Here is a 115,343-nt window from a genome sequence, read left to right on the forward strand (position 1 = left end):
AGAATGCGCCACACAAAACCCTGACAACTGTGGGATTAACCCAACCTGCACCATGACGTTACTGGCTCTCGGCATCAATCACAAAACGGCACCTGTGTCTCTGCGCGAACGCGTGACGTTCTCGCCGGATCAGCTGGAACAGGCGCTCACTAGCCTGTTGGCGCAGCCGCTGGTTCAGGGCGGCGTTGTGCTGTCTACCTGTAACCGTACCGAGTTGTATCTGAGCGTCGAACAGCAGGAAAACCTGCAGGAACAGCTGGTGACCTGGCTCTGTGATTACCACAAGCTCAGCGTCGATGAAGTGCGTAAAAGCCTCTACTGGCATCATGATAACGATGCCGTCAGCCACCTGATGCGCGTCGCCAGCGGGCTGGATTCCCTGGTGCTGGGCGAACCTCAAATTCTTGGTCAGGTCAAAAAGGCGTTTGCTGATTCCCAGCGCGGCCACTCGCTTTCCAGCGAACTGGAGCGTATGTTCCAGAAATCGTTCTCCGTGGCCAAACGCGTGCGTACCGAAACCGAAATCGGTGCCAGTGCCGTCTCCGTGGCATTTGCTGCCTGCACGCTGGCACGCCAGATCTTCGAGTCCCTCTCCACGGTTAACGTGCTGCTGGTGGGCGCGGGTGAAACCATTGAACTGGCTGCCCGCCATCTGCATCAGCATAAGGTGAAGAAGTTGATGATCGCCAACCGTACCCGCGAACGTGCACAAGCGCTGGCGGATGAGGTCGGGGCTGAAGTCATCAGCCTGCCGGAAATCGATTCCCGTCTGGCGGAAGCCGACATCATTATCAGTTCTACAGCCAGCCCGCTGCCGATTATCGGTAAGGGGATGGTGGAGCGTGCGCTTAAACAGCGCCGTAATCAGCCTATGCTGCTGGTGGATATTGCCGTACCGCGTGACGTGGAGCCGGAAGTGGGTAAATTGCCCAATGCCTATCTCTATAGCGTTGATGACCTGCAGGCGATTATTGAAAGCAATATGGCCCAGCGCCAGGCGGCGGCCGTGCAGGCTGAAACTATCGTGGTGCAGGAAAGCAGCGAGTTTATGTCCTGGCTACGGGCCCAGAGCGCCGTTGAGACTATCCGCGATTACCGCTCACAGGCGGAACAGGTGCGTGCTGAACTGGAAGCGCGTGCCATAGCGGCCCTGCAACAGGGAGGCAACGCTGAAGAGGTGTTGCGCGACCTGGCCCATAAGCTGACCAACCGTTTGATCCACGCTCCTACCAAATCTCTTCAGCAGGCCGCACGCGACGGCGATGGCGAACGCCTGCAAATTTTACGCGACAGCCTCGGGCTGGATTAGCGTTTCAAGCCTCTTTTCTTACAAGGTAAAAGACTACGAATGAAGCCTTCTATTGTTGCTAAACTGGAAGCCTTGCAGGAGCGCCACGAAGAAGTGGAGGCGATGCTGGGCGATGCCGGAGTGATTGCCGATCAGGAACGTTTTCGTGCACTCTCCCGCGAATATGCCCAGCTTACCGACGTCAGCCAGTGTTTCCGTCAGTGGCAGCAGACCCAGGAAGATATCGAAACCGCTGAAATGATGCTCAGTGACCTGGAAATGCGTGAGATGGCTCAGGAAGAGCTGAAAGAAGCCCGTGCCGCCAGTGACGTGCTGGAGCAACAGTTACAGGTGTTGCTGTTGCCGAAAGATCCGGATGACGAACGTAACTGCTATCTGGAAGTGCGTGCCGGAACCGGTGGTGATGAAGCCGCTATTTTCGCCGGCGATCTGTTCCGTATGTACAGCCGTTATGCGGAGTCAAAACGCTGGAAAGTGGAAGTGATGAGCGCTAACGAAGGCGAACATGGCGGTTATAAAGAGATCATCGCCAAAGTGATCGGCGATGGCGCCTATGGCCGCCTGAAGTTCGAATCTGGCGGCCACCGCGTGCAACGTGTGCCGGAGACGGAGTCACAGGGGCGCATCCACACCTCAGCCTGTACGGTTGCGGTGATGCCCGAACTGCCGGAAGCCGAACTGCCGGATATCAATCCGTCTGATTTAAAAATCGATACGTTCCGCTCCTCCGGGGCTGGTGGTCAGCACGTTAACACCACCGATTCCGCTATCCGTATTACCCACTTGCCCACCGGTATCGTGGTCGAGTGCCAGGACGAACGTTCACAGCATAAAAACAAAGCGAAAGCGTTGGGCGTGCTGGGTTCGCGTATCCGTGCTGCCGAAATGGCACATCGTCAACAGGAAGAGTCCTCCACCCGCCGTAACTTGCTTGGCACTGGCGACCGCTCTGACCGTAACCGTACCTATAACTTCCCGCAGGGCCGCATTACTGACCACCGTATCAACCTGACCATTTACCGTCTGGATGACGCAATGGAAGGGAAGCTGGATGCGCTGATTGAACCTGTGGTTCAGGAGTACCAGGCGGATCAGCTGGCCGCACTCGCCGGGCAGGATTAATGCAGATCCGTGTCTGGCTGCGTAACGCGGTCGCTCAGTTGCCGGACAGTGACAGCCCGAAACGCGATGCTGAAATTCTGCTGGGGAAAGTGCTCGGTAAATCCCGCGCCTGGTTGATCGCCTTTGACGATGCCACGCTGGATGACGCGCAGCTTGCGCAGCTGGATGCGCTGCTGGAACGCCGTGCCGCTGGGGAGCCAGTGGCATACCTGACAGGGGAACGTGAGTTCTGGTCTCTGTCGCTGACGGTATCGCCCGACACGTTGATCCCCCGCCCGGATAGCGAGGTGCTGGTAGAGCAGGCGCTCGCGCGTCTGCCTGCTGAGCCTTGCAAGGTGTTGGATCTCGGCACCGGCACCGGGGCGATTGCCCTGGCGCTGGCCAGCGAACGCCCCCATTGCCAGGTCACAGGCGTGGATCGTATTGCTGCCGCAGTGGCACTGGCACAGCACAATGCCAGCAAGCTGGCGCTGGCTAATACCGGTTTTTTGCAAAGCCACTGGTTTTCCGCCCTCGAAGGACAACAGTTTGCGCTGATTGTCAGTAATCCCCCCTACATTGATGCCGATGACCACCATCTTTCACAGGGCGACGTGCGTTTTGAACCCGCCAGTGCGCTGGTGGCAGGCGATCATGGCCTGGCCGATATCCGAATCATTGCCGCAGAAGCAGGGCGCTATTTACAGGATAATGGCTGGTTATTACTGGAACACGGCTGGCAGCAGGGCGAAGACGTCAGGAAAATTTTGCGCGAAAACAGCTTCCACGCAGTGGAAACCTGTCAGGATTATGGCGGCAATGACCGCGTAACCGTCGGGCAAAGACAAGGATAATAAGGAATTTATATGGCTGCCTGGTACTTCCCGCTAAAACATTTTCATCTGTTAACCGTGGCGATCACTGCACTGATGTTTGTGCTGCGCTTCTACTGGTACCAGACCCATTCTTCGATGCTGCAACGCCGCTGGGTGCGCATCGTACCTCATCTGAATGACACGCTCTTATTACTGTCGGGTGGGTTACTGGTCGCCATAACGCATTTTTACCCGTTCAGCCCACAAGGTGTCTGGCTGACTGAGAAGCTTTTTGGCGTTATTATCTATATCGCGCTGGGTTTTATTGCCCTCGGACGCCGTCCGCGCGCACAAAAAATACGCTGGATAGCGTTTATTGTGGCGTTAATCGCCCTTGTGGTCATCGTGAAACTTGCCACAACTAAAATGCCACTGCTGGGGTTTGTATGACGTCTATCGCTGATTTTGATTTTACCGCCGGAACGCTGAGTGACGCGGTGATTACTGCATCGCTCGCGGTCCGTCGCGACTTTCCGGCTGATGATGTCAGAGCGCGCTTAGCGGCGCTGGTTGCCGAAGCACGAGCTGAAATTCCGTCAGAACTTGCCGCGGATTTACAGGTTGAGCAATTGATCGCCCTGTTCTGGGGCCGCTGGGGTTTTGGCGGCGCGAGCGGGGTTTATCGGTTGTCTGATACGCTGTGGCTGGACAATGTATTGCGAACCCGTCAGGGCACCGCTGTGTCGCTGGGCGTCATTTTTTTGCACATTGCGGATCAGCTCGACCTGCCGATGATGCCCGTGATTTTTCCGACACAGCTGATTCTGCGAGCCGACTGGATCGATGAAGATATGTGGCTCATCAACCCCTTTGATGGTGAAACGCTGGATGAACACCAGCTGGAAGTGTGGCTTCAGGGCAATATCGGGCCAGGGACCGAACTGTATGATGACGATCTGCAGGAAGCCGAGCCGCTGATGGTGCTGCGCAAAATGCTCGACACTCTGAAATCCGCGCTGATGGATGAGAAACAGATGGAGATGGCGCTGCACGTCAGCCAGGTGCTGGTGCAGATGGACCCGGAAGACCCGTATGAAATCCGCGATCGCGGTCTGATTTTTGCCCAGCTAGAGTGCGAACATGTGGCCCTCAATGATTTAACGTATTTTGTTGAGCAGTGCCCCGAAGACCCGATCAGCGAGATGATTAAAGTCCAGATCCACTCAATTGAACAGAAACAGATTACCCTTCACTAACTGAAGTGAACTCTATAAAGGCGAAGACATGAAACAAAAAGTGGTTAACATTGGTGATATCAAGGTCGCTAACGATCTGCCGTTCGTCCTGTTTGGTGGTATGAACGTGCTGGAGTCGCGTGATTTGGCGATGCGCATTTGTGAGCACTACGTCACTGTGACCCAGAAACTGGGCATTCCTTATGTGTTCAAAGCCTCATTTGATAAAGCTAACCGCTCTTCCATTCATTCGTATCGTGGCCCGGGCCTGGAAGAAGGCATGAAAATCTTCCAGGAAATCAAACAGGCTTTCGGCGTGAAAATTATCACCGACGTCCATGAAGCCAGCCAGGCGCAGGCCGTGGCCGATGTGGTGGATGTGATTCAGTTACCGGCCTTCCTCGCACGTCAGACCGACCTGGTTGAAGCGATGGCGAAAACCGGTGCGGTGATCAACGTGAAGAAACCTCAGTTCGTCAGCCCAGGCCAGATGGGCAACATCGTTGATAAATTCGCTGAAGGCGGCAACGAAAAAGTGATCCTGTGCGATCGCGGTGCTAACTTCGGTTATGACAACCTGGTGGTCGACATGCTGGGCTTCAATGTGATGAAGCAGGTCTCTAACGGTAGCCCGGTGATCTTCGACGTGACCCACGCATTGCAGTGCCGTGACCCGATGGGCAGTGCGTCCAGTGGTCGTCGCGCGCAGGTATCTGAGCTGGCACGTGCGGGTATGGCAGTGGGTATTGCTGGTCTGTTTATTGAAGCCCACCCGGACCCGGCAAACGCTAAGTGCGACGGCCCGTCTGCACTGCCGCTGGATAAACTGGAGCCTTTCCTGGTTCAGATGAAAGCGATTGATGATTTGGTGAAAAGCTTCGCTGAACTCGATACCAGCAACTAAGTTTGTTTGATCCTCAAAACGAGCCAGAAAACTGGCTCGTTTTCTCTGCGCAGTTATTCTTCAACCCGCCTGAATCTACAGTGTTTTTGACCTACAATGGAAAGTACATAAAAAGGAGTTCCTATGAAAAAAACGTTTGTTTTGCTATTGGGTGCGATTGCGCTCAATGGTTGCAGCCAGACCCCACACTCTGAAGCCGGACAGTTAGCAAACCGTCTGTTTGCGCTCAGTGCTGTTGATGGTCAGAGCGTAAAATCTCATGAAGGGATGAAACCGGGGATTGGATTTAATGACAGTCTCCGGGTCAGCGGTGTGATGTGTAATCGTTTCTTCGGGCAGGGGCATCTGGAGCAGGGGCGACTGACTGTACCCATGCTGGCCTCGACGAAAATGATGTGCAGCGACCCACAGCTCAACCAGTGGGAACAGACGTTATCGGTGGTGCTGACGAAAGGGGCAGAGGTGAAATTGACTGAGCAAACGCTGACGCTGACGGGAAGTGGTCATAAGCTGGAATATACCGCGCAGTAACGCGGACCTGACCCGTGTTGCACACCATCAGCACGGGTCGACCGTAAAAAAGGTCGACCCCTACAGGAATGACAGACCGTCTGCTCACTCACCGCTTTTCTGTTCCGGTCGGCCAGCACAGCACGGTCTACCCGCGCAAATTTACAGCATTATCGTCATCAGATAGGCAATGAATAACGCCAGATGGGCGGCGCCATTCAACACATTCGTGCGTCCGGTCGAAAACGAAATCTGACACAGTAACAGCGCGGCAATCATCACCACCATCTGCGGTGGTTCAAGGCCAAAGATCAGCTGCTGCCCTGTCAGGGTCGCTATCAGCGTCACCGCAGGCACTGTCAGTGAAATTGTCGCCAGCACGGACCCGAAGAACAGGTTCATTGCGCGCTGCACCTGGTTCGCCAGCACCGCTTTAATTGCCCCCAATCCTTCAGGTGAGAGGATCAGTAACGCCACCAGGAAGCCGGTGAACTGTTCCGGTGCTTTCACCTCGGTCAGCAATGACTCCAGCGTATTCGCATTCATCTTAGTGACGGCAATCACCGCGACCAGATGCACCAGCAACCAGACGGTGTGCCAGGTGCTGGAATGCGCCGATGGCTTGCCATGATGCGGATCATCGCCTTCATCTTCATGCTCATAAACAAACAGACTCTGATGTGTTTTGGTCTGGATCAGCAGGAATACCCAGTACATAGCGGCTGAAATCCCGGAAACCAGCAGCGCCTGTCCAATGGAAAAGTTACCGCCGGGCAGGGCATTCGGAAACACCAGTACAATAATGCCAAGCGGAAAAATCGCGATAAGATACTGTTTGACCCCGGCCAGATTCACATACTGCGTGGCGAATTTACGCCCCCCCAGCAACAGGGCAAAGCCCACCAGGCCACAGGTCACAATCATAATGATGGAGTAGAGGGTATCGCGCATCAGTGCCGGGGCAGCGTCGCCGGTCGCCATCAGCGCGGATATCAGACTCACTTCAAGAATAACAACGGAAAGGCTCAGGATCAGCGAGCCGTAAGGTTCGCCCAGACGATGTGCCAGTACGTCCGCATGACGTACCACGCTGAAGGCGCTGCTGAGGATGGCAACAAGGGCTATCAGGTTAATGCCGATGACCAGTGGCAGGGAATCTGTAGTGCCCCAGAACCACAAAATAATCAGAGCGATGACAGGGAAGGTAAGGGAATACTCGGTGTGGCGGGTTTTACTGCTCTCGTGCGCACTCATAGGCAAACGCTCCTTATCTGTATCCTGTTGGCCTGAAGTTGGCGAGGATCGCCACAGGCCTATTAAACATAGTCTGACAATATGAAAGACAAGTGGCGAAAGTATAACCTTTTTTTGCACAGGCCTTTAAGATATTTACGCGGTTTTACGGTTTGGCTTAATAATTATCTCGTAGCGTGTATTTGTTGCTGTTTAGATTCTATCTCAATGAAAGTACGCTGAGTTTATTATCCCCATAAAATTTTTAAGGGCATTAAGGGAGCATTATTGTATGCGATCATAGGGTAAATAATGCATTTTGTAGCGATATCTTCTTAATGGGCTGTAAAGACCCTGCTGGAAAAATATTCTGCTTGTACCAGGCTTATCAGAGGCCCTGAAAAGAGATAAAACATGCCCTATAATAATCGCAGTGCGTTACCCGACAGCGTCAGACATGTTCTGCCTGCGCATGCCCAGGATATCTATCTGGAAGCCTTTAACAGCGCCTGGGAGCAGTATAAAGATAAAGAGGACAGGCGCGGCGATGACTCACGTGAAGAGGTGGCGCATAAAGTCGCGTGGGCGGCTGTGAAGCACCAGTATCAGAAGGGGGATGACGACAAGTGGCATAAGAAATGACCAGGCGTTGCATCGATGAGGTGAACGCCCGGGAGGTATGGCTTAGCCTGCAGCGGTTGCACGCCGCCATTTCAGGCGCGCCGGCAGCCAGCGTTGGGTGACCTCCGGCGTCTGCTCGTCAATAAGCTGCGTCACCATCTCAAAACAGTTCCAGGCCAGCAGCCGCTCATCCTGAGCTACGGTATCAATACGTACTGATAATGCATCATACAGATAGTGGTCGTCGAAGCTGCTGAGGTGCATCGGCGTGTTCAGCAAGTCATGCTGGCTGAGGTAGCGCAGTACGCCTTCCTGAAGCCCGCAGGCGGCACAGAACAGCGCCTGAGGCACACGTCCCAGCCGTGAATAGAGTTCTGCAAATAACTCATAGCCAGAGCTGGCATGATAATGACCGTGCATAATCCATTCCGGTTTCACCTCGACTCCCGCACGCTCCAGCCCGAGACGGAACCCGGCCAGGCGATCGCGGGTGGGAGAAATGCGCGGCTGGCCACCAAAGAAATAAATCTCGTCATACCCTTCGCGTGCGACCGCTTCCATCAGCGTGGCGGTGGGGCCGGTCGCATCGGTGATCACCAGCGGCAGCGTCGACTCGCCCAGATGACGGTCAAAAAGCACCACTGGCAGCTGCTGGTTAATTTTCTGGTACTCGGTATCGTTTAGCTGACTTGAGGCGACAATCAGGGCGTCGACCTGGCGCTGGATCAGGTTATTGACCGCCAGCGTTTCCTGGCTGGCATTTTCTGCCGTGCAGGCGATCAGCAGCTGTAAACCTGCATCACGGCACAGCATCTCGAGTTCGTGAGAGAAACGGGCAAACCCCTGGTTGGTCATTTCCGGTACGACCAGCCCGATGGTGTTGCTGCGGGCAGAGTTGAGGGCGCGTGCGTGGATACTTGGCTGATAATGCTGCTGACGGGCGATCTCCAGCACGCGTTCACGTGTCGCTTCGGCCACGCGCAGCTCTTTCCCACGGCCATTGAGGACCAGACTGGCGGTAGATTTAGAAACGCCCGCCAGCCGGGCAATATCGTTAATCGTGATACGTTTGTTTTTAGTCACAGTGGCTTACGTGTGAGGGCTCATCGGCTTATTCTATCATGCATTGCTGCAAGCTCCAGTGACGCAGCCCGATCTCTCCCGTGCCACTAAAATGCAACTCAGGGTTTGCGGACGGGAAATAGCGTGACGACATGACGGCTTCCCCCTCGTTAATGAAGATTTCTACGCTGGAGCGATCGCACATCAAGCGCAGCGTACGCACCTCACCCCGCCAGTGACGTTCTTCGGATTCACCGCTGCGCAGATTGTTGCGCCGCAGCGTCACGCCCTGAGCATGGATCGCCAGGTGTAATTCCCCCGCGAAATCAAGTTCACAGGCGCCGCTAACGGTCAGCGCCAGCTCGGCGCTGTTAACGGGCAGGGCAGGCAGCGTTTCCGCGCTGCCCGTACACTGGGTCTCTTCACCGCGCAGCTGTTGCAGTTCACGGGCGGGCTGCTGATACAACCGGTCACCTTGTAGCGTCAGCTCACGCGGACAGGTCATGATATGCATCCAGCCATTTGCCTGTGTGGGCTGGAAGAACTCATCGCCGTCAGGGATCCCCATCCAGCCAATCAGCAGACGGCGACCGTCGTCGCTGAGGCAGGTTTGCGGTGCGTAAAACTCAAACCCCAGGTCAAGCTCGTGGAACTCATCATGACGGAACTGATGGGTGTTGTAGTCGAAGGAACCGCAGAAATAGCCACTCTGGAAGGTATTGCGCCAGCGCCACTCTTCAGACGGCAGCCCCTGCGGGCAAACCACCAGCACGCTGCGGCCATCCAGTTCAAACAGGTCAGGGCACTCCCACATATAGCCGAACTCGCCCAGCCCGTTCACGTGGCTTCCGGCAATTTCACCCAGCGATGTCCACTGATGCAGATCGGGGGAACGGAACAGCAGAACCTTGCCCTGCAACGCCAGATCCTGTGCACCCAGCACCATGTACCACAGGCCGTCGTGCTGCCAGACTTTCGGGTCACGGACGTGGCCAGTGTAGCCTTCCGGTAAGGCCAGCACCGGGCCATGCTTATGGAATTCACCCTGTTCGTCACGCGTGGCCAGGCACTGCCAGGCGGTGCGGCTGCCATCGTCAAACTTGACGTTTCCGGTGTAGAGCAGCGTCATCACCCCCTGGTTATCGACCGCGCTGCCGGAGTAACAGCCGTGGCTTTCATAGGATTCGGAAGGCGCCAGCGCCAGCGGTTCATGCCGCCAGTTGACCAAATCCGCCGAACTCCACTGGCCCCAGAACTTGGCGCCATGCGCGCAGGCCAGTGGGTTCCACTGATAGCACAGCACGTAGCGCTGATTGAAGTGGATAAATCCGTTCGGGTCGTTCATTAACCCGACCGGCGGGGCAAGATGCCACGCCGGACGATGATGATCGGCTGCCGCACGCTGCTGGCCGGAGAGGACCGCCCGCAACGCCTGTTTGAGCAGGTGGGCTTCACTCATGCTTTCACCTCAAATTTGATTTTCAACAGCAGTGACAGGACAAACGCCGTGCCGAAGGCGATAACCATGCCGATGAGATAATTGAGCATTGAACTGGCCTGCACAATCGCCATGCCAGGCAGTGCGGTTAGCCCTACGGCGGTCATATTCACGTGCATCGTCACGACCCAGGCACCGCCGAGCGCGCCACCCACCAGTCCGGCGATAAACGGTTTAATATAGCGCAGATTCACCCCGAAAATGGCGGCCTCGGTAATGCCCAGCATCGCCGAAAAAGCGGAGGGCAGTACGATACTGCGCACTTTGATATCACGGGTTTTAAACCACACCGCCAGGCAGGCCCCTCCCTGCGCCACGTTCGCCATGGACCAGATCGGTAACAGGAAATTGACGCCAATCGACGGGTTGCCGAGTAATCCGGCCTCGATGGCATGGAAACTGTGGTGGATGCCGGTGATGACAATCACCGAATAAAGACCACCAAACAGCAATCCGGCCAGCCAGCCCGCATGGGCGATCAGCGTACTGAGAACCAGTGAAATGCCATCCCCGAGCATACGTCCTGCCGGGCCGATGATCAGCAGGGCGATAAAGCCGGAGATAATCACGGTCAGGAACGGGGTCAGGATAATATCCAGCGCATCCGGGATCACCCGACGCAGCCGCTTCTCGCAGTGGCTCATAAACCACACGGCCAGCAGCACCGGGAACACCGTTCCCTGATAGCCGATCATCGCAATTTCCAGCCCAAAGAAATTCATGGTATGGAAACCGCTGGCCACGCCCCAGGCATTGGTCAGCGCCGGGTGCGTGAGGATGCCACCCAGCGTGGCACCCAGATAGGGGTTGCCGCCAAACTCACGGGCGGCGGTAAAGCCGATCAGGATGGGCAGAATGATAAAGGCTGCCGAGCTGCACATATCCAGCATGATAAACAGCGCGCTACCGGCATCTACCCAGCCGTAGGTTTTCACCATCCCCAGCAGGCCCATCAGCAGGCCTGAAGCGACGATCGCCGGAATAATCGGCACAAAAATATTCGATAATACCCGGGCAATCCGCTGGAAGGGATTCAGCTTCTGTGCCGCGATATCGGCCGCTTCGCTCTTGCTGGACTCGTTAATCCCGGCTTCCTTCACAAAAGCGGCGTGGACTTTGTTGACGATGCCGCTGCCGAAGATCACCTGCATCTGCCCGGCGTTGCGGAAGCAGCCTTTGACCCCTTCCAGCGCCTCAATGGCGTCTTTCTGCACTAACTCATCATCGACCATCACCAGCCGCAGACGCGTGGCGCAGTGCGCGGCGCTGGCAATATTTTCCCGACCACCGAGTAACGGCAGCAGTTCCCGGGCAATTTTTTCAAAATCCATCATGTCACCTTTTATTTATTGTGATGAGGTCATCAGAACCAGGTTTCCATCTGCACACCGAAGTTCCATTCGCCGCCTGCGCTGAAGCCGCTGCTGCCGAATGAATCGTCGCTGGCATAGCGATCAAGCGAGCTGTTCCAGTCCATCCAGCTGGCGAAGAGGCGGATCTCCGGACGGGTAAAGAAATCACCGATATCAGCCACTTTAAAGGTGGGGGCAACGGTGAGTTTCCAGAAACTGCCGGATACTGCCTGACGATCTTTATAGCCTTGCGGATCGAGGTCCATATACTGATAGCTGCCTTCGTAAGCGAGGGCAAAGTTTTGGTTAATCTCCTGGATCAAACGCGCATTGAGCGTGGCCCAGCGATAGTGGTCACCGGCGGCATAACGATCGCTGCTGGTTTGCGCCAGCACGGCCGGGGCAAAACTCCATGTTTTATTCAGCGGCGTGACGCCGTAGCTGGCGAGGCGCCAGGTTTCTGCCTGCTGGGTCAGATTGCCGTCAGAGCCGATGCCTTTCACTTCGGCCCCGAGCCCGCGACCATACAGCAGGGCGGTTTTCGCCGATCCTTCGCGCAGGCCCCAGAAACTGTCGTTGTGCAGTGCCAGCATAGCGTGAACACCGCTGTCACCGGCATTGTCATTCTCGCGGCTCGGATTCAGGCGCTCATCGTTATCTTTTGCCCGCAGCCCGCTGACCATCAGCTGGAATGGACCGGCAAAGTTATTGCTGGTGACAATGTAGTTCTGAATGGTGTTATCAATCGCTTCAATATCGCCGAAATTACGCCCGTACAGCGAGAAGTTACTCTTCAGGCCATCTGCCCACTGGACGTCATAGATCCCGCCCCCGGTGCCGGCAAGGAACACCACATCCGAGTCAAGCCAGTGAATATCGAAGTTATCGCGGTCAAAGCGTTTACCCGCCCACAGCGTGCTCTGGTCAAACACACCGGTGAATTCCGGTAAATTGCCCAGTTCAACAAACGCCTGACGAATGTTCAGTTCGCTGGTACTGCCTGTCCAGTCGTTATAATCCCGCTGACCGTCGGCCAGCATCGCTTTGAAGCGGGTGGTGGCACCGTTGGCAAGCTGCTGCTTGTGTTCAAAGTTCAGCTCAACGTAGGTGTTGTTTTCGTTACCCAGTCGCCCAACGGCACCGCCCGTGTCCCCGGCGGGTGTCAGGTAGGGGCCACTTTGCGTTCCCGCTGCGGAATCATTCATGATCAGACCAGAACGTGCATAGCCGTGGAATTCGAAACCGTCAGCGAAATTGCTGGTGCTGGTGGTCGCGGCGGTGGTGGCAGGAGCGGGGGCGCTGGCCGCTACAGGCAGGGCGGCGGGCTGTTTCTGTTGCTGTGTTTCCAGTCGGACGATTTTTTTCTCTGCTGTCTCGGCACGATTTTCCGCGATCGTGGCACGATCTTCGGCTTTTTGCAGACGCTGCTCCATTGCCATCAGTCGCTCTTCCAGGCTGGTCAACGTGGGTGCGGCGAAGCTGAATGTCGGTACGGCTAAAGCGAGGCCAATGGCGGTCGCCAGAATACGAGGTTTGATCATTTGCACGGTTCCCAGTGTGATTGTTTTGTTTTTTTTGCTAAACCGGTTCGATGCAGAGAGTAAGCGAAGCGGATTGCGAATTTCAATCACATTGGCTAACCCGGTTTAGGAAGTGTGATCGGGTTGGCAGTTTAGCGTGTGTTGGTGGGGGGCCTGGGCAGGCGGGGTTAAGGTCAAGGTCAATGTTTTAAGGTCAACGTCAACGTCTTAAGGTCAAGGGCATTTCGCTTTCCCGCTACGCGGGCTGAGCGACCCAGGGCGGCCAGTCGCCGCCGCCCTGGGAACCCGGGCTTGCGGCAGGCGCATCGCCCGCTTTCAGCGGGTGCCCTCAGTCAAGCGGTTTTCCTGCCGGACCGGGCGTGACGGGACATCCCTGTCCCGGCTCACCCTCTCGCCGACGTCCTGTCGGCTCGTCCTGGAAATCCGCTCTCCTTCGGCGAGGCTTAATTGCCGCTCAAAAGGTCAAAATCAAAAGAAAAACCCAACACAGACAAAACAAAAAACCTTTCTGGGCTTTTAGTCATTTTGGTTTTTTTAATATTTGGGGTTTGACCTGGGTTTTGATGTTGAGGCGGCAATTAAGCTGCGCTGAGGAAGTGATGTGAACCAGGATGAACCGCCAGGACGGCGGTGAAAGCTCGGGCCGGCACAGGGAGGTGCCGTCACGAGCGGTCCGTCGGTGAACGGAGCTTGCGAAGGCACCCGCTGGAAGCGGGCGCAGCGCCTGCCGCAAGCCCGGGGTCAAGGGGCGGCGGCGACTGGCCGCCCCTTGTCGCTCAGCCCGCGCAGCGGGAAAGCGAAACGCCCTTGACCTTAAGACCTTGACCTTAAGACCTTGACCTTAAGACCTTGACGTTGCCTTTCAGGTTGCCCGCTAAAATTTCATAAGATCACCAGCATAAGGCAGGGCGGTCATCGCCCCTTTGGCGGTCGTCGCCGCCGCACCACTGCGCTGTGCCTGTTGAATGGCATCATCAAGCCGCTCAGGTACCAGCGGATGCGCTTCGGTCGCCAGCGCAGCCAACAGCCCGGCGACAAACGCGTCGCCCGCACCGGTGGTATCCACCACCTCAACACGCGGGGCAGCCACGTGTTGAACAGACCCGGCCTGCCACAGGTACACACCCTGGCTGCCGCAGGTCACCAGCAGCAGTGAAGGTTGATACTGTAGAGTGAAGCGATCGATGCCAGCCGCCATGTCGCGACACGTCGTCAGGGCGCAAAGCTCATCTTCTGACAGCTTGATAATATCGGCCAGCGCGAAGGCATCGGCCAGTACAGCGGCCATTTCCAGAGGGTCTGACCATAAATCATCGCGTAGATTCGGATCGAAACTGACCCATCCTCCAGCCATTTTTATCGCGCGCATCGCCTGCATCGCCGCGCTGCGTGAGGGTTCTGCACTCAGGGCGATGGAGCATAAATGCAGTCCTTCACCGGCATGGAAAGGAGGCAAACGGTCGGCACTGAGAAACAGGTCAGCCGCAGGACGCACCATAAACGTAAACTGGCGTTCTCCCTCAGCATCCAGACTGACCAGTACCGTCGAGGTACGCTGACCCGGGGCGCGGTACATCCAGTCGATATTCACGTTTTCATGGTGCAGGGTCTGTTGCAGGAATTCACCAAAGGGGTCATCGCCAACGCAGCCGATAAAGGCGCTGTGGCCGCCAAGGCGGGCAATACCCACGGCCACATTGGCAGGGGCACCGCCGGGGCACTTCAGCAAATGTGTTTCCCCCTCGGGCAGGAGGTCTACTACCGCATCGCCCAGTACCCAAATTTTCTTGCTCATTGTCATTATCCTGAAGTGGTTATCTGACGAAAAGCTAAACTGGTTTAGCAAAAAAATCAAAATTCTTTTATCGTTTTGACGAGGGTTGGGTGAGAGAAGGCGTAAAGATTTTCCTCTGGCTGCCGATCACCTTAAGTGAAACTTTTTTCTTTTGTGATCGCCTTCAAACTTGATTGCGTACGCGGAAATGCATAAGGTCGTTAGTAGCATTCAGATGTTGCTGAAAACGAGACAATTCACGGAAGCAGTCAGGACAGCGTGGACGTCAAGCCAGGGTGTTGGAGGTGCAATGTTAACAAGAGATTTCCTGTTACAGGCCGATTGTAAAACGGCTTTTGGCGATATCGAAGAGTCATTGTTGTGGACCAGTGAACAACGGGCTGCTTCGCTGGCGGCGGCGCTTGCCTGTCGCCCCGATCATAGCCCGGTATGGATTTTTGGCTACGGCTCCCTGATGTGGAACCCGGTATTTGAAGCGGATGAAGTCGCTGCCGGTACGCTGAAAGGCTGGCACCGGGCGTTCTGTCTGCGGCTGACCGCCGGGCGCGGCACCGCCAGCCAGCCAGGACGTATGCTGGCGCTGAAAGAGGGCGGCCAAACCACCGGACTGGCATTCTGCCTGCCCGAGGAAAAGCTGCACGAAGAGCTGGAACTGCTGTGGAAGCGTGAGATGATCACCGGCTGTTATCTGCCGACCTGGTGTGACATGGCGCTGGATGACGGGCGCACGGTAACCGCACTGGTGTTTGTGATGGACCCGCGTCACGCTCTGTATGAGCCGGACTCCTGCCCGAAAACCATCGCGCCTTTGATCGCACAAGCGAAAGGGCCATTGGGTACCAACGCGCAGTATCTGTTTTCGCTGGAAACAGAGCTGAAGCAGCGGGGGATGCATGACGATTGTCTGACAGATCTGGTGCAGCGTGTGCGTGAATTACAGCAGTGCCACAATGGATTGGTGGGATAACCGCATCGCGATGACCCACACGGAATAACGTCAAACGTGCATCCCGTGTGGGCATCGATCTCGCAGAACTAGCGGCCCGGGTTAATTAACCAGGTGCCTGCATGATCAATCTTCAACTGCTGACTGTGAACACCGGTTGATGTACGCACTTCCAGATGATAATCCCCCGCCGCCAGGTTCAACGACGCGTAACCGCTGTTGTTAGGCTTGACCTCCATCACGCTGCCGTTCAGCAGCAGAGAGTCGTTACCGCTCAGCTTCAGGTAGACGGTTGCCATTGCCGGCGCGCTGGCGACAGGTGTTTGCACGGTGGCGGTAACGCTGCCGGTGGTATTGCTGGCGGCAGCAGAATGCTCGGGTGCCACATTATCACCACGATTCAGTCCCCACACCAGGGCCGCTACCGCGATGACCGCCAGACCGCTGAGTAACATCAACGGCCGCGACAGGCGTTTAGCCACGCGCGGTGCCATAACCGGCTCCATGGTGCCCGCAGCAGGATTAACCGCCAGCGCAACGGGTTCGGGGTCGGGTAACTGTGGCGGCTCTTCTTGCGGTACCACCACGTTACTCACCAGTTCACCCATTTCACTCACCGGAGAATCGAGCAGGGCGGCCAGGTCATCAATGGACTGCGGACGCTGTTGCGGGTCCATCTGTAACGCCTGGTCAATCGCATTGAGCAGCGACAGGGAGTAGCCTTCCGGGCGTAATGTGCTGAGCGGCTGGTAGTGATCTTCGATGCAGCGCACCACGCTGACCGGCGGCGGATTGCCCGTAATCAGCGTATGCAGCACGGCGCCCAGCGCATAGATATCGGTCCAGGGACCCTGATCGCTGTCGCCTTCTTCGCTGTACTGTTCAATCGGCGCATAACCCGGTTTCAGCATAATCTCCGTTTCATCGGAAAGGTTACCGATCTCTTTGCGCGCCGAACCGAAGTCGAGCAAGACCGGCAGTTGATTTTCCTGAATCTGAATATTATCCAGCGAGATATCACGGTGCAGATAACCAGCACGGTGGAGGGTATTGATGGCACCGAACAGCGGCGGGAGCAGATGGCGTATCCATGCCTCGTTAATGCTTTCCGGGCTGCCCTGTTGCCACTCTTTCAGCGTCATCCCACTGTAAAACAGCGTCCCCATATACGCGGTGCCGTTCTCTTCCCAGAAACGCAGGACGTGCAGCAGTCCCGGGTGATTAAACCGTGCCAGCAGACGTGCTTCCTGGATAAAACTGTTCAGTCCGGCGTTAAATAAGCGCTGGTAGCGTTCGCCGCGCAGCTGGATGGCGAGATCGTCGTTGCGGCTGGCCAGTGACACCGGCAGATACTCTTTGATCGCAATCGTCCGTTCCAGCAGGTGATCCCAGGCGCGGTACACAATGCCGAAACCGCCGCCACCGATCACTTCCTTGATTTCAAACTCATTAAAACGGTAGCCCGCCGGGAGGGCGTTCGGGACATTTTTTTGTTGTTCGTTTGCCGACATAGTGAAACGCTCCTGGCGTCCTGATAAACGGGGTTTAGTTAACGGTGCGCCAGGCGCCAATCGCCGGGTCGGCCAGGTCGGCGTGCAGGTCATCCACCAACAGCACGTTCACTTTCACACCTGCGTCGATGATGCCTGACCAGGTTTTGCGTACGGCATCCACCGTTGCTTTCAATGCAGCCCCATCGCTGGCCTGCGCTTTGTCCATTTTCACCAACAGCGCACCATCAAATGACCACACATGCAGGTTATTATTAAAGGGCAGCACCAGCCAGCTGTTAGGGGCATCGCGCCGTGCCAGCACCAGGCGCTGGTTATTCACTGCCACCACATCCAGGGAGTCTGGCTTCGGATGCAGATGCGTCAGCGGATAGCCCTGATAGAAACTGACGGCCAGCGGTTCGCGCGAGTTACCCTGAGCCAGCGTCAGTGTACTCGAGCCTTCCAGCCAGCCTTCGGTAGAGCAATTCATCGTTTTATCGTCAGGGATAAACAGCGACTGGCCGTTATCATCCCACCAGGTACGGAAATGGCAGCCGCCGGGAAGATCGAAATGCTGCAACGGCTCGGCGTTAGCCGGCTGCGAGAGATCGAGTGGCGAGGCATTACTGGCCGTTGCCGTCGCGGTGGCATCCGCGGTGACAATCGGGCGCCAGCTCTGCTCTTTTGCCGCCGTGCCGGTCGCCAAAACCGTGCCTTTACCATTGGTCATCTGCCAGGGCAGTTCCAGCAGTTTGCCACATTGATTTTGCAGTAAATTTCCCACGCGCGGTAAGAAGCTGGTCAGCACGCCCGATTCGGTACTTTTACCGGAAACGATGCGCAGGTTAAGCGTCTCCTGGCACCATGCCGCAGGCGTGTTGCTGGTCACATTATCGATAAACACTTCCAGCTCAAGGCTGGGGGAATAGACCACTCGATAGTCTGCCGCCTGGGCCGTGGTGGCGAACAACAGAGTCAATGTAGCTGGCAACCAAAATTTCATAGCATTCCTTGGTGTTAATCGCGTGGCGGGAGAAAACGGGCAGAATCCGCCATGGAAAAGAGTAATGTGGTCTCTTGAGGTGAACCCACCCATACCGCCACGGCGCTCAGATTATCTGTTTTTGCGCTACGGTCGATGGCTTTTTGCATCAGCGCCAGCCACTCGGCAGGGGAATTAACCATCCGAAGCGCCTGCTCCATCTCGGCGGGCGTCAGGTTACTCCAGAAACCATCCGTGCAAATTAAAAATGCGTCACCATCTTCCAGCGCCATCACTTCGCTGTAACCATGCGGACTCGCGGTATCAGCACCCAGGGCGTTATACAGTAAATTACTGTTAATTCCCGTATTTTCGTAACCTGCATCCTGCAACTGCTGTACCAGACTGTGGTCGCGGGTGACGCTATGGACGACCCCGCGACGGAAGAGATAGACCCTGCTGTCCCCGGCATGTACCCACCAGGCGTGCAGGGCATCACGGTTAATAAACAGCGCAGCCAGCGTGGTGCTCATCTGGTGAAAATTCGGATTAATCTCCTGCACATGGCGAATAGCTTGCTCGGTATTGTCTATCAGCGTAGCCGTATGCTCGGGGTGCAGGGGCGCTTCGCCGTCCAGCTGACCAAGCAGGGTATCGCGGGCAATCTGCGCGGCCAGTTCGCCACCCGCACTTCCTGCCACACCATCGCAGACCATAAAGCAGGCACTGTGTTGCCCCAGCAGGGCGCCAGTGGTGTCTTGATTGCTTTCACGCTGGCCGATCTGGCTGGTGGCAAAATAATTGATATTCATGCATCTTCCGGGGGAGTTTGCGAATCTTTATATTGATTAACTTCCACATCGTAAGCGTGCAGGAATGCTTCACCAAACAGGGTGTGGAAGTCATCCTCAATTTCCCCCGCGGTCTGCTGATAGTGGCGCATAAAATAGTCCCAAAGTGCCGCTTTCTTCGTGCTGCTCAGCGCCAGACGTGGCACCACGCCATCGCGACGGGCCAAATCTTCCAGCCGCTGTGGATTAAAGGATTGCAACATTGCGGCAATAATGGCGCGAATACCGGCGATCATCCCCAACTGGTGGGCCTGTAAATCGACCAGCGCATCGCGTACTGCCTGCTCCGGTGGCATAAAGCCTGGCATCTGGCTCTGGTAAATCTGCATCAATACGGTTTTACCGGAGGGGAGGATCTTAAAGGGATTATTCGCCTCATTAAGGATCATGGTCATCTCTGCCTTAACCCCGCGCTTGAGGATCGAGCGTGACGAGAGCAACGCAACCGTTCCCTGTGAGAACAGGCTCAGCATACGCCCGGTGGTACGCATCTGGTCTTCAGTTAGTGGGGTTTTCTCCAGCGTGGTATCCAGCCCCATACCGTCCAGCAGGGCGGCCAGCAGACGCTGTTCACGCGAGCCCTCAGCACTGCTGTCATGAGCGCCAGCGGGCGCATCGTGACTGACCGGATCGATGCCCAGCCGGGCCACCGTCTGGCGCGCCGATCGCAGCCCAAGCGCCTCGGCAGTGAGGCTTTCCATCTGCGGCACGATAAGGTCATCAGCGGTGTGCTGCATTCTTAAGGGATCGTCATTGCTGCCATCATCGTCAGCAAACAGCGACAGCGGATCAATATGTTGCTCTGTGGGGACCGTAACGCGCTGCGGGTCGCTGACATCAATCTGATAAGGGCCAATGGCTAAGGTATCGCCGTGATCAAGCATCACCTGGCTGCCGCGCATCAGTTCGCTGCCGTTGTGGATCACCGCGATCACACTGCCCTGGTTGGTCAGACGGCAGTCGCCGTTTGCCGCCACATGCACCAGCGCCTGTAAACGAGAGATTGCCCGGTCAGGGTCGGGCAGCACCAGATCGTTATCAACGCTGCGGCCAATCGTGCCGCCTGGTGGCAAAAAATCACAGGCGGTTACCGGAACATCGGCCTGATTCTGCAAAATGGTCAATCGCATGCGTTTTTCCTGCAATGAGGCACGAAGGCCTGATCACTCTATTCAAACATCGGCGGATAGAGTCCGTGACGGCCCGACAGCGATCCGGCTGCCGGATGAAATAACTGCGAAAACAGCTGAGCGGTCAAATTACCGCTGTGCTTATGGCTGGCAAGCGGATAGCCATCGCTCTGATTAGTCCACCAGTAACTGGTGTACTGTAAGGGGTCAAAGCGCGTGGCGACTTCCCGCCAGGCCAGCGTACACGGCAGATCCTGATAGCCAATCACATCCATAATATCGGAGCGCCCGGTGTCCGGTAACGACAGCGGTGGGATGCCCCGCAGCGCCTGTTCCAGCCAGTCGGCGGAGTGCATCTGTTGTATGGCCTGATTCATCGTGGCGCCCAGCTCCTGGAACCATTCCCCGGAGATGGACAGCTGAGCCGGGTGCCAGGCTTTTACCGGCACGCTCTGAATCACCAGCAACGGCCATGCGCGCCCGACTCTGTCGCGCGACGGCATCATGCAGCCGATCTGCACGCGTTGTACGCCCAAGGTGGCGGGCAGCGCGAAATTCCATATCGGCGCGCGGCTGAACGGGTCAGTCGTTCCGTCATGATGGTGATGCCAGTGTGCCAGCCCAAGCTGAAACCAGTGCGACCAACTGTCAATCAATGCCTGCGGCATCCGGCGCAGTAAAAAGTCGCCTGCCGTAGGAAGCTTGCCATACCATCCCAGGTCATTTTTTACTGCCATGACGACGACCTTCTCAGTGAGCTGCGGTGAGTTGTCTGACCATCAGCGCGTTATCACGCATATAAGGCGAACTTAGTATCTGACGATCCAGTAACTGACTTAAATGCCAGTCCAACTGCTGGATTTGCTGTGTCGTGACGCTGGACGGCAGGCTGCGTTGCAGATTCTGCATCACCCAGCCGCGCAGGAACTCGCCGTCATAGCTGCGCGGCTGGTACAGCATCTGATAAGCGCGCAGGGCATTACGGCTGAACTCAGCATCTTTGCCGTCATCATTGCGTAGGGTTTGTGCGATGGTCTGCGCCACACGCGGCAGCAACAATGCTCTCAAAGCCCCCTGATACAGGCCCCAGGTCGCCTCACTGATCTGGTCTCCCCGGTACAGTCCGCCACGCAGGCTGAGCGGAGGAGCATTCAGTGAAAACTGGCTGCTTTCAGGTAATGCCACCAGACGGTTTAAGAAGGGTAGCAGATCCAGGATGTTGCCGTGATTATTGCCGGTCAATTGCACCGCTTCCCGCGTCACGGCAGGTAAGCGTGTGGACACCTGTTCCAGATAGTGCTGATTCTTATAATAGCTGGTGATCCACAAGGCTGACGCCGCCACTAACGCCACGCCGAGCACCGCATAGCCTGCCCGGTGTAGCAGACGGTTGCGCTGTTCCCAGGAGCGATCGCTGCCCGCCAGGCGGCGCTCTTTAAACACCACATCGCGCAGCAGGCCGTGAATAAAGTAGCTCTGTCCCTTATTCGCCGGGATCGGAGCGCTGCGATTCACACTGTCCCAGCTGGCAATCGACTGCCCCTGAGGTTGTGGCAGTTGCAGCTTGCGTGACAGTTCGCCCATCACCCGGTCAAACGGCAAACCTTCTTGTGTCCCGCTGGTAAAGAACAAACCGCGTGCAGCCCAGGGTGTTTCGCTGTTTTCCGGCGAGAAAACAATATCCAGATATTCAGCCAGAAGGGGACGCAGCGCGCTGAACTCCTGAGGAAACTGGAAACATTCAGCACGCAGGGTAAGGTCGCTTTCCTGTGCCATTTTGTCGCTGAGATCGGCCATCAGCCGGGATAAAAGGCACTGAAACTGCTGTTCAAATTGAGCGTGAAGTCGGCGATCGCCCAGGCCTGGCTCCCAGGGGAAAGTGAAGCCCCAAATCTGTTCACGTTGCTGCTTATCCAGCCGGGCGAAGTAACGCATAAAACCTTTGAGCAGGTCGGTTTTGGTCACCATGATATACACCGGGAAGGGGATACCAGTTTGCTGGTGTAATTCTGCCATGCGCTGGCGCAGCGCCGTGGCCTGCGCATGGCGTGCCTCTGCTGAGTCGCTCAACAGCTCCGCCACGCTGATGGTCATGATCACGCCATTGATGGGCTGGCGCGGGCGATAGCGCTTTAACAGGGTGATAAAGGTTTGCCATTCGCTTGCATCGCGTGCGCGCTGGTTCTCTTGCAGGGTATAACGCCCGGCAGTATCCAGCAGTACGGCCTCGCCGGTAAACCACCAGTCGCAGTGGCGGGTGCCGCCGATACCGCGCAGCGCGCTTTTCCCCATCGCATCACTGAGCGGGAAGTCGAGGCCGGAATTAATCAGTGCCGTGGTTTTACCGGCACCAGGCGCACCGACGATCAGATACCAGGGAAGCTGATAGAGATACTGCGCGCTGAAACGCTGTAGCCAGCCTTTACGTTTGCCAAACTGGGTTTTCTTTAACAGCATCGCCGCTTCACTGAAGCGGTTATTGAGCATTTCACCCGTAGCCTGTAATTCCGCGTGGTCGATATTGCTGAGTTGCAGGCGGGTCAGCAACTTGCTGTTGAACCAGGCGCGGTAAAGCTGAGGGATAAGCTGAAAGAGTATCCACAAAAAGTAGCACAGACCGATTAACAGCTGGCGATTTAATGGGCTGTCCAGCGACTGGAAACGGGTAAAAGGCAGCAGCGGTCCCACCATCCAGATCAGGGCAGACAGCGCGGTAACACCGACCAGCCCCCATAACAGGCGGCTGGAGAGCAGTGAAAAGAAAGTCTTCAGCATTAATTTTTCCCCGGAGTGTGGCTGTCGTCTGACTCAGGGGCAGCGAACAGGGTGATTTCAACGCGGCGGTTCTGCGCGCGATTTTCGCTACTGTCGTTCGGTAACAGTGCACCGCTATCACCCCGGCCCTGTGCGCGCACGTTGATGCCTGGCTGGGCGATCAACTGCGCCATCATGCTGCTGATGGCGCGCGCCTGGGTGGCAGAGTATTCATAGTTTGAGGGAAAACGGCTGGACAGTATCCGCTCGTCATCCGTATAGACGCTGACCAGAATGGTCCCTTTGGCGGACTCCATCGCGGTGGCCACGCGGGCAATCAGCGCACGACCTTCAGGAGACAGCACCGTCGTGGATGGCGCGAATAAGCGATCGGCCGGCAGGATGACTTTACTGCCGTTGGCGCTGTCGGTGACATCAACCTTACGTTCGGCAATCAGATCGCTCAGACGCAGGCGTAAATCGAGCAGGGCCTGCGGAGCTGCACCGCGCTGTCCTGCGACCACTTTTGGCAGCGGCGTTTGCCAGATCTGCCGCAGTAGCGGTTCTGCTGCATTGCCCAGACGCCAGTTGAGACTGGAAAAAATCAGGCAGCCAACAAATGTGGCAAGAGAGATACAGACCCACAGCGGCACAGGCGGGCGCCACAGCGTATTTTGCCCGGCGGCGACGACCGTTTGCAGAGGAGGCGGTTCCTGTTGTCCACGCGTTTCCTGGATAAGCTGTGCGAGGCGGGTACGTACGGCATCCCGTTGCAGGCGGCCGTTATCCATGCTGCGATAGCGACCCTCATAACCCAGCAGTAAACAGAAATGGATCACTTCCAGTAGCCAGAGGTGCTGGGTGGGATTCTGGGAAATGCGTGCGAGCAGCTGAAAGACTTTTTCGCCGCCCCAGCTTTCATTATGGAACGTGACCAGCAAACCATTGCCGGACCAGACGCCACGGCTGCCCCAGGGGGTTTGTGCTGCGGCTTCGTCCAGCACCGCGCAAAGTGTATAGCGGGCACCAATAATCATTTCAAACGGCATGCCAGTCTGTTTGCAGCGTGTTTCGAACTGGCGTATTTCATCGATCAGCTGATGGCGTAAACCGGCCGGATCGTCATGGGTGGCCGCCAGACGAATTTGTACAATGGCATTGAGCAGCGGAGAGGCCGCTGTTACCAGGGGATTGTCTGGGCTGACCGGTGTAGCTGGGTCAACGGGAAATTCCGACGTCATCAGGATGTGTTAATCTCGGCTGTGTGCCAGCAGGCAAATAGGGTCAACTTCACCGTAGAGTGAATAAAACGCTTTTGCTGCCATCCGTGGCAACGGTGAGGCCTTATCCGGCGCGCTTACTCCAGAATCCAGGTCGCCGTATTATTGTTGCGGCAGGCTTTGCTCTTACCGCCAACATCGACGCACACTTTCTTGCTGTTTTTACGCGGGCGCGGGCGGTCACTGCGCAGTGTGGCATCGTACATATCGCTCTTCACCCCAGCTTTCAGCGGCACGTAGCCAATCAGCTGTTGCTCATCAACGTCAGCAATGGCGAACCAGCGGTTCTCCACTTCACCCAGCACCAGGAACGGCTTACCGTTTTCCAGATAGCGCACCACTTTGCCACTATAGTCGGGACGGGTCATGACAGACGCATTATACAGGGCGCGATAATTCTCATTCACTGGAGTGAAGGATGCGGGGGCTTTCACCGCATAGCGATGCGTTAACGTTACGCCATCAACAACGCTGCTGACGACGGTGTCATCAGTGACAGGCGGTGGAGGCGCTTTGCATCCCGCTAAAGTGAGCACGGCCAGCAGGGTAAACGCGATGCTAATTTTCACATTGGTCCTCGTGAATATCATCTATAAATCGGGTTCTTTACAGACGCGACAGGGCGGCATTAAACGACGCCATATCGTGTTATTAAAAGTCAATTACTCTGTACGTTCCAGGAAAAAATCTCACAGGTTTACATAAAGATAATTCTCATGTCAGTTTACCTGACGCTTTTGGGAATGGAAACCATTGCAGGAGCCTGTTGAACATGTTATCGGCCTGCTATAAGCGTGACAGAGTTTGCCTGAAAGGTGACAAAACGGCAATTTGATTAGCGTCAATAATCGGTATTCCGCTCTGCGCTATGGTGGTTGCTTAGAAACCACACGCTGGCTGACTATCACGTAATTGAATGAATAAATATGACTAATTGATTCCGTATCACTCCAGTAAACAGGCACTATGCCTTTTTTCAGTGAAATGCCAGTCAGGTTCGTCGCGCCATCCCGGCACGGTAATTGCTTAGCCAGACCTTTTGAATGCTAGCGGAGTTAAGTCGATGACAGATCATTATCCTTCTGCGCTGGCGTATCTTCTGGCATCACGGCAGCGGGAAATCGCCAGCCTGCGCTCCCTTTTACAGAGCGGAAGGCTGACAACGGAAGTCAGTCAGTTGATTCATGAGATTCAGCGCGAACGGGGAGCAAGCAATCTGTGGATTTGTTCTCAGGGGCAGTTGTTCAGTGACGAGCTATCGCAGTGCGGATGCCGGGTCACTCGCAGCCAGCAAGAGGTGATGCTCCTGCTACCGGCCGTGCCGGATGACAGTCAGGAGGGGCCCGCATCCAGCCGTCTCTACAGCCGTATTGCCACCGCCTTGCAGGCACTGGGGGAGCTGAGCACGCTGCGGAAGCAGGTGCGGACATTGCAGTTGACCCAGGCCGTTGTCATGGAGCAGTTCAACCATATTATCCGCCAGTTGCTGAACCTGGTGTTTGAAATGGTGGATACCGCTTCGGACCCCGGTGTTTCGCGCGTGTTAATTGCCATGTTCAGCTTTATGCAGGGTAAAGAACTGGCCGGGCAGGAACGGTCTATCGGCGCGGCAGGGTTTGCTTCCGGGCAATTTACCCCGGCGATCAGTCAACAGATTGTAGCGTTGATTGATGCCCAGGAGCGCTGTTTTAGCCATTTTACCGGATTCGCAGACGAAGAGAGCCTGCAACGCTGGCAGCAGGTGGCGCAGAGTGAAAATAATATCGAGCGGTTAAGGCGTATAGCCTGCACGACTGCACGAACTGATGAGCAGGGCGCGGCAATGGCGCTGCGTTGGCATCAGTCTTTGAGCCAGCGGATCGATGGGCTGAAAACGGTGGAAGATTGTCTTGCTCGCGCGCTGATGCAGCGCTGCCGCCAGAGTATTGCTGCGGCTGAAGCTCAGCGGGATATCACCCCGATCGACCTGCAACAACAGATGCAAAAAAGTGCCCGTGAGCCGGCCTGGAGCGTCTTCATCGCTGGAAATGACGGACGGGCACCTGTTTCGTCAGGCACGCAGGAGCCCGGTGGGCTGACACCTCAACTGGGACGGTCATTACTGGCGCTGATCCAGCAGCAGTCACAGCGGCTTCAGGATCAGGATAATGAGCTGGCCGCCATGCGAGCCAGTATTGAGGATCGTAAGCAGATCGACCGCGCCAAAGTGTTACTGATGCAGCACCACGGCTACAGTGAAGAGCAAGCCTGGCAGGCGCTACGTAAAATGGCGATGAATCAGAACAAGCGCATGGCGGATATTGCCAGCGCACTGCTGGCGGTGGCTTCTGCATTTGCGTCTCAGGACAACTAAGCGTGTGCACAAAGATTGTGCACCTTTTGCTTCACCGCAGCGCACAACGACGTGCCTGGCGGCGGAAACCGCGCTTAACGTGCGTAGTCGAAAGCTAAAGTACTGATCGCACAGCGGCATATAAACAGCTGTACCGGACCCGGTTCTGGCACAGTGTTTGCAAGTTATCTTGCAGTTGTTAAGACAAAATAACATGCATTTGTTCCACCAATGGCGGTGCAACGAGTGCTTTGGATAAAGGCGTCCAACCGCATGCATTACGCATGTCGGTGGACGCCTTTTTTTATGGTTTTTTTCAGGGCAAGGCAATGATGAGCAAAGAACAGAGCAACGTACCCGTGGTGAATACAGCGGTTGAGGCAGCAGATAAACCCACGGTGGTGGTGATTGGGCATGGCATGGTCGGCCAGCACTTCCTTGAGCAGATGGTCAGCCGACAGCTACAGCAGCAGTTCCATATTGTCGTGTATGGCGAAGAGCGCCATGTCGCTTATGACCGCGTGCATTTATCGGAATATTTTGCCGGGAAAGGGCACGCGGAACTCTCCCTGGTCCCCCCCGGATTTATTGAACAAAGCGGCATTGAACTGCGAACCGGGCGGCAGGTGGTCTCTATCGATTGCCAGCGGCGGCAGGTGCACGAAGCAGATGGTCGTGTTCAGGCGTACGACCAGCTCGTGCTGGCCAGCGGCTCCAGCCCATTTGTGCCACCGATCCCCGGCAGCGAACACGCGTCCTGTTTTGTTTACCGGACGCTGGACGACCTGGATTCCCTCGCCGCGAAGGCCACCGGGTCTACGCGTGGTGTGGTGATTGGCGGGGGCTTGCTGGGGCTGGAGGCGGCCAATGCACTGCAAAAACTGGGTCTGGAAACCGCGGTGGTCGAGCTTTCCTCGCGGCTGATGGCGGTGCAGTTGGATGAGGGGGGCGCTGCGATGCTGCGCCGGAAAATCGAAGCGCTGGGGGTTGCTGTTCATACCGGTAAGCAGAGCCAGAGCATTGACGCTCAGGAAGATGGCACGCTGCGGCTGAATTTTGCCGATGGCAGTGCCCTTGAGACCGATCTGATACTGTTTTCGGCCGGTATCCGCCCACGCGATCACCTGGCCGCTGCGGCAGGCCTGATGCTGGGCGAACGCGGTGGCGTGGTCATAGACGATTGCTGCCGGACGTCAGACCCAGCCGTCTGGGCCATCGGTGAGTGTGCTGTATGGCAGGGGCATCTCTATGGCCTGGTGGCTCCCGGCTATCAGATGGCGCGCGTGCTGGCGGCAACGCTGGCAGGAGAAGCCGCGGCATTTAGCGGGGCGGATATGAGTACTAAACTCAAGCTGCTGGGAGTCGAGGTGGCATCAATGGGGGATGCTCACGGAGAAACGGCGGGCAGCCAGAGCTATTACTGGACCAATGAACCCCGGGAAATCTATAAAAAGATTGTCGTTTCGGCTGACGGTAAAACGCTGCTGGGCGGCGTGCTGGTCGGTGACAGCAGCGAGTACAGCCTGCTGCTACAAATGATGCTGAACGGCATGGCGCTGCCTGATGCCCCTGAAAGTCTGATCCTGCCGCAGAGTGCCGGGGCTCCGTCGAAAGCGCTTGGCGTGGCGGCTCTGCCGGACAGCGCGCAGGTCTGCTCCTGTCATAACGTGACCAAAGGGGATATCTGCGCCGCGGTCAAAGCAGGATGCAGCGATATGGCATCGCTGAAAGCCAGCACCAAAGCGGCCACGGGCTGCGGCGGCTGTGCCGCGCTGGTCAAACAGGTCATGGAGTACCAGTTGGCGGATCTGGGCGTAGAAGTGAAGAAAGATATCTGCGAGCACTTCCCGTGGTCACGTCAGGAGCTGTACTCACTGATTCGCATGGGCAATATCAAAAGCTTTGAAGAGTTGCTGGCGAAGCAGGGACGCGGCAACGGCTGTGAAATCTGTAAACCGCTGGTGGGATCGATGCTGGCCTCCTGCTGGAATGACTATCTGCTGACGCCCGCTTTGTTACCCCTGCAGGATACCAACGACCGTTATTTTGCCAATATCCAGAAGGACGGGACTTATTCGGTTGTACCCCGGATGCCGGCCGGTGAGGTCAGCGCAGAGGGGCTGATCGCCATCGGTGAAATTGCGCAAAAATACAATTTGTACTGCAAAGTCACCGGGGGCCAGCGTATCGATCTGTTTGGTGCCCGGCTGGAGCAGTTACCGGTTATCTGGCAGGCGCTGGTGGACGCAGGTTTTGAAACCGGGCATGCGTACGGCAAATCGCTGCGCACCGTGAAGTCCTGTGTCGGATCGACCTGGTGCCGCTACGGCGTGCAGGATTCAACCAGTTTCGCGACCCGGCTGGAAAACCGTTACAAGGGGCTGCGAACCCCCCATAAGTTTAAAATGGCCGTATCGGGGTGCACGCGCGAATGCGCAGAGGCCCAGAGTAAGGACATTGGCGTGATTGCCACCGACAAAGGCTGGAATCTGTACGTCTGCGGCAATGGCGGGATGAAGCCGCGTCATGCCGACCTGTTTGCCAGCGACCTGGATGCAGAAACACTGGTGCGCTATGTCGACCGTCTGCTGATGTTCTATATCCGTACTGCCGATCGTCTGCAACGAACCAGCGTATGGATGGATAACCTTGAAGGGGGGCTGGAGTATCTGCGTCAGGTGGTGATGGATGATGTGCTCGGGATTGCTGCCGAACTGGAGCAGGAGATGCAGCGCGTCGTTGACCGCTATCAGTGTGAATGGCAGACCACGCTGGCCAGCCCCGATCGTCTGGCGCTGTTCCGTCGCTCGGTAAATGACGTGCAGCCCACATCGCTGTGGAATAAGGTCTGCACCCTTAAGGAGATCCCCCCGCAGGCCGGGATCGGCGCGCACCTCGGCTCACAGGCGATAGCCCTGTTCCGGCTTGATGATACGGTTTACGCACTGGATGACCATGAACCAGGAACGGAAGCCAATGTGCTGTCGCGCGGGCTTTTGGGCGACAGTCAGGGTGAACCGCTGGTGATTTCGCCGTTATACAAACAGCGATTCCGACTGAAAGACGGACAGAGCCTGGACAACCCGGCGCTTTACCAGCGCTGCTGGCCAGTGAAAATTGAACAGGGGCTGGTCTGGGTTGCCAGCACGCCGCTGGTTCAGACTCCGGGCGACACCGCCCTGACAGTATGAGGCCGAAAATGACTGTAAAAATACCTGCTCTTGATCGTTTGCTGGCCGGGGGCTTCCCCCCCGGCCAGCAGGGAGATGTCTGGCTGGTGGGGGCCGGGCCGGGAGCCGTGGACCTGTTGACGGTGCGCGCGCTGCGTCTTATCGAAAAGGCTGAGGTGGTGGTCTGCGATCGGCTGGTCGGGCCGGATATTCTGGCACTGATCCCCCCAACGGCACTGAATATTGACGTGGGAAAAACGCCGGGTTTTCATGGCATGAAGCAGTCACAGATCAACCAATTGCTGGTGGATCTGGCCCGTGCCGGGCGGCAGGTGATCCGTCTTAAAGGCGGCGATCCCTTTATTTTCGGCCGGGGAGGGGAAGAGATGCAGTGGCTGCAACAGGCGGGAGTGACCTGCCATATTGTGCCCGGCATTACCGCCGCTACCGGCTGTGCGGCCGCCACTGGCATCCCGCTGACGCACCGCGACATGGCCCAGTCGGTGCGCTTTATCACCGGTCATGGACGTGACGGCAAACCCCAGCTTGACTGGGAAAGTTTACGTGATGCCCGCCAGACGCTGGTGTTTTATATGGGATTAACATGGTGTGAGGCATTAAGCGAGCAGATGATCCGGCACGGACGCGATGCGCATACGCCGGTAGCGATTATCGAGCGGGGCACACGTCACGATCAGCGCACCCACATTACCCGCCTTGACCGGCTGGCGCAGACGGTAGCGGAACGGCAGCCACAGTCACCGGGCCTGTTGATTGTCGGTGACGTGGTGCGTTTATACCGAACTGACGCCGATCAGGGCGCCACCAGCACCTTCACCCCCAGTGCTTCAAAGGCGTCAATAGACGCCTGAGTAATGCCGCTGTCGGTGATCAGATACTGGATTTTGCTCCATTCGCAGGGCAACGCAAACATCGACACCTTGTCGATTTTACTGGAGTCAGCCACCACGTAAACGGTGTTCGCAGAGTGGATCATGGCGCTTTTCACCTTGATATCCGTCTCGCTGGGAAAACTCAGACCGAGGCGGGGAGAAATGCAGGCCGTGGCGAGAAACAGCTTCTCCGCCAGCACGTTTTCAAAAAAACTGGCGGCCTTTTCACCTGACGTCGACAGGGTGGGGAACTTAAAGGTGCCGCCGGTCAGCAGGATATTAATCCCCGGCTCACCGCCCAGCTTCAGGGCAATATTCACGGCGTTGGTCACCACCGACAGGCGCCGGATGTGATTCATATGATTGGCGATCGCCGTCGTCGTGGTGCCCGAATCGAAAATGACCGTATCGCCGTTTTCGATATGCTGTGCCGCCAGACGCCCAATGGCATCTTTTGCGTCGAGATGGGTTTGCCGTTCCAGCAGCAATGCGCCGGTATTTTGCTTACCTGTAATCAATGTTGCACCGCCGTGATAACGCTGCACATACCCCTCTTTTTGCAGCATACGCAGGTCGGTACGGATAGTGGCTTCGGTCAGTCCGAAAGTCTCCGTCAGCATTTTTACCGTGACGGTGCCATCCTCACGGATCATCTCCAGGATCTTTTCCCGCCGTTGCTGCATATCAGCCAGTTGTTCATTTTTGCTTTTCAAGTCAATCACTCCCTTTGCCTGAATGCGGGTTGCCTGCCCCGTCAGCCGGGCTGTTGCGATAAATAGTAACCCTCGTCCGCATCAATTGCGAGATCTGCAAAAGTGACTTTCAATTTTCGAATGAAAGTCAAAAATTGCCATTCAATTGATTTAACTGATATTTAACATTGTCTTCATCGCAATACTCGCCGCGAATTCTCGCTACGCTGCTGTTTTATAATGCATTAATGTTATTTTTGGCTTTTGTTTGAAATATGATCCACCCCACAATATGATTACAAACGATAGCGTATATTTTTATTCGAAAACGAAATTGCCGCAGTTGACTGTCATATCAACACGCTATCCGGCCCGCGGCGTCATAGATGAAGAGGTAATGATGGACTTTCAGGCAATCAAACAGACTGCGCGTCAGGCCCGGCGCTATGTACTGCAAATGAATCATCGGGCAGGCAAAGGTCATACCGGTGCCGACCTCTCTGAGGTGGATATCATCTGTACCTTATTTATGGCGGTGATGGATCGCAGCCGTCCGCGTCCCGATCAGGACCGTTTCATCCTCTCCAAAGGTCACGGGGCAGGCGGGTTGTATTGCAGCGCGGCTGCTATGGGCCTGATTGACCCGGCGATCCTCGACCAGTTTATGGGGGACGATACGCTGCTGGCGGGCCATCCCATCCATCAGAAGCTGCCAGAGCTGGTGGAAATTAACTCGGGTGGTTTAGGCCACGGGTTATCGATTGGTGTGGGTCTGGCGCTGGGCAACAAACTCTCTGGTCGTGCTGACCGTCGTGCTTTTGTCCTGCTCGGAGATGGTGAACTGGCGGAAGGTTCTAACTGGGAAGCGGCGATGTCGGCCAGTAAATTCAAACTGGAAAACCTGGTGGCGATTGTTGACCGTAACCGTTTGCAACTGGCCGGGAAAACCGAAGATATCATGCCGCTGGAGCCGCTGGCCGACAAATGGCTGGCATTCGGTTTCGAAGTGCTGGAGTGCAACGGGCACGATCCTGCCGCCATTGCCGCCGCCGCTAACCAACCCGGCATCGGTAAACCCCGCGTTATTTTAGCCAATACCGAAAAAGGGCACGGTATCTCGTTTATGGCCAACGTCCCGGCCTGGCATCACGCCGTACCTAATGATGAGCAACTGGCCCTTGGGCTGGCCGAGCTGGAGGATTAACCATGCAAGACTTACGTGACGCCGTGATTGCCACGCTGGTGGAAGCCCAGAATGAGGGAGCAGACCTCAGTGTCATGGTGGCCGACTCCACCTCAACATCAAAAATTGCCCCGTTTGAAAAAGCCTTCCCGGATCGGGTCATCAACGTGGGTATCGCTGAACAGAATATGGTGGGAATGGCGGCGGGAGTGGCATTGAGTGGCCGTACGGTATTCACCGCTAATGCTGCACCGTTTCTGTTTGCCCGCTCGAATGAGCAATTGAAAAATGATGTTTGTTACTCAGAAACTAACGTCAAGATGCTCGGCCTGAATGCCGGTTTTGCTTACGGTCCGTTGGGTGCCACGCACCACTGTACTAACGACATTGCTATCGCCCGTTCGATGGGCAACCTGCAAATTTTCGCGCCAGCAGATGCCATTCAGGCCAGCGCGATTGCCCGCCATGCCATCAGCCATAAAGGGCCGGTTTATATCCGTATGGACAGCGATAAAGTGCCGCTGCTGCATGATGCCGATTACCAGTTTGTGCCGGGTAAACCAGAGGTGTTACAGCAGGGTAAAGACACCGTGGTGTTCTGTCTGGGAACGCTGGCTCATGAAGCCCTGGCCGCTAAAGATGACAGCATCACCATCGTCTCACTGCCTTCTCTGTGGCCGCTGGACGAAGCGGCGGTCATCAAGCTGATTACCGCACACCGTCAGGTGATCACCATGGAAGAACATGTGTTGAGTGGCGGTCTGAGCAGCATTATCGGTGAGCTGCTGCATCAGCACAGCCTGCGCCAGCGCTTTATTCCGCTGGGTATCCCGCCGTATGAATTTACCCATAGCAGCAGTCGTGTTGCCCTGCGTCGCCAGTTCCGCATCGATGCTGAAGGCCTGCGCGCCACGTTAGAAAATCTTGTTGCCGCTTAAGGAGAGTCTGGAAATGAGTAACGAATATGACGTCAATCTGCGCTACGGCGTAGATATCAACGGGGATCTCAGTGGCAAGGTGGCCGTGGTCACCGGGGGGCTGGGGGGGATTGCGATGGCCAGCAATCAGATGCTGCTGGAGAAAGGCGCGAAGCTGGCACTGCTCTATCCGGCGTTTGAACAGAGCAAAGTGGCGGATGTTGCCGGGCAGTTCGCAGCCGATCGCGTCCAGTTTGTTCAGTGCGATGTCACTGACCCGGACTCTGTGGAGCAGGCAATAGCACAGGTTGAAGCGCACTATGGCCAGATCGATATTCTGGTGAACTGTGCGGGCTACGTGATGTTGCAGCCGGTACTGGAAACGGAATTTGCCGAGTGGCAGAAGCAGGTGGCAGTCAATCTGACCGGGCCATTCCTCTGTTCTCAGGCGGTGGCAAAACGCATGGTGAAAGCGGGTAAAGGCGGAAAGATCATCAATATTGCCTCGCAGGCGGCATCCATCGCCATCGATAACCATGTGGCCTATACCTCGGCGAAAGCCGGGCTGTTGGGGATGACCAAAGTGATGGCGAAAGAGTTTGCGCCCCACAAAATTAACGTGAATACCCTGTCGCCTACCGTGGTGCTGACGCCAATGGGCGAGAAAGCCTGGCGTGGGGAGAAAGGGGAGGCGATGAAGCAACTGATCCCAATGGGACGTTTTGCCTACACGGACGAAATTGCCGCCGCCGTGCTGTTTTTTGCCAGCAACGGTAGCGACATGATCACAGGCGCAGACCTGATGATCGATGGCGGTTTCACTATTTGGTAATACCGATTACTGCGCCAACACCAGAGAATTCGAGATGTTATCCCGACTGTCGGTCGTTGCAGCAAGGCGGTAAGTAAACGCAACTGCGGCATCCGATACCAAGGTTAAAAAGCTGTACCTACACATAACAACATAAGAGAACATCAAAATGAAAATGCGTTTAACTCTGTTAGCTCTAGCGACCGCCTGCTCCTTCTCTCATGCCGTTACTGCCGCAGAGAAAGGCACCATCATGATCCTCGTTAACTCGCTGGATAACCCGTACTACGCCTCTGAGGCCAAAGGGGCCAACCTGAAGGCCCAGGAACTGGGTTACAAAACCACCGTGCTGTCCCACGGTGAAGATGTGAAAAAACAAAGCGAACTGATTGATGCCGCCATCGGTAAAAAAGTGCAGGGCATTATCCTCGATAACGCTGACTCCACCGCCAGCGTTGCCGCCATCAAAAAAGCCAAAGATGCCGGTATTCCTGTGGTGTTGATTAACCGTGAAATCCCGGTTGATGACGTCGCGCTGGAGCAGATCACCCACAACAACTTCCAGGCGGGTTCCGATGTGGCGAACGTTTTCGTTGAGAAGATGGGCGAGAAAGGCACCTATGCCGAACTGACCTGTAACCTGGCCGACAACAACTGCGTCACCCGTTCGAAATCCTTCCACCAGGTACTGGATCAGTACCCGGATATGAAAAGTGTGGCGAAGCAGGATGCGAAAGGCACCCTGATCGACGGTAAGCGCATTATGGACAGCATTCTCCAGGCGCACCCGGATGTAAAAGGGGTGATCTGTGGTAACGGTCCGGTGGCGCTGGGGGCCATTGCTGCCCTGAAAGCGGCCGGTCGTAGTGATGTGATTGTGGTGGGTATTGATGGCAGCAACGACGAACGTGATGCGGTCAAAGCCGGCACGCTGAAAGCCACCGTGATGTTGCAGGCGCAGGCGATCGCCGCGCAGGGCGTCACCGATATCGACAATTTCCTGCAGAAAGGCACCAAACCCGAGAAACAGCGCGTGATGTTCCGCGGCATCCTGATCAACCAGGACAACGCAGACAAAGTGCAGGACTTCAATTTCAAATCCTGAGTTAACGCTTCATAAGATGTGACTGCGCCCCCTGTGGGGGCGCAAAGGAGAGAATTATGTCCAGGCGAGTCTGGCTGGCAATGGCCACTTTAGCCCTCGGGGGCTGCCGTATTGTGTCACAGCAGGAGCTGGCCGATTTAAAAAATCCGCCCAACCCCGCGATGGCAAATGTCACCGCCACGTATCAGCAAAAAATCGTGCCACAAATTGTCAGCGAGGCAAAACCGCTCGACGAACTGATGAAGTCGCTGGCCACAGCAAAAGATTTTGATGCGGCCTGTAAACAGTGGGGATACCGCAGTCAGGATGAGAACCCGTGTGTGTTCAGCATCAAAATTCAGGGCACGGTTACTGAGGTGAATACCACCTCACGCAGTGGAAAAATGACCATTAAAGACGTCAGCGGACAGCAGGTCGTGGTGCAGATTGGCCCGATTATTCGCGGTACCGCGCTGCGCGACGCTTATAAGGGGGTCAGCTATCAGGACTTCAACGATCAGGTGCTGTTTGGTGATTATGGTAAGGCGATCAATAACCTGGCGTCAGATGAGGTGAAAAAGCTGCAACCGAAAGTCGGTGAAAGCGTTGAGGTTGATGGGGTCTTCAGCAGTTGGGATGTGCCGCAAACACCACCGGATGTCACCCCGGCTCACGTGGTACGCAAGTAGAGGGCTCATGATGGCTGAATATCAAATCGACCCGCTGTTATCGCCGGATCAGCTGCCTGAAGTGGTGATTGAAACGCGTGATGTGTCGCGTATCTATCCTGGCGTGACCGCGCTGGACCAGGTGAACTACCGCGTGTATCGCAACAAGGTCAACGTATTAATCGGTGAGAACGGTGCCGGTAAATCCACCATGATGAAAATGCTGGCCGGAGTGGAGGTGCCGTCCTCCGGGCAGATTTTTCTCGACGGAGAACCCGTGTCGCTGCACTCGACCCAGCAGGCTGAGAAGCACGGGATCAGTATCATTTTTCAGGAACTGAATCTGTTCCCGAATATGAATGTGATGGACAACATCTTTATCGGTAATGAGTTTTTCCAGCGCGGCCGGATTAACGAAAAATATCAGTACCAGCTGGCGAAAGCCCTGCTGGAACGGCTGGAGCTGGATGTGGACCCTTATGCGCCGCTCGGTGAGCTGGGCATCGGTCACCAGCAGCTGGTGGAAATTGCGCGTGCACTGTCGAAAGACACCCGGGTACTGATTATGGATGAACCGACCTCGGCGCTCAGCCAGTCGGAAGTCAAAGTCCTGTTTAACGTGATTGCGGCGCTGAAGCGGCGTGGCGTCACCATTATCTATATCTCGCACCGTCTGGAAGAGCTGATGGAGATCGGCGATCACATCACCATCTTCCGTGACGGGCGTTTTATCAGCGAACGTGATGTGCGCGATGCCAGCGTGCCGTGGATCATCGCCCAGATGGTAGGCGATAAGAAAAAGCAGTTCGACTATGCCGCCGCAACGCAGGGAGAGGTGGTGCTGGACGTCAGCGGACTCACCGCGCTGCGTCAGGATGGTGGCTACAAGCTGAACGATGTGACGTTCTCACTGCGGAAAGGTGAAGTGGTGGGCATTTACGGCCTGCTGGGCGCCGGGCGTACCGAGCTGTTTAAAGGTCTGATAGGACTGATGGGCTGCCAGAGCGGCCGCGTGGTGTTGAACGGCGAAGTACTGGACAAGCGTGATTTTCAGTACCGATTGAAAAAGGGCATCGCGCTGGTGCCGGAAGATCGTAAAGGCGAGGGGATGATCGGCATGATGTCGATCAAAACCAATATGACCTTGAGCGATCTCAGTCTGCGCGGCTTTCGTCGGGCGCTGGGGCTGTTGCGTCCGCAGCAGGAGAGCGAAAAGGTGAACGACATGGTGCAACGCCTGGCGATCAAGGTCAGCGATACCGATCTGCCCATCACCTCTCTGAGCGGCGGTAATCAGCAAAAAGTGGTGCTGGGCAAGGCACTGATGACCGGCCCGGAAGTGGTGCTGCTGGATGAACCGACGCGGGGGATTGATGTCGGTGCCAAAACCGATGTGTATCAACTGATCGGCAAAATGGCCCAGGAGGGGCTGGCCGTGATGTTTTCGTCCTCGGAACTGGATGAGGTGATGGCGCTGGCCGACCGCATTTTGGTGATGGCGGATGGGCGTATTACCGCTGACCTGCTGCGTGCTGATGCCACGCGCGAAACGTTAATCACTGCGTCGACACCGCACGAATAAGCGGGCTTGAGGAAGAAAAAATGAATCAAAAATATCTGCTGTATATGTACCTGCTGAAAGCCAGAACGTTTATTGCCTTGCTGATTGTGGTGGGCTTTTTCAGTGTGATGGTGCCGAACTTCCTGACCCTGTCCAATGTGCTGATTATGACGCAGCACGTGGCGATCACCGGCCTGCTGGCGATTGGCATGACGCTGGTGATTCTGACGGGCGGGATTGACCTCTCCGTTGGGGCGGTGGCGGGCATTTGTGGAATGGTGGCCGGGGCGCTGCTGACCAGCGGTGTCCCTCTCTGGGGCGGACAGGTGTTGTTTCTTAACGTCCCGGAAGTGATCCTCGCGGTGGCGTTGTTCGGGGTGGTGCTGGGGTTGATCAACGGTACGGTGATCACCCGTCTTGGCGTCGCGCCCTTTATCTGTACGCTCGGCATGATGTATATCGCCCGCGGCGCGGCGCTGCTGTTTAACGACGGCAGCACCTACGCCAACCTGGTTGGCGTGCCGCAGTTGGGCAATACCGGGTTTTCACTGCTTGGTTCGGGCAGCTTCCTTGGCGTCTACTTTCCGATCTGGCTGATGATCGGTTTCCTGCTGATTGGGCTGTATATCACGCGTAAAACCCCGCTGGGCCGCTATATCTATGCGGCGGGTGGCAATGAATCTGCCGCCCGTCTGGCCGGTGTGCCGATTATCAAAGTGAAAGTCTTTGTCTACGCCTTTTCCGGTCTGTGTGCCGCGCTGGTCGGGCTGGTGGTGGCGTCGCAGCTGCAAACTGCGCATCCGATGACCGGGAATATGTTTGAGATGGATGCCATTGGGGCCACGGTGCTTGGTGGTACGGCACTGGCCGGGGGACGCGGACGTGTGTCCGGATCGATCATCGGTGCCTTTGTGATTGTCTTCCTGGCCGATGGCATGGTGATGATGGGCGTCAGCGATTTCTGGCAGATGGTGATCAAAGGGCTGGTGATTGTCACCGCCGTTGTCATCGACCAGTTCCAGCAGAAGCTGCAAAGCAAAGTGGTGTTGATGCGTCGCCATGAAAAAAAGCAGGCGGCCGCGCCGCTCTCTGAGGTCAGCCATGGCTAGAGAACTGATTGTTGCGCTGGATGAAGGGACCAGCAATGTGAAAGCGGTGGCGATTGATGCTCGCGGTGAAGTGGTGGCAAAAGCGTCCCGCCCGCTCACGGTTGCCACGCCGCAGCCGGGCTGGGTTGAACAGGATGGACTCACGCTGCTTAACGCATCGCTGACGGTGCTGCGCGAAGTGCTCAACACCGTGGGCGAAAATCGGGTGGCGGCACTGGCCATCAGCAATCAGCGCGAGACGGCCATCGGCTGGGAGCGCCACAGTGGTCGCCCTATTGGGCCTGCGCTGACCTGGCAGTGTTCACGCTCAGGTGTCTTCTGCGATCGGCTCAAACGCGATAATCAGGAGGGGCTGATCCGTGCCATTACCGGGTTACCGGTGGCACCGCTGTTTTCAGCATCGAAAATGCGCTGGCTGCTGGATAACACGCCGGAGGGGCATTCGCGTGCCGACAGCGGCGAGATTTGCCTCGGTACCATCGATGCCTGGCTGCTATGGAACCTGAGCGGCGGGCAGCAGTTCCGCTGCGATACCTCGAATGCATCACGTACCCAGCTGTTAAATCTGCACAGCGGCGGCTGGGATGAATCGATGCTGGCGCTGTTTGGCATCCCGCGTGCCGCGCTGCCGGAAATTTGCCCCTCAGGTAGCCTGTTTGGCGTGACCCTCGGTCTGGCCGGTATTCCCGATGGGCTGCCCATCATGGCCATGGTCGGGGATTCCCATGCCGCATTGTACGGTCACGGACTGGGGGCACCGGGCGGGGTGAAAGCCACCTATGGCACCGGATCGTCGGTGATGGCACCTCTGGGCCAGGCGGATACCAGTATCACCTCGCTGGCAACCACCGTGGCCTGGCATGATGGCCAGCGGCTGGTTTACGGTCTTGAAGGCAATATTCCTCATACCGGGGACGGCGTGGCGTGGATGGCGCAGGCGACCGGACTGACCGATGGTAAAGGTCTGGTGCTGAGCCGCGCGCTACATGAGCTGCCCGCCAGTATCGATTCGACTCTCGGCGTCTATTTTGTTCCGGCGCTGACCGGAACCGGCGCTCCCTGGTGGGATGACCAGGCGCGCGGCGTGATTTGTGGGCTCAGCCGGGGCGTAACGCCAGCACATTTGATCCGTGCGTCACTGGAAGCGATTGCCTACCAGATTGCCGATGTGATTGAGGCCATGCGCCTTCACCCGGGATTCCGTCTGGAGACACTGATGGTGGATGGTGGCCCCACGCAAAATCCGTGGCTGATGCAGTTTCAGGCTGATCTGTTGGGTTGCCCGGTGGCCCGCAGCAGTACGCCAGAGCTGTCGGCGCTCGGTGCCGGGCTACTGGCACGACGGACGCTCGGCCAGCTTAATGACGAACAACTGCTGGCGCTGATACCAGAACATGATCTCTGGCAGCCCGATCCGGGCCGCCATGAACGTTGCCAACAGAGCTGGCTGGGCTGGCAGGATGCGGTGAAACGTACCCTGTGGCAGCCGTCGCGTTAACTGCCGTGCAGTGTGGTTTGGTCGGGCGAGGCATGCCTCGCCCCTACAACACAGAAGGCTGTTACGGCCAGGTACCGATTTCCGTAGGGGTCAGGCATGCCTGCCTGCCCCTACAACACAGAATGGCGTCACAGCTTTGTATCGAATTCCGTAGGGGTCAGGCACGCCTGCCCGGCCCTACAACACAGAATGGCGTCACAGCTTTGTATCGAATTCCGTAGGGGTCAGGCATGCCTGACCCGCCCCTACAACACAGAATGGCGTCACAGCTTTGTACCGAATTCCGTAGGGGTCAGGCACGCCTGACCCGCCCCTACAACACAGAATGGCGTCACAGCTTTGTACCGAATTCCGTAGGGGTCAGGCATGCCTGACCCGTCATAAAGGAGCAACAGATGAAACGTAATTTCAGTAATAAAACCGTGGTGATCACGGGAGCATGTCGCGGTATTGGGGCGGGTATTGCCGAACGTTTTGCCAGAGACGGTGCAAACCTGGTGATGGTCTCCAACGCCGAGCGCGTGTTTGAAACCGCTGATCGGATAAAAGCCGCCTGGGGCAGTGAGATTCTGGCATTGCAGGTGGATGTCACCGATGAAGAGCAGGTGCAGGGGTTGTATCGCCAGGCTGCGGAACGTTTCGGGACGATTGACGTGTCGATCCAGAACGCCGGAGTGATCACCATCGACACGTTCGACAAAATGCCCAAAGCTGACTTCGATAAAATCCTTGCGGTGAATACCACGGGCGTCTGGCTTTGCTGCCGCGAAGCCGCGAAGTATATGGTGAAACAGCAGTCCGGTAGCCTGATCAATACATCGTCAGGGCAGGGGCGTCAGGGCTTTATCTATACGCCGCATTATGCCGCCAGCAAGATGGGAGTGATCGGGATTACGCAGAGCCTGTCACAGGAGCTGGCACCGTGGAATATCACCGTCAACGCGTTTTGTCCCGGCATTATCGAAAGCGAAATGTGGGATTACAATGACCGCGTATGGGGTGAAATCCTTAGTACCGACAGTAAAAAATATGGCAAAGGCGAGCTGATGGCGGAATGGGTGCAGGGTATTCCGTTAAAACGCGCGGGGCAGCCGGACGATGTTGCCGGGCTGGTGGCTTTCCTCGCCTCTGATGATGCACGCTATATTACCGGGCAGACGATCAACGTCGACGGTGGTCTGATTATGTCCTGATGCGTTGCGGTGGCCGATTTTGTTCCATTCGTGCCACCGTCATTCTGCTCCGCCGAAAAGTCTTTATACTCTCTCCGGTCATGCACTACCCGGCGAAAAGTCGTCTTCGCCTGCCTGACACATGCTGACATTTATCTACGGGATCACAGGATGATCCCGGTCACCTGACGAGTAGAGCAACATGAAATACTTCATTTTATTGATGTGGATAATTACCGTACTGTATGTGCACTGGAGAGGGAAGGTTCGTTACGGCTTCTGGCGTCAGCTGGCTGACCATTCTACCTTTGTCGCTCCCCTTAACTGTTTTATGTATCTGTTTTCCCGCATTCCCACCACGCCCTTTCTTTCACCTCATCACTTCCCCGAGCTTGCTGAGCTGCGTGACAACTGGCAGTCGATTCGTGACGAAGGCGAGGCGCTGCTGGCGTCAGAGCAGATTAAAGCCTCGGACCGCTATAACGATGCCGGGTTTAACTCGTTTTTTAGAACCGGTTGGAAACGCTTTTATCTGAAATGGTATGACGAGGCACATCCCTCTGCGATGTCTCTCTGCCCGCGTACCACCGCGCTGTTGCGCGGTATTCCATCGATCAAAGCCGCCATGTTTGCCTCACTCCCGGACGGCAGCCGCCTGCCGCGCCACCGCGATCCGTATGCCGGATCGCTGCGCTACCACCTTGGCTTGATCACCCCGAATGATGACCGCTGCTTTATTGAAGTGGATGGTGAACGTTACAGCTGGCGTGACGGCGAGGGTGTGGTGTTTGATGAAACCTATATTCACTATGCTGAGAATCACAGCGGGCAGCCTCGATTGATCCTGTTTTGCGATATTGAGCGGCCGATGATCTGGCGCTGGACGCAGGCAGTGAATCACTGGCTTGGCCGTCATCTGGTGGGGGCGGCTGCGGCCCCCAATAATAACGGTGACCGTACCGGGGGCATTAACCGGGTGTTCAAATATCTCTATGCGGTGCGCAAGGTCGGGAAACGCCTGAAGGCGTGGAATAAGCCGATATATTATGTGATCAAATGGCTGCTGTTCGGTGGTATCGCTGTCTTGATCTGGCGAGCACTGTAAGTTTTGGGCGGTCCTTCGCGCGGGCCGCCCGATTTTCGCGTTGGGAAGGGATTCTGTGCTAAGGTTAGTTGTATGATTTTGTGAACAAACTCACACTCGCGCAGATAAAAAATATTGCTTTGAGCTTATGATTCTATTTAGTCGTTATTTGTCCCACGTTTCCAGCCTGATGTTTTCCCTTGCCGTGATCGGCCTGCCGATCACGGCGGCACGCGCTTTTGATGAGTCCACACGCGTACCCGATGCTCCCTTTGATGATCCCGGTCGTTTCCGGCAGATGCAGCAACAGCTGCCGGGTATGGGTATCACCGATCATGATAACGGGCTGGCACAGAAAATCGCTGAGGCGGCAAAAAGCATCGGTGAAGCCAGCATGAACAACGACAGTGATAAATCGCTGCGTGAGGAAGCCGGTCAGTGGGCGTTTAATCAGTTCCGTACTGCCGCCAGCGAGCGTGCCGCCAGTGAAGGTGAACTGCTTCTGTCACCTTATGGCCGCGCCAGCGTGTCGCTGGCCGTAGATGATGCCGGGAGTTTTAATGGCACCTCCGCTCAGTTGATGACGCCGTGGCAGGACAATTATCAGTATCTGACTTTCAGCCAGTTAGGGGTGGAGCAAACGGAATATGGCACTGTAGGCAACGCCGGGCTGGGCCAGCGTTGGATCGCCGGGAGCTGGCGTGTGGGGTATAACGCGTTCGTTGACGATGTGCTCACTACCCACCAGCAGCGCGGTTCTCTGGGGGCAGAAGCCTGGGGAGAGTATCTGCGTTTTTCCGCCAATTATTATCATCCGCTATCGGGCTGGCGTAATCACAACAGCACAACACAGATGCGGATGGCGCGCGGTTATGACATCACTACACAGGGGTATCTGCCCTTTTACCGCCAGTTAGGGGTTAGCCTGAGTTACGAGCAGTATCTCGGCAATCATATCGATCTGTTTAACAGTGGCAATGCAACGGCAAACCCGACGGCGGTTTCCCTGGGCGTTAATTACACGCCAGTGCCGCTGTTTACCCTCTCTGCCAGCCATAAAGAGGGCGATGGTGGAGAGTCACAGGACCAGTTTGCGTTGAAGATGAATTACCGCATTGGTGTGGCGCTGAGCCAGCAGCTTTCGGCCAGCAATGTCGCGGCGGCGAAGTCGTTAAGCGGGAGCCGTTACGATCAGGTTAACCGCAATAATTCCCCGGTGATGGAGTTCCGCCAGCGTAAAACGCTGTCAGTCTTCCTCGCCACGCCACCGTGGCAGGTGCAGCCGGGTGAAACACTGGCGCTGAAATTACAGGTTCGTAACAGCAATGCGATTAAAGCGGTGAGCTGGCAGGGGGATACGCAGGCATTGAGCCTGACACCTCCGGCAGATAATGCGAGCCCTAACGGCTGGAGTATTATCGCTCCGGCGTGGGACAGCAGCGAAGGGGCCAGCAATGAATATCATCTGTCGGTCACGCTGGAAGACAGTAAGCAGCAGCGCGTGACTTCTAACTGGATCACGCTAAAACTGGCGCAACCCGTCACGTTACAGCCTGCGGATACCGGGAGTTTCGACCTGATGTCCCCTTGAATACAGGGGATTCTGCTATCGGCTGAAAACGTGATTTTTGTCAATACACTGTCTCGAAATATATGTGACTAAAGTCACAAAAAACCACTTCTCAGGCGCGGGAATTTTCTGCACAATCTGCGAAAAATCTCACTCGCCTGCACATCATGATCATCCGTCCTAATAGTCACTGGTTTATCCGCCTGTTCGCCTGGCACGGTTCGGTATTACCCGGAATCTGGTTCCGCTTAACGCTTAATCTGCTGATGTCCCTGATCGCTATTTTCTGTCTCGACTGGTATGAAACGCTGGGTATCAAGCTGACGCTGGCACCGTTCAGCCTGCTGGGGGTTTCCATTGCGGTATTTTTGGGTTTCCGTAACAGCGTCTGCTTTGGCCGCTTTATTGAAGCGCGTATGTTCTGGGGCAATCTGCTGATTGCCTGCCGCACGTTACAACGTCTGGCACTGGCGATTTCGCCCGCTGATGCGCCGCGTGTCACATCGTTGCTGCTGGCGTTCTCTTATAGCCTCAAGCATCAGTTGCGCCACAGTGATGCCCGTGAGGATCTGCGTCGTTACCTCGGGGATGAAGCGGATGAAGTGCTGAAACGTCGTTCGCCGACCAATTTCATTGAGCTGCAACTGTCGCAGTGGCTGGCCGACCAGCGCCGCCGCGGTAACCTGTCCGACATTCTCTATATGCATATGGACAGCAATATTAATCAGCTGTCACAGGTGCTGGGCGGATGTGAGCGTCTGGCGAGTATGCCCGTGCCGTTTGCCTATGGTTTGCTGCTGCACAGAACGGTATATCTGTTCTGTACGCTGTTGCCGTTTGCGCTGGTGCCGGACTTACACTACATGACGCCGCTGGTATCGGTGTTTATTGCTTATACCTTCCTGTCGCTGGACACGCTGGCGGAAGAGCTGGAGATGCCGTTTGGTTTTGCCAACAACCATCTGCCGCTGGATGCGATGTGCACCAATATTGAGATTAATCTGCGGGAAATGAATCTGGAAGAAGAATTGCCGGATACGCCACGACCGGACTGCCGTTATCGGTTGACGTGAGGGATTTGCTGGCGGGTGGGTCGGCTTCAGGTATGGGGTCAGTTTGAGCACGCCGGATTGGCAAAAAACACCTCCTTGCGTGCCTCGGCTCGCGGCATCCCTGCCGCGTGACGTCCGGCTTACCTCAAACTGGCTTCATCACCGCAAGAGCGTGCCCGCTGTCAGTGTTAAACCCTGCCTGTTTTGGTCCGATTTCCCCATCAGAACTGATAGTTCAGACCCACACCCGCCACATCATCATCCGCCAGCGCTAACGGATTGTTATCCTTCAGCAGATTGAATTTGTACTCGGCATAGACCAGGAAGTTTTTGTTGAAGTAGTAGTTCGCACCCGCAGAGGCATATTTAACGATATCGGCATCACCCACGTTCTCAATGTCTTTACCACGTGAGCTGACATACGCCAGAGAAGGGCGGAAACCATTCAGGAACTGATACTGGGCGATAGCTTCAAAATTCACCGCCTTGTTGGCAAAGCCACCCGTAATTGGCGTGGCGTTGTGCGTGTTACCGTACATCGCGGCCAGGTAAATCTGGTTAGCATCATATTTGATTGCCGTTGCCCAGTGCTCTGCGCGATCACCTTTACCGAAGGTGGCATTGTTTTGTGTTCCGGTACGGCCCAGGTTGGCATAGCTGCCGACAATGCCGAAACCAGAATCGGCCGTCCAACTGACCGATGTGGCGTAACCATCGCCATTTGAACGACGCACGGCGTTGCCGTCGGTACGTTCATTTTTACCCTGGTACTGTACCGCAACGTTCAGACCGTCGACCAGACCGAAGAAATTCGTATTACGCCAGGTCGCGACACCGGTAGCACGGGTTGAGAGGAACACATCGGCATAACCGGAATCACCGCCGAATTTAGGCAGCATATCGGTCCAGGCCAGCGCATCGTACACCAGGCCATAGTTACGACCGTAGTCGAATGAACCCCATTTACCGTACTTCAGGCCGGCGAAACCAAGGCGGGTTTTATCGCCGCTTAATGCATCCGACCCTTCAGATTTGTTCAGCTGGAAGTTGTACTGCCATTGCCCATAACCCGTTAACTCATCGCTGATCTTGGTTTCACCTTTGAAACCGAAGCGCGCATAAGACACGTCACCATCGTTATTGATGTCATCCGAGAACAGGTGCCCGACGTTGATCTTGCCGTTCAGGTCCAGTTTATTGCCATCTTTATTGTAGATTTCGGCAGCCTGGGCCGCAGTGGAAGCCAGTAATGCAGATACCGTTAAAGCCAGAAAAGAATGCTTCATCATTAAATAATCCCTGTTCTTAAAATTTATAATGTTTTGTCAAATCGTGCGGAATGGAAAATGACACAGATAAGTGTGTCATAAAAACCAAATATTTGTAACAAAATGTAATATCAGCTTTTAGCCCAGATAAATGAAAACCAGTGCAATGCATTTTCATTTTTACTTCTGTCTGTATTTTATACGGACACTCTCGCCCTGCGTATGATTTATTTAATTTATTTTATTTTAAATCAATAGTTTACAGTTATTTTAACTATAGGGTTTCTTTATGTCTGGATAATTTTATCTTATATTAAAAATGGCATTGGCTTATTTTTTGAACGTTTGTTTTTCATGTTTTTTCCATAGTTTAATTACAGGAATTCATTTTCATTAACATGAAATGTCCATATGTAAATAAAGACTATTATCCGCTGTGAAATAACTTTCAACCATAATAATAAAAGAGGGGATTATCAGCAGGGGAATGAAACTCCACTCAACCGCTTCTTTTACTGTTATGCACCCTCACTGCGCGCCATTTTGGTGCGGTTGACGTCTTTTGGGGCGTTAACTGACTCTTTTTAAAACCAAATCCCGGCATTGATCACACATTCGATATTTTATTTTACCACTGCATAATTCTGCTTTTTATTGTGCTGTAAAGGCAGGTTGTTCAGATTGTTATTCACTTTCTATGCATTAACAATGAATAGGCTAATGATGTAACTCATTGATATTTGGTGATTGAGAACGGTTTATGCATTTTTTTCTCTGGATGGCACGCGGCGTGCAATCTACAGTAGAGCTGCAATGAATCATCTCATTAACATTTTTTAAACTTTTAATTCACCCTGCCTGAGGCGGGGAATGTGCAAAACGAGGCCGATATGCAACCGTCAGTGACCCGTGAAAACTTTGATCAATGGATTGTTCCCACCTATGCCCCGGCCAGCTTTGTTCCGGTAAAAGCAGAAGGTTCGACACTGTGGGATCAGGAAGGGAAGTCATATATCGACTTTGCCGGCGGTATTGCGGTCAATGCCCTCGGCCATGCGCATCCCGACTTGCAGCTTGCGTTACAGCAGCAGGCAGCACTGTTGTGGCATACCGGGAATGGTTACACCAATGAACCCATTCTGCGGCTGGCCAAACAGCTTATTGATGCCACGTTTGCCGACAGGGCGTTCTTTTGTAACTCCGGTGCGGAAGCGAATGAAGCGGCACTGAAGCTGGCGCGTAAGGTGGCGATGGATCATGGCCACTCGCAGAAAAGCGGTATTGTGGCATTTAACAATGCGTTTCATGGGCGCACGCTGTTTACGGTTTCCGCGGGGGGCCAGCCGGCCTACTCGAAAGATTTTGCACCGCTGCCGCAGGGCATTCAGCACGCGGTGTACAACGATCTGGCATCGGCTGCTGCGTTGATTAACGACCAGACCTGTGCAGTGATTGTCGAGCCGATTCAGGGTGAGGGCGGTGTGGTTCCCGCCGAGCCGGCCTTCCTGCGTGGTCTGCGCGAACTGTGTGATAAACACGGTGCGCTGCTGATTTTCGATGAAGTCCAGACCGGGGTGGGCCGAACCGGATCGCTGTATGCCTATATGCATTATGGCGTCACACCGGATGTGCTGAGCACCGCAAAAGCACTGGGCGGCGGTTTCCCGATTGGTGCGATGCTGACGACGGAAACTCTGGCTGAGCACCTGAATGTGGGCAGTCATGGCACCACCTACGGCGGCAACCCATTGGCAGGCGCAGTGGGTGGCAAGGTGATGGAACTGATCAATCGCCCGGAAGTGCTGGCAGGCGTGGCAGAACGCCATCGGTGGTTTGTTGATGGACTGAATGCCATCAACCAGCGCTTGCAGCTGTTCAGTGAAATCCGCGGACTGGGGCTGTTAATTGGCTGTGTGCTTAATCAGGACTACAGCGGCAAGGCGAAACTGATTAATCAGGCTGCCGCACGTGAAGGGCTGATGGTGTTAATCGCGGGTGCCAGCGTGGTGCGTTTTGCTCCGTCGCTGATCATCACCCGGCAGGAAGTTGAGGAGGGGCTGGCGCGCTTTGAACGTGCCTGCCTCGCCGTCACTGAAGGAGCCCGCGCATGATGTATATTCGTCCCGTTGAACGAGACGATCTGGCGCAGTTAATGTACCTCGCCGGGAAAACCGGCGGGGGGTTGACCTCGCTGCCTGCTGACAGTGACACGCTATCAGCACGTATCGATCGTTCACTTTTAACCTGGCAGAGAAAACTGCCGCGTGCAGAACAGGGATACGTATTTGTACTGGCAGACAGTGAGAGCAAAAAGGCCGTGGGTATCTGCGCCATTGAAGTGGCGGTGGGTCTGCAGGACCCGTGGTACAACTTTCGCGTCGGTACTCAGGTGCACGCCTCGAAAGAGCTGAATGTTTACAATATGTTGCCCACGCTGTCGTTAAGCAACGACCACACGGGCAGCAGCGAACTGTGCACACTGTTTCTTGACCCGGATTACCGAAACGGGAAAAACGGCTATCTGCTATCAAAATCACGCTTTCTGTTTATGGCCGGATTCCGCCAGCACTTTATGCAGAAAGTGGTGGCCGAAATGCGGGGTGTGATTGATGAACAGGGGCAATCGCCCTTCTGGGACAGCGTGGGCAGTCGCTTCTTCTCGATGTCATTTTCCGATGCTGACTATCTGTGCGGCACCGGGCAAAAAGCCTTTATTGCCGAGCTGATGCCGAAGCATCCGCTGTATATCGATTACCTGTCGGATGAGGCAAAGTCCGTGATTGGGCATGTCCATCCGCATACTGCGCCTGCGCGTGCCGTGCTGGAAGCCGAAGGTTTTCACTTCCAGAATTACGTCGATATTTTCGACGGCGGCCCGACGCTGGAGTGCGACATTGATCGCGTCCGCGCGATCCGAAAAAGCCGTTTGCAGACGGCTTTGTTCAGTGAGGAGCAAGATGACGCGCTGCCGCTGTGCCTGGTGTCCAATGAAAACTATCAACAGTTCCGTGTGATGTTGCTGCCTGCCGATCCGCAGGGTGACACCATCCGTATTACGGCCGCTCAGGCCGACATTTTAGGGTGCCAGCCGGGTGATAACCTGCGGGTGGTTACCCTTAGTCGTGAGGAGAAAAAAGCATGACGCACTGTATTAATGGTCAGTGGCTGACCGGTGGTGGTGATAACGTCAGTAAAATCGATCCGGTCAGCGGTGAACTGTTATGGCAGGGTAAAGCCGCAACGGCCGCACAGGTGACCTCGGCCTGTGAAGCGGCACGTGCCGCTTTTCCGGCCTGGGCACGCCGCCCGTTCTCTGAGCGCCAGGCCATCGCGGAGAAATTTGCCGTGTTGCTGGAAAAAAACAAAGTTGAACTGAGTGAAACCATCTCGCGTGAAACCGGAAAACCGCGCTGGGAAACGCAGACAGAAGTGCAGGCGATGATCAATAAAGTGGCGATTTCGCTGCGCGCCTGGCATGCCCGCACCGGTGAACAGGCGGAAGGCGAAAGTTCGCTGCGCCACCGTCCGCACGGGGTGATGGCGGTCTTTGGCCCGTATAACTTCCCGGGTCATCTGCCCAATGGTCATATCGTTCCCGCCTTGCTGGCGGGCAACTGCGTGGTATTCAAACCCAGCGAGCTGACACCGATGACGGCTGAGCTGACGGGAAAATTATGGCTGAGTGCCGGGCTGCCGGGCGGCGTGTTTAATCTGGTGCAGGGCGGCCGAGAGACCGGACAGGCGCTGGCGCAGGAACCTCAGGTGGACGGTGTCCTGTTTACCGGCAGCGCTGCAACCGGTTATCAGCTGCACCGCCAGCTGGCCGGACAGCCGGAAAAAATGCTGGCGCTGGAGATGGGCGGCAATAACCCGTTGATCGTTGAAGATCCCGATGATATCGATGCCGCTGTGCATATTGCCATTCAGTCGGCCTTTATCAGTGCCGGACAGCGCTGTACCTGCGCACGTCGTCTGCTGGTGAAACGTGGCGCCGCCGGGGATGCGTTCCTCGACCGTCTGGTGGCGGTGGCGGCAAAAATTCGTACCGGTCGCTGGAACGATGAGCCTCAGCCTTTTATGGGCAGTGTGATCTCAATCCCGGCGGCAGAGAAGATCTTCAGCGAGTGGCAGGCACGTATTGATGCGGGGGGCAGGGTGTTGCTGCCGATGCAGTGGCCGGATCGCAGCAGTGCCATTCTGACACCGGGAATTATTGATGTGACCGGGCTGCAAAATTTGCCGGATGAAGAAGTCTTTGGTCCGCTGCTGGCGGTGATTCGCTATGACGATTTTGACCGCGCAATCCGACTCGCTAATCACACCCGCTACGGGCTGGCATGCGGGTTGATTTCGCCGCAGCGCGACAAATTTGAACGCCTGTTGATCGAAGCACGCGCAGGGATTGTGAACTGGAACAAACCGCTGACCGGGGCGGCGAGTACAGCACCGTTTGGCGGAGTGGGTGCCTCAGGTAACCATCGTGCCAGCGCCTGGTATGCTGCGGATTACTGCGCATGGCCGATGGCGTCACTGGAATCGCCTGACTTAACGCTGCCCGCCAGCCTGTCACCGGGTCTGGATTTTAGTGCACAGGGAGAAACGCCATGAGCGCCCGTGAAGTGAATTTCGATGGTTTACCGGGTCTGACGCATCATTACGCGGGACTGTCGTTTGGTAATGAGGCCTCAACGCGTTATCAGCACCAGGTCTCCAACCCGAAGTTGGCGGCGTTGCAGGGGTTGATGAAGATGAAAGCCCTGGCCGATATGGGCTTTGCCCAGGGCGTGATCCCACCGCATGAGCGCCCCAATATTGCGGCGTTGCGCCAGATTGGCTTCAGCGGCAGCGATGAACAGGTGCTGGCGCAGGCGGCCAAACAGAATCCGGCCCTGCTGTCTGCCGCCAGTTCCGCCTCAGCGATGTGGGTGGCTAATGCTGCCACGGTTTCGCCATCAGCCGACAGCGCCGATGGTCGCGTGCACCTCACCGTGGCGAACCTGAATAATAAATTCCACCGCGCCATGGAAGCGCCAACGACAGGCGCGCTGCTGCGGGCTATCTTCCGCGATCCTGAGCACTTCAGCGTGCACGATGCTTTACCTCAGGTGGCAATGTTCGGTGACGAAGGGGCGGCAAATCATAACCGCTTTAGCCGGGGTTATGGTGAGGCCGGTGTGCAGATGTTTGTCTATGGTCGTGCCGAGCTGAACGGTGGCGAGGCTCCAACGCGCTACCCGGCGCGTCAGACGCGTGAAGCCAGCGAAGCGGTAAGCCGCCTGCATCAGCTTGATGCGGCGCGCACGGTGTTTGCCCAGCAGAATCCGGTGGTGATCGATCAGGGCGTGTTTCATAACGACGTGATTGCGGTCAGCAACCAGCACGCGCTGTTTTGCCATCAGCAGGCGTTCTTACACCAGCCGCAGCTGCTGGCTGAACTGGCCGAAAAAATACCAGGATTTATCGCGATTGAAGTGCCTGGCGAGCGCGTCAGTGTGGCGGATGCGGTGGCAACCTATCTGTTTAACAGCCAGCTGTTAAGTAAGGACGATGGCAAGATGTTACTGGTGCTGCCTGATGAAGCACGGCGTCATGCCGGCGTCTGGTCATATCTGACGGAGCTGGCGGCCAGCGGCGGCGTGATTGATGAACTGAAGGTGTTCGACCTGCGTGAAAGTATGTGCAACGGCGGCGGCCCGGCCTGTTTGCGACTGCGTGTGGTGCTGAATGCACAGCAGCAGGCGGCAGTTAATCCGGCGGTCATGATGAACGATCGGTTATTCGCGACCCTCAATGCCTGGGTGGAGCGTCACTACCGCGATCGGCTGTCGCAGGCTGACCTTGCCGACCCTCATTTGCTGCGCGAAGGACGCGAAGCACTCGAAGAGCTGACGAAGCTGCTAAACTTAGGCAATGTGTACCGTTTTCAGCAGTAAAGCGATGATCGCAGGGCCGGAGATCTTCTCCGGCCTGTCAGGGCTGAACGGCGATTATTCTAAGGAGTATCGATGCAGGATTTCCTCACATTAACCCTCAACGGGCACAGCCCTGCGCATTCGGAAGGGCAGAATGCGCATCTGAGCTGGCGCTGGATTGACGTGGGTATTCTTGAACTGACGCCGAATGAGACGGTGTCGATGGCGCTGGTGGTCTCCGCGGGCATTCATGGTAATGAAACGGCCCCCGTAGAGATCCTCGAGCAGCTTCTCGAGCCGCTGTTGCGTGGTGAGCAGCCGCTGTTAACCCGCTTGCTGGTGATTTACGGCAATCCGGCTGCGCTGCGCCAGAATAAGCGTTATCTGCACGGCGACATGAACCGCATGTTTGGCGGCCGCTGGCAGCAGTATGAGGATTGCCCCGAAGCGCGTCGTGCCTGGCGGCTGGAGCAGGCAATGGAAAACTTCTGGCAGGCGGGTGAATATGAAGAGGTGCGCTGGCATATCGACATGCACACGGCAATCCGTGGTTCGTATCACACCCGTTTCGGTGTGATGCCGCTGCGTGAGACGCCGTGGCCTGAAACCTTTATGGACTGGCTGGCCGCTGCCGGACTGGATGCACTGGTGTTTCACCGGGCACCGGGCGGGACGTTTACGCATTACAGTAATCAGCATTTCCAGGCTGCCAGCTGTACGCTGGAACTGGGTAAAGCGTTACCCTTCGGTGAGAACGATCTGAGCCAGTTTGCGGCTTCTGCGCAGGCGCTGCACGCATTGATCAGCGGCGGCGCATTACCTGAGGTGGCAGAGCCGCCACGCCGCTATCGCGTGTCACAGCAAATTACCCGGCTTTCCGAAAAATTTGTATTACATATGAGTCCTGAGACGCTGAACTTCACCGCTTTCCCGCAGGGGGCGCTGTTGGCGGAAGATGGCGATAAGCGCTATTACGTCCAGCAGGCGCGGGAATTTGTTCTGTTCCCGAACCCTGCTGTCGCCACGGGCTTACGCGCCGGGCTGATGCTGGTGGAAGACAGTGCGCATAACGAGGCGCTGGGATCGACGTTACCCTAAGGGAATGCGATAGAATGCGGCCGGACCACGGTCGCACTTTTATTGCGCTCTGCTGGTGTGGTTCATTGCACAGTAACAGGTAAAGACGCTAACTTTTTCCTTCCGCTATTCTGCCTTCCGTATTACACTTCTCCATAATCTCTGCATAAATCCCCGTAAATTCATACTCTTTTGCAATTCCTCACCGAATCCTTCGCATTGTCTCCATGATTGGCGATAGATTGTCTTTTATGCTTTCACGGCTTTACTCTGCCTCTGAGTACTTGACGTTCAGCGTCGTAAACTTGCTTTCGACATCACGACAACTGAATTGCCACAGACTGAAATATAAGGACAATATTATGCGTAAATTATCTTCTTTCGTTGTAGCCGCTACACTGGCCTTGGGTACTGCTGGTATCGTTCATGCCGCAGCGGATACCTTAACCCCCCCGCCAGCGGGCGCTGAAAAACCGATGATGCATAAGCCACCACGCCATGGCGGTATGCATGAAATGTTCAAGGGGCTGAATTTGACGGATGCGCAGAAACAACAGATGCGCACCATTATGAAAGAGTCGCACAAAGAGATGGAGCGTCCTTCCCTGGAAGAGCGTCGTGCGATACACAGCATTATCGCAGCAGACAGCTTCGACCGGACTAAAGCGGAAGCCCAGGCAACGGAGATGTCGGCGAACGGCAAAGCGCGCGCACTGTCGATGCTGGAAACGCAGAACAAACTGTATAACGTGCTGACTCCTGAGCAGAAAAAACAGTTTAATCAGAATTTTGAGAAACGTCTGACAGAAAAACCACAGCATGAAGGTAAAATGCTTCCTGCAGACGACTAAACCTCGCTGACATAGATTGGAGACCGCCGACGTTGCCCACCTTGCCTGAATGGCGGTGGTCAGCGTCGGCGGTTTTGTTTACAGGGGCAGGGGGATCACGGGCAGTTTGCCCGAGAGCAGCGGTTTGCAAAGGATTTTGTAGCCATCGCTGTCAAATCCTGGCGGCGTTTTGCACAGTGCGACGGCGTCTTCCAGTTCGCTGACCGATCCCAGATACAGCCAGTTATTGATCACATGTATCTGCTTTTGCATCTCTCCCTCTTCAATCACCGCCACTGCGCCAGGCCATGGCCAGCACTGAAGCCGTACGGCTTCCAGCGCGGCCAGTAAACGCTGCTGATGTTCCTCGGGTGGCTCTTTACCGCAGCAGGCACCTGCACAGCGCTTCAGGGCAAAACGAAAGCAGGCTCGTCCTTTGCTTAACGGCTCCAGACCCAGCAGGCCGTAACAGAGCTGTTGTTCATCGGCGATCTTCTGCAGCGTAGCCAGCGCAGCGCGGCGATGTGCATACAGACCAAACAGATTCGATGTATGGGAAAAATCGACCTCTTTGGCATAGACTACGTCGGGCCGACCCTCACGGATTTGCAGTGCGCAGAGCTGGCGGTTTTTGCGCAGGCGCTTATTAAACAGCGGTTGCTGTAGCTTGATCATCTGTGCTTCCAGCAACAGAGCGCCCATCTCTCCGGCGGTAGGAATAAAACTGATGCGCCTGGCCTGATACAGCATTCTTGCCTCGGCTGGGGTGCGCAGGTGCGACAGCACGCGGCTGCGGATATTGACACTTTTGCCGATATAGAGCGGCAGTCTGTCGCTTTCGCCGTGGAAGGTATACACACCGGGCAGGGCGGGGAGACTGGAAAGCCACGGACGGAGTTGCTCGGGGTATTGGTAGAGGGTTTCTGCCTCGAAAACAGGGCGACGGCTGGCTATTTTTTTTGTCACTCACGACTCCACTTACTGGTTACTTGTACAGTGTAGCAGTGAATGCAGGGATGAAAAAGCAGCGGGGTGGCAGGATGCCGCCCCGCTGAGGGTTATTTCTTCCAGAAATCGTCGAAGACGGTAATCGGTGGGCGACGTTTATGCTCCGTTTTCAGATACCAGCTTTCAATGGTTTTCGCCGCGCTGGCATCGATCGTTTCGCCTTGAAGATAACGATCGATCATCTCATAGGTCACGCCCAGCGCGACTTCATCCTGCAAACCTGGACGGTCATCTTCCAGGTCGGCCGTAGGCTGTTTCAGATAGAGATGTTCCGGGCAACCCAGCGCTTTCAATAGCTGTTTTCCCTGGCCTTTGTTGAGACGGAAAATCGGGTTAATGTCCGTACCGCCATCGCCATACTTGGTGAAAAATCCAGTGACCGCTTCGGCAGCATGATCGGTACCGACCACCACACCTGCTGTCATACCCGCGATGCTGTACTGAGCTTTCATACGCTCACGGGCTTTCTCATTACCACGAATAAAATCAGACAGCGTAATACCTGCCTCGCGCAGTGCCTGCTCGCTGGCCTGCACCGCCGCCTTGATGTTAACCGTCAGTACGCGGTCTGGCTGGATAAACGTAATCGCATCCTGGCAATCTTGCTCGTCAGCCTGAATGCCGTGCGGCAGACGTACGGCGATAAACTGGTAAGTCGTATCGCCGGTTTCGTCACGCAGTTCGTTGATGGCGGTCTGGCACAGTTTTCCGGTTAACGTAGAGTCCTGACCGCCGCTGATCCCCAGCACGAGCGTTTTCAGGAACGGATAGGTTTTCAGATACGACTTGAGAAACTCTACGCTGGTGCGAACTTCTTCACGGGCATCAATAGTGGGTTTGACGCCCAGCGCCTTGATAATGTCCTGTTGCAAAGCCATTGACCTCTCCTCAGATTCAGCGCCGACAGACGGCGGCCAGATGCATTTTTGTCTGTTAAAGCTAACCTGCATGGCGCGAAACAACAAATACTTATTCGCGCCACACGCTGATATATCAGGCGTTTTTCGGTTTCACTGCCAGCAGGGTAAACATCAATATGGCCAGCATATAGCAACCGAATATGGTGGCGGTCATGGTCAGTACCGATGTGCCGCCAATGCCAGTTACCGGCACGCTGATGCCGCCCAGGGTAAACATGGTGACGCCAATCACCGCTGAGGCGCTGCCCGCCCGGTGACCCTGGCTTTGCATCGCCAGCGATGACGCGGTGACGGAAATGACCCCGTTACTGGCCACGCTAAAGAACAGCGCAACCAGCACCAGCGGCAGAGCCGCGCCGCTTAAACCTGCCAGCAGCAAACTACTGGATGAGATAAACGCCAGTGTCAGACCACCTTTCAGCACCCGGTATTCACCCCAAAGCGGGCAGAGACGGGCACTGACCTGTGATGCAATTATCAGGCCGACACCGTTCGCAGCAAAACATAAACTGAAGGCCTGCGGCGACAGTTGGTAGACTTGTTGCAACACGAAAGGGGAGGCGCCGATGTAAGCGAACATGCCGGACATCATAAAGCCCTGAGTCAGGCAGAATCCCATAAACGGACGATGAGTGACCACCTGACCTAAGGCGGCCCACGCAGAGAAGATACTGCCCTCGCTACGTCGTTCCGGGGGCAGAGTTTCATGCAGCTTGATACGTGCCAGAATAAACAGCAGCAGTGCGATGAGTGCGATGACCATAAACAGGCCCCGCCAGTCGAGGAAGGCCATCAGTGCGCCACCCATCACCGGGGCGGCAATCGGGGCCAGTCCGTTCACCAGCATCAACAGGGCGAAGAAGCGGGTTAACTCGTGCCCGCTATACATATCGCGAGCGATAGCACGTGACAGAACCGCGCCGCCGGCGCCGGACAATCCTTCAAACAGGCGTGCCAGCAGAAGCTGGTGGATATCCTGCGCCAGCGCACAGCCGATCGATGCCACCAGCAGCAATACCAGTGACAGCAGCAAAGGACGAATGCGGCCATATTTATCACTCAAGGGGCCAAAAAACAGCTGCCCAAGACCGAGGCCAAGCAACCCGGCGGTCAGGCTCAGCTGGGCAGTGGCCGTTGGGGTGTTCAGGTCCGTGGCCAACTCTGGCAGAGCGGGCAGATAGAGGTCGATGCAAAGCGGGCCCAGGGCCGCCAGCAGTCCGAGCGTGATGGCATAGCCAAGACGTTTGGGGTGTACAGGTGTCATGATTCCTCTGATTTAAAAAGAAGGTCGTTAATGTGTTGATATAAGGTGTAGAGGCGCTCGGGTGAGGCTTTTTGCGGTGTCAGCCGACGATAAGAGGTGCCTTCAACCATCACGGCGAGGATCTCGACGCTGGCCCGAACCCGTTCGGCACTGAATTCGGGATGCAGGCGGGCAACTTTCTGACAGGCATGGCTGAACATGCGCTCATCAGCATCAGCTATCATTTGTGCCACGCGCGGGTTACGGGTGGCTTCGGCAGCCACTTCCACCATCAGCGCTTCATCATCTTCATCCTGAGCTTCACGCCATGCCAGCATCCTTGCCAGATGAATATTGCTGCTGGTGGCGAGCATCTCCTGCACACGGGAGTCAATAATTCGCTTCACGATTTCCTGGATAATCGCATCTTTATTGGTGAAATAACGATAAATCTGGCCGACACTCAACTGCGCTTCAGTGGCCAGTTGCGCCATACTGGCGGCATGAAAACCATGCTGACGGAAACAGCGACGGGCGGCGATAATGATTTCATCCTGGCGCAGACGATGGCGGGCATCACGGGCTTCTGTTTGCAGGCTCACTGGTGCTCCACTGTCAGGTAAAACGGTCCTGTAAACGCGGATGACGCAGATCAGGATAGTCAGTGCGAATGTTCATTCTCAATCTGTAGATTATAAGCACCCTACGGAGGTAACTGATAATAATTTGACGCCAAAAAGTTGAAAAATCTGTATTTCTATTCCAGGCTTAACGTTACACGGATAAGACACGAGGAAGAATAAATGCGTAAAATGACGGGATTGATAGGTGCCGCAGTAGCACTGGCTGTGTTATCTGGTTGTACAGCTTACGACCGCGCTGAAAGCTATGCGACGAAACCAGTCGTACAGGATGTGAAAAAAGGTATGACGCGTCAGCAGGTTCGTGATATTGCCGGCCCACCATCAACCGAAATTACGATGGTACATGCGCGTGGTACGTGCCAGACCTATGTGTTGGGTGAACGTGACGGCAAGCAGCAAACCTACTTCGTTAGCTACGCTGACACCGGTCGCGTAATGAACTACGGCTTCCAGAGCTGTAAAGAGTACGATACCGATCCTCAGGTTAATCAGTAGCAGATTGTCTGAATAAAAAGAGGCCACTTCGGTGGCCTTTTTTTATACGGAGTTTTCTTCTGTCGTTTATGCCGGAACACTTAATGCTTTCTGGCTGCGTGACCAGATGCGGTGCATCGCCAGTGCCGCGACAAAATCGCTCATTAATTTACCTTCCGCTTTGCTTTCCGTAATAATGCCTTCCTCCTGTTCGTCGTCAGTCAGACCAAAGTGCGCCGCAAAGCGCCGTGCATCTCCACTCAGACCGATCACTTTCAGGTGTTTATAAGCCTCCAGAAGGAAATAGCACGCATCGCCGCGCAGCAGCAGCGCATCGATATTGCCATCCGGAACGATGACAGCATCAAAAGCGAGTGAGGGCAACGCGCTAAAGGTGCCATCCACGGGAAGTGAGGAACCATCGCTGGCGGTTACCTCGCCCATGTGCGCCGCCAGCAGTTTTGCATGTACGCCATGTTGTTTAAGTGCCAGAAAAATAGCCAGCGTATCAGCAGCATCAACGCCATCGCTGACAAGCAGAGCAACCTGCCGGCCTTTGATATTGCCGCTGGGAACAGCATAAAGGCTCAGGCTGGCATCTTTTTTCAGACCATTAATGTCCTTAGGAGGGGCGGTCTGCATCTGCTCATCGGACAGCGTCACACCCAGATGTTCAGCCACACCGGTGGCGAGAGAGATATCAATATGCGTCAGCTGATCCACCACGCGTTCGCGGATAGCACTACGGCTCACCTTACTTAATTCAAAGGAGAAGGCTTCAATAATGTGCTGCTGTTCTACGGGCATCTGGCTGAGCCAGAACAGCCGTGGCTGAGAGTAATGCTCATCAAATGTGGGGCTGCGCTCACGGACTTTATGACCCTCAATGCGTTCCTGGTAGCTTTCGAATCCACCCCGCTGAGCCGCAGGAGGGGTTTCCCTCGGCCAGTTGTCATTAATCGAGTTAGGTTCGTAGTTGGCCGGGTTGGTATCGATATCCATGCGATGCATACCCTGACGCTGAAAGTTGTGATAAGGACACACCGGGCGATTGATGGGAATTTCGTGGAAGTTAGGCCCACCAAGACGACTGATTTGCGTATCGGTGTAAGAAAAAAGGCGTCCCTGAAGCAACGGGTCATTGGTGAAGTCCATGCCAGGAACGATATGGCCTGGATGGAAGGCGACCTGTTCAGTTTCGGCGAAGAAGTTATCCGGGTTACGGTTCAGTACCATCTTGCCAATCAGCTCTACGGGGACCAGTTCTTCAGGGATCAGCTTGGTGGCATCCAGCAGATCAAAATCAAAAGCAAACTCATCGCTCTCTTCTACCAGCTGTACGCCCAGTTCGTACTCAGGGAAATCACCGGCCTCAATAGACTCCCACAGATCACGACGATGGAAATCCGGATCGCGGCCGCTGAGTTTCTGGGATTCATCCCATAGCAGTGACGCTTTACCTGCCACCGGTTTCCAGTGAAAACGCACAAAGGTGGCGTGACCTGCGGCATTGATAAAGCGGAAGGTGTGAATACCAAAACCTTCCATAGTGCGATAGCTGCGCGGGATGCCACGGTCGGACATTGCCCACATAACATTGTGCAGGGTCTCGGGCTGAAGCGAGACATAATCCCAGAAACTGTCATGAGCGCTACCGCCTTGCGGCATTTCATTATGCGGTTCGGGCTTCACTGCATGGACAAAGTCAGGGAATTTGTGCGCATCCTGAATGAAGAAAACCGGGGTATTGTTACCCACTAAGTCGAAGACACCTTCATCGGTATAAAACTTGGTGGCGAAACCGCGAATATCGCGCACGGTATCGGCTGAACCCGCACCGCCCTGAACCGTTGAGAAACGGACAAAAACGGGGGTAACAGTATCAGGTGAGGTCAGAAAACTGGCTTTAGTGATATCACTCATATCACGGTAGGGCTGGAAATAACCATGTGCAGCCGAACCGCGCGCATGAACAACCCTTTCCGGAATTCGCTCATGGTCAAAATGGGTGATTTTTTCGCGCAGAATGAAGTCTTCGAGCAGGGTTGGGCCTCGAGTCCCTGCGCGCAGTGAATTCTGGTCATCCGCGATCCGCGTGCCCTGATTGGTGGTCAGGGGCTGATTTTTTCCGCTCTTGCGAAAGGGGTCAAGTGCATCAACTTTAGTGTTGGCAGGTGAGGAAAGGTGGCCGCTATCCGGGAGTTCGTTTTTTTTTGACATAATACACTGCTCCAGTGACGGGCTTTCGGGTACCAGTAACTATAGAACAGTGAGCGGTATACGCCTGCAAAATGGAGGGATAAGTCAAATTGATGGCAGGAAATAAAAAAGGGCCGGCAGGATACCGGCCCGTAAACGGCAATTAACGGTGAGCTAATTCGGCTTCGTTATCCGCATCGGTATTCAAAATCTTCTTATCCGTTTGCTTCAGCCACTGACTGGTCAGCGTTCCGGCAGTCATGGAGCCGTTAACGTTCAGCGCAGTACGCCCCATATCGATCAGCGGTTCGATGGAGATCAGCAAAGCGACCAGGGTGACAGGCAGGCCCATCGCCGGCAGTACGATCAGAGCAGCAAAGGTGGCACCGCCGCCAACGCCTGCCACACCCGCAGAACTGAGGGTGACAATGCCTATCAACGTGGCAATCCACATCGGTTCGAACGGGTTGATGCCAACGGTTGGCGCAACCATCACTGCCAGCATGGTCGGATAGAGACCGGCACAGCCGTTCTGACCGATAGTGGCACCGAATGAGGCGGCAAAGCTGGCGATGGATTCAGGAATACCCAGACGGCGGGTTTGAGCCTCAACGCTCAGCGGGATAGTGGCGGCACTGGAACGGCTGGTGAAGGCAAAGGTAATCACTGGCCACACTTTGCGGAAGAAGCGCAGTGGATTTACACCGTTAACCGACAGCAGCAGGGCGTGCACGGCGAACATAATCGCCAGGCCAAGATAGGATGCCAGCACGAAGCTACCCAGTTTAATAATGTCGCTGAGGTTGGATGTGGCGACGACTTTGGTCATCAGCGCCAGCACGCCGTACGGCGTCAGCTTCATAATCAGGCGGACCAGCTTCATCACCCACGCTTGCAGCGTATCGATGGCTTTCAGAACACGCTGACCTTTTTCGGCATCATCCTTCAGCAGTTGCAGCGCGGCAACACCGAGGAAGGCCGCGAAGATCACCACGCTGATAATTGACGTCGGATTGGCACCGGTCAGATCGGCAAACGGATTCTTCGGAACAAAAGAGAGCAACAGCTGCGGCGCACTGAGGTCAGCAACTTTGCCGACGTAATTATTTTGGATCGCAGCCAGACGCGCACTTTCCTGCACACCCTGCACCAGTCCACTGGCATTCAGGCCAAACAGCCAGGTAACAAAGATCCCGACTGCCGCTGAAATCGCGGTAGTGAACAGCAGAACACCAATCGTCAGCAGGCTGATTTTACCCAGTGATGACGCGTTGTGCAGACGGGCAACTGCGCTGAGGATAGAGGCAAATACCAGCGGCATAACAATCATTTGTAACAGCTGAACATAGCCGTTACCGACGAGGTTAAACCAGCTGACCGACTCTTTAATGATCGGGCTGTTTTCGCCGTAGATCGCGTGAAGGGCCAGCCCGAACAGTACCCCGATCACCAGACCGAACAGCACTTTCTTTGACAGGCTCCAACCTGTGCGACCGGTTTTTGCTACCAGCAGCAGCAGGGCGACAAACGCCACAAGGTTAATGATTAGCGGAAAGTTCATTCCCATTTTCTCCCAATAAATACGGACTACAATGTCGCCATGCTGGTGACAATTAATTTTTGACGCGCAGAAAGTAAAAACAGTGGCGGAATGGTATCAGCTACTTATGGTGCAGCCTTATATCCAGATGGAATTATTTATAACTTTTCGGTGTTATTTGAACACTTAATCAACCCTTCGTTTATTAATTAATCGCTCAATGTGATATTGCGCGGAGCTGACCACCTGGTTTGTCCAGCCGGATGCACCAAAAGGTAGCGAGCTGGGGGGGAACCAGATGGCATAGCCGACTAAAACCAGGCACAGGGCGCGCTCCAGCTGATTGCCTTTTTGGCTGTTCAGCACGGGCAAACGAAAGCGCCAGCGACAGGGCCAGAGCAGCGGCACGCCAGCGGGTGTCAGCATGTCGGCGACGATGTGGCTCAGATAACCCAGCACCATCCCCTGAAAAGCATCCGCTGGAATCAGCCAGGCGTCCGGGAGCTTTAACTGCAACAGGGCAACGCCCCCGACGACTGCCAGCAGGCTGTGGGTGAACCCCCGGTGGCCAAACGCACGGGCGATAGGATGCGATAGCCACCTCAGGCGCTGGCCCAGAAACGACTTCGGATGGTCGATATCGGGCAACAGGCAGGTCAGCAACGTAGCGGGGATAATGTGCCACCAGTCTGCGCTGGCCAGAACGGGAGTGAGTTCGGCACGTTTCGCAAAAATTGCACTGGCGATGGCAAAAATAAGATGGCCTTCGGCCGTCATGGGAGTACCTGGCTGCATAACTGTCAATGCATCCAGTATAGGGAATATATACAGTAGAATAAATATGTGACGCTGTAACGAAAGATAAATAATTTGGCATTAATCGTGCGGTGAACAAAGCGTGAGCGGCTTTTGTTCACCGCAGCGCATTAACGTGCCAGCCAGCCACCGTCTACCGCCAGCGTAGAGCCATTGACGTAGTCAGCGGCCGCAGAGGCGAGAAATACCACCGGGCCCATCATATCGTCACTTTGACCCCAGCGTCCGGCAGGGATGCGATCCAGAATTTGCTGATTCCTGTCTTCATCGTCGCGTAGCTGTTCCGTGTTATTGGTGGCCATATAACCGGGGGCGATGGCATTGACGTTGATGCCATACTGCGCCCATTCATTGGCCATCAGGCGCGTGAGCCCCATCACGGCGCTTTTTGACGCCGTGTAGGACGGCACCCGGATCCCCCCCTGATAAGAGAGCATTGAAGCGATATTGATGATTTTACCCCCACGCCCCTGGCGAACAAACTGGCGGGCTACCGCCTGTGAGAGGAAAAACAATGTCTTGCTGTTAACGTTCATTACGTCATCCCAGTCACGTTCGCTGAAGTCGAGCGCGTCTGCCCGGCGAATAATCCCGGCATTGTTGACCAAAATATCTAACTGTGGGCAGGCGGTCAGCGCCTGATCCATCACGCTCTCAAGGCAATGGCTGTCGGAAAGGTCTGCCGTGATGCTGACAAACCGTCGCCCGGTGGCCATGACTTTTTGTGCAGTCTCGCTGGCAGAGGAGCGATTAACACCAATAATATCGCATCCTGCCTGGGCCAGCCCAAGCGCCATTCCCTGACCAAGACCGGTGTTACAGCCGGTAATCATGGCCACTTTGCCTTCAAGATTAAATGTGTTCAGGATCATCGTGGCTCCTTATAGATAAGTGGGCACGCGCCATGGCAGAGATGACATAACGGATATGCGCGAGCCGGTTAACGGAGCATAGGCAGAAGCGGGGATGAATTCAACAAAAATGAAACGATGTTTTATTTATTTTAACGGCAATGGGTGATAATAAAAAACCAGGCGGACGCATTGCCGCCTGGTACTGACTCAGCGTCCGTGCAGATGCTGTGCTGTAAGCTCTTCAAGGCTGGCGAGTTTTACGTCAGCCAGTGACCAGCGCAGATCGGCGGCATGAGCGGCATCCGGGACGACGATAGAGCGCATACGTCCTGCTTTGGTGGCGATCATGCCGTTAAATGAGTCTTCCAGCGTCACGCAGTTGAGCGGATCCACGCCCAGGCGGGCGGCCGCATCCAGATAGACCTGCGGGTGGGGTTTACTGTAAGGCAGCGCCTCTGCCGAGGCCAGGACCTCAAAGTACTGGCGCAGGTTGAACATCTCCAGCACACGTTCCAGCATAAATAGCGGTGAGGCAGACGCGAGGCCGATCTTCAGTCCCTCGGACTGACAGAGCTGTAATGCCTGTTCAACACCGGGCAGGAGCGGCCGGGTTTCTTCGACCAGACTCAGTGCCCGTGCGATGACTCGCTGGGTGACTTCGGCCTGGGAGGGGCCTTTCCACGGCAGGTTTTCATACCACATGCGTACCACCTGATCGATACGCAGACCCAGCGCATCCGGCATTTCACCGCGACGGCTGAGGTCAACATCAAGGGTGGTTAAGATATCCAGCTCGGCTTGTTGCCACAGGGGCTCGGAATCAATCAGCAGACCATCCATATCAAAAATGGCGGCGAGTACAGGGCGGTGATAAGACATGCTACGGCTCCATTTAACAGTTTATGGCAGCTTAGCACGAAGTGTTGATGAAAAAATTATCATCGCGGCAGGCTGTCTGTGTAAACCTGGCATTAACTCTGCATTTTGCAGGCACTTTTATGTCACTACAGGTAAACTGACAGGCAGACAACAGATGGACTGGAGAAAGCATGACATATCAACAGGCTGGCAGGGTTGCGATTATAAAGCGCATCGCGGGCTGGATTATTTTTATTCCTGCGTTGTTATCGACGCTGATTTCACTGCTGGGTTTTCTGGAAAAGAGTCGTGAGCAGCGCGAAGGTATCAATGCGGTGATGCAGGATTTCGCCCATGTGATGATTGATATGATCCGCTTCAATACCGGTTTTCTCTCCGGCTTCTGGGCACATTCGCCCATACCGGACTTTAATCAGGGGACGAATGTCCTGTTCTGGATTATTTATGTGCTGATTTTTGTTGGTCTGGCGTTACAGGCCTCGGGAGCACGTATGTGGCGGCAGACGCGTTTTCTGCGTGAGAGTCTGGAAGATCAGATGATCCTGGAGAAAGCGCGCGGCACAGAAGGGCAAAGCCGGGAACAGCTGGAAGCAAAAATTGTGGTGCCACGGCACACGATTTTCCTGCAAATCTTCCCGCTCTACATCCTGCCGGTGATCATCATAGTGGCAGGATATTTTGTGTTGAAACTGGCTGGCTTCATCTACTAAGCCAGCCCTCATACCCACGTTTGCGTTCTGCCATCAGGCAGGGCGCGCGTGGCGTTTTACCCGCTCATCGGTATCCAGCAATGCGCTTGTGGCCCGTTGCGCCTCTCCCAGCCAGCGTCCGCCAAAGACATTGGCGCGGTTAAGCAGGTAATAGAGCTGATAGACAGGCTGCCGTTGCAGGAAGTCGCCAGGCAGCGGCCAGACTGACTGGTAACCATCATAAACCTGCACCGGAACATCCGGGAACCAGGACAGCATCGCCAGATCGCATTCACGATCCCCCCAGTAGCAGGCGGGATCAAATATCCACGGTCCGCTGTCACTTCCGGCACAGTTGGCCGGCCACAGGTCGCCATGCAGCAGGGACGGCTGAGGGTGATGTGATTCCAGAATCGCTTGTGCACAATGGACAATCAGTTCGCTGTCACCATACTGAATGCCTTTCTCTGCGGCGAGCTGAAGCTGCCAGCCGATGCGCTGTTCGGCAAAGAATACCGACCAGCGGCGCAACCAGCTGTTCGGCTGCAGGGAGGTGGTGATGTTATTGTCGAAGTCGAGGCCAAACTGCGGTTGTTCACTCCACTGATGAAGGTGCGCCAGCTGCTGACCCAGTTGAAAAGCACCATGGGCATCAAGCGGCCTGACCGGGATGTACTCAAGCAGTAAAAAGCTGGTATCGCGATCGCTACCCACCCCGTATACCGCCGGTACGCGCACTGTCTGACTGCGTGCCAGCAGCTGTAACTGATCGGCTTCCCATGTGAACAGGTCCTGCATGTCACGCTGGTTACATTTAACGAAGATTTCATGCTCACCAAAGCGCAGATACCAGGTGGGATGAACATCACCACCGGGCAGCTCGCTGCGTTCGGTGATCTCTGCCGGCCCCAACTGCTCACTCAACAGACGACGAATGGCTGACCACATAGGACACTCCTCTTTTTCGCTGTGATTGCACTATGGTAACGCTTAAAGAATAACCAAAATCTGCGTTTGCGCACGTTAAGCGCCCGTCTTTACAAAAACTTAGTCGGTGTTACTGCGGAAGTCTTCCCAGTGCTGAACGTCAAGTTGCGGTACTTCTCCCAGTACCTGTTCACCGATCCCCACCGCTTGCTGGTGGATATCCTCTTCTGACAAAGCGGTAATGATGCCGAAACTGTTGGTGCCAAGTTCGTGTGGATGACCATCGTCATCTTTCAACGTGGTAGAAAATCCACTACTAATCAGCGCACTACTGAGTTCCAGCACATCTGACAAACCTTTTTCATCGTAATGAAAAGTCACAACATACTGATGGATCCCCTGATTACTCATCATTCACCTCATTGTAAAAAAACATGTTTTCAGCGTAGCCCATCCTGAAGGGGGCGCAGTAAAATCAGCATATCGTAGGGGGGATGTGGCGCATTAACACATTTGTCCGTGTTGCAAATCAGAGCAGGGGGCTTGAGAAAGAGGTGAAGAAGAAAGCGGCCCGTTGACTGGGGGAATTTTACATTTAGTCACATTGCTGACGGTTTTCGGTGAAAAAATGCCCGTCACTAAAGATATTTCTTATTTACAGCCAGGTGTTTTCTCACCAAATACCCTCTATAATGCGCCGCGTTAATGGGAATGTTCTCAATAACGGTGCTGTTTTGTCATGATGCTTTGTAAAAAGAGCGAATTAACAAATTGTTACGAATATTACCGTAAAATGCGTTGATCGTCCTTCAAAACGCTTCAGACTCACTCTTTTAAAAACTGTCGTACGGGTCACATTTAAATGAAAGCGCTTAATAAGCTGTCTGTAGTTCTGCTGCTCTCCGGGGGAGCACTGTGTCAACAAGCCCTGGCGGATAATAACGTCTTCACGGTTATGGATGACCCTTCCACGGCGAAAAAAGATTTTGAAGGCAACGCCGCTGCGGGTTATCTGGCGCAGTCTGGCAACACCACCAGCTCCTCTGCAACGGCAAACACCAACCTGACCTGGTATACGCCAAGCTTTGCATACAGCCTGTGGGGCAACGCCAGTAACACCTCTTCCAATGATGAGCGTTCTTCAGAGACTTATCAGGTGGGTGGCCGTACGCGTTACAACATGAACAGTGCCGATTACCTGTTCGGCCAGGCAAGCTGGTTAAGTGACCGTTTCAATGGCTACGATGGTCGTTCCATCCTGGCGGCAGGTTATGGTCGTCAGCTGCTGAATGGCCCGGTGCACTCACTACGTGTGGAAGCCGGTCCTGGTGTGCGTTATGACGATTACCATCAAGGTGGCCATGAAACTCAGGCGCTGGCTTACGGTGCATTTAGCTACCAGTGGCAGTTAACCGATACCACCAAGTTCATTCAGGGTGTTTCCGTTCTGGGTAGCGACGATACTACCGTCAACTCAGAAACCGGTCTTCAGGTGGCGATTAATGAACATTTCGCCCTGAAAATGGCTTACAACGTGACCTGGAACCAGAATCCTCCAGAGTCTGCGCCTGATCATACTGATACCAAAACAACGATCATGCTCTCCTACGCGATGTAATCCTCAGACGAGCCGCTGCCAGCGGCTCGTTTTTCTCCTGCCTCGAATCCTCCTGCTTCGTTTCTGAACGGTTTCTCTCTGATCCTAAAGCCATTTGATGACGTATCCGTTCATTGCTTAAGACACGCCCCCGTGCAATTGACCTCTATGAAGTGTAAGATGTTCCTCCTTCTGAAGTTTCTGATAAACAGACACTTTTGAATATGTGTACCAGGCCTGTACCAAATCGGCAAATGTGAGTCGGTTTCAAGTGCAAAGTGCTTGTTGTATAACGTAAATTTTAATTTTGCATGTAATCTTACGTGTGGGTTACCACTGCAATTAAGGATGTTTCATGCCTGTTATTACTCTTCCTGATGGAAGCCAGCGTTCGTTTGACCACGCCGTAAGCGTGATGGATATTGCTCTGGACATCGGTCCTGGCCTGGCGAAAGCCTGTATTGCCGGACGTGTCAATGGCGAACTGGTTGATGCGGTTGACCCGATCACCGAAGACGCACAAGTTGCCATCATCACGGCGAAAGACGATGCGGGTCTGGAAATTATTCGTCACTCCTGCGCCCACCTTTTAGGGCACGCGATCAAGCAACTGTGGCCAGATACGAAAATGGCTATCGGTCCTGTTATCGACAACGGTTTTTACTATGATGTTGATCTCGACCGTACGCTGACCCAGGAAGACATTGAGCTGCTGGAAAAGCGTATGCACCAGTTAGCTGAGACGAATTACGACGTCATCAAGAAGAAAGTCAGCTGGCAGGAAGCGCGTGATGCCTTCGCTGCACGTGGTGAGACTTATAAAACCACCATCCTTGATGAAAATATCAGCCACGACGATCGTCCTGGTCTGTATCATCACGAAGAATATGTGGATATGTGCCGTGGCCCGCACGTACCCAATATGCGTTTTTGTCATCACTTTAAGCTGCAGAAAATTTCTGGTGCTTACTGGCGTGGTGACAGCAATAACAAAATGCTGCAACGTATCTACGGCACTGCATGGGGCGATAAGAAGCAATTAGCCGCCTATCTGCAACGTCTGGAAGAAGCAGCAAAACGCGACCACCGTAAAATCGGTAAACAGCTCGACCTGTATCATATGCAGGAAGAGGCACCAGGTATGGTGTTCTGGCACAACGATGGCTGGACAATTTTCCGTGAACTGGAAGTGTTTGTTCGTACCAAGCTGAAAGAGTATGAGTACCAGGAAGTGAAAGGTCCGTTTATGATGGACCGTGTGCTGTGGGAGAAAACCGGGCACTGGGAAAACTACAAAGAGGCGATGTTTACCACCTCTTCTGAGAACCGTGAATACTGCATTAAGCCAATGAACTGCCCAGGGCACGTGCAGATTTTCAATCAGGGTCTAAAATCATACCGCGACCTGCCGTTACGTATGGCTGAGTTTGGCAGTTGCCACCGTAATGAGCCGTCAGGTGCGTTGCACGGTCTGATGCGTGTGCGTGGTTTTACCCAGGATGATGCCCACATCTTCTGTACCGAAGAACAGGTACGTGATGAGGTCAACGGCTGTATTAAGATGGTGTACGACATGTACAGCACCTTCGGCTTTGAAAAGATCGTGGTAAAACTGTCTACCCGTCCTGAAAAACGTATCGGTAGTGATGATCTCTGGGACCGTTCAGAGGCCGACCTGGCCGCTGCGCTGAAAGAGAACAATATACCGTTCGACTATCAGCCGGGTGAGGGCGCATTCTACGGCCCTAAAATTGAATTTACCCTGTATGACTGCCTCGACCGTGCATGGCAGTGCGGTACCGTTCAGCTCGACTTCTCTCTGCCGAGCCGTCTGAGTGCCTCTTATATCGGTGAAAGTAATGAACGTCAGGTGCCAGTGATGATTCACCGTGCAATCCTGGGGTCCATGGAGCGCTTTATCGGGATTTTAACCGAAGAATATGCCGGTTTCTTCCCGACCTGGTTAGCTCCTGTACAAGTTGTGGTGATGAATATCACCGATGGTCAGTCCGAATATGTTGCAGAATTGACTCGAAAACTGCAAAATGCGGGCATTCGTGCAAAAGCGGACTTGAGAAACGAGAAGATTGGCTTTAAAATCCGTGAACATACTTTACGACGTGTCCCTTATATGTTGGTCTGTGGTGATAAAGAGGTGGAAGCTGGCAAAGTTGCCGTTCGCACCCGCCGCGGTAAAGACCTGGGAAGCATGGACGTAAACGAAGTGATCGCTAAGCTGCAGGGTGAAATCCGCAGCCGCAATCTTCATCAATTGGAGGAATAAAGTATTAAAGGCGGAAAACGAGTTCAACCGGCGCGTCCTAATCGCATAAATAGAGAAATTCGCGCCACTGAGGTTCGTCTGACTGGCGTCGATGGCGAACAGATTGGTATTGTCAGTCTGAATGAAGCTTTGGAAAAAGCTGAAGAAGCGGGCGTGGATCTGGTAGAGATCAGCCCCAACGCCGAGCCGCCCGTTTGTCGTATAATGGATTACGGCAAGTTCCTTTACGAAAAAAGCAAATCTTCTAAAGAACAGAAGAAAAAGCAAAAGATTATCCAGGTTAAGGAAATTAAATTCCGTCCTGGTACCGATGATGGCGACTATCAGGTAAAACTACGCAACCTGATTCGCTTTCTGGAAGATGGCGATAAAGCCAAGATCACGCTGCGTTTCCGCGGTCGTGAGATGGCGCACCAGCAGATCGGTATGGAAGTGCTTAACCGCGTCCGTAAAGATCTGTGTGAAGATATTGATCTGGCAGTTGTCGAATCATTCCCTACAAGGATTGAAGGTCGTCAGATGATTATGGTGCTCGCTCCCAAGAAGAAACAGTAGGCCCTAAAGTAATCTTGCTGCGTGTTTCGGCACGCGGCGTGATTCGCCTGTCTGGTTCATTTTATTAACAATGCGAAGTGGATATTTTTTAAATGCCAAAGATTAAAACTGTACGTGGCGCGGCCAAGCGCTTCAAGAAGACCGCCGGTGGCGGCTTCAAGCGTAAACACGCTAACCTGCGTCATATTCTGACTAAAAAATCTACTAAGCGTAAACGCCACCTGCGTCCTAAAGGTATGGTGTCTAAAGGCGATCTGGGTCTGGTTATTGCCTGCCTGCCGTACGCATAAGTATCAATTTTTTTTAACAGAATATTAAACAGGAGAGCTAAATGGCTCGTGTAAAACGTGGTGTAGTTGCTCGCGCACGTCACAAGAAAATCTTAAAACAAGCTAAAGGCTACTACGGTGCACGTTCACGTGTATACCGTGTTGCTTTCCAGGCTGTTATCAAAGCTGGTCAGTATGCTTACCGTGACCGTCGTCAGCGGAAGCGCCAGTTCCGTCAGCTGTGGATTGCGCGTATTAACGCTGCTGCCCGCACTAACGGTATCTCTTACAGCCGCTTCATCAATGGCCTGAAAAAGGCTTCGATCGAAATCGACCGTAAGATTCTGGCTGACATCGCAGTATTCGACAAAGCAGTATTTGCTGCTCTGGTAGAAAAAGCGAAATCAGCTCTGGCGTAAGCCAGATTGAAGAGGGAGCTCGTCTCCCTCTTTTTTATTATCTGAAATGATTGACTTTTTTCCCCTCCGGCCTTTCAATAGAGCGGTCCGAAACTGCATTTAAGGTCAGCTAACCATGAATACTGCTATTTTCCGTTTCTTTTTTTACTTTAGCGCCTGATCATCGGGGGCTTTAGCGCAAAGAAAAGAAACGAAAAATCGCGCTGAAAGCCTCCCTCGTGGAGGCTTTTTTCGTTTTAGCGCACGTGAAATAACGACCGGGCGGCTATTCGTCCTGAAAAAAACAGATCAGCCAGCGTGGCTGGAAGAAGAGGAAAGCATGTCACATCTCGCAGACCTGGTGGCGAGCGCGAAAGCCGCCATCAATGATGCTCAGGATGTCGCCGCGTTAGATAACGTTCGCGTCGAATACCTGGGTAAAAAAGGGCATCTCACGCTCCAGATGACCTCCTTGCGTGAACTGCCTGCGGAAGATCGCCCGGCAGCGGGTGCGGTAATCAATGAAGCAAAACAACAGGTGCAGGAAGCGCTGAACGCGCAGAAAAACGCACTGGAATCTGCAGTGATGAACGCCCGTCTGGCGCAGGAAACCATTGATGTTTCTCTGCCGGGCCGTCGCATTGAAAACGGTGGGTTGCATCCGGTCACGCGCACCATTGACCGCATTGAAACCTTCTTTGGCGAACTGGGCTTCTCTGTCGAGACGGGCCCGGAAATTGAAGATGACTATCATAATTTCGATGCGCTGAATATTCCGGGCCACCACCCGGCGCGCGCCGATCACGATACCTTCTGGTTCGATGCCACCCGCCTGCTGCGTACTCAAACGTCAGGCGTGCAGATCCGCACGATGAAAAACCAGCAGCCGCCAATCCGCATTATTGCGCCAGGTCGCGTGTATCGTAACGATTACGATCAGACTCATACCCCCATGTTCCACCAGATGGAAGGCTTGATTGTTGATAAAAATATCAGCTTTACCAATCTGAAGGGCACCCTGCACGATTTCCTGAACAACTTCTTTGAAGAAGATTTGCAGGTTCGTTTCCGTCCGTCCTACTTCCCGTTCACTGAGCCTTCTGCTGAAGTGGATGTGATGGGTAAAAACGGCAAATGGCTGGAAGTGCTGGGTTGCGGCATGGTGCACCCTAACGTGCTGCGCAATGTGGGTATTGATCCGGAAGTGTACTCAGGTTTCGCCTTTGGTATGGGAATGGAGCGTCTGACCATGCTGCGTTACGGTGTGACCGATCTGCGTGCCTTCTTCGAAAATGATTTACGTTTCCTCAAACAGTTTAAATAAGGGCGGGTAAAACCAATGAAATTCAGTGAACTCTGGTTACGTGAATGGGTCAACCCGGCCATTGACAGTGCAGCCCTGTCCGATCAAATCACCATGGCCGGCCTTGAAGTGGACGGTGTCGATGCGGTTGCCGGTGCTTTCCATGGCGTGGTAGTAGGTGAAGTCGTTGAGTGCGGTCAGCATCCTAACGCCGACAAACTGCGCGTGACCAAAATCAATGTGGGCGGCGAACGCCTGCTGGATATCGTCTGCGGTGCACCCAACTGCCGCCAGGGGCTGAAAGTGGCCGTGGCAACCGTGGGTGCGGTACTGCCGGGCGATTTCAAAATCAAAGCCGCAAAACTGCGCGGTGAGCCGTCAGAAGGCATGCTGTGCTCTTTCTCCGAGCTGGGTATTTCCGACGACCACAACGGCATCATTGAACTGCCGCTGGATGCGACTATCGGCACAGATATCCGCGATTATCTCAAGCTGGATGACAACACCATTGAGATCAGCGTGACGCCTAACCGTGCCGACTGCCTGGGCATTATCGGCGTGGCGCGCGATGTGGCCGTGCTTAACAAGCTGCCACTGACGGCGCCGGAGATGGCCCCCGTCGCCGCGACCGTGCAGGATACTTTCCCGATCCGTGTGGAGGCGAGCGAAGCCTGTCCGCGTTACCTTGGCCGCGTAGTGAAAGGCATCAATGTGAAAGCTGCTACGCCGCTGTGGATGAAGGAAAAACTGCGCCGCTGTGGAATTCGCTCAATCGATCCGGTTGTCGACATCACCAACTATGTTTTACTGGAGTTGGGCCAGCCGATGCACGCCTTCGACCTCGATCGCCTTGAGGGCGGTATCGTGGTGCGTATGGCAGAAGAGGGTGAAACCCTGGTTCTGCTGGATGGTAACGAAGCTAAATTGAGCAGCGATACGCTGGTGATTGCGGATCAGAAGAAAGCGCTGGCGATGGCCGGTATTTTTGGTGGCGAACATTCCGGTGTGAATGAAGAAACCCAGAACGTGCTGTTTGAATGTGCCTTCTTCAGCCCGCTGTCGATCACCGGTCGTGCACGCCGTCATGGTCTGCATACGGATGCTTCGCATCGCTACGAGCGCGGTGTTGACCCGGCATTGCAGCACACGGCGATTGAGCGTGCGACCCGCCTGCTGTTGGATATCTGCGGTGGTGAAGCGGGCCCGGTCATCGATGTGACCCACGAAGCAACCTTGCCTGTGCGTGCCACCATTACGCTGCGTCGTGAAAAACTGGACCGTCTGATTGGCCATGTGATTGCCGATGCTGAGGTGGGCGATATTCTGCGCCGTCTGGGCTGCACGGTGACAGAAGGCCAGGGTGAGTGGCAGGCAGTGGCACCAAGCTGGCGTTTTGACATCGCCATTGAAGAAGACCTGGTAGAGGAAGTCGCCCGTGTTTACGGCTACGACAATATTCCTGACGTGCCTGTACAGGCCGGTCTGGTGATGACGAAGCATCGTGAAGCGAATCTTTCGCTGAAGCGTGTTAAAGCGTTACTGGTGGACAAAGGCTATCAGGAAGCGATTACCTACAGCTTCGTTGACCCGAAAATTCAGGCGTTACTGCACCCGGGCGAAGAAAATCTGGTGCTGCCAAGCCCCATCTCCGTTGAGATGTCAGCAATGCGTCTGTCACTGTGGAGTGGCCTGCTGGGTGCGGTGGTGTATAACCAGAACCGTCAACAGTCTCGCGTGCGTCTTTTCGAGAGCGGGTTGCGCTTTGTGCCTGATACACAGGCAAACCTCGGTATCCGTCAGGACGTTATGCTGGCTGGCGTGATCAGTGGTCATCGCAACGAAGAGCACTGGGATCTGGCGCGTAACCCGGTAGACTTCTATGATTTAAAAGGTGATTTAGAGTCCCTGCTGGAATTGACCGGCAAACTCGATGAGATTCAGTTTGTGGCCGCCACTAACCCGGCGCTTCATCCGGGGCAGAGCGCCGCGATTTATTTACGTGGCGAACACATCGGATTTATTGGTGTGGTGCATCCGGAACTTGAACGTAAACTGGATCTTAACGGTCGTACCGTGGTGTTTGAACTGTTGTGGGATAAGGTCGCAGACCGCGTCCTGCCTGATGCCAGCGGCATTTCGCGCTTCCCGGCGAACCGTCGTGACATCGCTGTCGTTGTCGCTGAAAACGTGCCAGCAGCAGATATTATCACCGAGTGTAAGAAAGTTGGCGTAAATCAGGTAGTTGGCGTAAACTTGTTTGACGTGTACCGTGGTAAGGGCGTAAATGATGGTTTTAAGAGCCTCGCTATCAGCCTGATTTTGCAAGATACCAGCCGGACACTCGAAGAAGAGGAGATTGCCGCTACCGTTGCAAAATGCGTAGAGGCACTGAAAGAGCGATTCCAAGCATCCTTGAGGGATTGAACCTATGGCGCTTACAAAAGCTGAAATGTCTGAATACCTGTTTGAGAAGCTTGGTCTTAGCAAACGGGATGCCAAAGAGCTGGTTGAACTGTTTTTCGAAGAAGTGCGTCGTGCTTTGGAGAATGGTGAGCAGGTCAAACTGTCTGGATTTGGCAATTTCGACCTTCGCGACAAAAATCAACGTCCGGGACGTAACCCCAAAACGGGTGAAGATATTCCCATTACGGCTCGCCGGGTTGTGACGTTTCGACCTGGTCAGAAACTGAAAAGCCGGGTTGAGAACGCTTCACCGAAAGAAGACTGATTTCTGCTATTCAAAAGGCCGCGCAAGCGGCCTTTTTCATCATGAGAGCAGACCGAAAGGCGGCGATCACCCTAAGCCGAGACCACCAAAGCAAAACCAGCATCATTAATCCACTCAGAGCCAGCGTTGCTGGCTCTTTCTTTTTGCCGATTTCCCTCTACAATTAACCCTCTGTTTTCTTTTAAAAAACGTCGGTTATGACTCTGCTTTCCCAACAGATATCCGCTGCTCACCGTCGTTCCGGCTTCTGGCTGTGCGGGCTGGGGATATTTTGTCTGTCGCTGCTGCTGCTGAGTCTGTGCGCGGGTGAGCGCTGGATCTCGCCTGCCGAATGGTCAACCTCCGACGCACAACTCTTTGTCTGGCAACTCCGCCTACCGCGTTCGCTGGCGGTGATGCTGGTCGGTGCCTCGCTGGCGGTCGCAGGTGCGGCAATGCAGGCACTGTTCAGTAATCCACTGGCCGAACCTGGCCTGCTGGGCGTATCCGGCGGCGCAGGCGTAGGGCTGGTGATGTGCATCCTCTCCGGTGTCGGTAGTCCCTGGTTGATGAGTCTCAGCGCCATTCTTGGGGCGCTACTGGTCACCGTGATTCTGCTGCGTTTTGCCCGTCAGCATCTCTCCAGTAGCCGTCTGCTGCTGGCCGGGGTCGCGCTGGGGATTATTTGCAGCGCGCTGATGACCTGGGCGGTCTATTTTAGCAGCAGCATGGATTTACGTCAGTTAATGTACTGGATGATGGGGGGCTTTAGCGGCATTGACTGGCGCTATGGCTGGCTGATGCTGGCATTGATCCCCGTGCTATTGTGGTTGAGCAGTCGGGTTCGTGTGCTTAACCTGCTGGCGCTGGGTGAGATCTCTGCGCAGCAGCTGGGTCTGCCACTGGTGCTGTGGCGTAATCTGCTGGTACTGGCGGTTGGCTGGCTGGTGGGAGTCAGCGTTGCTCTGGCAGGGGCTATCGGCTTCATCGGCCTGGTGATACCGCATATCCTGCGGCTGAACGGACTGAGCGATCATCGTATTCTTTTGCCGTGCTGTGCGCTGGCTGGCGCAGGTGTATTGCTGGCTGCTGACATTATTGCCCGCGTGGCGTTGACCTCCGCTGAACTGCCGATCGGGGTGGTGACGGCGACATTGGGCGCACCGGTGTTTATCTGGCTATTATTGAGCAACCGCTGACAGTCTGAAGGCTGTCGTGTTCTTACGTTAAAACAGGAAAAGACGATGAGTATTTTCGAAACAGAACTGGTCACGCTGGATGGTGATAAAACGACATTAGCGCAATGGCAGGGCGATGTTCTATTGGTGGTTAACGTGGCATCTAAATGTGGGCTCACCCCACAGTATGAGGAACTGGAGAAGCTGCAAAAAGAGTTACATGAACAGGGGCTGACAGTACTGGGCTTCCCATGTAATGCATTCCTTGAGCAGGAGCCGGGCACAGACGCTGAGATTAAAACCTTTTGCAGCACCACCTACGGCGTAACGTTTCCGATGTTCAGCAAAATTGAGGTAAACGGCCCGCAGCGCCATCCGTTGTACGCCCAGCTGGTGGCCGCACAGCCTGAAGCCACTGCGCCGGAAGGGAGTGGTTTCCTCGAGCGTATGACCAGCAAAGGGCGTGCGCCGAAGGTGCCGGGAGACGTTTTATGGAACTTTGAAAAGTTCCTGGTGGGCCGTGACGGCAAGGTGTTACAACGCTTCTCGCCGGATACGGCACCGAATGATCCGCAACTGATCGCCCGCATCCACCAGGCGCTGGCGTAACCGATGCTGCTGGAATTAACAGGTGTCGCGCTAACCGGGCGCCTGTTTCCGTTCAGTGCGCAGGTAAAGGCCGGGCAGGTTATTCATCTGGTCGGTCCCAATGGTGCAGGAAAAAGCTCGCTGCTGATGGCGATAGCCGGGCTGCTGTCGGCTCGCGGTAACGTGCTGTTTGCCGGACGTGCGCTGGCTGACTGGCACGGCATGGCGTTGGCCCGCCAGCGCGCTTATCTCGCCCAGCAGCAGTCTCCTCTGGGGCAGATGCCCGTCTGGCATTATCTGCTAATGCATACGCAGCAGCAGGGAGACGTGCATCATGCAATGCTACTCACGCTGGCCCAGGCCTTACAGCTGAGTGATAAGTTGTCCCGGCCTCTTACGCAACTTTCTGGCGGCGAGTGGCAACGTGTGCGACTGGTGGCGGTACTCTTGCAGGTCAGTCACCCGGATGGCAAGTTGCTGCTGTTAGATGAGCCCCTGACGGGGCTGGATATTGCCCAGCAGGCCGCGTTTGACCGCTTGATCCCGGCGCTAACGCAGCAGGGGGTTAGTGTGATCATGAGCAGCCATGATATGAATCACTCCCTGCGATATGCGGATTGTGTCTGGCTGATGCGGCCAGGGCAGTGTGCATTACAGGGTAATCCGCAGGACGTGCTGACTCCGGAACATCTCAGCGCGCTTTATCAGGTCTCATTCCGGATGCTGGATATAGAAGGGCAGGCGATGCTGACAACGCTCAGTTGAGCAGGGTGTCGCTGTTGCCTGTTTCGGGTATTACCGTTAGATTACAGACTGTTGCTATTGAGAGGCATTGTTATGCGTTACTGGCTTCTGCTTATTGTTGTTGTTCTGGCGGGTTGTAGCAGTCGTGCCCCGGCACCTGACGGGCGTCTCTCCGATTCCATTACCGTTATTGCCCAGCTTAATGACCAGCTCGGTCAGTGGCGCGGTGCGCCTTATCGCTATGGAGGGATGAGCCGCAGTGGCGTCGACTGCTCTGGTTTTGTTTATCTGACCTTCCGCGATCGCTTTAATTTGCAGTTACCACGCACCACCTCCGCGCAGACCGATATCGGTACCCGCATTGATAAGGCCCAGCTTTTACCGGGCGACCTGGTGTTCTTCAAAACTGGCAGCGGAGAAAATGGCCTGCATGTCGGCATTTACGACACTGATAATCAGTTTATCCATGCGTCGACCAGTCAGGGCGTCACCCGTTCTTCACTGGATAATGTTTACTGGCGAAAAGTATTCTGGCAGGCGCGGCGTATTTAATCGCCAGATTAAGACGTGGCCTGCTGTTTTAATTAGCGTTTAATTTATGTCCGCATAAATAGGGTTTGCGGAATTTAAAATACCACTTCAACTCAAATTTACCTTAAGTCAATTTTTCGCTGGTGCCGAAATACGCATTCGTAAAGATAGCGTTACCGGAAACGACGACGCTTATTTTTACGCATCAGGAAAGTGATATCAGTAAGCATCGTTTATGTCAGTTTTGTGTTAGCTTAAGGATATGGATTACAAGCAAAAGCACACTGCAATTGAATTTCCGCAGGGTGACAGTCTGTTGACACTGTTGCTTGTCCTATTTTGTTGATATAGGATGCGGTGAGTGCCGCTTAATAATGGCGATTAAGATGAACATCTTTTTGGAAGCTGATTATAAAACTTACACAGCATTCTGCCCGGTTTACAGCCCAGGCGGGCTGTTGACGTCTGTTGAGATGTTAACCCACTTTACTCATGCCAGCGCCAATGTGGCCATGCCTCAGGAGATTCTTACGCCGCTATTAAATGACCGGCAGCGTGTCCTGTTGTTGCAGGAACAAATTAACGTTATTGAAAAACATTACGATTTTTTTAGCGACAACGACCTGAAAGTAGCGATTAATATTGATAAACCGCTGGCTGAGACCATCCTCGAGAGTGAGTTTATTCTGAAAAAAATGTGTCAGCTGGATTGCCTGGAACTGGAAGTCAGCGAAAGCTTTCCTGATTTAACGTTGGGGCGAAATAATAATTTTCTGAAAGCGCTGAGTGAAAAATTTAACTTAAGTCTGAATAATTACGGTGCCGGTAAAGCGACCTCAAAAGCTGTTTTTGACGATTTGTTTTATCGTATTAAGCTGGATAAAGGATTTATTCAACACAATATTAAACGCTTATCTTTTCACCCGTTTATCAACGCTATCCTTGATCACGTCAAACCCCACTGTCAGGAGATTGTTGTGCAGGGCGTGGATGATATCACCGGGTTACAGACTGTTCGTGACTATGCCTTCGATGGTATTCAGAGCGCGCTATTCCCGCCGGTCGGTGAAGAGGCGTTAATTCATCTGACGGAACCCCCTTATCAGCTGCGGGAACGCATACTGCAATAACCCTGAAAACTCTCCGTGTTTTCCAGCACCGTGGCGCTTTACACTAGCAGTATTATCGGGAATGTTCCCGGTGGCACTGATGGAGGCGCCATGCAATTCAATAATACCTGGTATCAGGAGCTGAGTGGTTTTTACACGGCTCTTGAACCGACGCCGTTAAAAAATCCTCGTCTGCTCTACCACAGTGCGCCACTGGCGCAGGAACTGGGTCTGGATAGCCGCCTGTTTGACGCAGAAAATGTCGACCTGTGGAGTGGTGAAACACTGATGGACGGCATGCAGCCTCTGGCGCAGGTTTATAGCGGTCACCAGTTTGGCGTCTGGGCGGGGCAGTTGGGTGACGGGCGCGGTCTGCTGCTGGGTGAACAGCAACTGCCTGACGGGCGCAAGTTCGACTGGCATCTGAAAGGGGCAGGGTTAACGCCCTATTCACGCATGGGGGATGGCCGCGCGGTGCTGCGTTCCACTCTGCGAGAGTTTCTCGCTTCTGAGGCAATGCATGCCCTCGGGATCCCCACATCGCGTGCGTTGACGGTAGTCACCAGCGATGAACCGGTCTACCGTGAAAGTGCCGAACCGGGTGCGATGCTGCTGCGCGTGGCCGAGAGCCACCTGCGTTTTGGCCATTTTGAACATTTCTACTATCAGGGGCAGCAGGAAAATGTCACCCGACTGGCGGATTATGCGATCCTTCATCACTGGCCGCAGTGGCAGCAGGAGCCGGATAAGTACCTGCTGTGGTTTAGCGATGTGGTGAGGCGCACGGCACGCCTGATTGCAGGCTGGCAGAGCGTGGGGTTTGCTCACGGTGTGATGAACACCGACAACATGTCGATCCTTGGACTGACGCTGGATTATGGCCCTTACGGTTTCCTTGATGACTATCAGCCTGGGTTTATCTGCAACCATTCTGATCACCAGGGGCGTTACAGTTTCGAGAATCAGCCGATGATCGGACTGTGGAACCTGAATCGCCTGGCGCACGCGCTGTCAGGGTTGATGAGCACTGAACAGCTGAAGCAGGCGCTGGCGCTGTATGAAACCGAGCTGATGCGCTGCTGGGGCGAAAAAATGCGTGCCAAACTGGGGCTGATGACGGCCGGTAAAGACGACAACAATATTCTGACCGGACTGCTATCACTGATGACGAAGGAGAACAGTGATTACACACGGACTTTCCGTCAACTGAGTGCAGTGGAACAGCAACAGTCGCGTTCACCGCTGCGGGATGAGTTTATTGACCGTGAGGCGTTTGATAGCTGGTACAACGTGTATCGTCAGCGTCTGTTGCAGGATGAGCAGAGTGATGAACAGCGCCAGCAAGCCATGAAACAGGCTAACCCGGCGCTGGTGCTGCGTAATTATCTGGCACAACAGGCAATTGAGCAGGCAGAACAGGATGATGTCAGCGTGCTGGCGCGTCTTCATCATGCACTGCTGCAGCCGTTTGATGATGCGCCAGAGTTTGCTGACCTGGCGCGTCGTCCGCCTGACTGGGGTAAGAAGCTGGAAGTGAGCTGCTCCAGCTAGCGGCGCAGCGCCACCTGAGGCACACCCTCGATAAGATGAGGGTGGACCATCACATCGGCGTGATACCAGTGCGTCAATGTGGCCTCATCCAGTACCTGTGCCGGGCTGCCCTCCGCCACCAGTTTCCCCCCGGCCAGTAGCATCACACGATCGGACCACAAAGAAGCGAGGTTGAGATCGTGCAGAACACAACAAACACTCAGGGGATACTGTTTCGTCAGTTGTGATAGCAATCGCAACAGATGCTGCTGGTGGTAGAGATCCAGCGCCGACGTCGGTTCATCGAGGAACAACCAACCCTGTGGGCCATCCGGACGCCACAGCTGTGCCAGCGCGCGGGCAAGCTGCACCCGCTGCTGTTCACCGCCGGAAAGTTGCAAATAGTCGCGTTCTGCCAGTCCGTCACAGCCCGTCAGGGCCATCACTTCCTTCACCACCTGCTGAGCAGATCCAGGCCAGGGCGCGCGGCCCATCGCCACCACATCCACCACACTGAGCGGAAATGCCATGCTGCTTTGCTGGCGCATCACTGCGCGCTGCTGCGAAAGCCGTGCAGCAGACCACTCGGCCAGCGGCTGATCGTTCAATACACAGCTGCCGCGCTGCGGTGTGATAAACCCGGTAAGCAGCCTCAACAGCGTGGATTTACCCGCGCCGTTCGGGCCAATCAGGGACACCAGCTCGCCGGGGTGCAAGGTCAGTGAAATATCGTCAATCAGCCAGCGTGTATCCAGCTGATAGCTCAACCCACTGGCAATCAGGGCATCAGCCATTGAGACCTCCACGACGACGCAGGATCAGCCACAGGAACCAGGGGCCGCCAATCAGGCTGGTCAGCAGCCCGACCGGCATCTCTGCCGGGGCCACGACTGTGCGTGCCAGGGTATCGGCCAGCAGCAACAGGATGGCACCGCTTAACAGTGAAGAGGGCAGCAGCCAGCGGTGATCGCCACCGAGGCAGAAGCGCATCAGATGCGGTACCACCAGACCAATAAAACCGATCACGCCACTGACCGCGACAGCAGACGCCACCAGAAACGCACTCAGCACCAGTAAATAGCGCTGGGTACGTGGCACATCAACGCCCAGATAATGCGCCTCTTCTTCGCCGAGTTGCAGCAGGTTGAGACGCGTAGCCAGGCGTTGTACCAGAACCATGCAGGGCAGCACCACAGAAGCGCACACCAGCACCGTTGGCCATTGTGCCTGACCGAGGCTGCCCATACCCCATAATGACAGCTGGCGCAGTTGCTGATCGTTGCTAATCCAGGACAACACACCGACCGCTGCACCACAAAGCGCATTAATTGCAATCCCGACCAGCAGCAGACGGCTCAGGCCAGTCAAACCCTGGCGGCTGAGCAGGAAGATCACCAGCGTCACGGCCAGGCTGCCAATAAAGGCAGCGAACAACGGCTGGTACAAATTCAACACACCGGGCAGGGAGAGGGAGAGCACGATGGAGATCGCTACGGCCAGCGCCGCACCGCTGCTGATCCCGAGCAGACCCGGGTCCGCTAGCGGATTGCGGAACAACCCCTGCATCACACAACCGGAGAGGGCCAGCGCACCGCCCACCATCACCGCCAGCAATACGCGGGGCAGACGAATAGTGAACCAGATTTGCCACAGGCGGCTGTCTGTACCTGCATCCCACAGTATCGGCAGCGACAAATGCATCGCACCGATGTTGGCGGCGCTGACACCCAGTACCAGCAATAACAGCATTAAAGCAGCAAGCCAGCTGCGAGATCGCGCTGACCTCACTTCAGCGTTTCTGCGATCTGACGAAGTTTCAGGATCGCGGCTGGCGTATCAATGCCAAAGCCCAGCAGCGCCATGTCATCCACCACCAGCAGCTGATGATTTTTCCCCGCCGGAGTCAATGCGAGACCGGGCAGTTTCCACAGATTATCTTCGCCGCCCAGTGTACGGATGCCGTCCCGGGTGGCCACAATCAGCTGGGGTGCACTGGCGATCACACCTTCCTGGGATAGCGGTTGATAACGCTGAATGCCGGACATGGCATTTTGCAGACCGGCTGCACGGATGGCGGCATCGGCGGAGGTATCGCGTCCGGCCCCCATCGCTCCCATGCCCTGATGTGCCAGAATAAACAGCACGTTGACCGGCAGTGGATTTGTCGGCACGCTGGCCAGCTGCTTGCGGACTTTTTCCTGTAACGCCTTGCCAGCTTCCTCACGGTGCAGGGTAGTGGCAATGGTCTGGATCTTTTCATTGATGGCTGAAATGTCTGTCTTCCCGGTCACATCCACCACTTTCACGCCATTTTGCTCAACCTGTTGCAGCGCCAGCGCCGGTTTTGCCAGCTCACTGGCGATGACCAGCGTCGGCTTGAGGGCCAGAATCCCCTCCGCGTTTAACTGGCGCATATAGCCTACGTCAGGCAGTTTTTTGACCACTTCAGGGTGCAGGCTGGTGCTGTCACGCGCCACCAGTTCCTGCTGCGCATCCAGCGCATAGATGATTTGGGTGACATCGCCACCGATACTGACGATGCGCTCAGCGGCAGCGGCGTGGAAGGCCAGCGACAGAGCAATCAGAGCGAACAAGCGTGATTTCATACGGTTGCACCTTCCGTGCTGAGTGCGGCTAACTGCTCACGCCACTGCGTTTGTTCTGGCTGGCCTTCGCTGCGTTGACCGTACAGTTGGGCAATCTGCGTGCCGTCGGCAGCAAACAGTTCCAGGCTGGTGACAATGCCGTCAGCGGTGGGCTTACGTGTGATCCAGCTCTCCGCAATCAGCTGATCCTGCAAATGCAGGGTGAAAGCCGGGTTGAAGATGTTCAGCCAGCCGTGCATGGGCATCAGCTTTTCAATCTGACCCGTAAAGATCTGCACACAGGCGCGGTTACCGACGAAAATCATAATTTCGTTGCCATCCTGACGCACTGTTTCCAGCAGCGTGGCCAGTGACTGATTGCTGACCTGCTGCGCCAGATCGTCGCTGACGGCGTGGAAGGCCTGCTGGCGTGAGGCGTTATGCTTTTTCAGCAGACGGAAGAACTGATGCACATCGGTCATCGCCCGCCATTCCGTTTCCAACGTGGCACCGTCGATCTCGTCGGCAAAGGCGGCAGGCGTAGCCGGGCTCACACTGAGTGAGGTGACGGGTTCTGCACGGTAGTCTGCGATCAGCTGCTGCCAGGCTTCAGAGTGAGTGTTCTCAGTGGCATAAACTTTCAGTACCGCATCACCGTGCTGATCGAAGAACTGAATGCTCTGACGTTCGCCGTGACCGGTCATCTCCTGCAGGTGAAAAACACTGGCCCACTGATTAACAAACACCCGCAGATCCAGTGCTCGTGGATTCAGCACGATGCCGGCATGTTCATTGATATGAATATTGCTGAAAACGCCCAAATGCTCGTGTACGGCGTATTCGTTGCGGGTAATACATTTGGTTTCACCCACGGCTTCCAGCGCGTGCAACAGTTCTCGCATCGCAGGGCGTAACGGTTGTGCCTGATGGCCGACACGCGCTGCGGTCAGTTCCGCTTCACTGATCCCCATCAACGCGGCCAGATCGCGCGCATATTTCTTAGGATGCTGTTCTTTTAATTCGCTGTATTGTTGATAGTGCGCAGTCATTGCTGTTGTCCTCACGGAGCCGCCAATAGGGAAGGGTATTCATTATCAGAATGATAATCATTATCAATGAAAGAAGGCCGCGTGCAAGCAGAAATTAACCTTCAGGTAACAGTTTGCATAAAGAAGGGCATATACCCGTCATACTTCAAGCTGCTTCAGCGTTGGATTCCTTCCATTGCCGCCTTGAAGCCGCTCGAATTATTTAGGGTATAAAAGAAAGCAGGCCCGTTACGGGCCAGCCAAAGGTGTCAGAAGCGGCTATCGACGGCATCCGCCAGCTGTGCTAAGACGCTGGCTGTATCGTCCCATCCGAGGCAGGGGTCGGTAATTGACTGGCCATAAACCAGCGGGGTTTCTGCTGTCACTTTCTGCGTGCCTTCCTGCAGGAAGCTTTCGATCATCACACCCGCAATGGCGCGCGAGCCGTCGCGGATCTGCTGCGCTACGCTGGTGGACACCTCTTTCTGTAGGCGATGCTGCTTCAGGCAGTTCCCATGGCTGAAGTCGATCACCAGGTGCTCCGGCAGGTGGAATTCCCGCAGGTGTGCGACCGCAGCGGCAATATCCGCCGGGTGGAAGTTTGGTGCTTTGCCGCCGCGCATAATGATATGCCCGGAAGGGTTGCCGCTGGTCTGATAGATGGTCATTTGGCCGCGTTTATCCGGCGACAGGAACATATGGCTGACGCGGGCAGCACGAATAGCATCCACGGCGATGCGCGTATTGCCATCGGTGCCGTTTTTGAAACCCACCGGGCAGGAGAGTGCCGAAGCCATTTCGCGGTGGATCTGGCTCTCCGTGGTGCGCGCACCGATGGCACCCCAACTGATCAGGTCGGCAATAAACTGTCCGATCACCATATCCAGAAATTCAGTCGCCGTCGGCATTCCCAGCGTGTTGATATCCAGCAGCAGTTTACGTGCCACTGCCAGCCCATGATTGATGCGGAAACTGCCATCGAGATCCGGGTCAGAAATTAATCCCTTCCAGCCGACCACCGTGCGCGGTTTTTCAAAATAGGCGCGCATCACGATCTCCAGGCGGGATTGGTATTTATCACGCAGCACGTTCAGACGTTCCGCGTATTCCAGGGCGGCAACCGGGTCATGCAGCGAGCAGGGACCGACCACGACCAGCAGGCGTGGATCTTCACCGGAGAGAATACGGGCGATGCGTTTACGTGACGCTGTCACGTTTTCGATAATGGCAGACGTGATCGGCAGCTGCGCCTGCAGTTCAGCAGGCGTCACTAAGCTGTCGATGCGCGCGGTCCGCAGTTCATCTGTTTTGTTCATGGGGATCTCTAAAATTTTGTCTTCACAACGGCAGGAATACCGGGAAGTAATGGCGTTCACCTTAAACCAAACCGCGATGATTTCAACCGTAAAACAGCAGGGGAATTGCATTTCCGGCTCGCTGCGAGCAAGCCGGAAACGCAAAAATCAGTACATACGGCGCGTAAGACCCATGATATCGAGGATTTTGGTGGCGATCTCTTCCACCGAATAATTCGTACTGTTGAGGTAGCGAATCTGATGGGTACGGAACAGCGCTTCAACTTCGCCCACTTCCAGCCTGCACTGGCGCATTGACGCATAACGGGTGTTTTCTGCCCGCTCCTGGCGGATGGCGGCCAGGCGTTCCGGGTCAATGGTTAACCCGAACAATTTATTCTGGAAGGGTTTCAATGCCGGGGGCAGTTTCAGGTTATCCATATCATCCGCGATAAACGGATAGTTAGCCGCGCGAATGCCGAACTGCATGGCGAGATAAAGGCTGGTAGGGGTTTTACCACAGCGCGAAACGCCCAGCAGGATCACCTGCGCGTCTTCGAGACCGCGCAGTGAGATACCATCGTCATGGGCCAGCGTGTAATCAATCGCGGCAATACGCGCATCATATTTACCGAGGTTGTTGGCGGTCAGACCGTGCGTACGGTTCGCCACAGGCGCAGGGTCAACGCCTAACTCTTGCTGGAGCGGGGCGACCAGCGACTGGACAATGTCCTGGCAGAAGCCATCGCTTTGCAAAATGATCTCGCGGATCTCCGCGGAGATCACCGAAATGAACACCAGCGGACGCACACCGCTTTGCTGGTACAGCGCATTTATCTGCGCTTTCACCGCTTGAGCGCGCTGCACGTTTTCCACAAAGGGTAGGGTGACACTCTGCGTTGCCACCGGGAACTGTGACAGGACCGCATGACCTAATACTTCAGCCGTGATGGCGGTGCCATCTGAAATATAAAAAACACTACGTTCGGCGTTCACGTCCATTTTATCTCCGCTGGCGGGTATGCAGTGCAGACTAAATTAATCTGCCCTGTTAAAGCAAATCGTGATTCAGTCTACAAAACAAAATAAAAAAACCATTAACTAATGATTTGAACTTTTTATTTTTATAAAATCAGAGAAATCGCACTTTTATCATAAAATGAAATGATGTTTCTGTTCACTATTCATCTTTATCGCCCTTTCAATTAAAACCATTCTAATATGGAATCCTTTTTTGTTGCGCAAGTGGCGATGCGATTTTATTTTGTGATTATTTTCAATTTGCTGATTTGTAAGATAAATTATTATTTTATTTGTTGCGCAACGCTGTTTTATTACGCGGAGAAATCTTAAAAATAAAAAAATCATCTGCTTGAACGATTCAACACTTTATCAATCCGGCTTAACTGTGCGAGTCTCAAGAAGCATTACTGTACTCCTCATATTTTTAATTAAATCTTACAAGGATTGCTTCAATGTCCAATAAAGGCCAATTGCCGCTAGTGCTCTGGTATAACCAGCTTGGCATGAACGATGTGGATCGGGTGGGAGGCAAAAATGCCTCTCTGGGTGAAATGATTACTAACTTGTCATCGTTGGGTGTATCAGTGCCGAACGGATTTGCGACAACCTCGGAAGCGTTCAACCTGTTCCTCGACCAAAGCGGCGTCAATCAGCGTATCTATGATCTGCTGGATAAGACCGATATTGATGATGTTGATGAGTTGGCGAAGGCGGGTAAACAGATCCGTCAGTGGGTGGTAGAAACGCCGTTTACGCCAGAGCTGGAACAGGCGATACACGAGGCGTACAACCAGTTGTCAGCCGATGATGCTGATGCATCGTTTGCGGTGCGTTCTTCCGCCACCGCAGAGGATATGCCGGATGCCTCCTTTGCCGGGCAGCAGGAAACCTTCCTCAATGTGCAGGGCTATGATGCGGTGCTCATTGCCGTTAAGCATGTCTATGCCTCCCTGTTTAACGATCGTGCGATCTCGTACCGTGTGCATCAGGGATACGATCACCGTGGTGTGGCACTCTCCGCCGGGGTGCAGCGCATGGTGCGTTCTGATCTCGCCTCTGCCGGCGTGATGTTTACTATTGATACCGAGTCGGGCTTCGATCAGGTGGTATTTATTACTTCTGCGCTGGGCCTGGGTGAGATGGTGGTGCAGGGTGCGGTTAACCCGGATGAGTTTTACGTGCATAAACCGACGCTGGCCGCAGGTCGCCCGTCCATTGTGCGCCGTAATATGGGTTCGAAGAAAATCCGCATGGTCTACGCAGATTCGCAGGAGCATGGCGAGCAGGTCAGGATCGAGGACGTGCCAGAAGCAGAGCGTGACCGTTTCTCCCTGACGGATAAAGAAGTGGAAGCACTGGCGGCGCAGGCCGTGCAGATTGAGAAACACTACCAGCGTCCGATGGACATTGAGTGGGCGAAGGATGGCCATACCGGCAAATTGTTTATCGTACAGGCTCGTCCGGAAACCGTCCGTTCTAACGGTTCAGTGATGGAGCGTTACACACTTCAGGGCAACGGTAAGGTGGTGGTTGAAGGCCGCGCCATCGGTCACCGTATCGGTGCCGGTGAAGTGAAAGTCATTCACGACATCAGTGAAATGAACCGCATTGAAAAAGGTGACGTACTGGTGACCGACATGACCGACCCTGACTGGGAACCGATCATGAAAAAGGCGTCTGCCATTGTCACCAATCGCGGTGGGCGTACCTGTCATGCGGCGATCATTGCCCGTGAACTGGGGATCCCGGCAGTGGTCGGGTGCGGTAATGCCACCGATATCCTGAAAGACGGTCACAAAGTGACGGTGTCATGTGCGGAAGGCGACACCGGCTATGTCTATGATGAACTGCTCGACTTCGAGGTCAAAAGTTCGCAGGTTGATGAAATGCCATCGCTGCCGCTGAAAATCATGATGAACGTGGGTAATCCCGATCGTGCATTTGATTTTGCCTGCCTGCCGAATGAAGGGGTGGGACTCGCGCGCCTGGAGTTTATTATCAACCGAATGATCGGTGTACATCCTAAGGCACTGCTGGAGTTTGACCAGCAGACGCCGGAGTTGCAGAAGCAGATCCGCACCATGATGAAAGGGTTTGACGACCCGATTGAGTTTTATATTGGCCGCCTGACCGAAGGGATTGCCACTCTGGGGGCGGCATTTGCGCCGAAACGCGTGATTGTGCGTCTTTCAGACTTCAAGACTAACGAATATGCCAATCTGGTCGGTGGCGAACGTTATGAACCTGAAGAAGAGAACCCAATGCTCGGCTTCCGTGGCGCCGGTCGCTATGTGGCGGATAGCTTCCGTGACTGCTTTGCACTGGAGTGCGCGGCGGTCAAACGTGTACGCAACGATATGGGGCTGACCAACGTAGAGATCATGGTGCCGTTTGTGCGCACCGTAGCCCAGGCGAAAGCCGTGGTGGAGGAACTGGAACGCCAGGGACTGAAGCGCGGTGAGAACGGGCTTAAGATCATCATGATGTGTGAGATCCCGTCCAATGCGCTGCTGGCTGACGAGTTCCTGCAATACTTTGACGGCTTCTCGATTGGCTCAAATGATATGACCCAACTGGCGCTGGGGCTGGACCGCGACTCCGGTGTGGTATCCGAGCTGTTTGACGAGCGTAATGATGCCGTAAAAGCGCTGTTGTCGATGGCAATCCGCGCCGCGAAGAAGCAGGGGAAATATGTCGGTATCTGCGGGCAGGGACCTTCAGACCACGAAGACTTTGCCGCCTGGCTGATGGAAGAGGGCATTGACAGTTTGTCACTGAACCCGGATACCGTGGTTCAGACGTGGCTGAGCCTGGCTGAGTTGAAGAAGTAAACGCGGGTGGTTGCGGGTCGGGCATGCCCGACCCCTACGATTAACCAGATATCCTTAGAGGCGTGGCATACCGCGTCCGGGATCGATGCAAGGGATAACCGCGCTGCGGTTATCCTTTTTTTATGCCGAATTTCAGACAAAAAAAAGCCCATCACAGGGGATGGGCAAAGACTACACACAGCAATTCTTTACTCAGGGAAATAACATTGTTCAGAAACCAGTGGGGTGATTTCAAACTTGATATCCATACTATGCAACCGCGTTTATGGCGTCTTTAAGAATCATCTTATTAGTTTAAAACTCATAATATTTCCCGGTGCAGGTGGCGGTTTTTAACGCAAATTGATGTGCAAAATATCAGCAATTTGGTGATGCAAGGGCTGGAAAGCGTGAAAAGTGGGATTTAGTGATAAATTCCATTAATGAAAATCAGGATTTATGATGCGGAAATATTCCATGCGCTAATGTTTGCAGTCAGCGAACTGACTGCAAACGAAGGGGCGATTATGCTTTTGGCTGGTGCGCTTCTGCTTCAATTTCGGCGAGTTCTTCAACCACTGCCAGCGGGTCTTCTTCCGGTGCCGGTGACTCATGTACCCAGACAGAAACCAGGCGGTAAGAGACGGCCAACACGACAGGGCCAATGAACAGACCAATCATACCAAAGGCAATCAGGCCACCAATAACGCCTGACAGAATCAGGATCATCGGTAAGTCAGCACCCATACGAATCAGCATGGGCCGCAGCACGTTGTCCAGAGTACCCACCACACAGCTCCAGACCAGCAGGACTGTGCCCCAGGTGGTGTCTCCGCTCCAGTAAAGCCAGATGATAGCGGGTACCAGCACAATCAACGGACCGAGCTGGACCAGGCAGGAGAGAATCATCAGTACCGTCAGTATGGTGGCATAAGGAATACCGGAGATTGCCAGTCCAATACCTCCCAGAACACCCTGAACTAACGCGGTGACGACAACGCCGAGGGCGACCGCTCGAATAGCCTGACCAGCCAACAAGACGGCAGCATCCCCACGACGAGACGCCAGACGGAAGGCGAAATGACGGATACCGTGCCCCACCTGCTCACCGCGCCAGAACAGCAGCACGGCAAAGAGCAACATCAGACCGAGATGCATCATAAAGCGGCCAAAGTGGCCCGCCTGCGCAAAGAAGAACCCGGTAGTGCGGCCAATATAAGGCTGTACCTGCGTAATCAATGCTGACCCGCCGCCGGCTAGCAGATTGTGATAAGCCGAATAGAGCTTTCTACCAACGAGAGGAATGCTGCGCAGCCAATGCAGATCCGGCATTTGCAGATGGCCCGAACTGAGCCACGAAAGCAGCGGAGGGACGTTTTCAATCAGGCTGTTAACCAGTACGGCAACAGGAATGATAAAAACCAGAATCAACAACAGCGTCATGACCAGCACCGCCAGCCCGCGGCGGCCCCACAGCAAACCCTGAATTTTGATCATTAATGGCCAGGTGGCAATCACCACCATGCTGGCCCAGGCAAACCCCAGAATAAACGGCTGAACCACCCAAAAACACGCGACAATCGTCAGGCTGATAAACAGCAGTGAAAACACGATTTGCGGTAAGTCCCAACCTTTTTGCGCGTTCTTCATCGATTAACAATGACCTCAAGTAAAATGCGATTTGTCTCTTAAAATCAGCGCAGGCGCATCGGTTACGCTAACCCTGACGTTTAAATCATGATGTATGAAACGATTTAGCGACAGAAACAACAGGTTATTCTTTTGCTTCGTTTTTTGAAATAACGGCAGGTCATAAAAAAATGTGATAAAACGGATAACTGCGCTATTTGAGCAACGCAAACGATTCACATAACTTTTTGGTCACCCGATAATGATCCCACAGATTTCCCAGGCACCGGGTCTTGTTCCGTTGGTGCTGAGTTTTTTGGATGCCTTAAAACAGGATGGTTTTACTGGCGACACAGCGACAAGCTATGCCGACCGTCTGATTATGTCCACCGACAACAGTATCTATCAACTGTTGCCCGATGCGGTTATTTTTCCCCGATCCACGGCTGATGTGGCACTGATTGCACGCCTTGCGGCAGACAGCCGCTTCGATTCCCTGACCTTTGCGCCACGCGGTGGCGGCACCGGCACCAACGGGCAGTCACTCAATCAGGGTATTGTGGTGGATATGTCGCGCCATATGAAGCGCATTCTGGATATCAATGTCGAAGAGGGGTGGGTAAAAGTTGAAGCTGGCGTCATAAAAGATCAGCTCAATGATTACCTGAAACCTTTTGGCTACTTTTTCTCCCCGGAACTGTCCACCAGTAACCGCGCCACACTTGGCGGCATGATTAACACGGATGCCTCAGGCCAGGGATCGCTGGTGTACGGCAAAACCTCCGATCATGTGCTGGGACTGAAAGCGGTCCTGCTGGGGGGAGAGGTGCTGGATACGTATGCGATGCCCGTCAGCGAAGCGGAAATACGCGCGCAGGCACCTGGTGCGGAAGGTAATATCTATCGTGTGGTGCTGGACCGCTGCCGTGAGCAGCGTGACGTAATCATCGACAAATTCCCTAAACTTAACCGTTTTCTCACCGGTTACGACCTGCGTCATGTGTTGAGTGACGATCTGCAACAGCTGGATCTGACGCGCATTTTATGTGGCGCTGAAGGCACGCTGGCGTTTATCGCCGAAGCCACCCTGGATATCACTCCGATCCCAAAAGTGCGGCGGCTGGTGAACATTAAATATGACTCCTTTGACTCTGCGCTGCGCAATGCGCCATTTATGGTGGAGGCCAAAGCGCTGTCGGTCGAAACCGTTGATTCTAAGGTGCTGAACCTTGCCCGTGAAGACATTGTCTGGCACTCCGTCAGTGAACTGATTACGGATATTCCTGACAAAGAGATGCTTGGCCTGAATATGGTGGAGTTTGCTGGCAACGATAAATCCCTGATCGACAGCCAGGTGGAATCGCTGTGCCAGCGACTTGAAACGTTAATGTCACTGCGCGAGGGCGGGGTCATTGGCTATCAGCTCTGTGATGACGTTTCCGGTATTGAGCGTATCTACGGGATGCGCAAAAAAGCCGTGGGGCTGTTGGGGAATGCCAAAGGGCGTGCCAAGCCGATTCCGTTTGTTGAAGACACTTGCGTGCCGCCGCAGAACCTCGCTGACTATATTGTCGATTTCCGTGCACTGCTCGATGGGCATAACCTCAGTTATGGCATGTTTGGCCATGTGGATGCCGGGGTGCTGCACGTGCGCCCTGCGCTGGATATGTGCGACCCGCAGCAGGAGATGCTGATGAAACAGATCTCTGATGAAGTCGTGGCCCTGACAGCGCGTTATGGCGGCCTGCTGTGGGGGGAGCACGGGAAAGGATTCCGCGCGGAGTACAGTCCGGCGTTCTTTGGCGAGGTGCTGTATAACGAATTGCGCCGCATTAAAGCCGCCTTCGACCCTGCCAACCGTCTGAATCCGGGTAAAATCTGTGCACCGCTGGGCGTCGACGACCCGATGCTCAAAGTCGATGCAGTGAAACGTGGCACGTACGATCGCCAGATCCCGGTTAACGTTCGGACTGACTGGCGTGGCGCGATGGAGTGTAACGGCAACGGCTTATGCTTTAACTTTGATGTGAAAAGCCCGATGTGCCCGTCAATGAAGATCACCAGCAACCGCATGCATTCACCGAAAGGGCGTGCCACGCTGACGCGCGAATGGCTGCGTTTGCTGGCCGAGCAGGGCGTAGATCCACTGGTGCTTGAGCAGCAACTGCCGTCAAAAGGAATCAGTCTGCGCGGTATGATCCAGCGGACCCGCAACAGCTGGCAGGCCAAACGCGGGCAGTATGATTTTTCCCACGAGGTGAAAGACGCGATGTCAGGCTGCCTGGCCTGTAAAGCGTGTTCAACCCAATGTCCGATCAAAATCGATGTTCCTGGTTTCCGCTCACGCTTTTTACAGCTCTATCACACGCGCTACCTGCGTCCGGCCAGTGACTATCTGGTCGCAACGGTGGAGAGCTATGCGCCGCTGATGGCAAAAGCGCCAAAGGCCTTTAACTTCTTTTTACGTCAGCCGTGGGTCAAATCGCTCAGCAAGCGCCATATAGGTATGGTCGACCTGCCGCTCTTATCGTCACCGACGCTGAAGCAGCAGCTGGCCGGTCATCGGGCATCGGGCACGACGCTGGAAGATCTCGAACAGATGAGTGCTGAACAGCGTGCGCGGGCTGTGCTGGTGGTTCAGGACCCGTTTACCAGCTATTACGAAGCACAGCTGGTGGCCGACTTTGTGCAACTGATTGAAAAGTTGGGCTTCACTGCTGTGGTACTGCCGTTCTCGCCGAACGGCAAAGCGCAGCATATTAAGGGCTTCCTGCAACAGTTTGCGCGTACCGCACAGAAAACTGCTGATTTCCTCAATCGTGTGGCGCAGTTGAAGATGCCGCTGGTGGGTGTCGATCCGGCGCTGGTGCTCTGCTACCGCGATGAGTACAAGCAGGTACTGGGTGATAAACGGGGGGATTTCCATGTGCAGTTAGTCCATGAATGGCTGCATACTGCGCTGGCGACGCGTGATGCCCAGCCCGCAGCAGAAGGTGAATCCTGGTATCTGTTTGGCCACTGCACCGAGGTCACTGCGCTGCCCGGCTCGATTAAACAGTGGGAAACGATCTTTGCCCGCTTTGGTGCCAGGCTGGAAAATGTCAGCGTGGGTTGCTGCGGCATGGCCGGGACTTACGGGCATGAAGCAAAAAACCTGGAAAACTCGCTCGGGATTTATGCGCTCTCCTGGCAAAATGCCCTGCAAAAACTGCCGCGTCAGCGCTGTCTGTCGACCGGCTATTCCTGCCGCAGTCAGGTGAAACGTATTGAAGGTAGCGGTATACGCCATCCTCTGCAGGCATTACTGGAGATCCTGTAATGGCAATCTGGCAGCGTGAAGCCACGCTTGAGCAGTTAAATCTGCGCAGTCAAAACACGATGGTGGACCATATTGGCATCCGTTTTACGGTGCTGGCGGAGGACCGAATTGAAGCGGTGATGCCGGTTGATCAGCGTACGCGCCAGCCGTTTGGTCTGCTGCACGGCGGAGCATCGGTGGTGCTGGCGGAGACACTAGGCTCAATGGCTGGGTATCTCTGCACCGAGGGTGAACAGCAGGTGGTTGGGCTGGAGATCAACGCCAATCATCTGCGGGCCGCACGGGAAGGCGAGGTCCGTGGTGTGTGCCGTTCTGTGCATCTCGGACGGCGTCATCAGGTGTGGCAAATAGAAATTTTCGACAACAATAATCGCTTGTGCTGTACGTCCCGCCTCACAACTGCTGTGATTTGACCGATAACCCCGCTTAATGCGGGGTTTTTCGCATCACTGGCACGCGGTATAATACTCTGAAGATTACATTATCCACGACGCGTGCTTAACGAATTCGCTTTGCAACACGGTCGCTTTATCCCATTCGCCATTCATTGCCAGCTGATGACAGAGGTGACTCAGGGAGTGGCGTGCCAGTTGCCAGGCTTGCATCCGGAACAGGCGTTCGCGGTCGGTGTTGCTCAGCTCAACAACCAGTCGTTGATGGAGTTTTCCCAGCGCGTGAAGATAGCTTTGATCGTCGCCATTCAGCTGGCAGAGTTCGGCCATGTCGAGGCAGGTATCATTGAACTTACGCAGTTGTTCAATGGAACAGTCGGGCCGGTTTAACTTAGCCTGCGCCATGTAAAAGTCGACGGTGATATCACGTACGGAAAACGTGTACTCATCAATTTTATGTTGCAGCCACGCACTCATCGACAGATTCATTACGGGTTCCAGTCGCGCTAATGATAATCATTATCATATTATAACTGCGATATTATTCAATCGTAACGTGGGAATTTTTATTGATATACCTCACCTGTCAGAAAAATCGGTGATAACGATAACCGCGTCACGGTGAATAACGAGAATGAGTTAGAGAAAGTATTCGGTTTAGATAACAAAATATAAACATCTTATTTTCAAACGCTTATCTTTTGAGACGATGCGTCTTTCAGGCAAAGCGCAATCTTTTTTACAGGGTCTAAACTTAGTCAAGAGTTCCCTAAAAGCACCTTTTGTCCTTTATCCCTGCAAAACAAGAGGTTGAAGTGATTCTGGTAATCACTAACATAGGGGCACTAGCCCGAAGGGCTATCGTATCGCGAGGTAAATTATGCAATCAGCAAATCCTGCCACTTTTTCTCCGGATGAGTACATCTGGAAAGGGCTGACGCTTACTGACAGCGCAGCAAAGCAAATCATCAATCTGGCCGCAGGTGACCCTGAGATTAAGGGCCTGAAGCTGGGTGTCAAAACCTCTGGCTGTGCCGGATTTGGTTACACCATGGATATGGCGAAAGAATCGGCGGCGGATGATTTGGTGTTCAGCCATAACGGTGCGTTGTTATTCGTGCCCCTGCAGGCGATGCCCTATATCGACGGTACGGAAGTGGATTTCGTGCGCGAAGGCCTGAACCAGATTTTCAAATTTAATAACCCTAAAGCTCAACACGCCTGCGGCTGTGGTGAGAGCTTTGGCGTTGAGTGAACCCTATGTCTCGTAATACTGAAGCATCTGACGATGTACAGGTTTGGGAAGGCAGCCCTCAGAACTACAAAGAAGGCTTCTTTACCCAACTGCAAACCGAAGAGTTTGAACACGGCATCAATGAAGATGTGGTGCGCGCAATCTCGGCTAAACGTAACGAACCTGAGTGGATGCTGGAATTCCGCCTGAAGGCCTTCGCTGCATGGCTTGAAATGGAAGAGCCACACTGGCTGAAAGCCAACTACAAAAAGCTGGATTATCAGGATTACAGCTACTATTCCGCGCCGTCCTGCGGCAACTGTGATGACAGTTGTGCCTCTGAGCCAGGTGCCACACAGGCTTCAGGAACCGATGCGCCCAACTACCTGACCCAGGAAGTGGAAGACGCCTTTAAACAGTTAGGCGTACCGGTACGTGAAGGCCAGGAAGTGGCCGTAGATGCGATCTTTGACTCCGTCTCCGTATCGACTACCTATCGCGATAAGCTGGCGAAAGAGGGCATTATCTTCTGTTCGTTCGGTGAAGCCATCCACGAGCACCCGGAGCTGGTTCAACAGTATCTGGGCACCGTTGTTCCGGCAAATGACAACTTCTTCGCCGCGCTGAACTCAGCGGTGGCCTCTGACGGGACTTTCGTTTACATCCCGAAAGGGGTGCGCTGCCCGATGGAGCTGTCGACGTATTTCCGTATTAACGCGGCGAAAACCGGCCAGTTTGAACGCACCATTCTGATTGCCGATGAAGGCAGTTACGTGAGCTACATCGAAGGCTGTTCAGCGCCGGTCCGTGACACCTACCAGCTGCATGCGGCGGTGGTGGAAGTGATCATCCACAAAGATGCGGAAGTGAAATACTCCACGGTGCAAAACTGGTTCTCCGGTGGCGACTCCGAGGGCGGTATCCTGAACTTCGTCACCAAGCGTGCACTGTGTGAAGGGGCGAACAGTAAGATGTCCTGGACGCAGTCGGAAACCGGTTCTGCAATCACCTGGAAATACCCGAGTGTGATCCTGCGCGGTGATAACTCGATTGGTGAGTTCTTCTCTGTCGCGCTGACCAGCGGACGCCAGCAGGCTGATACCGGCACCAAGATGATCCACATTGGTAAAAACACCAAGTCAACCATCATCTCTAAAGGTATCTCTGCTGGCACCAGCCAGAATACCTATCGCGGCCTGGTGAAAATCATGCCAACCGCCACCAATGCGCGTAACTTTACCCAGTGTGACTCGATGCTGATTGGTGCGGAATGCGGTGCACACACTTTCCCGTATGTGGAAGTGCGTAATAACACCGCACAGTTAGAGCATGAGGCCACCACATCACGTATTGGTGAAGACCAGCTGTTCTACTGCCTGCAACGCGGGATCAGCGAAGACGATGCGATTTCTATGATTGTTAACGGTTTCTGCAAGGATGTCTTCTCAGAGCTGCCGCTGGAATTTGCAGTGGAAGCGCAGAAACTGTTGGCCATCAGCCTCGAACACAGCGTGGGCTAACCTACGCACAGCATTGATATGGTGCCGGAAAGCACTACGAAGGAAACCTTATGTTAAGCATTAAAGATTTACAGGTCAGCGTTGAAGACAAAGCTATCCTGCGTGGATTGAATCTTGAAATCAAACCGGGCGAAGTTCACGCCATCATGGGGCCAAACGGCTCAGGGAAAAGTACCCTTTCTGCCACTCTGGCAGGGCGTGAAGATTATGAAGTCACCGGCGGCTCCGTGGAGTTTAAAGGTAAAGACCTGCTGGAACTGGCCCCGGAAGATCGTGCCGGTGAAGGCATCTTTATGGCTTTCCAGTACCCGGTTGAGATCCCTGGCGTCAGTAACCAGTTCTTCCTGCAAACCTCGGTTAACGCGGTGCGCAAATACCGTGAACAGGAAGCGCTGGACCGTTTTGATTTCCAGGACTTCATTGAAGATAAGATTCAGCTGCTGAAAATGCCTGAGGATCTGTTGACCCGCTCCGTCAACGTTGGTTTCTCCGGCGGTGAAAAAAAGCGTAATGATATTCTGCAGATGGCGGCGCTTGAGCCGGATCTGTGCATCCTGGATGAGACGGACTCCGGTCTGGACATCGATGCCCTGAAAATCGTGGCAAACGGGGTTAACAACCTGCGTGATGGCAAACGTTCATTCATCATCGTCACGCACTACCAGCGTATTCTTGACTACATCCAGCCGGACTTCGTCCATGTGCTGTATCAGGGCAAAATTGTGAAATCAGGTGATTTCTCACTGGTTAAACAGTTGGAGGAGCAAGGCTATGGCTGGCTTACCGACCAAGAGTGATAACGCGCTGCAACAGTGGCATCACCTGTTTGAAACGCGTGGTGAAAGCCGTTCGTTGCAGGCTCAGCAACACTGGCAGCAGCTGCTGCGCTTAGGCCTGCCTACGCGTAAGCAGGAAAATTGGAAATACACGCCGCTGGACCAGCTGCTGGGCCATCAGTTTGTGCTGCCTCAGCCTGCTGAACTAAATACAGACGCTATCGACGACGTGGCACTGGCGATTGATGCTGTGCGCCTGGTGTTTGTTGATGGACGTTTTGCACCGGCCCTGAGTGACAGTGAGTATGACCTGTTCGCCATTCAGGTGACTCAGGCCGCGGAACGTCGCGAGTTGAGTGCGCCAATTCAGCCCGAAGTGTTCCTGCATCTGACAGAAAGCCTGGCAGAGGAAGTGACGACCATTCAGTTGGCACGTGGTAAAGCAGCAGCACGTCCCCTTTACCTGCTTCACATCAGCAGCGGCAGTGCGGCAGGCGAGATGAACACCTCTCACTATCGTCACCATCTGGTGCTGGAAGAAGCGTCGGAAGCGACGGTGATTGAGCATTACGTCACGCTTAACGCCTCAACGCACTTTACCGGTGCGCGTTTCACCGCCGATGTGGGCAATAACGCGCAGCTGACGCACTACAACCTCTGCTTCGAAGATCAGAGCAGCTATCACTTCTCACATAACGACCTGATGCTGGGCCGTGATGTGCGCGTGCAGAGCCACAGCTTCCTGCTGGGGGCGGGTCTGACCCGTCACAACACCAGCAGCAAACTGGAAGGCGAGGGCAGCGACCTGGTGATCAACAGCCTGATGCTGCCGCTGGACAAAGAAGTGTGTGACAGCCGCACCTATCTTGAGCACAACAAAGGCCATTGCCAGAGCCGTCAGCTGCATAAAACCATTGTGCGTGACCGTGCCCGTGCGGTGTTTAATGGTCATATTAAAGTGGCCAAGTATGCGCTGAAAACTGACGGTCAGATGAGTAACAACAACCTGTTACTGGGACGTCTGGCAGAAGTGGATACCAAACCGCAGCTGGAAATCTACGCTGATGACGTGAAATGCGGTCATGGTGCGACGATCGGTCGTATTGACGAAGAGCAGATGTTCTATCTGCGTTCTCGTGGGATCGACGAAGCCGCCGCACAGCGCATGATTATCTATGCGTTTGCCGCTGAATTAACCGAAGCCATTTCTGATGAAACGCTGAAAGAAGCCGTGATGCAGCGCATCGCGCAGCGTTTCCCTGGAGGCCTGCAATGAGTTTTGACCTGGCCCGCGTTCGGGCGGAGTTTCCGCTGCTGGCGCGCGAGGTCAACGGGCAACCGCTGGCCTATCTCGACAGTGCGGCCAGTGCGCAAAAGCCGCGGGCAGTCATTGACGCAGAAAGCCGCTTTTATGAACATGGCTATGCCGCCGTGCACCGGGGTATTCACACGCTGAGTGCGGAAGCCACCACGGAAATGGAAAATGTGCGCACTCAGGCCGCACAGTTCCTCAATGCGGCTTCAGCGGAAGAGATCGTCTTCGTTAAAGGCACCACAGAAGCGATCAATCTGGTCGCTAACAGCTGGGGCGGCAGCCAGTTGCAGCCGGGCGACAACATCATCATTACGGAGATGGAGCACCACGCGAATATCGTGCCGTGGCAGATGGTGGCACAGCGCACCGGCGCTGAAGTGCGCTTTATCCCACTGACTGCTAACGGTGAGCTGGATATCGCTCAGTTACCTGTATTGATGGACAGCCGTACCCGCCTGCTGGCGGTGACGCAGGTCTCTAACGTGCTGGGAACTGAAAATCCGGTGAAAGCGCTGGTCGCGCAGGCGAAAGCCGCAGGCGTGGTTACGTTGATCGACGGTGCGCAGGCCGTGATGCATCACCAGGTCGACGTCCAGGATCTGGACTGCGATTTTTATGTTTTCTCCGGGCACAAACTTTATGGCCCGACCGGCATTGGCATCCTGTATGGCCGTAAGGCACTGCTGGATCAGATGCCGCCGTGGGAAGGGGGCGGGGCGATGATTGCTACCGTCAGCCTGACCAAAGGCACCACCTTTGCTGCGGCTCCATGGCGCTTCGAAGCGGGGTCACCGAATACCGGGGCGATTATCGGTCTGGGTGCTGCCATCAAGTGGGTCAGCGATCTGGGGCTGGATGTGATTGCCGAACGTGAACAGCAACTGATGCGCTATGCACTGGATAAACTGGCCGCAGTGCCGGATCTGGTGATTTATGGCCCGCAGCAGCGCGCTGGCGTGATTGCGTTCAACCTGGGTAAGCACCATGCTTTTGATGTTGGCAGCTTCCTGGACCAGTATGGCATCGCGATACGTACCGGTCATCACTGTGCCATGCCGTTAATGCAGCATTACGAGGTACCTGCCATGTGTCGTGCCTCGTTTGTTCTGTATAATAGCGAAGAAGAAGTGGACCGACTGGCCGCCGGTTTAACACGTATTCACCGTTTGCTGGGTTAAGTTTCAACCCGCACCGACCCGCAGGGGCGAGGCATGCCTCGCCCTTTCGTTTTTAAGTGAGGAAGCAATGGCAACTCTGCCAGATAAAGACAAGCTGGTACGTAACTTCAATCGTTGCGCTAACCAGGAAGAGAAGTATCTGTACATCATTGAGCTGGGTGCGCGCCTGTCGGGCGAGGCGGAAACCCTCCAGCAGCCGGAAAACATCATTCCGGGCTGTCAGAGTCAGGTGTGGATTGTCGTCGACACCGATGAAACAGGCTGTGTTCGCCTGCAGGGCGACAGCGATGCCGCGCTGGTGAAAGGGTTGATTGCCATTGTCTTCGCGCTGTACCAAAAGATGACGCCGCAGGAAATCGTCGATTTCGATGTCCGCCCCTGGTTTGCCGACCTTTCACTGACGCAACAATTAACGCCGTCCCGTTCTCAGGGACTGGAAGCAATGATTCGTGCCATTCGTAAGAAAGCGCTGATTCTTACTCAGCCTTGAATTGCTACACTTCTCGGTAAGCACCCCGCCAGGCTACAGTGGGGTGTTTACACATCCAGATACCGGTTACGGGGGGATTTATCGTCCGCCATAAGCGAGTCAGGTTGTGTATCTATCCATTCATAACCGAGAAATGCGCATGAAACTTTTTTACCGCTTTGCCGGGATCTCTGTTCTTACCTTTCTTGCCGGGATGCACGCCGTTAGCGCAACCGAGTATCCGCTTCCTCCCGACAACAGCCGCCTGATTGGTGAGAACACCACTTTTGTCGTGCCCAATGACGGGCAGCCGCTGGAGTCCGTGGCAGCCAAATACAAAGTGGGCCTGCTGGGCCTGCTGGAAGCCAATCCCGGTACCGACCCCTGGTTGCCCAAAGCGGGTTCACAGCTGACCATTCCAACGCAGATGCTACTTCCTGATACGAAACGTGAAGGGATCGTTGTCAACGTGGCTGAACTGCGCCTCTACTACTATCCCAAAGATGAAAACAAAGTGATCGTCTATCCCATCGGTATTGGTCAACTGGGGGCGAATACCCCGGCAATGGTCACCAGCATCAGCCAGAAAATCCCCAATCCAACCTGGACACCCACTCCTAATATTCGTAAGCGCTACGCGGCTGAAGGTAAGACGCTGCCGGTAACCGTACCCGCAGGGCCGGATAACCCAATGGGGCTGTTTGCGCTGCGTCTGGCTTACGGTAAGCAGCACTATCTGATCCACGGTACTAACGCTGATTTTGGTATTGGCATGCGCGTCAGTTCAGGGTGCATCCGTTTGCGTCCGGACGATATCGAAGCACTGTTTAACAGCGTTCCTAAAGGCACGCGCGTGCAGATCATCAATCAGCCAGTGAAATACGCGGTTGAACCGGACGGTAAGCGTTATCTGGAAGTGCATCAGCCGTTATCGCATAGCGAAAAGGACGACCCACAAACCATGCCGATTGCACTGACGGTGGCTGCTAAGAAGTTCATCAACAGTGATGCCAGCGATCGGGTAGTCATCAAAGCGGCGATTGAACGCAGAGCAGGGATGCCAGTGCTGGTCAACGAGGGTGAGAAAGTCGATGGTAACCGTGAGTTGCCTGTTAACGAGGATAAACAGCATCCTGCTGCTTCGGAGGGCAAATCTGCACCAGTAACTAGTATTGGAGCTGGCGGGGCTTAGAATCGTTTACAGGGCGTTTTAGACGGGGTTGGACGCATGGTGGAAGACTCCGGATAACAGGCAAAAAAAATGGCGCACAATGTGCGCCATTTCATTACCAGAACTCTTACTTACGGTAAGAGTGAGCCTGGTTGTCCAGACGCTGGTTAGCACGAGCTGCGTCATCTTTAGCAGCCTGAACGTCAGAACGGATTGCGTTCACGTCGTTGCTCAGCTGGTCAACTTTAGCGTTCAGAGTCTGCACGTCGGTAGACAGCTGATCGATTTTAGCGTTGCTTGAGCAACCAGCCAGCATAGTTGAAGCCAGGATTACCGCGCCCAGTACCAGTTTAGTACGATTCATTATTAATACCCTCTAGATTAAGTTAATCTCCATGTAGCGTTACAAGTATTACACAAAGTATTTTCTAATGAGAATAATTTTTTGATGAGAAAGTGCTTAAACTTGATCGTTCGCTCAAAGAAGCATCTTATTTCTGATATTTTACAAAAAACGAAGCGAAAACAGGCGATTTTAATCGGAGGGAACGTCGTTTCTTCGGTAATTAAATCGTTAATTTCGATTGGACGCTTTGTGAAACGTCTTACGCAAGTTGTAAAAAAAGCGCCACTGAGGGCGCTTTTTAAATGCAAGGCGTAATTTTTAATTACAGAACGTGCACTGATGCAGTATTGGTCGTTCCACTTGGTACCAATGCACCAGAAACCATGACCACTACATCGCCTTTCTGCGCGTAGCCGCTGGCTTCTGCCGCTTCTTTACCCAGACGGTAGAAATCGTCAGTTGAGGCGATTTCTTTCACCACGGAAGTGATGATGCCTTTACTGAGCAACAGCTGACGTGAAGTCTGCTCGTTTGTCGTCAGGGCGAGGATCGTTGCATTCGGGAAGTATTTACGAATGGACTTCGCAGACTTGCCGCCTTCAGTGGCAACCACAATCAGTGGCGATTCCAGTTTCTCAGCCGTTTCTACCGCTCCACGACAGACTGCTTCAGTGATGCGCATTTTGCGGTTGTCGTGCTGGGAGTCGATGCGGCTTTTCATCACGCGGTCGGTACGTTCGCAGATGGTGGCCATAATGGTGACAGACTCCAGCGGGTATTTCCCTTTGGCGCTTTCACCAGACAGCATCACAGCATCAGTGCCGTCGAGAATGGCGTTGGCAACGTCACCGGCTTCCGCACGGGTAGGGCGCGGGTTTTTGATCATCGAATCGAGCATCTGAGTGGCGGTGATCACCACTTTACGTGCACGGTTACACTTCTTGATCATCATCTTCTGAGCGAAGATCACTTCTTCAACCGGGATCTCAACGCCGAGATCACCACGAGCGACCATGATACCGTCAGAGGCATCAAGGATTTCGTCGAAGTTGTTCAGGCCTTCCTGGTTTTCAATTTTGGAGATGATCTGGATATGCTCGCCGCCGTGCGCTTTCAGATGCTCACGGATTTCGATCACGTCTGAACGCTTACGGATGAACGAGGCAGCAACGAAGTCGACGCCTTGCTCACAGCCAAAGATCAGGTCCAGCTTGTCTTTTTCAGCCAGCGCAGGCAACTGAATGGAAACGCCCGGCAGGTTAACGCCTTTGTTCTCGCCCAGGTCACCGTTGTTCAGCACTTTACATACCACGGTGCTTTCAGTGACTTCGATAACTTCCATACCGATCAAACCGTCATCCACCAGTACGGTGTTACCGATTTTCAGGTCAGAAGCGAAACCAGCGTAAGTCACCGCGACGGTATCGGCGTTACCGATGATGGTCTGGTCGGTGGTGAAGGTGAAGGTCTGGCCCGCTTTCAGGGAGGCATCGTTACCGCCTTCCAGCTTCATCGTACGGATTTCAGGACCTTTAGTGTCCAGCAGAATGGCAGCCTGGTGACCGCTTTTGCTCATGACGGAGCGCAGGTTAGTAATACGCTGGCCATGTTCTTCATAATTCCCGTGGGAAAAGTTCAGACGCATCACGTTCATACCGGCATCAAGCAGGTTAGTCAGCATCTCTTCAGATTCGGTTTTTGGGCCGATAGTACATACGATTTTAGTCTTTTTCATGACGATTTATCTATTAAGTTGTGATGGATGATTAAAGATGGATCCCGGCGGTGTTTCCCCCGGAGGAAAAAATTTGCGTTATGAAAACGTCGATACTGAGTAAGGATAGGTGACAGAATTAAAGCATGCAGGGTAAGTTGAGACGTGGTTTCGGCGCAGGCGCAGCAGGACGTTGCGCAACAGGTACTCGTTATAAATTGAGGGGCAACCATACGCTGAAACCATTCAAGTGAAACAACGTTCCGTATTATAGTCGCTAAGTGTTCGAAAACCAATTAAAAAGCGTGAAATAGCATGCAGGAATGATGCGCATCAAATTCGTTGCGCAAACCAGCACGAAGTAAGGTTAATCTGAAAGTCTGGTTGAGGGCAAAAAAAGGGGATGTGGTACGTTTCGTGGAACAGGGCAAAGCCTTTTGAGCAGGGTAACACGGGTAGGGTGATGCTTCGGAAAGGAATTTGGTGCGTCTGAATGGACTCGAACCATCGACCCCCACCATGTCAAGGTGGTGCTCTAACCAACTGAGCTACAGACGCATAATTTGCTTCGTCTTTCATACTACTGCTTTGTTGGCTGCTTTCGTTCACCCCAGTCACATACTGATGTATGCTCCTGCGGATTCACTCAATTGCCGCCGCGCATTAGCACGAAATACTCGCCACTTGTTATTCGCTCATCTTTCTTTGGAAGAAAGATGGTGCGTCTGAATGGACTCGAACCATCGACCCCCACCATGTCAAGGTGGTGCTCTAACCAACTGAGCTACAGACGCAAATTGTTGTCGTGGTGACAACGGGGACGAATATTAACGACACCCCGAACGCCTGGCAAGGAGAAAAAAGGATTTTTGCGTCTGATTGCTGCGCAACTGTGCGAAGCGCAGCAATTTTAATCATTTTCCCCGGGTTTATCAGAAAATTAACGCGCTGCACGCGTGAGAATCATCTCCGCAGGCTGACGTTGCAGACGGCGCATCCGCCAAATCATCATGACGGCAGAGGAGGTCAGTCCAATGATAAAGCCGGTCCAGAATCCTGAAGGGCCCATTGCCGGGACCACCCAGTCGGTCATCGCCAGCACGTAACCGCTCGGCAGGCCGAGGATCCAATAGGCGACGAAGGTAATAAAGAAGATTGAACGGGTGTCTTTATAGCCACGCAGGATGCCGCTGCCGATCACCTGAATGGAGTCAGAGAATTGATACACCGCCGCCAGGAACATCAGCTGTGCTGCCAGCGTAATCACCTCAGGGTTATCGGTATACAGCAGGGCGATCTCTTCGCGGAACGTCACGGTGAACAGCGCGGTGAGACAAGCCATACAGATGCCCACGCCCTGTGCTGTCCATGCGGCGACCTTTGCCTGCTCAACCGAACCCTGACCCAGCCGGAAGCCTACGCGGATGGTGGTAGCGACCCCCAACGACAAAGGCAGGACGAACATCAGTGAACTGAAGTTCAGGGCGATCTGATGGCCCGCGACTTTGACGATCCCCATCGGAGACACCAGCAGGGCCACGACAGCGAACAATGTCACTTCAAAGAATAGCGCCAGCGCAACCGGCAGACCAAGCCCGGTCAGACGGCGTAATGCTTTCCAGTCTGGCGGACTGAAACGTCCCTCAACACGGATATCGCGCATTGATTTGGCTCGATTCACCCAGGCCTTCATCGCGATAAACATCACCCAGTAGACCGATGCGGTTGCCACGCCGCAGCCAATACCGCCCAGTGCAGGCATGCCAAAGTGACCGTAGATAAAGACGTAGTTAACCGGGATATTCACCAGCAGCCCGAGGAACCCCATGACCATGCCGGGTTTCGTTTTGGATAAACCTTCACACTGATTACGGGCGACCTGGAAAAACAGATAACCGGGAGCGCCCCACAGCAAGGCGTGCAGGTATCCCACGGCCTTTCTGGATAATTCCGGGTCAACATTGTGCATGGCGCCAATCAGGTATCCGGCGTTATACAACACCACCATAATCAGCACAGAGACCATCGCTGCCAGCCAGTAGGCCTGGCGAACCTGATGCGCAATGCGCTCACGTCGGCCAGAACCATTAAGCTGAGCCACCACCGGCGTCAGCGCCAGGATCAAACCGTGACCAAAAAGAATGGAAGGTAACCAGATTGAGGTTCCTACTGCAACGGCGGCCATATCCGTGGCGCTAACGGCACCGGCCATCACTGTATCAACAAAGCCCATGGAGGTTTGCGCAACCTGCGCAAGGATCACCGGGATAGCAAGGGCTAATAACTGACGCGCCTCTAAGAGGTACTTCTGCACACATACACCTTTTTAATTTTTCCGCTATGTTTCGCGACGTTTTACTGCGACGTGAAATCCATTGGGTAGTTGAATGATGAAAGACACTGCTGAAGAAATAAACGGCATTTGCGATGATGCCAGCAGGGCAGGCGTTCCATTCTAGTGTCAGCGGTGGAAATAGCCAATCTTCTGATAAAAGAATCGCTCTTTATGTCACGCAATTAAACGGGACTTTATTTGGTTTTGTGGCGATGCCAGGGCAAACTAACTGGAGCGAAAACACATTGATTGAGGCAACAGCTATGTTTACCGGTATTGTGCAGGGCACCGCGGAGGTGCTGGACATTGACGAAAAACCTAATTTTCGTACCCATGTGATCAGAATGCCGGAGGCATTATTGCCCGGGCTGGAACTGGGTGCGTCCGTTTCCCATAATGGTTGTTGCCTGACGGTGACCGAAGTCGATGGCGACCGCGTTAGCTTTGATCTGGTAAAAGAAACGCTGCGTATTACCAATCTGGGCGATCTGAAAGTCGGTGATACCGTTAACGTTGAGCGTGCAGCAAAATTCAGTGATGAAATTGGCGGTCATTTGATGTCAGGTCATATTATGACCACGGCAGAGATCAGCAAAATACTCACCTCGGAAAACAATCGCGAAATCTGGTTTAAACCGCAGGATGCCAGTCAGATGAAATATATCCTGCATAAAGGATTTGTTGGCATTGACGGTATCAGCCTGACGGTAGGAGAGGTGACGCGCACAAAATTCTGTGTTCATCTGATCCCCGAGACACTGATGCGCACCACCTTAGGCAGCAAACGTCTGGGGCATCGTGTGAATATTGAGATCGACCCGCATACGCAGGCGATTGTGGAAACCGTTGAGCGTGTTCTGGCTCAGCGTGAAGCGGCATTATTGGCTGCCGCAGTCAGCGAACAACAGGCTGAGAGCCCGGAAGCGTAATGCGATAAAAAAGGGCGACATGACGTCGCCCCTGCTAAACAGAGTATGTCCTAACGCGCAACGCGCAGTCCACCTTGTTTGCCATGGGTAAATACCACCTGCCAGAGCTGAATATCCCTTGCCCGAAACGCCCCCGCACAAGCATTCAGATAGTAAGTGAACATCCTTTTAAAACGCTCGCCATATTTATCCGACAGTTGAGGCCAGGCGCTAAGAAAACGCTGATACCAGTGCATTAACGTCACATCATAATCAGCGCCAATATTGTGCCAGTCTTCCATCACGAACCAGGGTTCGCAGGCGGCGGCAATATGACGCACAGAGGGCAGGCAACCGTTAGGGAAAATGTATTTGTCGATCCACGGGTCAACATCATTATTGGTTTTGTTAGCACCAATGGTATGCAGCAGGAAAATACCTTCCGGTTTCAGATTACGATTCACCACATCAAAATAGGTAGCGTAATTTTTCGGCCCGACATGTTCAAACATTCCGACAGAAACAATACGGTCGAACTGCTCAGACAGGTCGCGATAATCCTGAAGCAAAATCGTCACATTCAGCCCTTCGCAGCGCTGTTGCGCCAGCTTTTGTTGTTCGGCGGAAATGGTAACACCCACAACATTTACGCTAAAGTGACGCGCGGCATATTCGGCCAGACCTCCCCAGCCACAGCCAATATCCAGTAAAGACATGCCCGGTTCCAGCTGAAGTTTTTCACAGATCATCTGCAATTTGGCTTCCTGAGCGTCTTCCAGCGTACGGGCTTCTTTCCAGTAACCGCAGGAATATTGCATATAAGGATCGAGCATGTGGGTGAAGAGATCGTTACCCAGATCATAATGCTCTTTGCCAACAATCCACGCGCGTTTGCGCGTTTGCAGATTCGTGAGTCGGGAGGCCACAACACGCAAGGTGTCGCGGAAATGGTGAGGGAGTTGCTGATCTAATTTTGACTGCAAAACACGCTGGAAAAAGATATCCAGGCGTTCGCATTCCCACCAGCCATCCATATAGCTTTCACCTAACCCCAGCGATCCTTCCTGCAGAATGCGTTTAAAAAAATCGGGGTTGGTAATCTGGATATCCCAGGGACGGGAACCATTGATTTCAATATTGGCCTGACTCAACATTTCCTGGACGATTCGATACCACGGGTTGTCGTCAAGGCTCACTTCTTCTATACACGATGAACTCATAGCTTCTCCATCACCCTGTGTGATTAAAACCTGAGAAAAAGAATTGTCTGTTTCTACAGGCCTGTGAGAGCACTCACGGCGAATGCCGCAGTCTGATATCCGACGTTAAAAAAGAGGTTTGATGTGAAACTGACAGAGGTCGTAACGTAGTCACTCGGAACAACTCCATGACAACCCTGTCAGGAACCAACAGTGGACGACGACAAACGCCATCGCCCACTCAAAAATGGTGTTAAGTTGTTATTTTATATTGCGCTGAAAAGTATATGCCCACGAAAGGTAATATTCAATTCATTATTGTTAGGGCGCTAACTAAGTGTTTTTACAGGATTCCACCTGGCCCGGCGCCGTCAGGTGGGGCTGTTTTTGCTCCGCCAGTCGCTGGACGATATAGCCAACGACAGCCAGAACAATCGTGCCAGCCATCACCAGCGTAGTGGTCTGTAACGGGGATTCAATCCATGTTGACACCGCCAGACTGGCGAAAAAACAGAGGCCGAGCTGCAACATATTCTGCAAGGCGGCGGCTTTACCGGTCGCCTGGGGGAAGGGCAGTAACGCACTGGACACCACAATCGGGTAAATCGCACCGTTTGCCATCGCCATTCCACAAAACGGCAGTAGCAATGCAAACAAGGAAGGCTGCGGCTGCAGTGAAACAAAATAGATCGCGAGAATGCTGACGCTGTAGAAGGCCAGCAGCCATGGCAACAATTGGCGCCCGGCAAAGTGGTTCAACAGGGCGCGGCAGCTAAACCCGCCGACAAGAAACGCCACAGTTTGCGGAACATAGCTGAGGCCAATATCTGCAGGGGACAAACCAAGGTTACCCAGAATGAAAGGGGAGCCGGTGAGCCAGGCAAAGAAGCTGGCAGAGCACGCGGCATAAATCGCCACGTTGCCACTGTAAATAGGCGACTTCAGCAATGTGAGGAAGCCAGGCGTGCGGGGCTTAACGGCAGCGTGATCGTCCACCGGGCGTGACGGCAAGCGCAATGTAGGGATCAGTAGCGCGAGACTGAGCAGTAACAGGACAACGAAAATAGAACGCCAGGAAAAGTGTTGCAGTAACCAGGCACCCAACAGGGGAGCCAGCGCAGGCGAGAGGGCGACCAGGGGCATAATGGTGGCAAAGACACGGTTGGCCCGCGGACCACTGTAGCGATCAACCACCAGAGCCTGCCAGCTCACCGCCGCAGCGCACACACCCACGGCCTGAACAAAGCGAACGATCAGCAACCAGAAAGCCGACTCTACCCACAGCATTGCCGCACAACCAACGGCGAACAAACTCAACCCCATCATCAATACTGGTTTTCGGCCGATACGGTCTGACAGCGGGCCCCAGACTAGCTGTGCGCAGGCAAACCCGGCGAGGAAGATACTTAAACTGGCGCTAATGGCACCGGCTTCCGTCTGCAAGTCCTGTTGCATCACGCCAAACGCGGGTAGGTACATATCGGTAGCAAGAAAGCCCAGCATGCTGAGCAGCGCAAGGTAAATCATAAATCCTTTGGAACGCATGGTTTTTAACTCTTATTAGACAATTTTTTTACGCGTGCAGTGTAATCGCGTGCTGACCCGTCTGTGAAACGCTAATATTCGTGGGTTGCGATGAAAAATATTGAAGGCGAATCATGTGGTCTGAACATTCTCTTGAAGTGGTTGATGCGGTGGCGAGGACGGGCAGCTTTACCGCTGCTGCGGCGGAATTGCATCGCGTCCCCTCCGCAGTAAGTTATACCGTGCGCCAGCTGGAAGCCTGGCTGGCCGTGAGTCTGTTTGAGCGTCGTCATCGTGATGTGGAGTTGACGGACGCCGGACGGGTTTTCATTGAAGAAGGTCGTGCTGTTATCAAAAAAATGCTCGCCACCCGCACACGCTGTCAACAGGTGGCTAACGGCTGGCGGGGACAAATCAATATTGCGGTCGACAGAATTGTGCGCCCGGCACGCACCCGGCAGCTGGTCGTGGATTTCTACCGGCATTTTCCGGATATGGAACTGCATATCATGCCGGAAGTGTTCAACGGTGTGTGGGATGCGCTGGCTGACGGTCGCGTCGATGTTGCGATCGGTGCGACTCAGGCGATCCCGGTACGAGGACGTTTTGCTTTTCGTGATATGGGAAGTCTTAACTGGCGCTGCGTGGTGAAAACGTCACATCCTCTGCTGAGCCATGAGGGACCGTTAAGCGAGACGTTAATCCGTGAGTGGCCATCGCTGGTGCTGGAAGATACCTCACGTGCCTTGCCGAAACGCACCACGTGGACATTAGATAATCAACGACGGCTGGTGGTGCCTGACTGGGAAAGTGCGTTTGACTGCCTGCGAGCCGGGCTGTGTGTTGGGATGGTACCCGGTCATTTTGCCCAGCCCTGGCTGCAACAAGGCGTGTTAGGAGAAGTGACGCTGACGTCCCCGTTTCCCGACAGTCCCTGTTATCTCAGCTGGTCGGAACAAAGCGCCTCACCGGCGCTAAGTTGGTTACTGGACTATCTGGGGAGCACAGAAACCCTGAATGCAGAGTGGTTAAGCGAACATCCTGGCCAGTGGCAGGTGAGTGATTAACGGCGGTAGTCGCGGAAAGGACCATCGGCAACGGAACGACGCTCGATCAGTGAAGGGTGAACTTCAATGGTTTGCGGATCTTCGCGCTTGCTGGTAATACGGTCCAGCAACATATCAAAAGCGGTTTCGCCCAGACGCTCTTTTGGCTGGTGGACGGTGGTCAGTGCGGGCGTAAAGTAGCGGGCGTTGCGCACGTTATCATAACCGATCACTGAAATATCCTGAGGTACGCGTAGCCCCATTTCATCTGCTGCGCAAATCGCGCCCATGGCCATAATATCACCGCCACAGAAAATGGCCGTTGGGCGCTGCTTCTGCGACAAAATTTGCTGCATGGCGCGATAGCCAGATTCAGGTTCAAAATCGCCCTGCACCAGCCATTCATCGCGCAAAGTGATGCCCGCTTCTGCCAGTGCCTTCAGGAATCCGGCATGGCGGCCACCGCCTGTATTACGCTCAAGCTGGCCTGGGATCGCACCGATATCGCGGTGCCCACGTTCGATCAGGTAGCGCCCCGCCAGGTAACCACCCTCAAAAGCATTATCAAGCACGGTATCAGTGAAATCACCGCGTGATTCGCCCCAATCCATGACGACCATCGGAATATTACGGTTATCTTCCAGCATAGAAATCAACGTGTCAGGATATTCTGAACACATCACCAGCAGCCCATCGACGCGTTTTTGCGCCATCATTGACAGATAGGCCTGTTGCTTTTGCAGGTCGTTGTGCGCATTGCCCAAAATCAGCGTATAGCCTTTGGCAAAGCAGCGGTTTTCTATTGCTTCAATGATCTCTGCAAAATAGGGCGCTTCACTGGATGTTGCCAGAAGGCCAATGGTTTTGGTGTGGTTGACCTTCAGACTGCGGGCTACGGCGCTGGGGGAGTAATGCAATTCTTTGATTGCAACCCATACCGCTTCGCGCGTCTCTTCGGCTACAAAGCGCGTTTTGTTAATCACGTGAGACACAGTGGTGGTTGAAACACCGGCGCGCTTTGCCACATCCTTAATTGTTGCCATGAAAATCGTACTCCTGGTGTTATCGTAACATCTTGATAACTAATTGGTTAAACGTTTGCCTGGGTACAGCCATTCCTGCCCGACCAGAATTATTTTGGGTGCTGTCTCAAAGGGTCGGGAAGGGGTAAAATCGTCCGTAGAGTGACATGCAGTGCTGACTTTTACACGTTGCCAACGGTGTTGCGCAACGGAATAAAGAATTCTAACAAGGCTGCGCACAGAAAACGAGATTTTTACGGGTAACTGTGGGAAAATCTGTTGGCTTACTAATAACAAGGTTATTGAGGAGAGAGAATGAACACTGATATGAAAATGACGGCGCTGACCGTTGTGGGTTCACTGCTGATGATTATTGCGTTTAGTTTTACGGCGGTAATGCATTAATTCTTGCACGGGAGGAGGAAACTCTTCCCGAACCCACACGCATTATCGAATCGTTTTAGGCGTCATCATACGGCGCGCACCGATGTAATGTTCCTGCCAGTAATCTTCGCTCAACGCACTGACCTGAATATCTTTACCTGTCCGTGGAGACTGAATAAATTTCCCTCCACCCAGATAGACGCCAACATGATCTGCTGTGCCACGTCCGTTAATACGGAAGAAGACCAGATCACCTTTCTCTAACTGATCGCGCTTAATCGAAGCCGCATCACGCAGATGGTACATTTCATTAGCCGTGCGTGGGATCTTGAACTTCACCAGGTCTTTATAGGCATACCACACCAGACCACTGCAGTCGAAACCGGTTTTCGGAGAGGTGCCGCCCCATTGATAAGGTTTACCGAGCTGGCCCATCAGCTTGTTCATCGCCGTCTCACGTGCTTTCTGGTAGCGAGCGCGATGCGCTTTGCTGAGTTTGAGCGGGGCGTTCAGAGCATCGTTATCATCGTCAGTGGCTTTGCTGCCTGCGCGTTGACGACCATAATGTTTTTTATCTGCTTTTTTGCTGGCCGCGAGTTTTTTACTCAGTGTTTTCTTCTCCACCTTCGCATTACGCACCGGGGCCACGCTGGTTTTTTTCTTTTCTTTCTCTTTCAGTTTTTTTGCCAGCAGAAGCCGTGCTGATTTAGAGGGTTCTTTTTTAGCGGTTTCTTTGGCTTTCTTACTGACAGGTTCTTTGACTTTTTTGGTCGAAGTGGCTTTTACCGGGCGGCGCTTACGGCGGTCATCTACACGTGCAGTATTGCTTTCGGCTTTTTGCTGTTTTGCATTAATAGGGGCATGTGGCGATGCGTGCGCCATGTTGAAGAACAACTGAGTGAAAGCCAGTATGAAGAGCGTGATGAGTAAACGCATCGTTCCCATTAACAGTTTGTGCGCTACAAAAAAGCAGCAACGCGGTAAAAAAAGAGATTTCTGCGGTATGCAGAAGGTTAGGCCAATTCTAATCTAACTTCTTAACAAAGGGTAAGGTCTTTTTTGTTTCAATAATACAGATCAAGAAAATGATGTAATATTGAGCACAATCAGGTGGTTAACCCAGCAATAAAACCAGTGTTAGTCATAACAGGTGCAGCAGTGATGATAAGAAAATGTTATTTTGTTTCCCTGTTTTGTCTATTGGTCACATTTTTACCTCTCTCGCATGTGAAAATGTCATTTTCATCGCCAGGGCAGAATCGCTACAATAAGCAGGCTGCGCCCAGCCTACACACGATGTATCGTATTGAGGAAGATATTTATGAGTACTGTTGAAAAAATTCAACGTCAGATCTCTGAAAACCCTATTCTGTTGTACATGAAAGGGTCCCCTAAACTGCCAAGCTGCGGTTTCTCTGCTCAGGCTGTTCAGGCGTTATCTGCTTGTGGCGAGCGCTTCGCGTACGTTGATATTCTGCTGAACCCGGACATCCGTGCAGAAATGCCAAAATATGCCAACTGGCCAACGTTCCCACAGCTGTGGGTAGACGGTGAGCTGGTGGGTGGCTGCGATATCATCATCGAGATGTATCAGCGCGGCGAGCTGCAGCAGTTGATTAAAGAAACTGCTCAGAAATATCCGTCTGACGCCGCAGAGTAACGCAGGCTTATTGGCAGCATAAAAAAAACCGGGCCCTGAGAGGTCCGGTTTTTTTTCGAGTTTACAGCACGTTGCTTTATTCTTCGCTGTCGTCACTTTCTGCATCAACCGGCAGTGGCCAGCCTCCCAGACGTTTCCAGCGGTTGACCAGTTCGCAGAACAGATCGGCCGTTTGCAGGG

102 protein-coding genes, 2 tRNA genes, 1 other RNA gene, 2 pseudogenes and 1 other annotated feature (1 of these 108 only partly in view) are annotated in these 115,343 nt (G+C 54.3%); of the genes and pseudogenes, 61 read left to right on the forward strand and 46 right to left on the reverse strand.

What is annotated here, in order from left to right; translation table 11 throughout:
* The first annotated feature begins 52 nt into the window (after window positions 1-52).
* From hemA to FVB43_RS19415, 7 genes are all read left to right on the forward strand, one after another.
* Window positions 53-1,309, forward strand: a complete 1,257-nt coding sequence (gene hemA / locus FVB43_RS19385) for a glutamyl-tRNA reductase (protein ID WP_133845481.1) — start codon at window positions 53-55, stop codon at window positions 1,307-1,309.
* 39 nt (window positions 1,310-1,348) lie between these two features.
* Window positions 1,349-2,431 carry a peptide chain release factor 1 gene (gene prfA, locus FVB43_RS19390; protein ID WP_167864578.1) on the forward strand — a complete coding sequence of 361 codons (1,083 nt, stop codon included), beginning with the start codon at window positions 1,349-1,351 and terminating at the stop codon, window positions 2,429-2,431.
* A complete protein-coding gene (gene prmC, locus FVB43_RS19395; protein ID WP_167864579.1) occupies window positions 2,431-3,264 on the forward strand; it encodes a peptide chain release factor N(5)-glutamine methyltransferase in 834 nt (277 codons plus the stop codon). Before prfA ends, prmC begins: the two co-directional genes overlap by 1 nt.
* 12 nt (window positions 3,265-3,276) lie before the next feature.
* Entirely contained in the window at window positions 3,277-3,675 is a 399-nt protein-coding gene (locus FVB43_RS19400) for a SirB2 family protein (protein ID WP_133845416.1), read from the forward strand.
* On the forward strand, window positions 3,672-4,481 hold the full coding sequence (gene sirB1, locus FVB43_RS19405; protein ID WP_133845414.1) for an invasion regulator SirB1: 810 nt from the start codon (window positions 3,672-3,674) through the stop codon (window positions 4,479-4,481). The genes FVB43_RS19400 and sirB1 overlap by 4 nt, the downstream gene beginning before the upstream one ends.
* A gap of 28 nt (window positions 4,482-4,509) precedes the next feature.
* A complete protein-coding gene (gene kdsA, locus FVB43_RS19410) occupies window positions 4,510-5,364 on the forward strand; it encodes a 3-deoxy-8-phosphooctulonate synthase (RefSeq protein ID WP_159337245.1) in 855 nt (284 codons plus the stop codon).
* 123 nt (window positions 5,365-5,487) lie between these two features.
* Window positions 5,488-5,895, forward strand: coding sequence for an META domain-containing protein (locus tag FVB43_RS19415; protein WP_167864580.1), 408 nt, complete (start codon window positions 5,488-5,490; stop codon window positions 5,893-5,895).
* A 141-nt stretch (window positions 5,896-6,036) separates the two neighbouring features.
* On the opposite strand, the gene chaA is transcribed toward FVB43_RS19415, so the two are convergent.
* Window positions 6,037-7,128, reverse strand: a complete 1,092-nt coding sequence (gene chaA / locus FVB43_RS19420; RefSeq protein WP_133845408.1) for a sodium-potassium/proton antiporter ChaA — start codon at window positions 7,126-7,128, stop codon at window positions 6,037-6,039.
* 393 nt (window positions 7,129-7,521) lie between these two features.
* Here chaA and chaB point away from each other — a divergent pair, with 393 nt between their 5' ends.
* Window positions 7,522-7,749: a putative cation transport regulator ChaB gene (chaB, locus tag FVB43_RS19425; RefSeq protein ID WP_159337243.1), complete on the forward strand. Its 228-nt coding sequence runs from the start codon at window positions 7,522-7,524 to the stop codon at window positions 7,747-7,749.
* Between the two features lie 42 nt (window positions 7,750-7,791).
* Here chaB and FVB43_RS19430 read toward each other — a convergent pair whose 3' ends face one another.
* From FVB43_RS19430 to FVB43_RS19450, 5 genes are all read right to left on the reverse strand, one after another.
* On the reverse strand, window positions 7,792-8,811 hold the full coding sequence (locus FVB43_RS19430) for a LacI family DNA-binding transcriptional regulator (protein WP_133845405.1): 1,020 nt from the start codon (window positions 8,809-8,811) through the stop codon (window positions 7,792-7,794).
* A 28-nt stretch (window positions 8,812-8,839) separates the two neighbouring features.
* Window positions 8,840-10,249, reverse strand: coding sequence for a sucrose-6-phosphate hydrolase (locus tag FVB43_RS19435; RefSeq protein WP_167864581.1), 1,410 nt, complete (start codon window positions 10,247-10,249; stop codon window positions 8,840-8,842).
* Window positions 10,246-11,619, reverse strand: a complete 1,374-nt coding sequence (locus FVB43_RS19440; protein ID WP_133845479.1) for a sucrose-specific PTS transporter subunit IIBC — start codon at window positions 11,617-11,619, stop codon at window positions 10,246-10,248. The genes FVB43_RS19435 and FVB43_RS19440 overlap by 4 nt, the downstream gene beginning before the upstream one ends.
* A gap of 32 nt (window positions 11,620-11,651) precedes the next feature.
* Window positions 11,652-13,181 (reverse strand): carbohydrate porin, encoded by a 1,530-nt coding sequence (locus FVB43_RS19445; protein ID WP_167864582.1) that lies wholly within the window; start codon window positions 13,179-13,181, stop codon window positions 11,652-11,654.
* 874 nt (window positions 13,182-14,055) lie between these two features.
* Window positions 14,056-14,976 (reverse strand): aminoimidazole riboside kinase, encoded by a 921-nt coding sequence (locus FVB43_RS19450; RefSeq protein ID WP_133845399.1) that lies wholly within the window; start codon window positions 14,974-14,976, stop codon window positions 14,056-14,058.
* A 289-nt stretch (window positions 14,977-15,265) separates the two neighbouring features.
* Between FVB43_RS19450 and FVB43_RS19455 the strand changes: the two genes are divergently transcribed.
* Window positions 15,266-15,943, forward strand: a complete 678-nt coding sequence (locus FVB43_RS19455) for a gamma-glutamylcyclotransferase (RefSeq protein WP_133845397.1) — start codon at window positions 15,266-15,268, stop codon at window positions 15,941-15,943.
* A gap of 68 nt (window positions 15,944-16,011) precedes the next feature.
* On the opposite strand, the gene FVB43_RS19460 is transcribed toward FVB43_RS19455, so the two are convergent.
* The 8 genes from FVB43_RS19460 to FVB43_RS19495 all read right to left on the reverse strand — a co-directional run bounded on the left by FVB43_RS19460 (window position 16,012) and on the right by FVB43_RS19495 (window position 25,002).
* Window positions 16,012-17,433, reverse strand: a complete 1,422-nt coding sequence (locus tag FVB43_RS19460; RefSeq protein WP_167864583.1) for a serine/threonine protein kinase — start codon at window positions 17,431-17,433, stop codon at window positions 16,012-16,014.
* Between the two features lie 34 nt (window positions 17,434-17,467).
* A complete protein-coding gene (locus tag FVB43_RS19465) occupies window positions 17,468-18,418 on the reverse strand; it encodes a hypothetical protein (protein ID WP_159337239.1) in 951 nt (316 codons plus the stop codon).
* 14 nt (window positions 18,419-18,432) lie between these two features.
* The gene (locus FVB43_RS19470; RefSeq protein WP_167864584.1) at window positions 18,433-19,209 is read right to left on the reverse strand and encodes a PP2C family protein-serine/threonine phosphatase; all 777 of its coding nucleotides are present in this window, start codon (window positions 19,207-19,209) and stop codon (window positions 18,433-18,435) included.
* On the reverse strand, window positions 19,206-20,378 hold the full coding sequence (gene tagH, locus FVB43_RS19475; protein ID WP_133845388.1) for a type VI secretion system-associated FHA domain protein TagH: 1,173 nt from the start codon (window positions 20,376-20,378) through the stop codon (window positions 19,206-19,208). Before tagH ends, FVB43_RS19470 begins: the two co-directional genes overlap by 4 nt.
* A 38-nt stretch (window positions 20,379-20,416) precedes the next feature.
* Complete coding sequence (gene tagF / locus FVB43_RS19480; protein WP_159337236.1) at window positions 20,417-21,115, reverse strand: type VI secretion system-associated protein TagF; 699 nt, start codon at window positions 21,113-21,115, stop codon at window positions 20,417-20,419.
* A 13-nt stretch (window positions 21,116-21,128) separates the two neighbouring features.
* A complete protein-coding gene (gene tssM / locus FVB43_RS19485) occupies window positions 21,129-23,153 on the reverse strand; it encodes a type VI secretion system membrane subunit TssM (protein ID WP_133845384.1) in 2,025 nt (674 codons plus the stop codon).
* Window positions 23,153-24,373, reverse strand: coding sequence for a type IVB secretion system protein IcmH/DotU (gene icmH / locus FVB43_RS19490; RefSeq protein WP_159337235.1), 1,221 nt, complete (start codon window positions 24,371-24,373; stop codon window positions 23,153-23,155). Before icmH ends, tssM begins: the two co-directional genes overlap by 1 nt.
* A 116-nt stretch (window positions 24,374-24,489) precedes the next feature.
* Entirely contained in the window at window positions 24,490-25,002 is a 513-nt protein-coding gene (locus FVB43_RS19495) for an SH3 domain-containing protein (RefSeq protein WP_133845380.1), read from the reverse strand.
* Window positions 25,003-25,475: 473 nt separating this feature from the next.
* On the opposite strand from FVB43_RS19495, the gene FVB43_RS19500 reads away from it, so the two are divergent.
* From FVB43_RS19500 to cobA, 3 genes and pseudogenes are all read left to right on the forward strand, one after another.
* Window positions 25,476-26,765 carry a nitrate- and nitrite sensing domain-containing protein gene (locus tag FVB43_RS19500; RefSeq protein ID WP_133845378.1) on the forward strand — a complete coding sequence of 430 codons (1,290 nt, stop codon included), beginning with the start codon at window positions 25,476-25,478 and terminating at the stop codon, window positions 26,763-26,765.
* A 359-nt stretch (window positions 26,766-27,124) separates the two neighbouring features.
* Window positions 27,125-29,935: pseudogene (nirB, locus tag FVB43_RS19505) on the forward strand (nitrite reductase large subunit NirB); the annotation flags it as partial.
* A gap of 8 nt (window positions 29,936-29,943) precedes the next feature.
* A complete protein-coding gene (gene cobA / locus FVB43_RS19510; RefSeq protein WP_159337234.1) occupies window positions 29,944-30,786 on the forward strand; it encodes a uroporphyrinogen-III C-methyltransferase in 843 nt (280 codons plus the stop codon).
* Here cobA and FVB43_RS19515 read toward each other — a convergent pair.
* Entirely contained in the window at window positions 30,729-31,520 is a 792-nt protein-coding gene (locus FVB43_RS19515) for a DeoR/GlpR family DNA-binding transcription regulator (protein WP_159337233.1), read from the reverse strand. The genes cobA and FVB43_RS19515 overlap by 58 nt on opposite strands.
* 379 nt (window positions 31,521-31,899) lie before the next feature.
* Here FVB43_RS19515 and FVB43_RS19520 point away from each other — a divergent pair, with 379 nt between their 5' ends.
* The 12 genes from FVB43_RS19520 to FVB43_RS19575 all read left to right on the forward strand — a co-directional run bounded on the left by FVB43_RS19520 (window position 31,900) and on the right by FVB43_RS19575 (window position 45,229).
* The gene (locus tag FVB43_RS19520) at window positions 31,900-32,703 is read left to right on the forward strand and encodes a transketolase (RefSeq protein WP_133845475.1); all 804 of its coding nucleotides are present in this window, start codon (window positions 31,900-31,902) and stop codon (window positions 32,701-32,703) included.
* A 2-nt stretch (window positions 32,704-32,705) separates the two neighbouring features.
* Entirely contained in the window at window positions 32,706-33,620 is a 915-nt protein-coding gene (locus tag FVB43_RS19525; RefSeq protein WP_133845372.1) for a transketolase family protein, read from the forward strand.
* Between the two features lie 13 nt (window positions 33,621-33,633).
* Complete coding sequence (locus FVB43_RS19530; RefSeq protein WP_167864585.1) at window positions 33,634-34,431, forward strand: GolD/DthD family dehydrogenase; 798 nt, start codon at window positions 33,634-33,636, stop codon at window positions 34,429-34,431.
* A 148-nt stretch (window positions 34,432-34,579) separates the two neighbouring features.
* Window positions 34,580-35,515, forward strand: coding sequence for a D-ribose ABC transporter substrate-binding protein (locus tag FVB43_RS19535; protein ID WP_133845369.1), 936 nt, complete (start codon window positions 34,580-34,582; stop codon window positions 35,513-35,515).
* Window positions 35,516-35,571: 56 nt separating this feature from the next.
* On the forward strand, window positions 35,572-36,183 hold the full coding sequence (locus FVB43_RS19540) for a DUF2291 family protein (protein ID WP_133845367.1): 612 nt from the start codon (window positions 35,572-35,574) through the stop codon (window positions 36,181-36,183).
* Window positions 36,184-36,193: 10 nt separating this feature from the next.
* The gene (locus FVB43_RS19545; RefSeq protein WP_374760127.1) at window positions 36,194-37,744 is read left to right on the forward strand and encodes a sugar ABC transporter ATP-binding protein; all 1,551 of its coding nucleotides are present in this window, start codon (window positions 36,194-36,196) and stop codon (window positions 37,742-37,744) included.
* Window positions 37,745-37,764: 20 nt separating this feature from the next.
* On the forward strand, window positions 37,765-38,832 hold the full coding sequence (locus tag FVB43_RS19550; RefSeq protein WP_133845363.1) for an ABC transporter permease: 1,068 nt from the start codon (window positions 37,765-37,767) through the stop codon (window positions 38,830-38,832).
* Window positions 38,825-40,330 (forward strand): FGGY family carbohydrate kinase, encoded by a 1,506-nt coding sequence (locus tag FVB43_RS19555; protein WP_159337230.1) that lies wholly within the window; start codon window positions 38,825-38,827, stop codon window positions 40,328-40,330. The genes FVB43_RS19550 and FVB43_RS19555 overlap by 8 nt, the downstream gene beginning before the upstream one ends.
* 395 nt (window positions 40,331-40,725) lie before the next feature.
* A complete protein-coding gene (locus tag FVB43_RS19560; protein WP_133845358.1) occupies window positions 40,726-41,523 on the forward strand; it encodes an SDR family oxidoreductase in 798 nt (265 codons plus the stop codon).
* A 181-nt stretch (window positions 41,524-41,704) separates the two neighbouring features.
* Complete coding sequence (lpxO, locus tag FVB43_RS19565; protein ID WP_167864586.1) at window positions 41,705-42,607, forward strand: lipid A hydroxylase LpxO; 903 nt, start codon at window positions 41,705-41,707, stop codon at window positions 42,605-42,607.
* 127 nt (window positions 42,608-42,734) lie between these two features.
* A complete protein-coding gene (locus FVB43_RS19570) occupies window positions 42,735-44,177 on the forward strand; it encodes a YchO/YchP family invasin (RefSeq protein ID WP_133845354.1) in 1,443 nt (480 codons plus the stop codon).
* A gap of 146 nt (window positions 44,178-44,323) precedes the next feature.
* Window positions 44,324-45,229 (forward strand): bestrophin family protein, encoded by a 906-nt coding sequence (locus FVB43_RS19575; protein ID WP_133845352.1) that lies wholly within the window; start codon window positions 44,324-44,326, stop codon window positions 45,227-45,229.
* 200 nt (window positions 45,230-45,429) lie between these two features.
* Here the strand turns inward: FVB43_RS19575 and FVB43_RS19580 are convergent, their stop codons facing one another.
* A complete protein-coding gene (locus FVB43_RS19580; protein ID WP_159337228.1) occupies window positions 45,430-46,497 on the reverse strand; it encodes a porin in 1,068 nt (355 codons plus the stop codon).
* 869 nt (window positions 46,498-47,366) lie between these two features.
* On the opposite strand from FVB43_RS19580, the gene FVB43_RS19585 reads away from it, so the two are divergent.
* The 6 genes from FVB43_RS19585 to spy all read left to right on the forward strand — a co-directional run bounded on the left by FVB43_RS19585 (window position 47,367) and on the right by spy (window position 54,316).
* Window positions 47,367-48,587, forward strand: coding sequence for an aspartate aminotransferase family protein (locus FVB43_RS19585; RefSeq protein WP_133845473.1), 1,221 nt, complete (start codon window positions 47,367-47,369; stop codon window positions 48,585-48,587).
* Window positions 48,584-49,618, forward strand: coding sequence for an arginine N-succinyltransferase (gene astA / locus FVB43_RS19590; RefSeq protein ID WP_167864587.1), 1,035 nt, complete (start codon window positions 48,584-48,586; stop codon window positions 49,616-49,618). The genes FVB43_RS19585 and astA overlap by 4 nt, the downstream gene beginning before the upstream one ends.
* Window positions 49,615-51,084, forward strand: coding sequence for a succinylglutamate-semialdehyde dehydrogenase (astD, locus tag FVB43_RS19595; protein ID WP_133845346.1), 1,470 nt, complete (start codon window positions 49,615-49,617; stop codon window positions 51,082-51,084). The genes astA and astD overlap by 4 nt, the downstream gene beginning before the upstream one ends.
* Window positions 51,081-52,409, forward strand: a complete 1,329-nt coding sequence (gene astB, locus FVB43_RS19600; protein ID WP_167864588.1) for an N-succinylarginine dihydrolase — start codon at window positions 51,081-51,083, stop codon at window positions 52,407-52,409. The genes astD and astB overlap by 4 nt, the downstream gene beginning before the upstream one ends.
* 72 nt (window positions 52,410-52,481) lie before the next feature.
* The gene (gene astE, locus FVB43_RS19605) at window positions 52,482-53,486 is read left to right on the forward strand and encodes a succinylglutamate desuccinylase (protein WP_133845342.1); all 1,005 of its coding nucleotides are present in this window, start codon (window positions 52,482-52,484) and stop codon (window positions 53,484-53,486) included.
* A 341-nt stretch (window positions 53,487-53,827) separates the two neighbouring features.
* Window positions 53,828-54,316: an ATP-independent periplasmic protein-refolding chaperone Spy gene (gene spy / locus FVB43_RS19610; RefSeq protein WP_167864589.1), complete on the forward strand. Its 489-nt coding sequence runs from the start codon at window positions 53,828-53,830 to the stop codon at window positions 54,314-54,316.
* Between the two features lie 78 nt (window positions 54,317-54,394).
* Here spy and cho read toward each other — a convergent pair whose 3' ends face one another.
* From cho to FVB43_RS19630, 4 genes are all read right to left on the reverse strand, one after another.
* On the reverse strand, window positions 54,395-55,261 hold the full coding sequence (gene cho, locus FVB43_RS19615; protein ID WP_133845338.1) for an excinuclease Cho: 867 nt from the start codon (window positions 55,259-55,261) through the stop codon (window positions 54,395-54,397).
* Window positions 55,262-55,353: 92 nt separating this feature from the next.
* On the reverse strand, window positions 55,354-56,181 hold the full coding sequence (nadE, locus tag FVB43_RS19620; protein ID WP_133845336.1) for an ammonia-dependent NAD(+) synthetase: 828 nt from the start codon (window positions 56,179-56,181) through the stop codon (window positions 55,354-55,356).
* Window positions 56,182-56,296: 115 nt separating this feature from the next.
* The gene (locus FVB43_RS19625; protein WP_167864590.1) at window positions 56,297-57,487 is read right to left on the reverse strand and encodes a multidrug effflux MFS transporter; all 1,191 of its coding nucleotides are present in this window, start codon (window positions 57,485-57,487) and stop codon (window positions 56,297-56,299) included.
* A complete protein-coding gene (locus FVB43_RS19630) occupies window positions 57,484-58,068 on the reverse strand; it encodes a TetR/AcrR family transcriptional regulator (protein ID WP_159337224.1) in 585 nt (194 codons plus the stop codon). Before FVB43_RS19630 ends, FVB43_RS19625 begins: the two co-directional genes overlap by 4 nt.
* A 201-nt stretch (window positions 58,069-58,269) precedes the next feature.
* Between FVB43_RS19630 and osmE the strand changes: the two genes are divergently transcribed.
* Entirely contained in the window at window positions 58,270-58,605 is a 336-nt protein-coding gene (gene osmE, locus FVB43_RS19635) for an osmotically-inducible lipoprotein OsmE (protein WP_133845331.1), read from the forward strand.
* A gap of 66 nt (window positions 58,606-58,671) precedes the next feature.
* Here the strand turns inward: osmE and katE are convergent.
* The 5 genes and pseudogenes from katE to hxpB all read right to left on the reverse strand — a co-directional run.
* A pseudogene (katE, locus tag FVB43_RS19640) lies at window positions 58,672-60,825 on the reverse strand (catalase HPII); the annotation flags it as partial.
* A gap of 121 nt (window positions 60,826-60,946) precedes the next feature.
* Window positions 60,947-62,344: an L-cystine transporter gene (locus FVB43_RS19645; protein ID WP_133845327.1), complete on the reverse strand. Its 1,398-nt coding sequence runs from the start codon at window positions 62,342-62,344 to the stop codon at window positions 60,947-60,949.
* Between the two features lie 165 nt (window positions 62,345-62,509).
* A complete protein-coding gene (locus tag FVB43_RS19650) occupies window positions 62,510-63,100 on the reverse strand; it encodes a metal-dependent hydrolase (RefSeq protein WP_133845325.1) in 591 nt (196 codons plus the stop codon).
* A gap of 149 nt (window positions 63,101-63,249) precedes the next feature.
* Window positions 63,250-64,011, reverse strand: coding sequence for a 2-dehydro-3-deoxy-D-gluconate 5-dehydrogenase KduD (gene kduD / locus FVB43_RS19655; RefSeq protein WP_167864592.1), 762 nt, complete (start codon window positions 64,009-64,011; stop codon window positions 63,250-63,252).
* Between the two features lie 189 nt (window positions 64,012-64,200).
* Window positions 64,201-64,872, reverse strand: a complete 672-nt coding sequence (gene hxpB, locus FVB43_RS19660) for a hexitol phosphatase HxpB (protein WP_133845321.1) — start codon at window positions 64,870-64,872, stop codon at window positions 64,201-64,203.
* Between the two features lie 170 nt (window positions 64,873-65,042).
* Here hxpB and FVB43_RS19665 point away from each other — a divergent pair, with 170 nt between their 5' ends.
* Entirely contained in the window at window positions 65,043-65,582 is a 540-nt protein-coding gene (locus FVB43_RS19665; protein WP_133845319.1) for a YniB family protein, read from the forward strand.
* Window positions 65,583-65,615: 33 nt separating this feature from the next.
* On the opposite strand, the gene FVB43_RS19670 is transcribed toward FVB43_RS19665, so the two are convergent.
* A complete protein-coding gene (locus FVB43_RS19670) occupies window positions 65,616-66,509 on the reverse strand; it encodes a fructosamine kinase family protein (RefSeq protein ID WP_167864593.1) in 894 nt (297 codons plus the stop codon).
* A 99-nt stretch (window positions 66,510-66,608) separates the two neighbouring features.
* The gene (gene ghoS, locus FVB43_RS19675) at window positions 66,609-66,899 is read right to left on the reverse strand and encodes a type V toxin-antitoxin system endoribonuclease antitoxin GhoS (RefSeq protein WP_133845471.1); all 291 of its coding nucleotides are present in this window, start codon (window positions 66,897-66,899) and stop codon (window positions 66,609-66,611) included.
* 451 nt (window positions 66,900-67,350) lie between these two features.
* Here ghoS and FVB43_RS19680 point away from each other — a divergent pair, with 451 nt between their 5' ends.
* The 15 genes from FVB43_RS19680 to FVB43_RS19750 all read left to right on the forward strand — a co-directional run bounded on the left by FVB43_RS19680 (window position 67,351) and on the right by FVB43_RS19750 (window position 81,302).
* Complete coding sequence (locus FVB43_RS19680; protein WP_133845315.1) at window positions 67,351-68,106, forward strand: DUF481 domain-containing protein; 756 nt, start codon at window positions 67,351-67,353, stop codon at window positions 68,104-68,106.
* A 334-nt stretch (window positions 68,107-68,440) separates the two neighbouring features.
* Complete coding sequence (gene thrS, locus FVB43_RS19685; protein ID WP_133845313.1) at window positions 68,441-70,369, forward strand: threonine--tRNA ligase; 1,929 nt, start codon at window positions 68,441-68,443, stop codon at window positions 70,367-70,369.
* Between the two features lie 3 nt (window positions 70,370-70,372).
* Window positions 70,373-70,924, forward strand: a complete 552-nt coding sequence (gene infC / locus FVB43_RS19690) for a translation initiation factor IF-3 (RefSeq protein WP_072277407.1) — start codon at window positions 70,373-70,375, stop codon at window positions 70,922-70,924.
* Window positions 70,925-71,016: 92 nt separating this feature from the next.
* The gene (gene rpmI, locus FVB43_RS19695; RefSeq protein WP_005968897.1) at window positions 71,017-71,214 is read left to right on the forward strand and encodes a 50S ribosomal protein L35; all 198 of its coding nucleotides are present in this window, start codon (window positions 71,017-71,019) and stop codon (window positions 71,212-71,214) included.
* A gap of 41 nt (window positions 71,215-71,255) precedes the next feature.
* A complete protein-coding gene (gene rplT / locus FVB43_RS19700) occupies window positions 71,256-71,612 on the forward strand; it encodes a 50S ribosomal protein L20 (protein WP_004157375.1) in 357 nt (118 codons plus the stop codon).
* A gap of 109 nt (window positions 71,613-71,721) precedes the next feature.
* Window positions 71,722-71,847: a sequence feature (Phe leader region), on the forward strand.
* Window positions 71,728-71,772: a pheST operon leader peptide PheM gene (pheM, locus tag FVB43_RS19705; RefSeq protein WP_133845469.1), complete on the forward strand. Its 45-nt coding sequence runs from the start codon at window positions 71,728-71,730 to the stop codon at window positions 71,770-71,772. (Overlaps the previous feature by 45 nt.)
* 84 nt (window positions 71,848-71,931) lie before the next feature.
* Window positions 71,932-72,915, forward strand: a complete 984-nt coding sequence (gene pheS / locus FVB43_RS19710; RefSeq protein ID WP_133845311.1) for a phenylalanine--tRNA ligase subunit alpha — start codon at window positions 71,932-71,934, stop codon at window positions 72,913-72,915.
* A 15-nt stretch (window positions 72,916-72,930) separates the two neighbouring features.
* Window positions 72,931-75,318, forward strand: a complete 2,388-nt coding sequence (gene pheT / locus FVB43_RS19715) for a phenylalanine--tRNA ligase subunit beta (protein WP_133845309.1) — start codon at window positions 72,931-72,933, stop codon at window positions 75,316-75,318.
* 4 nt (window positions 75,319-75,322) lie between these two features.
* The gene (gene ihfA / locus FVB43_RS19720) at window positions 75,323-75,622 is read left to right on the forward strand and encodes an integration host factor subunit alpha (protein ID WP_017802142.1); all 300 of its coding nucleotides are present in this window, start codon (window positions 75,323-75,325) and stop codon (window positions 75,620-75,622) included.
* A 197-nt stretch (window positions 75,623-75,819) separates the two neighbouring features.
* Window positions 75,820-76,800 carry a vitamin B12 ABC transporter permease BtuC gene (gene btuC / locus FVB43_RS19725; protein ID WP_133845307.1) on the forward strand — a complete coding sequence of 327 codons (981 nt, stop codon included), beginning with the start codon at window positions 75,820-75,822 and terminating at the stop codon, window positions 76,798-76,800.
* Between the two features lie 45 nt (window positions 76,801-76,845).
* The gene (locus FVB43_RS19730; protein ID WP_167864594.1) at window positions 76,846-77,388 is read left to right on the forward strand and encodes a glutathione peroxidase; all 543 of its coding nucleotides are present in this window, start codon (window positions 76,846-76,848) and stop codon (window positions 77,386-77,388) included.
* 3 nt (window positions 77,389-77,391) lie between these two features.
* Complete coding sequence (btuD, locus tag FVB43_RS19735) at window positions 77,392-78,132, forward strand: vitamin B12 ABC transporter ATP-binding protein BtuD (RefSeq protein WP_167864595.1); 741 nt, start codon at window positions 77,392-77,394, stop codon at window positions 78,130-78,132.
* 72 nt (window positions 78,133-78,204) lie between these two features.
* Complete coding sequence (locus FVB43_RS19740; protein ID WP_133845302.1) at window positions 78,205-78,663, forward strand: NlpC/P60 family protein; 459 nt, start codon at window positions 78,205-78,207, stop codon at window positions 78,661-78,663.
* A gap of 365 nt (window positions 78,664-79,028) precedes the next feature.
* Window positions 79,029-79,772 carry an EAL domain-containing protein gene (locus FVB43_RS19745; RefSeq protein WP_133845301.1) on the forward strand — a complete coding sequence of 248 codons (744 nt, stop codon included), beginning with the start codon at window positions 79,029-79,031 and terminating at the stop codon, window positions 79,770-79,772.
* Window positions 79,773-79,862: 90 nt separating this feature from the next.
* Window positions 79,863-81,302, forward strand: coding sequence for a protein adenylyltransferase SelO (locus tag FVB43_RS19750; protein ID WP_167864596.1), 1,440 nt, complete (start codon window positions 79,863-79,865; stop codon window positions 81,300-81,302).
* Here the strand turns inward: FVB43_RS19750 and FVB43_RS19755 are convergent.
* From FVB43_RS19755 to ppsR, 6 genes are all read right to left on the reverse strand, one after another.
* Complete coding sequence (locus tag FVB43_RS19755) at window positions 81,299-82,075, reverse strand: heme ABC transporter ATP-binding protein (RefSeq protein ID WP_167864597.1); 777 nt, start codon at window positions 82,073-82,075, stop codon at window positions 81,299-81,301. The genes FVB43_RS19750 and FVB43_RS19755 overlap by 4 nt on opposite strands.
* The gene (locus tag FVB43_RS19760) at window positions 82,068-83,069 is read right to left on the reverse strand and encodes a FecCD family ABC transporter permease (protein ID WP_167864598.1); all 1,002 of its coding nucleotides are present in this window, start codon (window positions 83,067-83,069) and stop codon (window positions 82,068-82,070) included. The genes FVB43_RS19755 and FVB43_RS19760 overlap by 8 nt, the downstream gene beginning before the upstream one ends.
* Window positions 83,066-83,887 (reverse strand): heme/hemin ABC transporter substrate-binding protein, encoded by an 822-nt coding sequence (locus FVB43_RS19765; protein WP_133845297.1) that lies wholly within the window; start codon window positions 83,885-83,887, stop codon window positions 83,066-83,068. The genes FVB43_RS19760 and FVB43_RS19765 overlap by 4 nt, the downstream gene beginning before the upstream one ends.
* A complete protein-coding gene (locus FVB43_RS19770) occupies window positions 83,884-84,915 on the reverse strand; it encodes a hemin-degrading factor (protein WP_133845296.1) in 1,032 nt (343 codons plus the stop codon). The genes FVB43_RS19765 and FVB43_RS19770 overlap by 4 nt, the downstream gene beginning before the upstream one ends.
* A gap of 248 nt (window positions 84,916-85,163) precedes the next feature.
* Entirely contained in the window at window positions 85,164-86,210 is a 1,047-nt protein-coding gene (locus tag FVB43_RS19775) for a 3-deoxy-7-phosphoheptulonate synthase (RefSeq protein WP_133845295.1), read from the reverse strand.
* A gap of 147 nt (window positions 86,211-86,357) precedes the next feature.
* A complete protein-coding gene (ppsR, locus tag FVB43_RS19780; protein ID WP_167864599.1) occupies window positions 86,358-87,191 on the reverse strand; it encodes a posphoenolpyruvate synthetase regulatory kinase/phosphorylase PpsR in 834 nt (277 codons plus the stop codon).
* Between the two features lie 473 nt (window positions 87,192-87,664).
* Between ppsR and ppsA the strand changes: the two genes are divergently transcribed.
* On the forward strand, window positions 87,665-90,043 hold the full coding sequence (gene ppsA, locus FVB43_RS19785) for a phosphoenolpyruvate synthase (protein ID WP_133845291.1): 2,379 nt from the start codon (window positions 87,665-87,667) through the stop codon (window positions 90,041-90,043).
* Between the two features lie 136 nt (window positions 90,044-90,179).
* Here ppsA and rprA read toward each other — a convergent pair.
* Window positions 90,180-90,283, reverse strand: an RNA gene (rprA, locus tag FVB43_RS19790) — antisense sRNA RprA.
* A gap of 264 nt (window positions 90,284-90,547) precedes the next feature.
* Window positions 90,548-91,672: an AI-2E family transporter YdiK gene (gene ydiK / locus FVB43_RS19795; RefSeq protein WP_133845288.1), complete on the reverse strand. Its 1,125-nt coding sequence runs from the start codon at window positions 91,670-91,672 to the stop codon at window positions 90,548-90,550.
* A 241-nt stretch (window positions 91,673-91,913) separates the two neighbouring features.
* On the opposite strand from ydiK, the gene ydiJ reads away from it, so the two are divergent.
* Both ydiJ and FVB43_RS19805 read left to right on the forward strand, forming a co-directional pair.
* A complete protein-coding gene (gene ydiJ / locus FVB43_RS19800; RefSeq protein ID WP_167864600.1) occupies window positions 91,914-94,970 on the forward strand; it encodes a D-2-hydroxyglutarate dehydrogenase YdiJ in 3,057 nt (1,018 codons plus the stop codon).
* Window positions 94,970-95,383, forward strand: coding sequence for a hotdog fold thioesterase (locus FVB43_RS19805; RefSeq protein ID WP_133845285.1), 414 nt, complete (start codon window positions 94,970-94,972; stop codon window positions 95,381-95,383). The genes ydiJ and FVB43_RS19805 overlap by 1 nt, the downstream gene beginning before the upstream one ends.
* Before the next feature lie 63 nt (window positions 95,384-95,446).
* On the opposite strand, the gene FVB43_RS19810 is transcribed toward FVB43_RS19805, so the two are convergent.
* Window positions 95,447-95,851 (reverse strand): hypothetical protein, encoded by a 405-nt coding sequence (locus tag FVB43_RS19810; RefSeq protein ID WP_167864601.1) that lies wholly within the window; start codon window positions 95,849-95,851, stop codon window positions 95,447-95,449.
* Window positions 95,852-96,242: 391 nt separating this feature from the next.
* On the opposite strand from FVB43_RS19810, the gene sufA reads away from it, so the two are divergent.
* The 7 genes from sufA (at window position 96,243) to FVB43_RS19845 (ending at window position 103,046) form a co-directional block, all read left to right on the forward strand.
* Window positions 96,243-96,617 (forward strand): Fe-S cluster assembly scaffold SufA, encoded by a 375-nt coding sequence (sufA, locus tag FVB43_RS19815; protein ID WP_133845281.1) that lies wholly within the window; start codon window positions 96,243-96,245, stop codon window positions 96,615-96,617.
* A 5-nt stretch (window positions 96,618-96,622) separates the two neighbouring features.
* Window positions 96,623-98,116: a Fe-S cluster assembly protein SufB gene (gene sufB, locus FVB43_RS19820; protein WP_133845279.1), complete on the forward strand. Its 1,494-nt coding sequence runs from the start codon at window positions 96,623-96,625 to the stop codon at window positions 98,114-98,116.
* A 50-nt stretch (window positions 98,117-98,166) separates the two neighbouring features.
* On the forward strand, window positions 98,167-98,913 hold the full coding sequence (gene sufC, locus FVB43_RS19825; protein WP_133845278.1) for a Fe-S cluster assembly ATPase SufC: 747 nt from the start codon (window positions 98,167-98,169) through the stop codon (window positions 98,911-98,913).
* Entirely contained in the window at window positions 98,888-100,168 is a 1,281-nt protein-coding gene (gene sufD / locus FVB43_RS19830; RefSeq protein WP_133845276.1) for a Fe-S cluster assembly protein SufD, read from the forward strand. The genes sufC and sufD overlap by 26 nt, the downstream gene beginning before the upstream one ends.
* Window positions 100,165-101,385 carry a cysteine desulfurase SufS gene (gene sufS, locus FVB43_RS19835; RefSeq protein ID WP_167864602.1) on the forward strand — a complete coding sequence of 407 codons (1,221 nt, stop codon included), beginning with the start codon at window positions 100,165-100,167 and terminating at the stop codon, window positions 101,383-101,385. The genes sufD and sufS overlap by 4 nt, the downstream gene beginning before the upstream one ends.
* A 67-nt stretch (window positions 101,386-101,452) precedes the next feature.
* Window positions 101,453-101,875 carry a cysteine desulfuration protein SufE gene (sufE, locus tag FVB43_RS19840; RefSeq protein WP_133845272.1) on the forward strand — a complete coding sequence of 141 codons (423 nt, stop codon included), beginning with the start codon at window positions 101,453-101,455 and terminating at the stop codon, window positions 101,873-101,875.
* A 139-nt stretch (window positions 101,876-102,014) separates the two neighbouring features.
* Entirely contained in the window at window positions 102,015-103,046 is a 1,032-nt protein-coding gene (locus tag FVB43_RS19845; protein ID WP_133845270.1) for a L,D-transpeptidase family protein, read from the forward strand.
* Between the two features lie 106 nt (window positions 103,047-103,152).
* Here the strand turns inward: FVB43_RS19845 and FVB43_RS19850 are convergent, their stop codons facing one another.
* From FVB43_RS19850 to FVB43_RS19870, 5 genes are all read right to left on the reverse strand, one after another.
* A complete protein-coding gene (locus tag FVB43_RS19850) occupies window positions 103,153-103,389 on the reverse strand; it encodes a major outer membrane lipoprotein (protein WP_034895178.1) in 237 nt (78 codons plus the stop codon).
* Between the two features lie 304 nt (window positions 103,390-103,693).
* Complete coding sequence (gene pykF / locus FVB43_RS19855) at window positions 103,694-105,106, reverse strand: pyruvate kinase PykF (RefSeq protein ID WP_159337214.1); 1,413 nt, start codon at window positions 105,104-105,106, stop codon at window positions 103,694-103,696.
* A gap of 460 nt (window positions 105,107-105,566) precedes the next feature.
* Window positions 105,567-105,643: transfer RNA gene (locus tag FVB43_RS19860), tRNA-Val, on the reverse strand.
* A 159-nt stretch (window positions 105,644-105,802) separates the two neighbouring features.
* Window positions 105,803-105,879, reverse strand: a tRNA-Val gene (locus tag FVB43_RS19865).
* A gap of 146 nt (window positions 105,880-106,025) precedes the next feature.
* Window positions 106,026-107,399, reverse strand: coding sequence for an MATE family efflux transporter (locus FVB43_RS19870; RefSeq protein WP_133845266.1), 1,374 nt, complete (start codon window positions 107,397-107,399; stop codon window positions 106,026-106,028).
* A gap of 284 nt (window positions 107,400-107,683) precedes the next feature.
* Between FVB43_RS19870 and FVB43_RS19875 the strand changes: the two genes are divergently transcribed.
* Entirely contained in the window at window positions 107,684-108,349 is a 666-nt protein-coding gene (locus tag FVB43_RS19875) for a riboflavin synthase subunit alpha (RefSeq protein ID WP_133845265.1), read from the forward strand.
* 50 nt (window positions 108,350-108,399) lie between these two features.
* Here FVB43_RS19875 and cfa read toward each other — a convergent pair whose 3' ends face one another.
* Window positions 108,400-109,548 (reverse strand): cyclopropane fatty acyl phospholipid synthase, encoded by a 1,149-nt coding sequence (cfa, locus tag FVB43_RS19880; RefSeq protein ID WP_167864603.1) that lies wholly within the window; start codon window positions 109,546-109,548, stop codon window positions 108,400-108,402.
* 312 nt (window positions 109,549-109,860) lie between these two features.
* Window positions 109,861-111,072: a purine nucleoside transporter PunC gene (gene punC, locus FVB43_RS19885; RefSeq protein WP_167864604.1), complete on the reverse strand. Its 1,212-nt coding sequence runs from the start codon at window positions 111,070-111,072 to the stop codon at window positions 109,861-109,863.
* Between the two features lie 113 nt (window positions 111,073-111,185).
* Here punC and punR point away from each other — a divergent pair, with 113 nt between their 5' ends.
* The gene (gene punR / locus FVB43_RS19890) at window positions 111,186-112,118 is read left to right on the forward strand and encodes a DNA-binding transcriptional activator PunR (protein ID WP_133845259.1); all 933 of its coding nucleotides are present in this window, start codon (window positions 111,186-111,188) and stop codon (window positions 112,116-112,118) included.
* Here punR and purR read toward each other — a convergent pair.
* The gene (gene purR / locus FVB43_RS19895) at window positions 112,115-113,140 is read right to left on the reverse strand and encodes an HTH-type transcriptional repressor PurR (RefSeq protein ID WP_133845257.1); all 1,026 of its coding nucleotides are present in this window, start codon (window positions 113,138-113,140) and stop codon (window positions 112,115-112,117) included. The two genes, punR and purR, sit on opposite strands and share 4 nt — an antisense overlap.
* Window positions 113,141-113,434: 294 nt before the next feature.
* Here purR and cydH point away from each other — a divergent pair, with 294 nt between their 5' ends.
* Window positions 113,435-113,524, forward strand: a complete 90-nt coding sequence (cydH, locus tag FVB43_RS19900; RefSeq protein WP_133845256.1) for a cytochrome bd-I oxidase subunit CydH — start codon at window positions 113,435-113,437, stop codon at window positions 113,522-113,524.
* Window positions 113,525-113,566: 42 nt separating this feature from the next.
* On the opposite strand, the gene FVB43_RS19905 is transcribed toward cydH, so the two are convergent.
* Window positions 113,567-114,439 carry a C40 family peptidase gene (locus FVB43_RS19905; RefSeq protein ID WP_133845254.1) on the reverse strand — a complete coding sequence of 291 codons (873 nt, stop codon included), beginning with the start codon at window positions 114,437-114,439 and terminating at the stop codon, window positions 113,567-113,569.
* Window positions 114,440-114,824: 385 nt separating this feature from the next.
* Between FVB43_RS19905 and FVB43_RS19910 the strand changes: the two genes are divergently transcribed.
* Window positions 114,825-115,163 (forward strand): Grx4 family monothiol glutaredoxin, encoded by a 339-nt coding sequence (locus tag FVB43_RS19910; RefSeq protein ID WP_133845252.1) that lies wholly within the window; start codon window positions 114,825-114,827, stop codon window positions 115,161-115,163.
* Window positions 115,164-115,239: 76 nt separating this feature from the next.
* Here the strand turns inward: FVB43_RS19910 and rnt are convergent, their stop codons facing one another.
* A protein-coding gene (rnt, locus tag FVB43_RS19915; RefSeq protein WP_133845250.1) for a ribonuclease T crosses the window boundary here: on the reverse strand, window positions 115,240-115,343 show its 3' end. 565 nt of this gene lie beyond the right edge of the window; 104 of the gene's 669 nt are visible here — the last part of the coding sequence; its start codon lies beyond the right edge, outside the window; its stop codon occupies window positions 115,240-115,242.

The organism is Erwinia rhapontici (assembly GCF_012271765.1).
In the GTDB taxonomy this organism is placed as follows: domain Bacteria; phylum Pseudomonadota; class Gammaproteobacteria; order Enterobacterales; family Enterobacteriaceae; genus Erwinia; species Erwinia rhapontici.

What these genes read in the sequence shown, in the direction of transcription:
- tagF (WP_159337236.1), bottom strand. Translation starts at nt 21,115, where the DNA reads ATGGCAGTAAAAAATGACCTGGGATGGTATGGCAAGCTTCCTACGGCA.
- prmC (WP_167864579.1), top strand. Translation starts at nt 2,431, where the DNA reads ATGCAGATCCGTGTCTGGCTGCGTAACGCGGTCGCTCAGTTGCCGGAC.
- kdsA (WP_159337245.1), top strand. Translation starts at nt 4,510, where the DNA reads ATGAAACAAAAAGTGGTTAACATTGGTGATATCAAGGTCGCTAACGAT.
- FVB43_RS19555 (WP_159337230.1), top strand. Translation starts at nt 38,825, where the DNA reads ATGGCTAGAGAACTGATTGTTGCGCTGGATGAAGGGACCAGCAATGTG.
- FVB43_RS19400 (WP_133845416.1), top strand. Translation starts at nt 3,277, where the DNA reads ATGGCTGCCTGGTACTTCCCGCTAAAACATTTTCATCTGTTAACCGTG.
- FVB43_RS19520 (WP_133845475.1), top strand. Translation starts at nt 31,900, where the DNA reads ATGGACTTTCAGGCAATCAAACAGACTGCGCGTCAGGCCCGGCGCTAT.
- rplT (WP_004157375.1), top strand. Translation starts at nt 71,256, where the DNA reads ATGGCTCGTGTAAAACGTGGTGTAGTTGCTCGCGCACGTCACAAGAAA.
- ihfA (WP_017802142.1), top strand. Translation starts at nt 75,323, where the DNA reads ATGGCGCTTACAAAAGCTGAAATGTCTGAATACCTGTTTGAGAAGCTT.
- FVB43_RS19905 (WP_133845254.1), bottom strand. Translation starts at nt 114,439, where the DNA reads ATGCGTTTACTCATCACGCTCTTCATACTGGCTTTCACTCAGTTGTTC.
- rpmI (WP_005968897.1), top strand. Translation starts at nt 71,017, where the DNA reads ATGCCAAAGATTAAAACTGTACGTGGCGCGGCCAAGCGCTTCAAGAAG.
- FVB43_RS19770 (WP_133845296.1), bottom strand. Translation starts at nt 84,915, where the DNA reads ATGACTGCGCACTATCAACAATACAGCGAATTAAAAGAACAGCATCCT.
- tagH (WP_133845388.1), bottom strand. Translation starts at nt 20,378, where the DNA reads ATGCGATTGACCATTTTGCAGAATCAGGCCGATGTTCCGGTAACCGCC.
- FVB43_RS19450 (WP_133845399.1), bottom strand. Translation starts at nt 14,976, where the DNA reads ATGAGCAAGAAAATTTGGGTACTGGGCGATGCGGTAGTAGACCTCCTG.
- sufE (WP_133845272.1), top strand. Translation starts at nt 101,453, where the DNA reads ATGGCAACTCTGCCAGATAAAGACAAGCTGGTACGTAACTTCAATCGT.
- FVB43_RS19585 (WP_133845473.1), top strand. Translation starts at nt 47,367, where the DNA reads ATGCAACCGTCAGTGACCCGTGAAAACTTTGATCAATGGATTGTTCCC.
- FVB43_RS19460 (WP_167864583.1), bottom strand. Translation starts at nt 17,433, where the DNA reads ATGTCGGCAAACGAACAACAAAAAAATGTCCCGAACGCCCTCCCGGCG.
- FVB43_RS19775 (WP_133845295.1), bottom strand. Translation starts at nt 86,210, where the DNA reads ATGAACAAAACAGATGAACTGCGGACCGCGCGCATCGACAGCTTAGTG.
- FVB43_RS19665 (WP_133845319.1), top strand. Translation starts at nt 65,043, where the DNA reads ATGACATATCAACAGGCTGGCAGGGTTGCGATTATAAAGCGCATCGCG.
- hemA (WP_133845481.1), top strand. Translation starts at nt 53, where the DNA reads ATGACGTTACTGGCTCTCGGCATCAATCACAAAACGGCACCTGTGTCT.
- chaB (WP_159337243.1), top strand. Translation starts at nt 7,522, where the DNA reads ATGCCCTATAATAATCGCAGTGCGTTACCCGACAGCGTCAGACATGTT.
- hxpB (WP_133845321.1), bottom strand. Translation starts at nt 64,872, where the DNA reads ATGTCTTATCACCGCCCTGTACTCGCCGCCATTTTTGATATGGATGGT.
- astD (WP_133845346.1), top strand. Translation starts at nt 49,615, where the DNA reads ATGACGCACTGTATTAATGGTCAGTGGCTGACCGGTGGTGGTGATAAC.
- astA (WP_167864587.1), top strand. Translation starts at nt 48,584, where the DNA reads ATGATGTATATTCGTCCCGTTGAACGAGACGATCTGGCGCAGTTAATG.
- FVB43_RS19465 (WP_159337239.1), bottom strand. Translation starts at nt 18,418, where the DNA reads ATGAAATTTTGGTTGCCAGCTACATTGACTCTGTTGTTCGCCACCACG.
- purR (WP_133845257.1), bottom strand. Translation starts at nt 113,140, where the DNA reads ATGGCAACAATTAAGGATGTGGCAAAGCGCGCCGGTGTTTCAACCACC.
- punC (WP_167864604.1), bottom strand. Translation starts at nt 111,072, where the DNA reads ATGCGTTCCAAAGGATTTATGATTTACCTTGCGCTGCTCAGCATGCTG.
- FVB43_RS19545 (WP_374760127.1), top strand. Translation starts at nt 36,194, where the DNA reads ATGGCTGAATATCAAATCGACCCGCTGTTATCGCCGGATCAGCTGCCT.
- sufB (WP_133845279.1), top strand. Translation starts at nt 96,623, where the DNA reads ATGTCTCGTAATACTGAAGCATCTGACGATGTACAGGTTTGGGAAGGC.
- nadE (WP_133845336.1), bottom strand. Translation starts at nt 56,181, where the DNA reads ATGGCTTTGCAACAGGACATTATCAAGGCGCTGGGCGTCAAACCCACT.
- sufS (WP_167864602.1), top strand. Translation starts at nt 100,165, where the DNA reads ATGAGTTTTGACCTGGCCCGCGTTCGGGCGGAGTTTCCGCTGCTGGCG.
- FVB43_RS19625 (WP_167864590.1), bottom strand. Translation starts at nt 57,487, where the DNA reads ATGACACCTGTACACCCCAAACGTCTTGGCTATGCCATCACGCTCGGA.
- sufC (WP_133845278.1), top strand. Translation starts at nt 98,167, where the DNA reads ATGTTAAGCATTAAAGATTTACAGGTCAGCGTTGAAGACAAAGCTATC.
- thrS (WP_133845313.1), top strand. Translation starts at nt 68,441, where the DNA reads ATGCCTGTTATTACTCTTCCTGATGGAAGCCAGCGTTCGTTTGACCAC.
- FVB43_RS19445 (WP_167864582.1), bottom strand. Translation starts at nt 13,181, where the DNA reads ATGATCAAACCTCGTATTCTGGCGACCGCCATTGGCCTCGCTTTAGCC.
- btuD (WP_167864595.1), top strand. Translation starts at nt 77,392, where the DNA reads ATGCTGCTGGAATTAACAGGTGTCGCGCTAACCGGGCGCCTGTTTCCG.
- FVB43_RS19435 (WP_167864581.1), bottom strand. Translation starts at nt 10,249, where the DNA reads ATGAGTGAAGCCCACCTGCTCAAACAGGCGTTGCGGGCGGTCCTCTCC.
- FVB43_RS19415 (WP_167864580.1), top strand. Translation starts at nt 5,488, where the DNA reads ATGAAAAAAACGTTTGTTTTGCTATTGGGTGCGATTGCGCTCAATGGT.
- FVB43_RS19550 (WP_133845363.1), top strand. Translation starts at nt 37,765, where the DNA reads ATGAATCAAAAATATCTGCTGTATATGTACCTGCTGAAAGCCAGAACG.
- FVB43_RS19535 (WP_133845369.1), top strand. Translation starts at nt 34,580, where the DNA reads ATGAAAATGCGTTTAACTCTGTTAGCTCTAGCGACCGCCTGCTCCTTC.
- FVB43_RS19570 (WP_133845354.1), top strand. Translation starts at nt 42,735, where the DNA reads ATGATTCTATTTAGTCGTTATTTGTCCCACGTTTCCAGCCTGATGTTT.
- FVB43_RS19670 (WP_167864593.1), bottom strand. Translation starts at nt 66,509, where the DNA reads ATGTGGTCAGCCATTCGTCGTCTGTTGAGTGAGCAGTTGGGGCCGGCA.
- sufA (WP_133845281.1), top strand. Translation starts at nt 96,243, where the DNA reads ATGCAATCAGCAAATCCTGCCACTTTTTCTCCGGATGAGTACATCTGG.
- ghoS (WP_133845471.1), bottom strand. Translation starts at nt 66,899, where the DNA reads ATGAGTAATCAGGGGATCCATCAGTATGTTGTGACTTTTCATTACGAT.
- prfA (WP_167864578.1), top strand. Translation starts at nt 1,349, where the DNA reads ATGAAGCCTTCTATTGTTGCTAAACTGGAAGCCTTGCAGGAGCGCCAC.
- FVB43_RS19745 (WP_133845301.1), top strand. Translation starts at nt 79,029, where the DNA reads ATGAACATCTTTTTGGAAGCTGATTATAAAACTTACACAGCATTCTGC.
- FVB43_RS19525 (WP_133845372.1), top strand. Translation starts at nt 32,706, where the DNA reads ATGCAAGACTTACGTGACGCCGTGATTGCCACGCTGGTGGAAGCCCAG.
- spy (WP_167864589.1), top strand. Translation starts at nt 53,828, where the DNA reads ATGCGTAAATTATCTTCTTTCGTTGTAGCCGCTACACTGGCCTTGGGT.
- pheT (WP_133845309.1), top strand. Translation starts at nt 72,931, where the DNA reads ATGAAATTCAGTGAACTCTGGTTACGTGAATGGGTCAACCCGGCCATT.
- cydH (WP_133845256.1), top strand. Translation starts at nt 113,435, where the DNA reads ATGAACACTGATATGAAAATGACGGCGCTGACCGTTGTGGGTTCACTG.
- pheS (WP_133845311.1), top strand. Translation starts at nt 71,932, where the DNA reads ATGTCACATCTCGCAGACCTGGTGGCGAGCGCGAAAGCCGCCATCAAT.
- icmH (WP_159337235.1), bottom strand. Translation starts at nt 24,373, where the DNA reads ATGACGTCGGAATTTCCCGTTGACCCAGCTACACCGGTCAGCCCAGAC.
- FVB43_RS19755 (WP_167864597.1), bottom strand. Translation starts at nt 82,075, where the DNA reads ATGGCTGATGCCCTGATTGCCAGTGGGTTGAGCTATCAGCTGGATACA.
- punR (WP_133845259.1), top strand. Translation starts at nt 111,186, where the DNA reads ATGTGGTCTGAACATTCTCTTGAAGTGGTTGATGCGGTGGCGAGGACG.
- FVB43_RS19740 (WP_133845302.1), top strand. Translation starts at nt 78,205, where the DNA reads ATGCGTTACTGGCTTCTGCTTATTGTTGTTGTTCTGGCGGGTTGTAGC.
- FVB43_RS19470 (WP_167864584.1), bottom strand. Translation starts at nt 19,209, where the DNA reads ATGAATATCAATTATTTTGCCACCAGCCAGATCGGCCAGCGTGAAAGC.
- lpxO (WP_167864586.1), top strand. Translation starts at nt 41,705, where the DNA reads ATGAAATACTTCATTTTATTGATGTGGATAATTACCGTACTGTATGTG.
- FVB43_RS19730 (WP_167864594.1), top strand. Translation starts at nt 76,846, where the DNA reads ATGAGTATTTTCGAAACAGAACTGGTCACGCTGGATGGTGATAAAACG.
- astE (WP_133845342.1), top strand. Translation starts at nt 52,482, where the DNA reads ATGCAGGATTTCCTCACATTAACCCTCAACGGGCACAGCCCTGCGCAT.
- FVB43_RS19750 (WP_167864596.1), top strand. Translation starts at nt 79,863, where the DNA reads ATGCAATTCAATAATACCTGGTATCAGGAGCTGAGTGGTTTTTACACG.
- cfa (WP_167864603.1), bottom strand. Translation starts at nt 109,548, where the DNA reads ATGAGTTCATCGTGTATAGAAGAAGTGAGCCTTGACGACAACCCGTGG.
- FVB43_RS19495 (WP_133845380.1), bottom strand. Translation starts at nt 25,002, where the DNA reads ATGATATTCACGAGGACCAATGTGAAAATTAGCATCGCGTTTACCCTG.
- FVB43_RS19810 (WP_167864601.1), bottom strand. Translation starts at nt 95,851, where the DNA reads ATGAATCTGTCGATGAGTGCGTGGCTGCAACATAAAATTGATGAGTAC.
- FVB43_RS19575 (WP_133845352.1), top strand. Translation starts at nt 44,324, where the DNA reads ATGATCATCCGTCCTAATAGTCACTGGTTTATCCGCCTGTTCGCCTGG.
- FVB43_RS19910 (WP_133845252.1), top strand. Translation starts at nt 114,825, where the DNA reads ATGAGTACTGTTGAAAAAATTCAACGTCAGATCTCTGAAAACCCTATT.
- sirB1 (WP_133845414.1), top strand. Translation starts at nt 3,672, where the DNA reads ATGACGTCTATCGCTGATTTTGATTTTACCGCCGGAACGCTGAGTGAC.
- osmE (WP_133845331.1), top strand. Translation starts at nt 58,270, where the DNA reads ATGCGTAAAATGACGGGATTGATAGGTGCCGCAGTAGCACTGGCTGTG.
- tssM (WP_133845384.1), bottom strand. Translation starts at nt 23,153, where the DNA reads ATGCTGAAGACTTTCTTTTCACTGCTCTCCAGCCGCCTGTTATGGGGG.
- FVB43_RS19680 (WP_133845315.1), top strand. Translation starts at nt 67,351, where the DNA reads ATGAAAGCGCTTAATAAGCTGTCTGTAGTTCTGCTGCTCTCCGGGGGA.
- FVB43_RS19500 (WP_133845378.1), top strand. Translation starts at nt 25,476, where the DNA reads ATGACAGATCATTATCCTTCTGCGCTGGCGTATCTTCTGGCATCACGG.
- FVB43_RS19580 (WP_159337228.1), bottom strand. Translation starts at nt 46,497, where the DNA reads ATGATGAAGCATTCTTTTCTGGCTTTAACGGTATCTGCATTACTGGCT.
- FVB43_RS19765 (WP_133845297.1), bottom strand. Translation starts at nt 83,887, where the DNA reads ATGAAATCACGCTTGTTCGCTCTGATTGCTCTGTCGCTGGCCTTCCAC.
- cobA (WP_159337234.1), top strand. Translation starts at nt 29,944, where the DNA reads ATGACTGTAAAAATACCTGCTCTTGATCGTTTGCTGGCCGGGGGCTTC.
- FVB43_RS19440 (WP_133845479.1), bottom strand. Translation starts at nt 11,619, where the DNA reads ATGGATTTTGAAAAAATTGCCCGGGAACTGCTGCCGTTACTCGGTGGT.
- sufD (WP_133845276.1), top strand. Translation starts at nt 98,888, where the DNA reads ATGGCTGGCTTACCGACCAAGAGTGATAACGCGCTGCAACAGTGGCAT.
- FVB43_RS19645 (WP_133845327.1), bottom strand. Translation starts at nt 62,344, where the DNA reads ATGAACTTTCCGCTAATCATTAACCTTGTGGCGTTTGTCGCCCTGCTG.
- FVB43_RS19875 (WP_133845265.1), top strand. Translation starts at nt 107,684, where the DNA reads ATGTTTACCGGTATTGTGCAGGGCACCGCGGAGGTGCTGGACATTGAC.
- kduD (WP_167864592.1), bottom strand. Translation starts at nt 64,011, where the DNA reads ATGATCCTGAACACATTTAATCTTGAAGGCAAAGTGGCCATGATTACC.
- FVB43_RS19845 (WP_133845270.1), top strand. Translation starts at nt 102,015, where the DNA reads ATGAAACTTTTTTACCGCTTTGCCGGGATCTCTGTTCTTACCTTTCTT.
- pykF (WP_159337214.1), bottom strand. Translation starts at nt 105,106, where the DNA reads ATGAAAAAGACTAAAATCGTATGTACTATCGGCCCAAAAACCGAATCT.
- ydiK (WP_133845288.1), bottom strand. Translation starts at nt 91,672, where the DNA reads ATGAAGAACGCGCAAAAAGGTTGGGACTTACCGCAAATCGTGTTTTCA.
- FVB43_RS19560 (WP_133845358.1), top strand. Translation starts at nt 40,726, where the DNA reads ATGAAACGTAATTTCAGTAATAAAACCGTGGTGATCACGGGAGCATGT.
- astB (WP_167864588.1), top strand. Translation starts at nt 51,081, where the DNA reads ATGAGCGCCCGTGAAGTGAATTTCGATGGTTTACCGGGTCTGACGCAT.
- FVB43_RS19540 (WP_133845367.1), top strand. Translation starts at nt 35,572, where the DNA reads ATGTCCAGGCGAGTCTGGCTGGCAATGGCCACTTTAGCCCTCGGGGGC.
- ppsR (WP_167864599.1), bottom strand. Translation starts at nt 87,191, where the DNA reads ATGGACGTGAACGCCGAACGTAGTGTTTTTTATATTTCAGATGGCACC.
- FVB43_RS19850 (WP_034895178.1), bottom strand. Translation starts at nt 103,389, where the DNA reads ATGAATCGTACTAAACTGGTACTGGGCGCGGTAATCCTGGCTTCAACT.
- ppsA (WP_133845291.1), top strand. Translation starts at nt 87,665, where the DNA reads ATGTCCAATAAAGGCCAATTGCCGCTAGTGCTCTGGTATAACCAGCTT.
- FVB43_RS19650 (WP_133845325.1), bottom strand. Translation starts at nt 63,100, where the DNA reads ATGACGGCCGAAGGCCATCTTATTTTTGCCATCGCCAGTGCAATTTTT.
- FVB43_RS19530 (WP_167864585.1), top strand. Translation starts at nt 33,634, where the DNA reads ATGAGTAACGAATATGACGTCAATCTGCGCTACGGCGTAGATATCAAC.
- FVB43_RS19805 (WP_133845285.1), top strand. Translation starts at nt 94,970, where the DNA reads ATGGCAATCTGGCAGCGTGAAGCCACGCTTGAGCAGTTAAATCTGCGC.
- ydiJ (WP_167864600.1), top strand. Translation starts at nt 91,914, where the DNA reads ATGATCCCACAGATTTCCCAGGCACCGGGTCTTGTTCCGTTGGTGCTG.
- btuC (WP_133845307.1), top strand. Translation starts at nt 75,820, where the DNA reads ATGACTCTGCTTTCCCAACAGATATCCGCTGCTCACCGTCGTTCCGGC.
- FVB43_RS19455 (WP_133845397.1), top strand. Translation starts at nt 15,266, where the DNA reads ATGTTAACAAGAGATTTCCTGTTACAGGCCGATTGTAAAACGGCTTTT.
- chaA (WP_133845408.1), bottom strand. Translation starts at nt 7,128, where the DNA reads ATGAGTGCGCACGAGAGCAGTAAAACCCGCCACACCGAGTATTCCCTT.